Genomic DNA, 115343 nt, shown 5'->3' on the forward strand with positions numbered 1-115343 from the left:
GATGTGGAGAAAGCGTAATGCATTATAACGTTCTAACGGTCGGTAACCCCAACAGCGGTAAAACAACACTCTTCAACGGCCTGACGGGTGCCAAACAACAAGTGGGCAACTGGGCAGGGGTGACTGTCGAGAAAAAGACGGGCCGTTATCAACATGGTGGTGACGAATGTCGATTAACGGATCTACCGGGCATTTACGCGCTCGACAGCGGGAACGACAGCAACAGCATTGATGAGTCTATCGCATCACGTGCGGTGCTCACCCATCCGGCCGACCTGATTATTAACGTGGTTGACGTGACCTGTTTGGAACGCAGCTTATATATGACGCTGCAACTGCGTGAATTGGCGCGCCCGATGGTGGTGGTGCTCAATAAGATGGACGCGTTAAAACGTGAACGTCAAACCATTGATGTGAAGAAACTAGAAAAAGCGCTGGGTTGCCCGGTGTTGACGTTGTCGGCACACGACAAGAGTCAAGTTCGCCGATTTAAAGACAAATTACACGAATTGTTGGTGAAAGGCGTCGCACTGAAACAGCTTGATTTGGACTATGGCACTGAATTTGAAGCGTCGATTGCGCGTTTGATGCCGCTGTTTTCAAATCAAGAAGTGGCTGCACGCGCACTGGCGATTCGCGCACTAGAAAATGACTTGCTGGTGATCAATGGCTTAGCCGAATCTCATCGCGAGCAGATTGCGCACGAGCAGCGCTTGTGTGCCACCGACATCGATCTGCTGGTTGCGGATTGCAAATACACGTATCTGCATCAGTTGTGTCAGAAAGTGCGCCGCAGTGAAGGCAAATTGAGTCACAGCTTCACGGAAAAAGCAGACCGTTTGGTACTGAACAAGTGGATCGGTGTGCCGTTCTTCTTTGTGGTGATGTACCTGATGTTTATGTTCTCCATTAACATCGGGAGCGCATTTATCGATTTCTTTGATATCGGTGTGGGCGCTTTATTGGTCGATGGTGGCCACTATGTGTTGGACGGACATTTGCCGGTTTGGTTAGTGACGGTGCTGGCCGATGGCCTTGGCGGCGGTATTCAGACAGTAGCGACCTTTATTCCAGTGATCGCGTGTTTGTACCTGTTCCTGGCGGTGTTAGAAAGTTCAGGTTACATGTCTCGCGCGGCATTTGTTCTGGATAAAGTGATGCAGAAAATTGGCCTGCCGGGTAAAGCATTTGTCCCGCTGGTACTTGGTTTTGGCTGTAACGTGCCTGCGATCATGGCAACGCGAACCCTTGATCAAGAGCGTGAGCGCAAATTAGCCGCATCCATGGCACCATTTATGTCGTGTGGTGCGCGTTTGCCTGTGTATGCCCTGTTTGCGGCGGCATTCTTTCCGGAAAGTGGCCAAAATGTGGTGTTTGCGTTGTACTTACTGGGCATCATTGCGGCGGTATTTACCGGTTGGGTATTGAAGAAGACTTTGTATCCGGGCTCAAGTGACAACCTAGTGATGGAAATGCCAGACTACGAAGTCCCCACGCTGCAAAACGTACTGATCAAAACGTGGCAGAAGCTGAAACGCTTTGTGTTGGGTGCCGGTAAAACCATCGTGATTGTGGTGGCGGTGCTGAGCTTCTTGAACTCGGTCGGTACCGACGGCTCATTTGGCAACGAAGACAGTGACAACTCGGTCTTGTCTAAAGCAGCGCAGGTGGTGACGCCGGTCTTTGAACCGATTGGGATCAAGCAAGATAACTGGCAAGCGACGGTTGGTATCATCACGGGTATCTTTGCCAAAGAAGCGGTGGTCGGGACGTTAAACAATCTGTACACCTCTGCAGAAGGCGACGATGCTGAGTACGATCTGATGGGCAGCCTCAAAGATGCGGTGATGTCGATTCCTGAAAACCTGATGGGACTAAACTTCTCAGATCCGCTGGGCATTGAAGTGGGCGATTTGTCTGACAGCGCGTCGGTGGCGCAAGATCAAGACGTCGATGCCTCGATTTTTGGCAACCTGAACAGCCACTTTGTGACCAGTTATGCTGCGTTCTCTTACCTGATTTTCATTCTGCTTTACACACCCTGTGTGGCCGCGATGGGGGCGTACGTGCGTGAATTCGGTACTCGCTATGCGCGCTTTATTGCGGTGTGGACGATGGGCTTGGCCTATGCTTCGGCAGCATTGTTCAATCAAGCGGCACATTTCAGTGACGCACCGATGAAGAGTGCCAGTTGGATCGTCGGTATTGTGTTGGGCTGCGCGCTGGTCTTTCATTTACTCAAACGAGCAGGTCGCAAGCAACAGCGTCTTGAGGTGCAAATTGCATGATTTTAACTGAGCTAAAACAAGCGATTGCAGCGCAAGGCGGGATTTCGCGCAAAGAGCTCGCGAAGCGGTTTGCGCTCAGTGAAGATGGCGTGGATGCGATGTTGGCGGTGTGGATTAAGAAAGGCGTTATTTCACGCTTTATTGATACCAATGCAGCGCATCGTGTCACGCGAGTGCGTTACTCCCTCAATCGGGACCAAGGATTGTCTGTGACGGTCACGATGTAATCGGAACGAAAAAAGCCGCGTTAAGCGGCTTTTTTTACGGCGTTTAAACGGCCACAAACAGCGAACTCAAGGAAAGGACATTGCGCAGTTTAGTCAACATGGTGTCTTGGTCGGCTTCGCTGCGACGTTCGCCCGGGGTGTTGCCCCACACGGGACCTGGCCAAGCGACATCGTGTTCAAAACGAGCGATGTGATGGATATGCAGCTGAGGAACCATATTGCCTAGCGCACCCAAATTGAGTTTGTCTGGTTGGAACAAGGCTTCCAGCGCTTGATTGATCGCTTGGGATTCGAGCAGAAATTGCTGCTGTTCATGCATTGGCAAGTGATGAAGTTCCTTCAGATTCGCTTTTTTCGGAACCAGAATGACCCAAGGCACGGCAGCGTCTTTGTGCAGCAGCGCGACACATAATGGGAAATGGCCAATGACATCGGTATCTTTTGCTAACTGAGGATGAAGTTCGAAACTCATGGTGTTGTCCGTTATGGTTGATGCCGTCGGAATGCGACAGAAGTCACCATTATACGCCAATAAAAAAGGCTGACACCATGTGCCAGCCTTTGAATCGTCTCAATTTATTGATTACATACGTTCTAGCGTTTTGATACCCAACAGCGACAGACCCTGTTTGATGGTCTTCGCGGTCAGCGCGGCCAGTTTGAGGCGGCTTTGTTTCACGCTTTCGTCTTCAGCAATCAGGATTGGGCAGGCTTCATAGAAGCTTGAGAATTGACCCGCTAGTTCAAACAGGTAGCTACACAGAATGTGCGGTTGACCTTCACGAGACACCGATTGGACCGCTTCTTCAAATTGCAGCAGTTTGGCGATCAGTGCTTTCTCTTTCTCTTCGGTGATCTTGATGTCGCCCGTCAGGTTGTCTGGTGAAACGCCTGCTTTTGCGAAGATAGACGCAACACGTGTGTACGCATACTGCATGTAAGGGGCGGTGTTGCCTTCAAATGCCAGCATGTTGTCCCAATCAAACACGTAGTCAGTAGTACGGTGTTTTGACAGGTCTGCGTATTTCACAGCAGCCATTGCCACAGTGGTCGCGATATCCGCTTTCTCGTCAGCGCCTAGATCTGGGTTTTTCGATTCGATCAGGGCTTTTGCACGTTCTTCGGCTTCATCCAGCAGATCGGCCAGACGCACGGTGCCGCCAGCACGTGTCTTGAATGGACGACCGTCTTTGCCCAGCATCATACCGAATGCGTGGTGTTCCAGAGTCACTTCTTCAGGCACGTAACCCGCTTTGCGTACGATGGTCCACGCTTGCATCAGGTGTTGATGCTGACGAGAGTCGATGAAGTACAGCACGCGATCTGCGCCCAGTGTTTCGTAACGGTATTTCGCACACGCGATGTCTGTGGTGGTGTACAGGAAGCCGCCGTCGCGTTTTTGGATGATCACACCCATTGGCTCGCCGTCTTTGTTTTTGAACTCTTCGAGGAAGACCACTTGCGCGCCGTCATCTTCTTGAGCCAGACCTTTCTCTTTCAAGTCTGCCACGATGCCTGGCAGCATGTCGTTGTACATGCTTTCGCCCATCACGTCGTCACGCGTCAGTGACACGTTCAGGCGGTCGTAGTTGCGTTGGTTTTGAATCATGGTCACATCGACCAGTTTCTTCCACATGTCGAGACAGAATGCGTCGCCACCTTGTAGTTTCACCACATAGTTACGTGCTCTTTCCGCAAATTCTGCATCTTCATCGTACAGCTTTTTCGATTCACGGTAGAAGGCTTCAAGGTCAGACAGTTCCATCGACACTTCGCCAGATTCTTGCTGCACGCGCTCAAGGTTGGCAATCAGCATCCCGAACTGTGTGCCCCAGTCGCCAATGTGGTTGGCGCGAATCACTTTGTGGCCGAGGAATTCCAGCGTGCGAACCACAGCATCGCCGATGATGGTTGAACGCAGGTGACCCACGTGCATTTCTTTGGCAACGTTTGGCGCTGAGTAGTCAGCCACGATCGTTTGTTGTGCTTCTTTTGCCACACCCAGGCGCTCGTCAGCCAGTGCTGCATCCGCTTGTTTCGCTAAGAATTCTTCGCTTAGGAAAATGTTGATGAACCCAGGGCCTGCGATTTCGGTTTTGCTCGCGATACCGTCTAAATCAAGCACATCGATGACTTTTTGCGCGAATTCTCGCGGATTTGTACCTAACTGCTTTGCAACGCCCATAACGCCGTTGGCTTGGTAATCACCAAACTGTGGTTTTGCGGATTGGCGAACGGCTGCAGGGCTGCCTGCAGGTGCGCCAGCGGCTTCAAGAGCCTGAGATACTTTGTCATTAATCAGTGCTTGGATATTCACACGCGTGTCCTTCAATTCTGGGAATTGGTTGGATATGCATTTTATTCACTTGGCAGTCGTGAATGCATATCTCGATTTTGTTCATAAATTGGCGCACATGATAGCAATTTTATGACAGAGCTTATAGGGACAAAATTACGAAATTTTCTACTTTTCGGTTGAATCTTGGTAACATCGACGACAAATCATTATTTTGAGTAGTTAAAATGCTTCAGTCGCTGATGGAATCAGGCCTTCATCCTGTTCAAATGAAAGACAAACTCGCAGAATTTATGCATAAAATTCAGCAATTATCCGAGCTTTTGCATATGGATTTATCTACCCATACGCTGGACCACATTGCACTCAGAATCAATGATTTGGAATTGGCGAAAGCCGCCCATGCGGCATGGTTGGATGAAGCGGAAGAAATTTCCTGCGCGCAGATTAATGGTCGCCCGATCATTGTGATGGCATTTCATCAGCCTTTGGTCGCTGAGCCGTGGCGCATTGAGTGTTTAGAGTTGCCTTATCCCGCGCCGGGAAAAATGTATCCACAGCAAAGCTGGGAACATGTGGAGTTTGTGATTCCATCACAAGCGCAAACTGCCGATGACTTTCTCCATGAGTTGTTACAGCGTTTTCCAGACTTCGCGCGGCAATGGCCGAACTTGGCAGAATTGGGCGTGAAAACCAAATTGTCGAGCCCGAAAGGTGAAGGGGAGCGGTTGAACAACCCAACGGTGGCGTTTAAATGGCAGGGCGTGTGCATCAAACTGCATCCACACACCCTGAAAACCATTGTGGCATCGGAGCGTTAACCGAGATCGTACGCTTTTGGCCGCAGTTGAAACTCTTCAATTGAGCCGATTTCTTGGCCTAAACTCAGCGGCTCTGCATCTTCGTGCGCATTGCCCTGCGTGTGCATAATGAGTCGGTTGGCGGTGCGCGGTTTCAGCTCATTCACCACAAAGCGAATCATGTCGGAACGGCTGAGCTGTTTCAGCTCTTCTAAAACCACTTCTCGTTGATCGAACGTCCAGTCTTTATTGCCGATGGCGACCCACAAACGCTGCGCTCGTGTGCGCAGTGTTGGATCCGGTGTGGCAATCTGATTCCACAACCCGCGTTTACTGCTGTGCCATTGATATTCGTTGAGCTCCAGTAGCACCATGTAAAACGCATTGAGGAACTCGTCGATGGAGCGGATCAGTTCCGCCGGGGCAGCATTGGGGGATTGAACGTACAACACCATGCCCGGATGGCGATTGAGTGGCATATTGCCTGTGCCCACCATATAACCCAGTTGCTGCTTGGTGCGGATTTCGTGGAAAAAGGTGGCTGACATCAGATGATTTGCCAACGAATACAGCGCAATGCTGCGTGGTTCGGTATCTTTCGATTGGTAGTAGACCACGATCGCGGAATCATCTTGATCGCAATTCACTTCACGCTGGAAGGTGCCGTTGTCGCCCAACATTACCAGCGGGCGCAGCGACTCTTCGTAAGTCTGGTTTTTGACGCGCAGTGCATCTTTGAGCACTTCTGCCATGGCTATCGCATCGTGTTGTTGCCAATCGCCATACACGAACATTTCGATGTGCAGTTGCGCGAGGATCTTCTCTACGAATTCGGCCAGTTCACCGACGTGGATCGTTTCCAGTGCTTCCAACAATTGGCCGTAGGGCGGGTTATTGGGTTGCAGTAAGCCGGTCATGGCATTGAACAGCTGTGAAATTGGGCGGTCATGGGCGGCGTTGCGCCAGTTGCGCAGCAACTGTTGTTTGATGGTGTCAAACCGTTGTTCGCTGAATTCTCGTCGGGCAAATTTATCGAGAATCATCTTCATCAGCTGTGGCTGTTTCTGGCTGAACCCGGAAATGGTCAGTGTCACGCCGCCTTGGTGGGCGTACATGTTGTAACCCATGCCGGCAATCTCTGCTTGATACGTTTCTTTGGCCAGCGTGTCGAGGAACATCTCGACGCACAGCCGCGTGATGACGATATTGCGCGTGCTCGCCACGGAATGTGGGCTATCGATGGCAATGTAAATCACGCCTTTCGGCACGTGGAATTCGGTATCTTGCAGATGCCATAGGCGAAAGCCGGGGAGGTCTTGCACCACTTGCGGCAGGGTTTGAGTGTCGTCTTCCAATGGGCGCGGGTCAAGCTGATCGCAAATAAACGGGTTTTCTCCCGGCAGCTCAAGTGGCAGCGACATACTGTGGTGGTGGAATTGGGCCATTTGTTGGGCGCTGAATGGGCGCACGGAATACGGTGTGAAATACCAATCGGCTTCACGGTCGTAGTCCAGCCCTTGTGCAATTAGCGTTGCACGCAGATTTTCTGGCACCAGATAGGTCAAAATTTCACGCAGCAGCGCTTCGTCATAGGTTTGCATCATGTAATCGCCGTAGATGATGTCTTCAGCGGCATAATGCTGCATGTTGATCACCAAATGACTGACGATATCCAGCGGGCGTGAGGTTTCCTGAAAACGAAAGGCTGATTCCAGCACCGCGCGTTTTTCGGTGTAGCGCCATGCGTTCAACCCGTTTTCGCGGATCAACGTTAACGTTTCAAACAAGGCTTGAATGATGTCATCGACGTGCTCAAGCCCCAGCGGGGTTAAGGCACAACTGACGGAAAACTCACGGTAATTGCTGCCGCTGGCACCACCACCGGCAGACAGCGATGTGATCCATCCTTTCTCTTTTAGGGCAAGCAGCAGGCTGCCTTCGCCTTCATAACCAATCAAATGGGCAAAGTAGGACAGCGGCTTACGCTGATAATAGGCATCGGTGCTGGGCATCGGAAAACTCATGATGAGTTTGCGAATTTCTTTGAGTGGCTCAACCTGAATCATCAACCCCGTTTGTTCCGGCGTGACAAAGGGTTCATCAATGACTTTGTCCGCCAAATGACGGTTTTCAATCGCGCTGAATGTGTCGCGCGTCCAGTGTTCGAGCTCATCAAGGCTTTGCGGCCCCATGATGACCAGCGTCATCAAATCGGCAGAATAGTGTTGCTCGTGAAATGCGATGATTTCGTCACGAATGTTGCTGCCGTCACGGTCGCCGAGTGTCTCAAGGTTGCCAACCGAGAACTTCGCAAACGGGTGCGCCGGGTTAATGGTGGCTTTTTGCACTTGATAGAGACGGCGAGAATCATCGCTCAGTTTGAGTTTGTATTCGGAGTCGACCGCTTGGCGCTCTTTGTCTAAGGCTTCGGCATTAAACAGCGGCGCGGTGAAAAATTGGCTGAAACGATCGAGCGCTTTTTCAAACACGTTCGGTGATACATCGAAGAAGAAACATGTGTGTTCCGTTCCAGTCCACGCATTATTGGTTCCGCCATGCTGATTAATTACGCTTTGAAATTCGCCCACTTTAGGGTATTTTCGCGTACCTAAAAACAGCATATGTTCCAGATAATGGGCTAACCCTTCGCGTTCTTTAGGATCGTCGAAGTGGCCAACCTTGACGGCTAATGCGGCGGCAGACTTCTGAGCACTTTCATTGTGGATCAACAGCACACGCAACGAATTGGACAGAGTCAGATGTCGGTAGCTATTTGAATCATTTGGGCTAATGTGCACAGAAGTTCTCCGATAGGGCTTTGATTTTTTAAGTATGGCGTTGAAACGAAACGGCGCAAATTCAAGCCTGTGATTTTTTGAGCAGAATGTCATTCTAGTCCTAAAGCTGACTTTTTAATAGACTGTTACCCCGGTCTAAGTCTTTACTTTAGGGATTGCTATAATCGGCGACAAAGCAGCATCAGACTGCCTGTGTGTAGAAGAGCAAATAGGTATACCTAATGAAAATATTTATCATGCGTCATGGTGAAGCGCATCACTATGCAGCCAGCGACGCAGAGCGAGCTTTGACAGACAGAGGTCGCAGCGAATCAGTCGCGGTCGCCCGTGCCTGTATCGAACAACAAGATCTGCATACTATCGATAAAGTTTTGGTCAGCCCTTATCTTCGTGCGCAGCAAACGTGGCAGGAAGTGTCACGTTATTTTTCTGCTCGCCACGTGCAGATTTGTGACGACATTACGCCTTATGGTCAGGCTGAGAGTGTGTTTGAATATTTAGCGGCGCTGGTTGAGTTGGAAACGCTCGACTCGCTGCTGTTGGTGTCACATCTGCCGTTGGTGGGCTATCTGGCTTCCGAGTTTGTGGCGGATATGGTGCCGCCGATGTTCCCGACCTCAGGCTTGATGTGCATTGACTACGATCCCCACACCCGCCAGGGTAAAGTGGCTTGGAACGTCCACCCGTAAGGGAAGGACGCGAGAAAAAGGTTGTCTGCGGGCAACCTTTTTTAATGGGACATGTTTTTCTCGCCAAGCCAAACGCGAGAATGCCTAGCCAAGTTTTTGACACTTGGTATGGACTAAAACTTGCATCACAACGCCAACGTCTTGTTGCGTCTCTTAATTTTCAACCACTAATTGCTTGCAGCCTATGAAGTTTACTCTGCCATTTGCGGACAAATTGCCCAACATCCCTCAACGTAGTATGCCTGCGATCGGTGCGCCGATCATGGTATTGGCCACGTTGGCGATGGTCGTGCTGCCGATGCCCGCCTTCCTGCTTGACTTGTTTTTTACCTTCAACATTGCTTTGTCGATGGTGGTGTTGTTGGTGACCGTGTATACCCGGCGACCTCTGGATTTCGCCGCATTCCCTACCGTGCTTTTGATTGCGACCTTGCTTCGCTTGGCGCTGAACGTGGCCTCGACGCGGGTGGTTTTACTGTACGGTCATGAAGGGCCGGGCTCTGCGGGTAACGTGATCGAAGCGTTTGGTAACGTCGTGATTGGCGGGAACTACGCCGTCGGTTTGGTGGTGTTCCTCATTCTGATGATCATCAACTTCATGGTCGTCACCAAAGGTGCGGGCCGGATTTCAGAGGTGAGCGCACGCTTTACCTTGGATGCGTTGCCGGGCAAACAGATGGCGATTGATGCCGACTTGAATGCCGGTTTGATCGATCAAGAGCAGGCGCGCACACGCCGTTTTGAAGTCACCAAAGAGGCGGACTTTTACGGCTCAATGGATGGTGCGTCCAAGTTTGTGAAAGGGGATGCGATTGCCGGTATCCTGATCCTGTTTATCAACATCCTCGGCGGTCTGACCATCGGGATGATTCAATACGACCTTGGCTTTAGCGAAGCCATCCAAATTTATACCCTGCTGACCATCGGTGACGGTCTGGTGGCTCAGATCCCGTCGTTGTTGCTGTCGATCGGCGCTGCGATCATGGTGACGCGTCAAAATACCGATGAAGACATGGGTCAACAGGTTATCTTCCAACTGTTCGATAACCCGAAAGCGCTGATGATCACCGCGGCGATTCTTGGGGTGATGGGTATCGTGCCGGGCATGCCGCATTTCTCGTTCTTGAGTTTAGCGATTCTGGCGGGTGGTGGTGCGTATCTGATTCAACGGAAACAGAAAAAAGCCGAAAGCGATGCCCAGTTACCAGCCAAAGTGGAGGGCGATGCGCCCACCCAACGTGAGCTGTCTTGGGACGATGTTCAGCCCGTCGATGTGATTGGTTTGGAAGTGGGCTATCGCCTGATCCCATTGGTAGACCGCGACCAAGGCGGCGAGCTGTTGGAGCGCGTCAAAGGGGTGCGCAAGAAACTATCGCAAGATTTTGGTTTCCTCATTCCGCCGGTGCACATTCGTGACAACCTCGAACTGACGCCAAACAGCTACCGCATCACGCTGATGGGCGTGGCTGTAGGGGAAGCAGAGATTCGCCCCGATCAAGAACTGGCCATCAACCCCGGCCAAGTGTATGGCATGATTGATGGCGAACACACCTATGACCCGGCGTTTGGTCTGGAGGCGGTGTGGATTCGCGAAGAGCAGCGGGAACACGCTCAGGCGCTGGGCTACACCGTGGTCGACTCATCCACCGTGTTGGCGACGCATTTGAGCCAACTGCTGACCAACAACGCCGCGCAACTGATTGGTCACGAAGAAGTGCAGAACTTGCTGGAAATGCTCGGCCGTTCGGCGCCGCGTTTGGTGGATGGATTTGTGCCGGATCAATTGGCATTGGGCGTGGTGGTCAAAGTGCTGCAAAACTTGCTGCATGAAGCGATTCCGATTCGCGATATTCGAACCATCGTGCAAACCTTGTCTGAATATTCAAGTAAGAGTCAAGAACCCGACATTCTGACTGCGGCGGTTCGTATTGCGCTGAAACGCCTAATCGTTCAAGAAATCAATGGCATAGAACCAGAGCTTCCGGTCATTACGTTGATTCCTGAGCTGGAACAAATCTTGCATCAAACCATGCAGGCTTCAGGCGGAGAATCGGCAGGGATTGAACCTGGCTTGGCGGAGCGCTTGCAGATGGCATTAAGCCAAGCAACGCAAGAGCAGGAACTGAAAGGCGAGCCGGCGGTACTACTGACATCCGGTGTCCTACGTTCTACCTTGGCTAAATTCGTCAAAAATACGATTCCGAACCTAAGAGTGCTGTCGTATCAAGAGATACCAGACGAAAAACAAATTCGCATTGTGCAGGCGGTCGGCAACTGAACGTCCTCACTTAATAATGGATAGCTGCTTTGAAAATTAAACGATTTTTTGCCAAAGACATGAGAACAGCGCTGCTTCAAGTGAAAGAAGAGCTCGGCGCAGAGGCGGTGATCATGTCAAACAAAAAAGTCGCGGGTGGCGTCGAAATCGTGGCGGCCGTTGACGGTGAAAGTGCATCCGTCGCACCGGCAGCACCGAAACAGTACAGTTCACAACCAAGACACGTCGGCACTCAGGCATCGCCCGCACTGAAAAACACAGCGACGCGTCGAGAATTGCAAGATGACCGCGTGAGCCTTAACGGCGCAGGGAACGGCAATTCGATGACGCAACGCTTTGCCAACATGCTCAAGCAGTACAGCAATGGCGCGCAAGAAGATGAGCCATCGCATCGTGCAGAAAACGAGGATTCACTGTCTGCGCTGCTGAAACGCCAGTCGGACAACTATGGTGCCGATAAGCGTTTGGCCGACAACCGTTTGGCTGATAATCGCACATCAGACAATCGTTCACCGCTCGCACGACAGCTCAGCAATGAATCGCCACTGGCCAAATTGTTGGCGGAAGAGCGTTCTGAATCGCGTGGTCGTCCACGCTTGGATCCATCTCGCTACGAACGCCAACGTGAAGAAGAAGCGCCTGCCAATCCCAATGAACTGGAGAACATGCGCGAAGAAATGACGTCGATTCGTCGTTTGTTGGAGCATCAAGTGTCCGGTTTGATGTGGCAGGAAGTGGAACGCCGTGAACCGCTGCGCGCAATGTTGATCAAACGTCTTGAACGCATGGGTGTGTCATTGGATTTGGCGGACCAATTGGCCTGTTATATTCCCGAAGATACGCAACCGCAAAAAGCGTGGAAAGCGTTACTCGGTTTGGTCTCCGACCAAATTCCAGTGGTGAAACAAGACATTCTCAAACGTGGTGGCGTGGTTGCGTTACTAGGGCCAACGGGCGTGGGTAAAACCACCACGGTGGCGAAGCTGGCTGCACGTGCAGCGATGGAGTACGGCTCCGACAACGTCGCCCTTGTGACCACCGACACCTACCGTATCGGCGCCCATGAACAATTGTCCATTTATGGACGAATTATGGGATGTCCTGTAAGAGTTGCTAAAGATTCCAATGAGTTAGCCGATGTAATATACCAGCTACGTAATCGTCGCCTGATTTTGGTGGATACAGCGGGTATGGGGCAGCGCGATGTGCGCCTGTCAGAGCAGCTCGACACCCTCATGCAAGAGAGTGGTGAAATCATTCACAGTTATCTGGTGTTGCCGGCAACCGCACAACGCAAAGTGTTGCAGGAAACCATTGAGCACTTCAGAAGAATTCCTCTTTCTGGGTGCATTATGACTAAGCTCGATGAGTGTTTGAGCTTAGGCGAATTTGTCAGTGTTGTAGTTCAAAATTCGTTGCCAGTGGCGTACATCGCCAATGGTCAGCGGGTACCCGAAGACATAGTGATTGCTCAGCCCAAATACATGGTAGCGAAGGCAAACGAGTTGCTAGAGAAGTCGACAGAAGATGAACCTCATTACTGGAACAGTGATTCAGAGAGATTCTAGGCGGCGGACAGATTATGACGAACAAAATGATATATGACCAAGCAAGCGGCTTACGTCGTTTAACCCAGCCTTCTGTAACCAAAGTCATCGCGGTGACTGGTGGTAAAGGGGGCGTGGGCAAATCAAATGTGACTCTGGGTATGGCCATTTGCATGGCTCGCCAGGGAAAAAAAGTCATGGTGCTGGATGCTGACCTAGGATTAGCGAATGTGGACGTGATGCTCGGCATTCGCCCCAAACGCAATTTAGGTCATGTTCTCGCCGGGGAATGCGAACTCAAAGATGCGATCGTTGACGGTCCGCACGGTATCCGTATCATTCCCGCCACGTCTGGAACGCAGTCGATGACCGAACTGTCCCACGCGCAACATGTGGGGTTGATTCGCGCATTTGGCTCGCTCGAAGATGAGATGGACATTTTGCTGGTGGATACCGCAGCCGGTATCTCCGACATGGTGGTCAGCTTTTCACGAGCCGCGCAAGATGTCGTGGTGGTGGTGTGCGATGAACCGACTTCTATCACGGATGCATATGCATTGATCAAACTTTTGAGCAGAGAACACCAAGTTCAGCGATTTAAGATTGTTGCGAACATGGTCAGGAGCTATCGTGAAGGCAGGGAGTTGTTCGCGAAGTTGACGTTAGTCACAGAGCGCTTCCTGAATGTTAGCCTCGAACTCGTCGCCTGTATTCCTTTGGACGATAATGTACGTCAGGCAGTCAAAAGACAAAAAATTGTGGTGGATGCCTTCCCGCGTTCACCCGCAGCGTTAGCGATTAGCTCGCTGGCGAACAAGGCCTTAACTTGGCCGATCCCAAGAACCCCAAGTGGGCATTTAGAATTCTTTGTGGAAAGGCTACTTAATCGGTCAGAAATAGTAGGGGAACCATTCGGTGAATAAAGCGCTTACTTATGATCAGTACGGCAATATGAATAGCCAGAAATTGTTTCTGGATAAATATTCCGTGCTGGTTAAGCGTATAGCTCATCATTTAATCGGGCGTTTACCTCCCAGTGTCCTTATTGAAGATTTAATACAAGCCGGCATGGTCGGCTTGCTTGAAGCACAGAAGAACTACGACGGAAGTAAAGGTGCGAGTTTTGAAACCTACGCCGGAATTCGTATTCGGGGCGCAATGCTCGACGATATTCGACGTGGTGACTGGGTGCCACGATCGGTGCACAAGCACAATCGTGAAATCGGTCAGGCAATTGCAGTGTTGGAAGGAGAGCTGAATCGCGATCCGACCGACAGTGAAGTCGCAAAACATCTGGGTATGTCGTTAGATCAATATCATAGCGTGTTAACCGACATAAACTGTTCACGAATTGTCGGAATTGAAGACTTAGGTGTGACAGACGATGCCATTTCGCCAGTGGATGACGATGAAGACAATTCACCCTTTAAAGGTGTGGCAGACGAATCGTTCCGCAAAGCATTGGTTGAGTCAATAAAATCACTTCCTGAGCGTGAAGCTTTAGTACTTTCGCTCTATTATGATGAAGAGCTAAACTTGAAAGAAATTGGTGAAGTACTTGGCGTGAGTGAGTCCCGCGTGAGCCAAATACTGAGCCAAGCAATGCAACGTCTGAGAACCAAATTGAGCTCTTGGACACAAAACGACTAAATATCACTGATTTCGAACTCAGTGGAGGCAACTTTGAATAAAAACATGAAGATCCTTATTGTTGACGATTTTTCAACAATGCGCCGTATTGTAAAAAACCTACTCCGCGATCTGGGTTTCAATAACACTCAAGAAGCGGACGATGGCTTGACGGCATTGCCGATGCTTAAAAAGGGTGAATTTGATTTCGTGGTCACAGATTGGAACATGCCAGGCATGCAAGGCATTGATCTTCTGAGAAACATTCGCGCGGACGACGAATTGAAACACCTGCCGGTACTGATGATCACTGCCGAAGCAAAACGCGAACAGATTATCGAAGCGGCTCAAGCTGGCGTTAACGGCTACATCGTTAAACCATTCACCGCGGCGACGCTGAAAGAAAAACTAGAAAAAATCTTCGAGCGTCTCTAAGAACTTTCGTGAGAACAAAAGTTTGCTCTATTCAAACGCGTGAAAGGTTAATTACCGGATGATTTCATTAGAACAAGCCAAAGAACTCGTTCAATTACTCGAGAATGGACAGCAAGACAGCGCCAATCTTTTACTCAAGCAGATGTACGAATCGGAACGCAATCCGATGCTGCAGGAGATTGGTGAACTGACGCGCGAACTGCATGATTCGCTGAAGCAGTTCCATATCGATGATCGCATGAGCGAGATCGCCAATGACGAAATACCTGATGCGCGAGACAGATTACAGTACGTCATTGAAAAAACAGAAATTGCTGCCAACAAGACCATGGACGCCGTGGATCGTTGCATGCCGATAGCAGACAGTTTGCACGAGAGCTTACTGTTGGTTCGTCCTCAATGGAACGAACTGATGCATGGCAAAATTGAACTGAGTGAGTTCAAAGCATTGTGTCACCGAATCGACAACATTCTTTCTCAAATAGAAGGTGACAGCAGTGAATTGCGCGGGCAATTGACCGAAATTCTGATGGCTCAAGACTTCCAAGACCTGACTGGGCAGATTATTCGTCGCGTGATTACACTCGTGAATGAAGTCGAAAAACGTCTGGTCGATATTTTGACAGTCTTTGGCAGCAATCACATAGAACAACAAGACAAAGCCAAAAAAGCATCGACTGATCCAGAGGGGCCAATTTTGAATCCTCATGAACGCAGTGACGCGGTTTCATCTCAAGACGAAGTAGACGACTTGCTATCGAGTCTTGGATTTTAGGGGTAACGTATGAGCTACGATTTAGACGAAGACATTCTTCAGGACTTTTTGGTTGAAGCGGGTGAAATTCTCGAACTGCTGTCTGAACAGCTAGTCGAGTTAGAGAATAATCCAGAAGACCGAGACCTTTTAAACGCGATTTTCCGCGGTTTTCATACCGTGAAAGGCGGTGCAGGTTTCTTATCTCTGACTGAACTGGTAGAAACGTGCCACGGTGCCGAGAACGTGTTCGATATTTTGCGAAACGGTCAACGCAGCGTGTCTCCTCGTTTGATGGATACCATGCTGCGTGCGCTGGATACCGTCAACGAACAGTTCCGTGCAGTCCAAGAGCATGAACCGCTTGAAGCGGCAGATCCCGAGTTGCTTGAAGAGCTTCATCAACTGTGCCGACCTGAATCTGAAGACAACGATGACGTTGAAGAAACCGTTGCTGAAGAGATGGTGATCGAAGACGTGATTGAAGAAGTTGAGTCTGAATTGGCTGATATTGCCCCTGCCGAACCCGTCAGCGCCGTTGAGGCCGATTCGATCGATGACATTACCGAAGACGAGTTTGAGAAACTGCTCGACGAGCTGCATGGCAAAGGCCGCGCTCCGGGCGCAGATGCTCAAGCGGCAGCACCCGCTGCGCCAACACAACCGACGCCAGCACCGGCAAGTAGCGATGCAAGCGGCGACATTACCGATGACGAGTTCGAACGTCTTCTGGATGAGCTGCATGGCAAAGGCAAAGGGCCGTCACTGAATGCGCCAGAGACACCGCCAACGCCTCAAGCGCCAACACCGAAAGCACCTGCAGCTAAAGCACCTTCTGCCGGTTCAGACAGCGATTTGATGACCGACGAAGAGTTTGAAAAACTGCTTGATGAACTGCACGGTGCGGGTAAAGGTCCTTCTCCGGAAGAGCTAGATATGGCGACTCGCCCAGTCAGCGAGAACCCGGCTTCAGCGCCAGCGCCAAAAGCATCTGCACCGAAAGCACCTGCGGCAAAACCTGCAGCACAAAGCACCCCTAAAGTTGCACCCGCGAAAGCAGCGCCGACACCGAAAGTGGTGGACGAGCCTGCTGAAAAACGTGAAGTGGCAGCGGCTGGTGGTGCGAAGAAACCGCAAGCGGAAGCCACCGTACGTGTGGACACCTCAACGCTGGATACCATCATGAACATGGTGGGTGAGCTGGTTCTGGTGCGGAACCGACTGCTGAGCTTGGGCCTCAACAGCAACGACGAAGAAATGTCAAAAGCGGTTGCAAACTTGGATGTGGTCACGGCGGACTTGCAAGGCGCGGTGATGAAAACCCGCATGCAACCGATCAAGAAAGTGTTTGGCCGTTTCCCGCGCGTGGTTCGTGACTTGGCGCGTAACTTGAAAAAAGACATCGTGCTGGAAATGCGCGGTGAAGAAACCGACTTGGATAAAAACTTGGTTGAGGCGCTGGCGGATCCATTGATCCACTTGGTGCGTAACTCTGTCGACCACGGTATTGAAATGCCGGATGACCGCGTCAAAGCGGGTAAACCGCGTACCGGTAAAGTGATTCTTTCTGCGTCGCAGGAAGGGGATCATATCGAACTGGCGATCGTCGATGATGGCGGCGGTATGGATCCGAATAAGCTGCGTGGTATTGCGGTGAAACGCGGCATGATGGATGAAGATGCGGCAGCGCGTCTGTCTGACAAAGAGTGTTTCAATCTTATCTTTGCGCCGGGTTTCTCCAGTAAAGAAAAAATCTCGGATATCTCGGGTCGTGGTGTGGGCATGGACGTGGTGAAAACTGCGATCAACACGCTCAACGGTTCGATTGATATCGACTCTGAATTAGGGAAAGGCACCAAGATCACGATTAAAGTGCCGTTGACACTGGCCATTCTGCCAACCTTGATGGTAGGCGTTGCCGGTCACCCATTTGCGCTGCCATTGGCAAGCGTGAACGAAATTTTCCATTTGGATTTGAGCCGCACCAACGTGGTGGATGGTCAGCTAACGATCATCGTTCGTGACAAATCGATTCCGCTATTCTATCTGCAAAACTGGCTCGCGCCACAGGCAGGTCGAGTGGAAGCGCGTAAAGGTCATGGCCACGTGGTTATCGTACAGATCGGTAGCCAACGTGTCGGTTTCGTGGTTGATGCACTGATTGGTCAGGAAGAGGTGGTGATCAAGCCGCTGGACAAACTGCTGCAAGGCACGCCAGGTATGGCGGGCGCAACCATTACCAGTGATGGTCATATCGCACTCATTCTGGATGTGCCTGATTTGCTCAAGCAGTACGCTGCGGCATCGCGAATCTAGTTGACCACCCAAGATAAGGATAACTATGGCGATTAAAGTATTAGTTGTTGATGATTCAAGCTTCTTCAGACGCCGTGTGAGTGAAATCATTAACTCCGAATCGCGTTTAGAAGTGATTGATGTCGCGACTAACGGCAGAGAGGCGGTGGATAAAGCCCAGCGCCTCAAACCCGATGTCATTACGATGGATATTGAGATGCCTGTGATGGACGGCATTAGCGCCGTTCGTGAAATCATGGCCGCCAATCCGACGCCAATTTTGATGTTCTCATCCCTGACGCACGATGGCGCGAAAGCGACCCTGGATGCGTTGGACGCTGGTGCGCTGGATTTCTTACCGAAAAAATTTGAAGACATAGCTCGTAACCGCGATGAAGCGGTGTCGCTGCTGCAACAACGTGTCATTCAAATCGCGTCAAAGAAAGCGTTTATGCGTCGCCCGGTCGTCTCACGTCCGGCGACCTCATCACCAACGCCAGCATCGCCATCGAGCTTGCTTAACCGCACGTCTTCATCCACGTCGTCGTTGACTCAAAGTCGCCCCGTCGTGGCATCGGCTCGTTTTAAAGCCAGTGGTAAGAAGTATCAATTGACGGCAATTGGCACCTCAACCGGTGGTCCGGTGGCGCTGCAAAAAATTCTGACCAAGTTGCCGGCCAATTATCCTCACCCGATCGTGCTGATTCAGCATATGCCAGCGACATTTACGGCCGCGTTTGCTAGCCGTTTGAATTCGCTGTGCAAGATCCAAGTGAAAGAAGCCGAAGACGGTGACGTGTTGCGTCCGGGCGTGGCGTATCTTGCGCCGGGTGGCAAGCAAATGATGTTGGAAGGTCGCCCTGGTGCGGCAAAGCTGCGCATTATCGATGGCGGCGAACGCATGAACTACAAACCGTGCGTGGATGTGACCTTTGGTTCGGCATCAAAAATTTACGGCGACAAAGTACTATCGATGGTGTTGACCGGCATGGGTGCCGATGGCCGTGAAGGCGCGCGTATGCTGAAAAATGCAGGCGCCACGATTTGGGCCCAAGACGAAGACAGTTGCGTGGTGTATGGCATGCCACAAGCGGTCGCGAAAGCCGGCATCTCAAGCGAAGATTTACCGTTGGACCGCATCGCTGAGCGCATGTTGGTCGAAGTGGGCTTGGCCTGAGGAGCGCTATGATTGTTTGGAGTGTAGCCAACCAAAAAGGCGGCGTCGGTAAAACCACAACCACCATCACATTGGCGGGTTTGTTGAGTAAGCAAGGCAAGCGTGTGTTGTTGGTGGACACCGATCCCCATGCGTCGCTGACCACCTATCTGGGGTATGACTCCGATAGTGTGCCTGCGAGCCTGTTTGATCTGTTTCAACTGCGTGAATATACCGAACACACGGTGGAGCCTCTGATTCTGCGTACCGATGTGGAAGGCATTGACCTGATTCCAGCGCACATGTCGCTGGCAACGTTGGATCGCGTGATGGGCAACCGCAGCGGCATGGGGTTGATCCTCAAACGCGCGTTGCTGGCTTTGCGTCAGCGCTACGATTACGTGTTGATTGACTGCCCGCCGATTCTTGGTGTGATGATGGTGAATGCGCTCGCTGCAAGTGACCGTATTTTGATTCCCGTACAAACCGAGTTTCTGGCGATGAAAGGCTTGGAGCGCATGGTGCGTACGTTGGCCATTATGCAGAAATCGCGCAACCGAGAATTCAAGGTCACCATTGTCCCGACGATGTACGATAAACGAACTCGCGCATCATTGCAGACATTAAATCAGTTGAAGAAAGATTATCCGGAGCAGGTATGGACCTCGGCGGTGCCGATTGATACCAAATTCCGGGACGCGAGTTTGAAACGTTTACCCGCATCCCATTTTGCGGAAGGTAGCCGGGGTGTGTTTGCGTACAAGCAATTACTGCTGTTTTTAGAGAGGCTTGCTATCAATGAGTAGCCCGTTGCTGTCGAGTGAACAAGCGCTAGATGATTACTTCACCGCTCTGCTTGATGAGGAGCTGGGTGAAGAGGAGCTTGCGCCGCAACCACAGCCCGAGTCAGAGCCTGCACTGGAACCGATGTTGCAATCGGTGCCAGAAAAGAGTTATTTCGAACAAGAACTCGAAGAGATTGAACTGCCGAATCTGGATGACGTTCAGCGTTTGCTGAGCCAGCTGGAAAACAGCAACCCAGTGGCGGAGCTGGATCTCGAAGAGGTGATGGAACAAAACACCATCGAGATTGCACAGCATCTGGATGTGGCCGACGTCGTGGACGAAATTCAGGAATGGGATATTGAGCCTGTTGCTGAGGTGATGACAGACGTCGTTGCACATGAGCCGCTCGTCGACACCGTTGAACGGGTTGAACCGGACGTGGTGACGTTGGAACCCACGTTGGATGAAGGGGTTGCTGAGCCTGAAGTTGAGCAAGCTCCTCAAACGCAAACCGGTGGTTTTGACCTAGGACATTGGGACAATTCGGTTCGCAATGAAGCCTTTCAAGTGCTCTACTTTGATGTCAATGGCGTGACCTTTGCTGTGCCATTGGACGAACTGGGTGGAATTCATCGCAAGAGCAGCCTCAATCACCTGATTGGTCGCCCGAGGTGGTATTTAGGCTTACAAACCAACCGCGACGCGCAGTTGGACGTGGTGGATACTGCCAAATGGGTGATGGCTGAAAAGCTGCGTGACGAGAGCTACAAAGACGATTATCAATACATCGTCATGTTAGGCGAAAGTTTATGGGGCTTGGCGTGTACCAAGCTGCTGGGCACGGAGCTGCTCAATAGTGAAAAAGTTCGCTGGCGTGAGCAGGTGGGTAAACGCCCATGGCTGGCCGGAATGGTTAAAGAAAAAATGTGCGCATTGATCCATGTTCAAGCATTGATAGCTATGCTTAACGCAGGTCTTGATGTAAAAGCACTCGATAAATAACACATTTTTTGTCGGATACGACTTAGAGAGGAAAAGGTATGTCTCAAGCGAACGAAGTTGAAGTGAGAAAAGAACACTCTAACGACGAAGTGCTTCAGTGGGTGACGTTCCAACTAGAAGAAGAAACGTACGGCATCAACGTGATGCAAGTGCGTGAAGTGCTGCGTTACACTGAAATTGCACCAGTTCCCGGTGCGCCAGACTACGTGCTGGGGATCATCAACCTACGTGGTAACGTGGTTACCGTGATCGACACGCGTTCTCGTTTTGGTTTGATGCAAGGTGAGATCACCGATAACACCCGTATCATCGTGATTGAGTCAGAACGCCAAGTGATCGGTATTCTGGTCGACAGCGTCGCGGAAGTGGTTTACCTGCGTTCTTCTGAAATCGATACCACACCAAGCGTGGGCACCGATGAAAGCTCGAAATTCATTCAGGGCGTGAGCAACCGCGATGGCAAACTACTGATTCTGGTTGACCTGAACAAGCTGCTGACCGATGAAGAATGGGATGAAATGGCTCATCTGTAATGGGTGACATTCTTTGGCTAACGCCGCCTGTGATTGCAGGGGGCAGTGCACTGGTTGTCTTGCTGCTGTTGCTGGCGTTGTTTCGTCTGCGCCGCAGTCAGTCAAAGCAGACCGATTATTTTCGTCAGCAGGTTCGTCATCTCGACAAAGAACTGCAAAAAGCCAATAAACAGGTGTTGGAAGTTCGCTCTGTGATGGTCGGATTAGGGCAAAAAGTGTCGGAGCAACAAGACATTATTTTGCACCTCAACGAGCGTTTGAAAGAGCTGGAAAATGCCGATACTGATGGCCGTTTGTACAGCCGAGCCTCGAAGATGGTGAAACTGGGTGCCGACATCAATGAATTGATTGAAGAGTGCGAATTACCGAAAGCGGAAGCCGAGCTCATGCTATCGCTACAGAAAAAACTGTCCGGTAAAGAGGCGATTCCGCCACTGACGAGCCATCCCGAGCGAAAAGCCGCTGCGGCTGCTGGGGCGAAAAGGCCGGTGAGAAAACCGTCACGTTAATCGATTTTCATTTGTGAAAAAGGAAGCCAATGTGCTTCCTTTTTTTATGCGTGTAGGTTATGAATGAATGTAACTAAAAAGGGGTAGTTGCTTCAGAATATAATTAAAAATTAACAGTTTCTTACTTAGTTTCGTGACTCGTAATACCCTTACTCTATTTAGTCTCTTCTAGGGTGTGGTAATATAAGCGCCCCAAATTATTGATACAGAAGCTCATGCTGGAAGTAAAAAATCTCACTGCGATTCGTGATGAAAGAGTGTTATTTGAAGCGTTATCTTTCAACATTCAATCGGGGGAACTGGTTCAAATCGAAGGACGAAACGGCACCGGCAAGACAACGCTTTTACGCATTGTGACTGGGCTGGGTGACCGTGATGACGGTGAGATTCACTGGAACGGGGTGAACATCGAAGCGGACCGCGACAGTTATCACCACGATCTTCTGTTTCTTGGCCATCAGACCGGCATCAAACGGGAACTGACGGCATTGGAAAACTTGCGTTTTTATCAATCAATTCATACGACGGACTGTGACCAAGAGACCTTGTATCAAGCGTTGACTCAAGTGGGCTTGGCCGGACGTGAAGATGTGCCGGTGGGTCAGTTGTCTGCGGGTCAGCAACGCCGAGTTGCGCTCGCCCGTTTGTGGCTCAGTCGTCAAAAACTGTGGATTTTAGATGAGCCGCTCACGGCCATTGACAAGCAAGGGGTGAAAGTATTGGAAGCGCTGTTTCTAAAACATGCGGACCAAGGCGGCATCGTGGTGCTGACCACGCATCAGGACATGTTTGCGGACAACCCAAAACTGCGCAAGATTAAGTTGGGAGACGCTTGATGCTTTCAACCATGAGCACCATCATTCGTCGTGAACTGCTGATTGCGTTTCGTCGTCAGGCCGACATTTTCAACCCGCTGTGGTTTTTCATTATCGTGATCACCCTTTTCCCCCTCAGCATTGGCCCGGATCCGAGTCTATTGTCGCGCATTGCGCCTGGCATTGTCTGGGTGGCAGCGCTTTTGTCGGCATTGCTGTCTTTAGAGCGTCTGTTTCGTGATGACTACCAGGACGGTTCGCTGGAACAAATGATGTTGATGCCCGTGCCGTTACCGGTGGTGGTGATTTCAAAAGTATTGGCGCATTGGCTACTCACGGGGGTGCCACTGATTCTGATTAGTCCTCTGCTGGCGATTTTGTTGTCTTTGGACATGAACACTTGGTTGTCGGTGGTGCTGACACTGCTGCTTGGTACACCCACATTAAGCTTTATCGGTGCTATTGGTGTTGCCCTGACGGTGGGGTTGCAAAAAGGTGGGGTCCTGCTCAGTTTGCTGGTGCTGCCGCTCTACATCCCCATTTTGATCTTTGCGACTTCGGCGATTGATGCGGCATCGTTAGGCATGGCGTACAACGGGCAATTGGCGATTTTGGCGGCGATGTTTATGGGGGCATTGACCCTAACACCGTTTGCGATTGCTGCAGCGTTGCGCGTAAGTGTCAATTAATTGTGTTCGATCAAGCACGAAAAAATCTGGTTAGATAAATTGCAAACCGAACAATCGAGATTCGGTACTTGAAGTAAAAGTGAGAGTAAACAATGTGGAAATGGCTTCATCCCTATGCCAAACCAGAGTCGGCCTATCGCCTGTGCGGTAAGTTTCTGCCTTGGTTTGCGATTCTAGCTTTGTTGTGTTTATCCGCAGGTACGGTCTGGGGCCTTGCCTACGCGCCATCTGATTATCAACAGGGAGATAGTTTTCGTATCATCTACATCCATGTGCCCGCCGCGATTTGGTCGATGGGGGTGTATATGTCGATGGCTATCGCCGCGTTCATTGGCTTGGTATGGCAGGTCAAATTGTCGGATATGGCGGCGTCAGCCATGGCGCCTATTGGTGCGGTCTACACGTTTATCGCGTTGATTACAGGTGCGGTGTGGGGCAAGCCCATGTGGGGCACGTGGTGGGTGTGGGACGCCCGTTTGACTTCCGAGCTCATTCTTCTTTTCCTCTATCTCGGTGTGATTGCCCTTTATCATGCGTTTGACGATCAAAAAACCGCTGCGAAAGCCGCAGGTATTCTGGCGATTGTTGGCGTGATTAACCTACCAATCATTCACTATTCTGTGGAGTGGTGGAACACCCTACATCAGGGCGCAACCATCACTAAATTCGATAAACCTTCGATTTCAAGCGATATGCTGTGGCCGCTGTTACTGAACATTTTCGGTTTTGCCTTCTTCTTTGGCGCACTGACGATGATCCGTTTGCGCAATGAAATCATCAGTAAAGAGAGTCACCGCCCGTGGGTGATTCAATTGGCTAGCACGCGAAGAGGGAAATAGGATGCACTTTGAATCGATGAGCGATTTCTGGGCAATGGGAGGCTACGCGGCGTATGTGTGGAGCTCCTTTGGTATTACTTTCTTATCAATGTTGATTTTGTGGGTGGCGAGTGTTCGCCGCGGTCAAACGCTACTGACTGAAGTCCAGGCTAAGGTAGCGCGTCAGGCACGAATCGATGCAGCAAAAAATATGGAGAACACACTATGAATCCAAGACGCAAGAAGCGCCTCGGTATTGTGCTGGCGATTTTCATCGGCTTAGGTGCCACCATTGGTCTCGTGCTGTACGCACTCAATCAAAACATGGATCTGTTTTATACCCCCACTGAACTGGTGAACGGCAAAAATGGCCAGAAACCGGAAGTCGGCCAACGCTTGCGCATTGGCGGCATGGTGGAAGTGGGTTCTGTGAAACGTGACCCGAATTCTCTGAAAGTGAGCTTCCTGCTGCATGACACGGGCCCTTCGGTAACCGTGACATATGAAGGCATTCTTCCGGACCTATTCCGTGAAGGGCAGGGCATTGTGGCGCAAGGTGTGCTGAAAGATGCCACCACTGTGGAAGCGTTTGAAGTCTTGGCGAAGCATGATGAAGAGTACATGCCTCCTGAGATTGCGGAAGCGATGGAGAAAAATCATTCCCCCATGAGCTATTCACAAGACCAAATGCAAGGAAGTGCGAAATGATTGCGGAAATCGGTCACTTTGCGCTGATTTTGTCGCTGGCACTGGCAGTCTTGCTGAGTGTTTTGCCGCTGGTGGGCGCATCGAAAAATAACCACGTGTTGATGAATGCAGCGCGTCCGCTGTCGATCGGCATGTTCCTGATGTTGGCACTGTCGTTTGGCATTTTGCTGTGGGCGTTTTACAGCAATGACTTCACGCTGCAATACGTTGCCAGTAACTCCAACAGTCAATTACCTTGGTATTATCGCCTGACGGCTGTATGGGGCGCGCACGAAGGCTCCTTGCTGCTTTGGGTGTTGATTCAAGCGGCTTGGACGCTTGCGGTGGCGACATTGAGCCGTGGCATGCCGCAAGAATCCGTGGCGCGCGTGTTGGCCGTGATGGGCTTGATTAGCGTGGGCTTTCTGCTGTTTATCATCATCACGTCAAACCCATTCACACGTACCTTACCGTACTTCCCGGTTGATGGCCGCGATTTGAACCCATTGCTGCAAGACCCAGGCTTAATCATTCACCCGCCAATGCTCTACATGGGTTATGTGGGTTTCTCGGTGGCATTCTCATTTGCGATTGCGTCGTTGATGACTGGCCGTTTGGACACGGCGTGGGCGCGTTGGTCACGTCCATGGACCACCGCCGCGTGGCTATTTCTGACACTGGGAATCGCATTGGGCTCTTGGTGGGCATACTACGAACTAGGCTGGGGCGGCTGGTGGTTCTGGGATCCGGTCGAAAACGCGTCATTTATGCCTTGGTTGGCGGGCACCGCGTTGATGCACTCGCTGGCGGTGACTGAAAAACGCGGCACCTTCAAAGCGTGGACCGTTCTGCTGGCGATTTCGGCGTTCTCCTTGAGCTTACTGGGCACATTCCTTGTGCGTTCTGGCATTTTGGTGTCTGTTCACGCGTTTGCGTCGGACCCGGCGCGCGGCATGTTCATTCTGGCGTTTTTGGTGTTTGTAATCGGCGGCTCGCTGCTGCTGTTTGCGCTGAAAGGATCGTCTGTGCGTGTGCGTGGCAACTTTGAATTGGTGTCGCGTGAGAACGCGCTGCTGGCAAACAACGTGTTGTTGATTGCTGCGCTGGTCGTGGTGCTGATTGGTACGCTGTTACCCTTGGTGCATAAACAGTTGGGCTTGGGGTCTGTCTCGATTGGCGCCCCTTTCTTTAACACACTGTTTGCGTGGTTAATGGTGCCGTTTGCTTTCTTGTTGGGGATTGGACCGCTGATCCGTTGGAAGCGCGATAACCTGTCAAAATTGATTAAACCGATGCTGATTTCTGGCGTGATCTCCCTGCTGCTCGGTGCGCTGATTGTGCAACTGACCACCGAACATTTCAGTGCCATGGCCTACATGGGTTGGGTGATGGCGTTGTGGATTGTTTGCCTGCATGGCGTGGAGCTGTATGAGCGTGCCACGCATCGCCATACGTTCTTCGAAGGCATCGGAAAGCTGCAACGCAGTCATTGGTCAATGATGCTGGGCCACATGGGCTTGGCGGTGACCATCATCGGTATTGCGATGGTGCAAAACTACAGCATTGAACGTGACGTACGTTTAGCGCCAGGTGAGCACTTCAAGATGCAGCAGTACGAATTTTACTTCAAAGGATTACGTGACAAAGATGGCCCGAATTACGATGGCTATATCGCGGATTTTGAAATTACACACCACGGCAAATACCTCAACACCTTGCACGCGGAGAAACGCTTCTATCGCACGGCGCGTTCGATGATGACCGAAGCGGCGATTGATCGCGGTTTGACGCGCGATCTCTACATTGCGATGGGAGAGCGCCTCGATGACAACAATGCGTGGGCGGTTCGAATTTACTACAAACCGTTTGTTCGTTGGATTTGGGCTGGCGCACTGTTGATGGCCATTGGTGGCGCGTTGGCGATCAGTGATAAGCGTTACCGTTTCAGAAAAAACGCGCAGCAGGAGGCTTGATTGATGAATAAGAAGATTTTGTTTATTCCGCTGGCGGCGTTTCTGGCGTTAGTTGCCGTGTTTGCCACCCAACTGGTCAAAAACTCCGAAGGGGATGATCCAACCAAACTGGAATCGGTGTTGGTCGGTCAGGCCGTGCCGCAGTTTCGCCTGGAAGATTTAGTCGAACCCGGCAAACTTTATGACCAGTCGATTTTCAAAGGCGAACCGCTGCTGTTGAACGTTTGGGCCACTTGGTGTCCGACGTGTTATGCCGAGCACCAATACCTCAACCAATTGGCGGGTAAAGGCGTCAAAATCATTGGTATGAACTACAAAGATCAGCGTGATAAAGCGGTGACATGGCTCAACGATTTGGGGAACCCATACTTGATTAGTCTGTTCGATGGAAACGGTATGCTGGGCTTAGATCTCGGGGTTTACGGCGCGCCGGAAACTTTCCTCATCGATGCCAATGGCGTGATTCGTTATCGTCATGTGGGGGACGTCAACCCTCGCAACTGGCAAGACACACTCGAGCCACTCTATAACCAATTGTTGCAGGAGGCCAAACAATGAAGCGTTGGATACTCGCTGCGGCTGCCGCGTTGATGGTTTCTTTCACCGCCATGGCCGCCATTGATGTGTACGATTTTGAGTCGCCAGAGCAGGAAACTCAGTTTCAAGAACTCAGCAACACCTTGCGTTGCCCGAAATGTCAGAACAACTCCATTGCGGATTCGAATGCCGAACTGGCTAAAGATTTGCGACACAAAGTGTATGAGATGACCAAAGAAGGTAAATCGAAAAGCGAAATCGTTGATTACATGATTGCGCGTTACGGCAACTTTGTGACTTACAATCCGCCGTTTACGCTCAGTACAGCAATTTTGTGGTTGGCTCCGCTGTCCGTATTGCTGATTGGCTTTGGCGTGATTGTGATTCGTAGTCGTCGCAGTAAAGCGGCAACGGCCAGTACGCCGACCCAATGGGACACCGACAAAGAGGCGCGTTTGAAAGCGTTACTGGATGAAGACAAAGACGGAGATCAGCAATCATGACCTTATTTTGGATCTCAACGCTGATTTTGGTCGCGATTACCTGCGTTTTCGTTGCCATTCCGTTGATTCAGAAAAAAGCCAACAACGACACGGTGCTGCGTGATGAGCTGAATAAAGCGTTCTACAAAGACCGTTTGAATGAGCTCCAAGAAGAGACCGAAGAAGGTTTGGTGGACAATGAACAAGATTTGATCGCAGACCTCAAACAGTCGCTTCTGGATGACATTCCGGCACAAGAACAGGCGAAACAGCAGAGCTCGATTTCAACCATGGGGGTACTCATCCCATCGATCGCGCTGGTGGTTTTGTTGAGTTACGGTCTGTACGCTAAGTTTGGCAACTATACTAAAGTGGAACAGTGGCAACAGGTGAGTGCTAACTTACCGGAACTCACCCGTAAGTTAATGGCGCCGCAAGGTCAGGGTGTCGAGCTGTCGGATCAGGAGATGCAAGATCTAACATTGTCGCTGCGTACCCGCTTGTATTATCAACCCGAAGATTCCACCGGTTGGTTGTTGTTGGGCCGCATTGCGATGGCCAATCGTGACATGCAAACGGCCATTGGTGCCATGAAACATGCGTACGCGCTAGAGCCACAGGATGGCGACATTCAACTTGGCTACGCGCAGGCGCTGATGTTGTCTGATGATGAGATGGACCAAAATCAGGCGCGCGCCATTTTGAAACGTTTGTCTCAGCGCGACTATGTTGACTTGCGTGTCTACTCGCTATTGGCATTTGATGCGTTTGAGCGTGCTGATTACCCATCCGCCATCCAATATTGGGGCATGATGCAGCAAATGATCGGTCCGAACGATGGCCGTTATGACATGCTGACGCGCAGTATTGAGAGCGCCAAACGTAAGATGGGCGAGGTGGTTGTCGACGGTCAATCGGTACCGGTCACCATTTCATTAGCCAGCAACGTGACGTTGCCGAAAAATGCCGTTCTGATCGTCTCGATTCACACGGCGGATGGCGCACCGATGCCTGTAGCAGCCGCGCGTTACCCGCTGAGTAGTTTCCCTCGCACTGTGGTGTTGGATGATACCAACAGTATGATGCAAGGCCGTAAACTGTCGAGTCTGGATGCCTTGATGGTGCGTGTTCGCATCGATACCGATGGCAATGTGTCGACGAAAGACGGCGATTGGTACGGTGAAAGTCAGGCGGTTAAATTAGGTGAATCAGTTGAAGTTGTGATTGATAAACAGTATTAATAACCCTCCAACTGTTTCTTTCAATAAAACCAAAGGCCGATGAATATATCGGCCTTTGTCTATGGATTATAATAATGACGAGCCGCTTAGCACGGATTCTATCTCTTTGTATGATGCTGGTCTTGGTCGGGTGTAGCTCTGCACCAGACGATACAGCCAACGCAGATGCCAGCGTGAATGACCCGCTGGAAGGTTTCAACCGTACCATGTGGTCGCTTAACTACGACTATCTGGATCCTTACCTTGTTCGCCCAGTCTCGCTGGCATACGTCGATTATGTGCCATCGCCAGTACGCCGTGGTATTGCCAACTTTTTGTCTAACCTAGATGAACCCTCCAGCATGGTCAACAACCTTTTGATGGGCAATGGGAGTAAAGCGGTCGACCACTTCAACCGATTTTGGATTAACAGCACGCTCGGCTTACTTGGCTTAATCGACATTGCGTCGGAAGCGGGGATCACCAAACACGATGAGAAAGCATTCAGTGATGTTGCCGGGCATCATGGCGTCGGGAATGGCCCTTACGTGATGGTGCCGGGATATGGGCCGTATACGGTCAGAGAAACCACTGATGTGGTGGACGGTTTGTATGCACCACTTTCATACCTAAACATATGGGCGAGCATTGGTAAATGGGCGTTCGAAGGTATGGAAACTCGCGCGGCGTTGGTGCCACAAGAAGCGATGCTGGACAACTCGCCGGACCCTTATGCGCTGACGCGAGAGGTCTACTTGCAGCGTCAGGACTTCAAAGCAGAAATTGAGAAACAAGACTACAACGCTGCCGAGGAAGATTACCTCGACGACTACTTGGAAGAAGGTTTCTAATCCATGCTCGGCTTAACCACGGTTAAGCCGACATCACTCGCCCGCTAAAATACTCATTCGACACAATGTATTCTGTGTTACGAATCAGTTCATCATTCACGGCTGCCCAATGCTCGTGCTCGTCATTGGCTGAGATGATCGGCACCACGCCTCCGACGCGAATATTAAACGGCGTCAGCTCTTTCGCCCAGCTCTGGGTAAAGCCCGAGACCATCGACGTAGCGTTTTCAATCCCCGGCTTATCTTGCGGAGAGTTGTAAGACAACACATTGACGATCACCCCTTTGGTAGAGCGATGGCGCATGCGTTCCGAGCAAGCTTGACCGAAGGTAAACAGTGACGAGGCCATTAACGCCAGTTTCTGAATGAACAGCTCTGCGGGGCGATCATCCACCACAGAAGGGAGCGGCGCGTTGGGCCAGTTGTTGATCAGAACATCCGGAACACCTTGGTAGCGTATCTCGATCTCGTCGAGCATACCGTGAATGCTATTGAGCGAATAATCGCTCAGGTGATAGTGTTCCACGTCTTGGGAAATATGCCGACAACGGGTAAAAGTTTCAAGCAGACCTTGCTGGTTGGTATCACACAACACCACCTTTGCCCCTAAACGCGCAAAGTGAATGGCCAGTGTACTGCCTAATATTGAGCTTGCTGAAGTAATCAAAACAAGTGCACTTTCTATATTCATCGTGTGCCTGCCTTCTTGTGTTTATTATGTCATTTCATTATGAAACAGGTCAGCATAGGATGGTTGATTAGCTGTGAGTACGATGTGAATAACTTCAAATAACTTGGTTTGGTGGCCAAGGTGGGTATGATTTTTTTGCGCTATTTCACACTCTGGCGAAATCGAAGGTAAACCGTCGCAAATGTCGACAGTGATTATGCCTGTGCACGCAGTTGATCGTGACGCCAAGCCATGTTCAATTGCGGATAAAGATCTGATGGTAGGAGTGTTTTTGGCGTTTTCTGCGCTAAGTGACGACGCTCATGCCCCGACAGGTTTAGGTAAACCTCTTCCGGCAAATCTTGCGTATCTTCAGGGAGATAAGCCAAAACTTCAGGGGTAAGGTAGTGTGACAGTTTGGCGCTCGCCAAGCCGCCTTGATGAAACAGCTCAGCTTGTCTGGCTGAAATCTGGTAAGAACTTTGGTCACTGCGCAGCGTCTGAGGTGCTTGCAATTCAAAACGCTGACGCAGCACATCTTCCGTCGTCTCCACCTGCTCGATAGCTTCAACCGGTGTCGTATCGCGTACATCGTTAGAGAACAGCGCCAACATCAAAGAAAAGTCGGCACGACGCCCATGCAAAACCGCCTGGCTGATGCCAGTGCCGATCTGCAGTTCGTTGATCAAGCCTGCTTTATCTAAAGTATGTACGTGCATGATGTTCTCCGTTTGATGCTCTTGTAACGGCCAACAAGCCTAAAACTTTAGGGATTTCCCGGAGAAAAATGACAAAAAAGCCTGCAAAAATGCAGGCTTAGTCTCAATTGCTTTTTATCCTATACAGGATTATTTAGCTAGGTTCGCTGCAACGAATTCCCAGTTAACCAGAGCCCAGAAACCGTTCATGTAATCTGGACGTACGTTACGGTAATCGATGTAGTACGCGTGTTCCCACAGGTCAACAGTCAGCAGTGGTGTTACGCCTTCTTCAGTCAGAGGCGTCGCGGCGTTAGAAGTGTTCGTGATAGCCAAAGAGCCATCTGCTTTCTTCACAAGCCAAGTCCAAGATGAACCGAAGTTGTTGATTGCTGAATCAGTGAATTTAGCTTTGAACTCTTCGAAAGAACCGAATGCTGCGTTGATTGCATCCGCTACTGCGCCAGTTGGTTCGCCGCCGCCATTTGGAGACAGACAGTGCCAGTAGAACGTGTGGTTCCAGATTTGCGCTGCGTTGTTGAATACACCGCCAGTTGAAGTCTTGATGATCTCTTCCAGAGTTTTACCTTCAAACTCAGTACCTGGGATCAGACCGTTCAGCTTAACAACGTAAGTGTTGTGGTGCTTACCGTGGTGGTAATCCAGAGTCTCTGCAGAGATGTGTGGTTCCAGTGCGTCTTTAGCGTAAGGAAGAGCTGGTAATTCAAATGCCATTGCTCGATTCTCCATATAGTTGAAAGAGTTACCTCTTTCGATTGCTTCCAGTGTTATTTTATATTCGTCGATACGACTGACTTGCGATCTATTTTAGCAAGTTTTTACTTTATTAAAACCCCAATGTGGAGAAAAATTGTTTCGCAACCCGCAGATAATGAAAGCGAGTGTGACAACGTCAGTGCCGGTTGAAGGCGAGGTTAGGCACATGTGCAAATTTGCCGATCGCGCCAAATGGATGCTATAACCATAAAGATAATGTGCTTTTTATTCTCTATTAATGATTTAGAATGGGCGTCATGAAAATTGAAATCCATTAAGAGGAAGCAATGGAAACCATCGACAAAATCAAACAGCAAATTGAAGAGAACGCGATCCTTCTGTACATGAAAGGTTCACCAAAACTGCCTAGCTGTGGTTTCTCTTCACAAGCAGCACAAGCTCTGATGGCTTGTGGTGAAAAATTTGCCTACGTTGATATCCTGCAAAACCCGGATATCCGTGCTGAACTCCCTGTGTACGCTCAATGGCCAACCTTCCCACAACTTTGGGTAGAAGGCGAACTGATCGGCGGTTGTGACATCATCATCGAGATGTTCCAAAAAGGCGAACTTCAGCCACTCATCAAAGAAGCCGCGGCTCGTTCAGCCAGCAGCGAAGAGTGATTCTGAATCGTCAAAATACTGTATAAAATCACAGTTTTTCTTGATTTCTTAAGGCCACATTCGATAATGTGGCCTTAATTTTTTGGCCGTCAGACACTGAACGCTATGACTCGTCTCTTCATTGCAGAAAAACCCAGCCTTGGCCGCGCGATCGCCGATGCATTACCAAAACCGCACAAGAAAGATCAAGGATTTATCCGCTGCGCCAATGGCGATGTGGTGACATGGTGCATCGGTCATTTGCTTGAGCAGGTGGAACCGGATGCTTACGATGAGCGTTATAAAAAGTGGAACCTGGCCGACTTACCTATTGTGCCTGAGCAGTGGCAATTGCGCGCCCGCAAATCGGCCAGCAAGCAGCTCAGCGTGGTGAAAAAACTGCTCAAAGAGGCCAATCACATCGTTCATGCCGGAGACCCGGATCGCGAAGGACAGCTGCTGGTGGACGAAGTGATCGATTACTGCAAAGTGGCGAAAAGCAAAAAAGAGTCGATGGAGCGGCTGCTAATCAGTGACTTGAACTTGCCAGCGGTGAAGCGTGCATTAACCTCGATGCGCAGCAACCGCGATTTTATTCCGCTCTCTGTGTCTGCGCTGGCGCGCTCACGAGCCGATTGGTTATACGGCATGAACATGTCGCGCGCTTACACCTTGCTCGGCCAAAAAGCGGGTTACCAGGGGGTGCTCTCGGTCGGGCGCGTACAAACACCGGTGCTGGGGTTGGTGGTGCGCCGTGATGAAGAGATCGAAAACTTCGTGCCACGCGATTACTTCACGCTGGATGCGCTGATCCCTTATCAGGACGCCAACGGCGCGTTTGATATTCGCGCGCGCTGGAAACCCAGTGACGCTTGCAAGCCTTGGCAGGATGAAGAAGGCCGCGTGCTCAACCGCAAACTGGTCGAGAACGTAGCCAGTCGCATCGCCAGACAACCCGCCAAAGTGGTGGAGTCGGAGCAGAACCAGATCAAGCAGTCTGCGCCGTTGCCCTATTCATTGTCGGCGTTGCAGATTGATGCGGCGAAGCGTTTTAACATGAGTGCGCAACAAGTGCTCGATACTTGCCAGTCGTTGTATGAAAAACACAAACTGATTACCTATCCGCGCTCCGATTGTCGTTACCTGCCGAAAGAACATTTCGCGCAGGCGCCTTCCGTGACGGCGGCCATCGCCAACAATGCCAACGAACTGGCAGGCGCAGTGGCTAATGCCGATTTGTCGCGTAAATCCAAAGCGTGGAACGATGCTAAAGTCGACGCGCACCATGCCATTATTCCCACGCCGAAGCAGGTCTCGGTCAATGCGCTTTCCAGCTATGAAGTGAAGGTGTATCAGCTGATTGCCCGTCAGTATCTGATGCAGTTTTATCCGCCAGCGGTGTATGCCGAAGCCAAGTTGGTGTTTGATATCGCTGGCGGCACGTTTGTCGCCAAAGGGCGTCAGCTGCTGTCGGCTGGCTGGAAAACCCTGACGGGTCAGAAAGAAGAGCCGGAAGAGGGCGTGGATACTGTACCGCCGCTACCGGTCGGAACGGTGCTGACGTGCCGCGAAGGGGAAATCAAAGATCGCAAAACCGAGCCGCCGCGTCATTTTACTGAGGCAACGTTACTTCAGGCGATGACGGGCATTGCCCGTTTTGTGGCAGACAAAGAGCTGAAAAAAATTCTGCGTGACACCGATGGTTTGGGGACGGAAGCAACTCGTGCGGGCATTCTCGATACGCTGTTCAAGCGTCAGCTCCTCATACGCGAAGGGAAGTTGATTAAAAGCTCGGCGGCCGGACGTGGCCTGATTCATGCGCTACCATCGGACGCAACCTATCCGGATATGACGGCGCACTGGGAGCATCAGTTGCAAGCCATGGCCGAACGTGGTCAGGCCTATCAGCCGTTTATGCAGGCGTTACAACAACGTATTGATCAACTGATGGCGCAGGTCAAAACAGGGCCAGTACCGGAATCACTGCGTGCATTGCCGAAAGTAGAACGTCCTGCGTTTAAGCGTAAACGCCGCACCAGCAGTAACCGAAGTCAGCCGAAAGGAAAAAGTCGCACCTAGTGCTATCAGCGGAAGCAAACGGCAAGGCATGAAGAAAGGCCCATTCAGGGGAGAGTCGAGTGAGCCTTGAGCAAATGATTTGCCGCCCGAGACAGAGTAGTTCATCGACACGTTACGCGATTTCTGGAATGTGTCGATGTCCTCGCCACGCAGAGCGGCCCCCAGCTGAAGCTGGGGGCCGAGTGTGCACATTAACGTAGGAATTGCCCGTCGGTACCGATTTGACCGGGGCCATTCAGGACATAAATTCCCGCACTGTAGCCCTTGACGTTAAATGTGAGGCTACCCGATGAAACCAATATCTGGTTGCCAGTCACCGCATCCGTGTAGGTTCCATTGCGCACGTCGCTTACGGTGATCGTCTGCGCATTTGCATCGGATAAGCCGACCACCGCATAGCTTTCTCCGTTGTTGTAGTCGCGAACGTAACTGATCCCCGATCCCCATTCATTGACCTGGCTGGTCGGGGCTTTTTGTAATGCAGGGATCGCTTTGCGTATCTGATTGAGGCGTTGGATGTGAAGATACAACGGGTGAGATTGCGTGTTGGCTTTGTCATCGAGATGAGGGCCAAAGTAAGCGCGTCCCGTCATGTCTAATGTATCCGTGGCACCTGCGATGTCTTGAGGGAGACCAGCTTGAAACATGATTTCCTCCCCGTAATAGAGCGCTGGTATGCCACGGTTGGTCCACATCAGGTTATAGACCATTGCCGCATTCCCGACGTCGCCACCATAACGATATTTGAAGTCATTATCAGGCCCGACATCGTGATTTTGGAAAAACGTGACCAGCTTGGTTGCGTCGCCATAGACCCAATCCCATCCAAGTACACCGCCAATGCCGCCAAAGCTACCTTTGGTGACGTTATCTCGAAAAGTTGAGAAGATGGAGAAGTCCAAGACTGAGAAGCCTGAATCAACACCAGCGTTGGGGTCGGCAGGGTCTTGGGTTGTGCGTGTATACCACCACGGACGAATGACAGCTGATGCGTTGTCGTTGTCTAGCTCTGAGCCAAAACCAGTCCCTTTCACCAGGTTCTCACCGAAAACAAATAAGCCGGGCTTATAAGCTTTCCAATCGTTGACATACTCGAGTAACTCATCACGTGCAATGTGCTTGACCGTATCAAGGCGAATCGCATCTACGCCCATATCCAAATATTGATGAATCGCGCCGTTGATATAATCTTTCACGTTTTGGTTTTCGGTTGCCAGATCGATGCAATCTCCTGCCATGTGTTTGTTTTGTAGAGAGGTCGGATTTTCCCAGTCGCCACCTGACATAAACCCATCGAGGTGATACCAAGCCGGATCTAATGTTTGCGCATCAATTCCAAAGAAGCGATTTGCATCATAGCCTGCGAGGGGAACGGTCACTCCGGTATTCGGATCGACCAACGGGGTGGTGCCTTCTGGATCGGAATTGTGTCGAGCACGGAACCAGTCTGGCGCAACGCTGTTGTCATTGTCATCTCGATAAGTAGAGCGGTAGTCGCCAAGATGACCAAAATAAGGGTCGTTACTAATTTCCCCTTGGCTTCCACCTGCCGGCACGTAGTATTTGATTGGGAGATGATCAATCCAGACGGCGTCGCGCAGCCCATATTGGCTCGAGTGGTTAATGACGACATCTTGGATCACTTTTAATCCCTGATCATGAGCGGCATTGATAAAGTCCTGATAACTCGCATCCGGTGATTCCAATCGAGGATCGACAGTGTAGAAATCGTAAGCGTGATATCCGTGGTAATCGAGGCCTGAGCGGTTTTCGACGGGGGGCGTTACCCATATTGCGGTGAAACCAAGATCTTTAATATACGCGAGCTGGCTTATCAGCCCCTTGAAGTCTCCTCGCCAATGCGGGTCTCCGGCTTTGATTCTATCTCGGTTGTAGTAGTTGTTACTGCTATCACCATCGTAGAAGCGAGCGGTGAGGACAAAGTAGATGGTCTCTTGTCGAAAGTCATCACTAGCGATTTGTTCGCCAATATAATAGCTAAAACTCTGCACTTGTTGATTGCCACTCGCATCGACCGACAGTGTTTTGATGACCAAATCAATCCCATCTCCGATGTCTGTTGCCTGAATGATTTCACCTTGATAAAGCGGCGAGCCTGTATGGGGCGTGCTGCCATCGGTTGTGAAATACATCAGCGGATTGGCGTCCTGATTATCGCTGACACTGAGCGTGATGGATTGGCTCGATGCGTAGATACCGCCAGACGGACTGGCTGTGACGACTGGCGCTTGTTTATCTTCACTGGCCAGTTGCTGTGCGCTCACTTCTTTGGTTTGGCTGTCGATACAGATTGAGTACAGTGCATCACCATCCACTCGGAAGTCTTCGGTTGGATACGATTCCGTCCAATCGCCGTACCGATCAATTTTGAAGCGAGGGTCGCTATTGGCAAAGCTCTGCTCGGTGCAGTAGACGATCTGATCTTGGCTCACCATTTCCGTGGTCGCCCAGTTGTTGGGTGTACCCCGGAAGAACCATTCGCTGACGGCTGCCGAGCTGACGGTGATTGTGACCGAAGCAACGCTTTGCGCGCCGCTATCATCAGTAACGGTGACACTAATCGTATAAGTCCCTTCTTCAGCAAACGTGCGAGTCAATGTGTCGCTGGTCTCACCGCTGTCCCACAAATAGCTGACGATATCACCATCGGCATCTGAAGAACCTTGTGCACTAAACGTGATGCTGGTGCCAGCAATCACGCTTTGCTCGGTATCCAGTGTAATGAGCGCGTTGGGAAGTTGGTTTTCTGCATTGAGTGCCGTGAGTGAATACGCCAGCGTTTGATCGTTGATTTGTAAACGATATACACCGGTGACGCTGGTATAGATATCGTCACCGTCTAGGTCCAAGACTTGGTCATTCTCGTTGTCACCATAGTTTTGACTCCAATCGCCTAAAATATCGATTTTAAATCGCTGCTCACTACTGCCGTCAAAAGTGATATCAACCTGCCACACGTGATCGTCAATCAGAGTGAGTGGTGTGCTTTGCCACTCATTTGGTGTGCCACGAAAAAAAGCACTGCCCCAATTCATGGCGATATCTGATTCGCAGCTAGAGACGGGCTCAGTGGTGATGCTCGTGCTGTCTACAAAGAAACTAATGATATAACTTTGGTTTTCGGTCACGCCAAAATCTTGCTCAGGATAGCTTTCATTCCAGTCGCCCGTGCGGTCAATCTTAAATCTAGGCCCGCCTCCATCATCGCCAGAAGCAAAACTTTGGCATGTTTGATATTGATTGTCGTTAATGGCCGCCATTTGGGTTGCAACCCATTGATTGGCAGTTCCTCGAAAGTACCACTCGGCCGTGCTGGGCAGCGGCGTCAATGTGAGTCCGGTCAGGACAAATGTGAATAGTCTCATAAATAGCTTTTCCTTTTGCTAATTTGAAAGCTCATGCCTCTCCGAACTATTGGAATGGCATCAACTCAGAAGTTCAGTCTCGGGGACTGAACCATAAAGAGTAAGTAACAAAAGCACAGGAAGTTGAGGCGGTTTTCATAAGTGTGATTGAATAAAAGCTCTGTGTAACAAAGACCTATAGTCTTCATGAAGGTGTGGTGATAAAGATCAAGAACGGTGTAAACGAGCGCGTGCGCTGATTTGTCTGTCGCATGCTTGGCCGTGGCTGCTTCGTCGAAAGGAAACGATTCAGACAATGCGGCGCTGTGATTTTTGGGCTGCAAACTGTTAACATTCGTCTATTCGACATTGAATTGGCACGGCTATGATCCCGCTGATCTACCACTCTATTTATTCGCAATTGCCGCTGCCGCTAGGGCATCGCTATCCGATCAACAAATATCGACTGCTGTACGATGCGCTGATGGAGATGCAGGCGGACGCCGACTGGTTGCGAACGTTTGAGTTTTTCTCGCCCACGGCGCTGACTTGCGATGTGATTAAACAAGTTCACGACAGTGAATATGTGGATGCATTAACGTTTGGCACGTTGCCAGCGGCGAAGATGCGCCGTATCGGTTTTCCGTGGAGTGACGCGCTGATTGAGCGCACATTGACGTCTGCGGGCGGCACGTGTTTAACGGCTCAATTGGCGGTGGAACATGGTGTGGCGATTCACCTCAGCGGCGGCTATCACCATGCGCACCGCGATTTTGGCAGCGGCTTTTGTTTGTATAACGATTTGGTGTTGGCTGCGCATCAGGCCTTGCTGTTGGATGGGATAGATAAAGTCTTGATCGTCGACAGCGATGTACACCATGGCGACGGCACTGCGACGTTATGCGCGGCGCGCGACGACATCATTACGCTGTCGTTTCATTGCGACAAAAACTTTCCGGCGCGTAAGCCCGAATCCGACATCGACATCGCGCTCAGTCGTGACGCGGGCGATGAGGAGTTTCTGAGCCATTTTCAGTCGGTGGTGACGATGGCCGTCAATCTACATCGCCCCGACCTTATTATTTATGATGCAGGCATCGACATTCATCAGGATGACGAACTGGGTTACTTTCATGTGTCCACCGACGCTATTTTTCAGCGCGACTGTTTTATGATGCGTCTTGCCAAGCAGCATCAGTTGCCGATGGCGTGCGTGATTGGTGGTGGCTATCGCAGTGACCATCAAACATTGGTGCCAATTCACATGCAGCTCTTTAAAGCCGCATTTCACGTTCACAAGGAGTAACCCATGGAACATCGCATTCGCGGCGCGGGGCTGTTAATTGAAAACGACGCCATTTTATTGGTGAAAATTCATGATTTTACCGGTGAATATTGGATCCCGCCCGGCGGAGGATTTGAAGCGGGTGACCGTAGCACCAAAGCGTGTGTGCAACGGGAGTTTCTGGAAGAAGCTGGAATTGACGTTGAAGTGGGGGAGCTGATTTGCGTGCGCGAGTTTTTGGAACACAATCCGCAGCGCTATCACGCCGAGTTTTTCTATGTCATCGATAGTTATCGTGGCACGCCGCACATCGACAACCTCAAAGGACTGAATGATGAAGAAGCCATTCAGTCGGTAGCGTGGGTGCCGCTAGATAAGCTGCCAACCATGCGTCTGTACCCGAAAGAGCTACAAGGCCCATTGATTGAACGGGTGCAACAGGGGCGGTTCAGCACGCATCTGGGTAGTTATATTCAAGGGAATGCTGAAGAGGTCAATCATCTCTGATCAGGCGTGCCCGATCAGAGATGTCATCGCGTTTACAGCGCAGCAAATGCGGCGGCGACTTTGTCCACGTTCGCGGCATTTAAGCCCGCCAAACACATACGGCCACTGGCAATCAGGTAAATGCCGTGGGTTTCGCGCAGCGTATCGACTTGCGCGGCACTAAAGCCTGTGTAGCTGAACATGCCTTTTTGTTTGATCAGGAAGCTGAAATCTTGTTCCGGGCGCAGTTGCTTCAGTTTGTCGTGCAGCGCTTCACGCATGGTCAGAATGCGGCTGCGCATGCCATCCACTTCATTTAGCCATTGCGCTTTGAGTGCGTCGCTGCACAGCACGCCAGAGACCACTGTCGCGCCGTATTTCGCTGGGCTGGAGTAGTTGCGGCGCACAGTCGCTTTTAGCTGACCCAAAACGCGTGACGCTTCTTCAGCATTGCCACACACCACAGATAACCCCCCGACACGTTCGCCGTAGAGTGAGAAAATCTTCGAGAACGAGTTGGAGACAAAACTCACCACGCCTTCTTCATGGGCAATCTTACGAATCACATACGCATCGTCGGCCATGCTTTCGCCGTAACCCTGATAAGCCATATCAAAGAACGGGATCAACTGTTGTTGCTTGATGACGTCAATCACTTCGTCCCATTGCGCAGGGGTCAGGTCTACACCCGTTGGGTTATGGCAGCACGGGTGCAGCAGCACGATGTCTTGCGCAGGCAGTTGGCGCAGCGCGGCAATCATGCCCTCGAAATCGAGCATTTTGGTTTGTGGATTGAAGTAAGGGTAAGTGCCGACGTTGAAACCGGCCCCGGCGAAAATTGCGTTGTGGTTCTCCCACGTCGGGTTGCTGACCCATACTTTTGATTGCGGAAAGTAGTGATGGAGAAAATCTGCGCCAATCATCAGGGCGCCCGAGCCGCCTAAAGTCTGAATGGTGGCCACACGCTGGTTTTCCAGTGCCGGATGGTGATTGCCAAATACCAGCGATTGCACGGCAGCGCGATAAGGTGCCAGACCTTCCATGGGTAGATACACGCACGGTTGTTTCTCTGCTTGAGCCAGTTGTTCCTGCGAGGCAGCGACGGAGTCGAGCGTGGGAATCTTGCCGTTTTCATCGTAATACAGGCCGATGCTCAGATTGACTTTGTCTGCGCGGCTGTCTGCCATGAATTTTTCCATCAGCGAGAGGATAGGGTCTCCGGCGTAGGCAGTAACGTGGTTGAGCACTGTATTTTCTCCTTGTTGTGATAGGCCAGGTTGGGCGGTGTGCGGCAGCTTGAGCTTTTTGGGTATCGCACAGTGTTCTCCGTTCCCGTCGGCCGAATGAATGCGGCGACGACTGACAATGACACCAACATGATTGTGGCGTCAACTGGCAATGTGCACGTTGGGCATTTTCTCTGTGGTATCTGCGTAGATGCTTGGGGTGGGGCAGTACGCGTCAGGTATCGGAACGGGTGGCTTATATCCCTCTGAATAATATGAAGTCACAAACAAATACGAAATGAAGAACGCTCTATACTGATGAGATTCACCGCGGTTGCTTGAAACGGCCGACGGCAATGCATTTATGGAATTGAGAGAAGTCACACATGTCGAAAACGGAACAGTCCTCGAGAAAGTTAAGTGTCATCATCATCGTGATTGTGCTCGCGATTTGGATGTACAGCCTGTGGTCAGACAGGGTGACCCCGATCACCAGCATTGCCCGCGTTCATTCGTATTTGGTGCGTGTTGCGCCCGAAGTGTCCGGCAATATCGTTGAGGTCAAAATCAAGAACAACCAAGTGGTGCGAGCGGGCGATGTGATGTTCAGGGTCGATGCCAGAAATTATGAACTCGCGGTGCGTTCCGCTCAGGCGAATTTGGAACTGGCCGGGCAGAATATCGGGGCTAGCACCGCTGCGGTCGAAGTGGCGCAGGCCAAAGTGACCGATGCCTTAGCGGCGAGAAATAATGCCAGAGAGCAGGCTGCTCGCGTGTCCGAACTGGCGACCAAAGGGGTGTTGAGCCAGTCAGAGTTGGATAATGCGGTGGAAGCTCGTTCGCGTGCTCAGGCGGCACTCAATGCGGCTGAAGCCTCATTGCAACAAGCGAAACAGAATTTAGGGCCGAAAGGTAACAACAACCCACAAATTCTGGCCGCGATGGTGAGCTTGGAAAAAGCGCAGCTTGATTTGCAAAAGACCTCGGTTAGTGCTCCGTCGGATGGCATTGTCACCAACGTTCAACTGACCGTGGGCCAGCCTGCGAATGTGGGCACGCCGATGCTAACGTTTATCGATCCTCGGGAAATTTGGATCTCGGCGCTCGTCAGAGAAAACTCGTTGGAACACATTCAGCCGGGTCAGCGGGTGAAAATCGTGCTCGATTCTATGCCCGGACGCGTGCTGAATGGCAAGGTTTACAGCCTTGGCTGGGGGACGGGCGATAGCAATAACGTCGATTCAACCACGGGCTTTATTCGCGCCGATACCACATCGCTCAACGCGCAACGTTATCCGGTCAACATCGTGTTTGATGAAATCCCACATAACATCCGTTATGGCTCACAAGCGACGGTGGCGTTTTACACGGAACAAAGTGGGCTGGGCGAGTTTCTGGCTGGCCTTTGGATGAGCATTGTCAGTGTGTGGACTTATGTTTCGTAGCTGCGTTAATCCCATCGTCAAGATTGTCTTTGCGCCGATCCTGTTGCTGTTTTATTTGAAGGTGACGGGTCACCCTTTGCCCATTCTGGCACCGATGTTTGTGGTGATTCTGCTGACGACGATTCCATCTAAACCTCCGATGAATCTGGTGGTACAACTGATTTTGGTGCTGCTGCTCATTAGCCTTGCGATGGTGTTTTTCGTGCAAATGTTCGCGGGGTCGCCCACGGGGTTTGCGTTGGTTTGTTGGGGCATCTTCACTTGGAGTTATCACCGCAGCCATCACAATCCACAAGACATCATCTCGAACTTGGCGTTAATTGTGCTCATCATCGCGACGGTGGTGAGTAAGCAGATGCATTTCCCGATTGCGGGTTTGCCGCTCATCATCTTTCAGGCGTTTGCGTTGGCGCTTGTTGTCACCTTCGTTATGCACATATTGTTGCCGGGGGATCTGCAGGACATCAAACGGGATGAACCTGCTCAAGGGATTGAAAGTCATCTTCGCGTCGCGATGTTAAAGGCGACCGCAATGTGTTTGGTGTTGGTGGCGTTGATTGGGATTGGCAGTTCGCAGACGATGCTGATCGCGATTACCGTCAGCAGTATGCTCAAATTGCCGTTGATCGATCACCAGAAGGATTATGTCTACCAACGGCTAATCACCACGGCAACCGGGATTTTGTTTACCATCCCGACCATGTTGCTGTGTGGCTTTGGCGCACCCGAGTGGGTGGTGATGGGCGTGTCATTATTCTTGGGTATTCAACTTGCCTGTTATGCCATTCGCCGTGATGCGCATGCTGCGATTTATCAGTTGCTTCTGACTAACTTTGTTGTGCTGACTTATCAAGCCATCAAAAATGTGGGCCTCGATTCGTTCTCGTCCGGCATCATGCGCTTGGCGTCGATTAGCATTGCCATTTTTATCGGCGCGCTCATTTTAAGGCTTATCAGGCCTCGCCAGCACAGCATCAAGGGGAACAACGTGGCATCGTGAAACAACGATTCAAGTTCGGTTCATCAAGGCAGGCCAAGGGATACAAAGGCGCACAATGCGAAGTGCAGAAATGAAAAAAAGCCGCTGATTGCTCAGCGGCTTCTTCGAATGTGGCGGAGAGATAGGGATTTGAACCCTAGGATAGCTATTAACCATCGCCGGTTTTCAAGACCGGTGCTTTCAACCACTCAGCCATCTCTCCGTTGTTGGAGCGCATATTATCGACCTCACGAAATCTTGTAAAGCCCCAATTGAACTGTTTGCTGATTTTATGCGCGTTTAAACGCAAAAAGTTGTTCTGAGTAGAGTTTTTAGGTGTTTTCAGCGCTTGAAGCATGTGTCGTGCAATGTGCTCTGGCTGGTTGAGTGCCAAGCGGGAATGTCGCCAAGGGACATTGCTGTTGTCGCCGTTATCACTCGCCAGCGTTGCGGTGCTGACCTACCATCCTCATCATTCATGGGTGAGGTGTTTATGCTGCGTTATCTGCTTTGTAGTTTCTTGTTGGTTCTGTTGTATCCGACGGCCATCGATTTGTATTTGGTGGGGTTACCCCAAATCTCCAGCGACTTAGGCGCGAGCGAATCGCAGCTTCATGTCGCGTTTTCGCTCTACCTTGCTGGCATGGCTGCAACTATGTTGATTGCAGGGAAACTCGCGGACACGGCAGGGCGAAAGCCAGTGGCGGTGACAGGCGCGCTCATTTTTGTTGTGGCTTCCTTGTTAGGTGGTGCGGCGGAACAAATCACGATGTTCTTGATGGCGAGATTTGTTCAAGGCATCGGCGCTGGCTTTTGCTACGTGGTGGCGTTTGCGATTTTACGGGACACGCTGGATGATGTGCGCCGCGCGAAAGTGCTGTCGATGATCAATGGCGTCACCTGTGTCATACCGGTGATTGCGCCTGTGGTGGGCTACCTGATTATGTTGTTCTTCCCTTGGAATACGCTGTTTGTGGCCATGGCGGGCATGGGCGCGGTGGTTGGCGTGATGTCGTTGGTGGCGTTGAAAGAAACCAAACCTCAAGCGCGAACGGCGACCTCATCCGATTCGCTGGTTTCACTGCATATTGAGGAACGATTATGGCAACGCTTTTTTGTCAGTCGCGTGGTGATGACGTCGTTGATGTGCACCGCCATTTTGACTTACGTGAATGTTTCGCCGATGTTGATCATGACCGAGATGGGCTACGACCGAGGCGGATACTCGCTGGTCATGGCGTTGACGGCGTTAGTCAGCATGGTGACGTCATTTTCAACCCCGATTGCGCTCACCTATTTTCGTGAACGCACCTTATTGATGACATCGCAACTGCTGTTTGCTCTGTCGGCCGTCACGCTTGTGACGGTGACGATTCTGGAGGTGAGTTCGTCGTGGTATTTACTTGGTTTTGGGCTGATTTGTGCGGCTTTCTCTGTTGGCTTTGGCGTGGCCATGAATCAAGCACTCAGCCCATTTTCTTTTCGTGCCGGTATCGCCAGTTCTGTGATTGGCGTGAGCCAGGTGTGTTTGTCGGCCGCGTACATTTGGAGCGCGGGGCTGTTAGGCCTCAGCGCCCAGAATATTCTGATTGTGAGTTTAGGGTTATGTAGTGTGGTGTGCGCTGCGTTACTATTGGCGATCCCCAAACCTGCTCAATGTGCGCCGTATGAAGAAATCCATTAATCGTCTTGACCTGAACCTGTTGATGACGCTCCGACTGATTTTGCAAGAGGGCAGTGTCTCGAAGGCGGCGAAGATCCTCAATGTCACGCCGTCGACGGTCAGCAAATCGCTCAACAAATTACGCGATTGGTTTGATGATCCGCTGTTTGTGAAAACGCAACGTGGTTTGGTGCCAACACCGATGGTGCAAAGTATGGAGCCAGACCTTTTGGAATGGCTGCAAATTGGCCAGCAAATTTTGGATAAACGCAGTGATGAATCGGCCAAGGGCATAAACTTTCATCTGATGGTGGAATCACCGTTACTGCTAACGATGCTCAATAACCTCTTGCCCAAAATCCACAGTCGTTATCCCGATGCTAAAGTGAAAACCAGCAATTGGGACTATGATGCATTGGACGCCATCATCCGTGGTGATGCCGATTTAGGGTTTACGGGCAGGGAGAGTCATCCTCGCTCGAAAGAGTCGCTGGATTTATTGCCTTATTTTATCGATTTCGAGGTGATTTTCTCAGACCTGCCGGTGGTGTACTTGCGTGCGGATCATCCCGCGTTGCAAGGCGCATGGGATCTGGATCAGTTTCTGTCGTTTCCTCACATCAGTACGCTGTGGGAAAAAAGTGAAATGTGGGCGCTGGATGAAGTGTTGTGCGATCTCGGGCGTCAACGGGAGATTGCGCTCACCACATCAAGCTTTGAACAGTCGCTGTTTATGGCTGCGCAACCGAATCATCACCTCATCACCACGGCACCGAACTATTGCCAGCGTTATACCGCGTTGATGCATCCAGATTTGATCTGTTTGCCGATTCCGTTAGCGCGCCATCATCAAGACAAACTCTTGATTCCGTACACAATGATTTGGCATAAACGCAATACCCGCAACGCCAAAGTGATGTGGCTGCGCGAGACGATAAAGTCGTTATATGGCGATACGCAGGCGTGATGGACGCGAAGGGCGTGCCCTATTGCAGATAGGAAGTGACAGATAGTAAATTGCGGATAGAAAAAAAGAGAGCCGAAGCTCTCTTTTTTTAGGTGTATGGTCGGACTGAGAGGATTTGAACCTCCGACCCCCGACACCCCATGACGGTGCGCTACCAAGCTGCGCTACAGTCCGATGGGGTTAATCTAAACATTTTCATGCAGTGCGTCAACTAGGAAACAGTGATAAATCGCTGATTTAATTATCCTTTGAGTAAAAACGCTGCAATTCCGTCAACCCTTGCATCAAAATCGGCAATGTTGGGTTGGCATCTTTCAATCGTTGGTAATTGTCATCAAACAATTTGAAGTTGCCAAACTTGTCGATCACGGTGGTTTCTTGGTCAGTGATCAGGGCTAATTCACGGGAATCGCCGGCCAGAATCCACTTCCGTTTGTTCTCGTTAAATAGGTTACGACCGCTACTGAAATCACTCGGGTTTGAGGACACACCCAGCAGATCTTGCAGCAAAGTGACGCTTAAATCGAGATGACTGGAGCGATGGTTAAAGGTCGCAGCAATTTTACCCGGCCAACGAATCACCATTGGAACTTGGAGCTGATAACGGCTGTAGTTGCTGTTCGCGCCCCAACTGTTGGTCTTCGTTTCATTAAATTCTGTGCCGTGATTGGAGGTCACAATCACCACGGTGTTGTCCATCAAATCGAGCTCTTGCAACTTGGTCAACAGCAGCCCCAGCTCGCGATCCGCAACGGTGACTGAATGGTGGTAGTTGTTGCGCAGCTTATCCGTTGCAGAGCCTTGGGTGTTGCTATCGGCATAATTGCTGAAGTTGTCGACCGTGGTTAGCTCAAGGAAGCTAAACCATGGGGCGCTGCTTTTATCGCTGACCCAATTGGCCCAGCGTTGAATGGTTTGTTCATCGGCAGAGGTATCGGGATCAAACGGCGCTTTGGAGAGCGGCAGGCCACGGAAAATGGTTTCCTGATACAGGCTGTCACTGAAGTTGTCGCCGCTGAATAGGCCAAACTGATACGACTGTGATTTAAGCACGTCCATCAGTACCGGCGCAGTGCCTTGCACGGTGATGCTGCTGGCATAACTGCTTGGTAAGCCATAAAACAGGCCAAACATACCAAATGCATCGTTGCTTGAGCTGTAGTGGTTGGTGAAGTTGAGGTTGCTGGCGGCGAATTGCGCCATGTTTGGCATCATCTCTTTGGTCAGCACATCGGCGCGTAGGTTGTCGACACTCACCACCAGAATGTTGAGGTTATTCGCACGACGACCGAACTGGATTTTCTCCAGCGGGTAGCTCACCAAATCCACATTACTGCGGCTCTTCTCTTCCAAACGTTTAAGGTATTCCTCACGATCCAACAGGCCATGCTTCTCCATGAAAGACTTCGCGGTCATCGGGTAGGAGAGTGGGAAGTTCGATTTTTGGCTGGTGACTGGCGCGTAGAGGTAAGCATCCGACCACACATAGATCAGATGGCTGGCAATAAAGCTGACGAAAAACACCGCGGCCATTGGGCGACCGATGCGCTTGTGAGACAGTTTACGTTGTTTGCGCCACACCCATTCAGACAAGCCCAGTTGCAGCAAAAAGATCAGCGGCAGAACCACAAACAGATGTTGTAGGTCGGTGCTGACGTTGCTGTCGTCACTAAAGAGGAGTTCCCACACCACAGGAGTGAGGTGGAGGTTAATGGTCTGATAGGTTTGCGTATCAATCAGTAAGACGGTGAGGCCGAATGTGGCGAAACAGACGGCAACAAACCGAAATAACGTTCGTGACGGTATCAGGAACGTGAGGGGAAATAGAATTAAAAGGTAGAGGGCGAAAACCAGAAAGCCGAAATGACCCACCCAAGAAAGCGTCAAATAAAATTGGCCTAAGAAGGTGTCCGGCCACGGCGACTGAGCAATGTAACGTGTGCCAATCAGCATGGCTGCAATGATGTTGAAGAAGGCAAACCAGTGCCCCCAACCAACCAGACGAGATACACGTTCGCCGTATGTGTTTCCGCTATCTACCATGTATTTTTCTATTTATCCGGTGTTAAGTATGAAATTAATTTTGCAACGAAGACATTAACGCTTGCGCAAACTTCTCTGCAATCGCTTTTCGCTGTGCTGCGGCCACGTTCTGGTTCAACACGTTGGTTGCCACGTTGCCGGCAATCATCAGGGTAAGCTCTGGAGAAGCATCATGTTTATCAAGAACGGCAGCGATTTCAGTCAGGATAGTTTCAACTTTTTCGTCGCTGTATTTCGATGTAATTGGCATAAAGACTCTAATGATGATAGTAAAAGCGGCTTATGATAACCTACTATGCCTTACAACTGAAACCAGTACGATGAATATTTCACTATGAGTTTGCACCTTTCCAATGTCATTTTGCATCAACTGCGCAAAAACGATAATGACGAGTTGATGGTTAACTACCGCGCTCAGTCTCTTGACAATGATACCTCAACCGAGAACCTCGTGGCCGAGTTGCATCGCGTTTTCAATGCGAAAGCGGGCAAAGGTTTCGGTTCGTTTAAGTCTGACAGTGATTTTCAAACATGGTTACATGAATTGCGTAAAGGGGAACGTAACTTTTACGACTTTTCGCAAGTGAGTGCGCAACGCCTGAAAGATGAGTTGGCGAAGTACCCCTTTGCCGACGAAGGCATTCTGGTGATGGCAGAGTACCAATCACTGGCGACTGATTATCTGTTTATTGGCATTTTGCCGATGAACCAAAGCTTGAAAGTGACGGAAGGTCTCGATATCAGCGCGACTGACTACCTCGACATCAATAAGATGGACATTGCGGCGCGCATTGATCTGTCGAGCTACGAGACCGATCGTGATTCAAACCGTTACCTGTCTTACATCAAAGGCCGTGTGGGCCGTAAAGTGGCTGACTTCTTCCTTGATTTTCTGCAAGCAGACATCGGTTTGGATCCAAAACAGCAAAACCAACTGCTGATGCAGGCCGTGGAAGATTTCTGTACCGATTCAAAACTCGAAAAAGACGAAGCGATCAGCTACAAGAAGCAGGTTTACGAGTACTGCAACGATCAAATCAAAGCGGGTGAAGAAGTCCAAGTTCAAGAGCTTTCAGGGGAGCTGCCTGCAAGCACCGACGGCACCAGCTTCTTTGATTTCACCCGTGAACACGGATATGAGTTGGAAGAGAGCTTCCCGGGCGACCGCAGCACGGTGCGCAAACTGACTAAGTATGTGGGCGCCGGTGGCGGCCTGAATATCAGCTTTGACAGCCTGCTGATGGGGGAGCGCGTATTCTACGACCCAGAAACTGACACGCTGACCATTAAAGGCACCCCGCCTAACTTGCGCGATCAACTGACCCGCAAACAATGATGACATGAGAGCGCTACGGCGCTCTTTTTTGTATGCTTTTTAGCCGCTGTCACGACAGGTGATGTATTTCAGTATATGCTTGTATTGAATCACAAATACAGTGCAGAGAGCAGGGATGAGCGCAAACCGAATCAGTGGATGGCTAAAAAACAGGTTGGATCTTGCGGTGATTGTCGTGTGGGGCGTCGTCATGTTGGCGGTGCTGTTGCAATACCGCGCGCTAGAAGTGACCAGTCGCAATCTGAATGAACTTGAAAATAGTGTAGATGGTTTGCGCAATACCCTCTACTTTCAGTCGCCATACCGAACCACACGTGCCAATGATCTGGCGCTCAATATTCAAGTGATTTACTCATTGCGGTTGCAGCTCGAAGCCGATTCAGATTCCAATTGGTTTCAGCCCGACTTAACGCAAACGTTATATGTGACAGATCGCTTTATCGAGCAGACGCGAAGTTTTCTTGCCGTGGAATTGTCGATTAACGAGTTAGTCGAGCAGTTGCAGGCGTTGCGAGAACGCTATGCACACCAACCCGACGTGCAGGCCGATTACCTCAAAATTGGCGCTTTCGTCTTGCAAGCGCTGTACACCGAAGGCGCGCGCAGCCCTGAACTCTACCGCACCTTTGATGCCTTGCTGAAACAATCCGAATCCTTGCCTACGGAAGCCAAAGACAATTTGCAACGCACGCTGGCTCGCGTTTCTACCTTGCTGAGTCACTATGCGGAAGGCGACAATTTGGTCGATAAACTGCTGCGTCATCGCGTGCACAACGAGATCATGTCGGCCAACACGCAATATGAAGAACGCTTTAAAACGCTGACGATCCTGAGCATGCTTAGTAGCGCTGTCGCCATGCTGTTGCTGGTGATTTTGGCGATGCGCCGTGAAAAATGGCACGCCAAATTGCAAGCTGTTCCCGTGGCTGAACCTGCGCTGGTGATGACGGAAAGTCCCACGCCGGTGGTGACCCCCATCAACCCAACGTTTGAACCGGAGGTGGTCATTGAAGAGGGGGCGGCCATCAACATTCAGCGCATGCTCTCTTCATTGAACGACGATTACGACTCGGTTCACATGCTACTGGAGGTGTTCATCGAAGATCATCGCAACGATGATGAGGGGTTGCGCCAGTTGTTGAGGACGGATTCGGAAGCGGCATTGCGTAAGGCGCACAGCTTGAAAGGGGTGGCGGGAAATTTAGGCGCCGATGGATTACGTGATGTGGCGTTGGCGATTGAGATGAAACTGAAACACGGCTCGCAACCGACGGAATCGGACCTACAGAAGTTGAGTGCTCATCTGAAGCAGACTATTGAAAGTGCGCGTTATTTTCTGAACAAGCGGGCGAGTTAACGGCTTTCAACGCATTTGGGTTTTCAAGATGCGCTGCTTTTCGGCATGTGTCGGATAGAGACGACGGTGAGTAAAGGCGGCGAGACAGTGCAGAGATAAAACCGTGCAGAGATAAGACACTGCAGATATCAATAGAGCGAGAAACAAACAGAGCGCGAAATTCGCGCTCTGTTTTTATTGGATCAGTTGGTACGGATTAAGCCGATTGCTTTTGCAATGCCAGCGCCGCTTCCTCTTCCAACGTAGCCTCTGCGGTTGGTTCGCATTTATCGACAAACCAACCCATGTAAGAGGTGAAAATGGTCACGATGATACACACGAAGCTGAGCCACATGAACGGCGCGTAGGAGAGGGTTGCCACGCCAAGAATACTCGCCATGTAAATGCCGTTGTCACTCCAAGGCACCATGCCGGAGGTGAGCGTGCCACCAAACTCGGCGTTACGAGACAAGTTTTTACGTTTGTAACCCAGACGGTCGTAGTTCTTCGCACAGATTTTTGGGGTCAGGATCAGGGACACGTACATCGCAGAACCAAACACGTTCCCCATAAATGCCGTACCGATGGTGCTGGTTGCCAGTGAGCCTGGGCTTGTGACGCGGCGTTCGAACAGTTTCGCGATGGTTTCCAGCACGCCCACTTTATCCAGCAAACCACCAAAACCAAGACCGAATACGATGACCGCCACTGAACCCAGCATAGACGACATACCACCACGGTTTAGAATCGCATCAATGAAATCCACGCCAGATTCAATGTGGAATGGTGCCCATGCCGTGTTGAATGCTTGCAGGAAGTCGACGTCCTGAATCATCACCGCCCAAACGATACCCAGCAGCGAACCGAAGCTGATCACCGGGAAAGATGGCATACGCATGGCCAGCAAGCCCAACACAATCAGGACAGGAATAAACGAATATGGCGTGATGTAGAACTGCGTTTCCATCGCGTTAATCACCGACTGAACCTGTGACATATCGACGTTGCCTGCGTAGTGGAAACCAAACAGTGTAAACATGATACCGGTGATGATGTAGCTGATCAGCGCGATCGGCAGCATGCCTTTGATGTGTTCCATGACTTCAACGTTCGACATGGACGAGGCCAGAATCACAGAGTCTGACAGAGGCGACATTTTGTCACCAAAGTAACAGCCAGACAGAACCGCACCCGCCGTAATTGGTGCAGGAACGCCAAGGCCTTGGCCGATCCCCATCATCGCAATACCGGCGGTACCCGCAGCACCCCAAGAGGTACCGGTAGCCAGCGCAGTCAGAGAACAGATCACCATGGTCGCCAGCAAGAAGATAGAAGGGTGGATCGCTTGCAGACCGTAGTAAATGATCGTCGGCACAATCCCGCCGGAAATCCAGGTTCCGACCAGCGCACCCACGGCTAAAAGTATTAAAACTGCACCTAAACCGTTAGAAATGCCGCTAAGTGCCGCTTTTTCTAGTTCTTGGTATTTGTGACCAAGGCGGACACCTAATACAAAAATAATGAACCAGCCAATGTATAAGGCCAGCTGAATCGGTAGATCGAACTTAGCAGTAAACGAAAAAGCCAATAGTAAAAACAGACCGAGCGATACAATAACTTGTACCAAGCTGGGCAAGCGTTTGGGGGCTTGAGTCATTCTAAGAACCTCTTATCGGGTTATCGGGTAGTTGTGCTAAGGAGGGGAAAACATCCTTATCAGTTGCGCGGAACTGTACATGAGTTGGAATAATATATCGACATTAAACTCAATTGGTGTGATTTGTGTCGTTATGGTGGTTAATTGGTGGGTTTAAATGTTGTATTTGAGCAAATGATTTGAAACAAAAAGATTTGTAATGTGAAAAATGCGTGTAACAAAGTGTAAGTAGTTAAGTGAAGATTTGATTACCAAAGGCTGAAGAATTAACAAATTTAACGCTTTTAGCAGTTTGCCGGCGAAATCGTTGTGTATCGCGGTGCGACGAAAGAAAAACTTACGACTTTTCTGAATAAAGGCTTGAGATTTTATCCTGAACCACTTATAGATGATGGATTGAATTTTTAACTGGAATACACGGAGAGTTAGTGCGATGAGAGTAGGTTTAGTGGGTTGGCGTGGTATGGTTGGTTCTGTACTGATGCAGCGAATGGTTGAAGAGCGTGATTTTGACCTGATCGATCCTGTTTTCTACAGTACGTCACAAATTGGTATCCCTGCGCCAAACTTTGGTAAGGAAGCTGGTCTACTGCAAGACGCGTTTGATATTGATAGCCTGAAACAGCTGGATGCGGTGATCACGTGTCAAGGCGGCAGCTACACTGAAAAGGTGTACCCAGCGCTGCGTCAAGCTGGCTGGAAAGGCGACTGGATTGATGCGGCCTCCACACTTCGCATGGACAAAGACTCCATCATTACTCTGGATCCAGTCAACTTGGCGCAAATTCAACAAGGCATTCACGGCGGCACCAACACATTTGTTGGCGGCAACTGTACCGTGAGCTTGATGTTGATGGGCCTCGGCGGTCTGTTTGAACGCGGCCTGGTTGAATGGATGAGCGCCATGACTTACCAAGCTGCTTCCGGTGCAGGCGCGCAAAACATGCGTGAATTGATTTCGCAAATGGGCGTGATCAACGATGCGGTGAGCTCTGAGCTGGCCAATCCGTCAAGTTCCATTCTGGACATCGACCAGAAAGTGGCAGAAACCATGCGCTCATCGAGCTTCCCAACCGACCAGTTTGGCGTTCCGCTAGCCGGGTCGTTGATTCCTTGGATCGACGTGAAACGCGACAACGGTCAAAGCAAAGAAGAGTGGAAAGCCGGCGTGGAAGCGAACAAGATTCTAGGTTCACAAAACTCGCCTGTGCCAATCGACGGGACATGTGTCCGTATTGGTGCGATGCGTTGTCACTCTCAAGCGCTGACCATCAAGCTGAAACAAAATGTGCCGCTTGATGAAATCGAAGAGATGATTGCAACGCACAACGATTGGGTGAAAGTGATTCCGAACGAGCGTGACATTACCGCGCGTGAACTGAGCCCTGCGAAAGTGACGGGCACTTTGTCCGTGCCAGTCGGCCGTTTGCGTAAAATGTCGATGGGTGATGACTTCCTCAACGCATTCACCGTGGGTGACCAACTGTTGTGGGGCGCGGCGGAGCCACTGCGTCGTACACTGCGCATCATCCTTGCTGAAAAGCAATAAATCCCGCTCTGCTCTAACGTATAAAAATAATAATAAAGCGCCTTTACGGCGCTTTATTTTCTTCTAACGTTTCGAGCCCATTGACGACCGGTACCACCCGTTTATCCGGCTCTGCCAATTCACTGCCGCAATGTTTGCAATACATCGCATCGGCTTCATGGCCGGCTTGTGAGCAGTTGGGGCATTTCACCAGCGAGCGGTGGGAGTTCATCTCTTGGTTGAGTTCGGCGGTAATGATCCCAGTTGGTACTGCCAGAATCGAATAACCCAGTAGCATGGTCAGTGATGCCACCGCTTTGCCCAGTGCCGTTTGAGGTGCAACGTCGCCATAACCGACCGTTGTGATGGTGACGATGGCCCAGTAAATACTTTGCGGAATGCTGGTAAAGCCGTTTTCTGGCCCTTCAATGACATACACCAACGAACCAAAGATCGTCACCAAAACCGCCACAGTACTGAAGAAAATCAGTACCTTTCGGCGCGCAGCAAGTAGCGAGCGCATCAATATATTGGAGTCTTGCAGGTAACGCACCAGCTTTAGAATTCGAAAGATACGCATGACGCGTAGCAAACGAATGGCACCCATAAACGTTGCAGACGGAAACAGCAGCGCAAAGTAAGTGGGTAAGATCGCCAGCAAATCAATCACACCGTAGAAGCTTTTGGCATACGCAGTCGGCTTGGGTGAGCAGTAGAGACGCAGTAAGTATTCGATCGTAAACAGCGCCGTGAAGAAATATTCGATGTAACGAATTTCAGTTTTCCACACTGCGGAAATATCGGGAATGGAATCGAGAATGAGTGCGACGATGGACGTGAGAATCGCGGCAATCAGCGTGATATCGAAAATTCGACCGCCTCGCGTGTAAGTCCCAAAAATAATGACATAAAGATGATGTTTAAGCGTCTTGTTGGACATGATATTGCAACCAGTTTCATCAGTTGCAATATCATAACGCCTCATTTGCGATTACGCTAACCCTGGAAACAGGCTACGCAAACCATTGGTGATAAATTCGATGCCCAATGCACCCAGAATCAGACCCATGATACGGGTGATCACGTTGATGCCCGTCTGCCCGAGCAAACGCACAATATATGGCGCAGAGCGAAACAGCAGCCACGAAGCAACGCTGAATACCACAATCGTCAGGATGATGCCGGCTGTGTCGATCATCGCAGGGTAACGTGACCCATAGACAATGGTCGAACTGATGGCACCTGGTCCCGCCATTAGGGGCATCGCCAAAGGCACCACACCGATTTGTTCACGGCTGATGTATTCCGATTTTTCCTGTTTGTTCTGTTTATCTTCACCCAGCTTACCGCTCATCATGGAGAAGGCGATACTCAGTAGTAGTAAACCACCGGCGACGCGAAACGAGTCGAGCGAAATGCTGAACATATCCAGCAACATCTGACCGCCCAACAGCGCCGTAATTAAAATGACGGCCACGGCAATGTTGGCTGTACGCGCGATTTTGTTTTTTTCTTCCGGTGTCATGTGACCGGTGAGCGAAACAAACACCGGCATGATGCCCACTGGGTTCACAGCGGCAACCAGTCCTAAAAAAAACTGTAGAAAGATAGCAAACTCAAAATGCATTAAACGGTCTCTTGGCGATCATGGGATTGAAATGAAGCAAGCGTAATGTAAGTCAAAGATAGCAAAAGGACGAATGAAAAAAAGTATCGCTTTTTTGGTTCTATGATTTAAAAAAACTAATCATGGGCAAATGTTGCAATCAACATGTTTCACTATTGTGCTTATTGCGTATGTCTTCCGCTGACTTTGTTAACATCAGCACATTTTTTGTAAAAAAAGAGCGTGGCGGTGGTGGGGGAAGTGGCGCAAGATATACTCTTAGTAGCACATTAAACGGCGGTTACACGTAGTGTTGTTGTTTATAAATGAAACTTTTTTACAAAGTGTTGTAGTTTTTTTAGTTTTACTTGTTCGTTGATGTGTTTTTTGTCATCGAAAAAATGGTTTTTATTTGTGTTGTTATTCAGTTGCTTAGGTGCTTTTTGTGTTGGCTTATACCCCTAGAGGGGTAATTAATTTTTCATAACTGATCTGAGTCAATTTTTTTCACACAGTGAAATATTATACTCAGCCATGAAAGCAATTTACTAAGTCTGTCGATTAGATTAACCGTTGACCAAGTAAGAAAAACTCAGGGACGCATACTTAATAAAGAGTTTTTAACGTTTTTCTATTTTAGGAGATTCATTATGCCTGTAACTAACCTGGCTGAACTAGATGCTCTTGTTGCTCGCGTGAAAGCGGCACAAGCAGAATTTGCGACCTACTCTCAAGAGCAAGTCGACAAAATCTTCCGTGCAGCATCTTTGGCAGCTAACCAAGCTCGTATTCCTCTAGCGCAACAAGCGGTAGCAGAATCAGGCATGGGTATTGTTGAGGACAAAGTAATCAAAAACCACTTTGCATCTGAGTACATCTACAACAAGTACAAAGATGAAAAGACTTGCGGCGTTCTTGAAGAAGACGACAGCATGGGTACCATGACCATCGCTGAGCCTGTAGGTATCATCTGTGGTATTGTTCCAACCACCAACCCAACTTCAACTGCGATTTTCAAATCACTGATTTCTCTGAAAACTCGTAACGGTATTATCTTCTCGCCACACCCACGTGCTAAACACTCAACCAACGATGCCGCTAAACTGGTTCTAGACGCCGCTGTTGCAGCTGGCGCGCCAAAAGACATCATCGGCTGGATTGATGAGCCATCTGTGGAACTGTCTAACGCACTGATGAAACACGAAGGTATCGCTCTGATCCTTGCAACTGGTGGTCCAGGCATGGTGAAAGCGGCTTATTCTTCAGGTAAACCAGCAATCGGTGTAGGTGCAGGTAACGTTCCTGTTGTGATCGATGAAACGGCTGACATCAAACGTGCAGTTGCTTCAGTACTGATGTCTAAAACATTCGACAACGGCGTTGTGTGTGCTTCTGAGCAAGCTGTCATCGTGATGGACGAAGTGTACGACGAAGTGAAAGAGCGTTTCGCGACTCACAAAGCACACGTCCTGAGCAAAGCAGATGCAGACAAAGTACGTAAAGTGCTTCTGATTGATGGCGCTTTGAACGCGAAAATCGTAGGCCAACCAGCAACTAAGATTGCTGAAATGGCAGGCGTTAAAGTGCCAGCTGATACGAAGATCCTTGTTGGTGAAGGTATCGGTGAAGTGTCTTACGACGACGAATTCGCTCACGAAAAACTGTCTCCAACACTGGGTATGTTCCGCGCAACTTCTTTCGAAAACGCGGTTGACCAAGCAGTGAAAATGGTTGAAATCGGCGGTATCGGCCATACTTCAGGCCTATACACTGACCAAGACGTGAACGCAGACCGTATCCGTTACTTCGGTGACCGTCTGAAAACAGCTCGTATTCTGGTGAACATCCCGACCACTCACGGTGGTATCGGTGACCTATACAACTTCAACGTTGCGCCATCTCTGACGCTAGGTTGTGGTTCTTGGGGTGGTAACTCTATCTCTGAGAACGTAGGTCCTAAACACCTTATCAACAAGAAAATTGTTGCGAAGCGAGCTGAAAACATGTTGTGGCACAAACTACCTAAATCAATCTACTTCCGTCGTGGTAGCCTTCCAGTCGCTCTGGGCGATCTAGAAGGTAAGAAACGCGCGTTCCTTGTTACTGACCGTTTCCTATTCAACAACGGTTACGCAGATGAAGTAGTGAGCCTGCTGAAAGCGCAAGGCATGGAAGTGACCACATTCTACGAAGTGGAAGCCGATCCAACGCTGACTATCGTGAAGAAAGGCGCAGAGCAAATGCGTAGCTTCCAACCAGACGTGATTCTAGCGCTAGGTGGTGGTTCACCAATGGATGCTGCGAAGATCATGTGGGTTATGTACGAGCACCCAGAAACTCACTTCGAAGAACTAGCAATGCGCTTTATGGACATCCGTAAACGTATCTACAAGTTCCCTAAAATGGGTCAAAAAGCTGAATTGGTTTGTATCACAACCACATCAGGTACAGGTTCAGAAGTGACACCATTCGCTGTGGTAACTGACGATGAAACTGGTGCGAAATACCCACTGGCTGACTACGAACTGACACCAAACATGGCTATCGTTGATGCGAACCTTGTGATGAACATGCCTAAGTCTCTGACTGCCTTCGGTGGTTACGATGCAGTCGTTCACGCTCTGGAAGCATACGTATCTGTTCTAGCGAACGAATACTCTGACGGTCAGGCACTGCAAGCACTGAAACTGCTGAAAGAATACCTGCCATCAAGCTACGCAAACGGTGCGAAAGATCCAATCGCTCGTGAAAAAGTACACAACGCAGCGACTATCGCGGGTGTGGCCTTTGCGAACGCATTCTTGGGTGTATGTCACTCAATGGCGCACAAACTGGGTGCTGAGTTCCACCTGCCTCACGGCTTGGCAAACTCACTGCTGATGGCAAACGTGGTTCGTTACAACGCGAATGACAACCCAACTAAACAAACTGCGTTCTCTCAATACGACCGCCCACAAGCACGTCGTCGCTACGCTGAAGTTGCTGACCACTTGGGTCTGTCTAAACCAGGCGACCGCACTGCTCAGAAAATTGAGCGTCTGCTAGGTTGGTTGGAAGAGTTGAAACTGGCACTGGATATCCCAGCGTCAATTCAAGCAGCTGGCGTTAACGAAGCTGACTTCCTAGCGAAAGTTGATGAACTAGCGGTTGAAGCGTTCGATGACCAATGTACTGGTGCGAACCCACGTTACCCTCTCATCAGCGAGCTGAAAGAAGTTCTGCTAGCGTCTTACTACGGTAAACCTTTCGTTGAAGGTGAAACTTTCGAAGGCACTACCGTTATCAAGAAACGTGCAGACCAAGAAGCAGCGAAAGCAGCGCCTAAAGCGAAGAAAGACAAAGCTGAAGCGTAATGAGATAAGTTTTCGCTAGCACGAAACTTATTATCGGGAAAATTCAAGCCCCACCGTTTGGTGGGGCTTTTTTATCGCTGTGCTAAAACCTGATGACGTGGCGTGCATGGACGTGCAAATGGATGATGCGTTAAGTCCACATCACCAATACCGCAGCCAGCGCAACCAAAATTAGCCCCAACCCATCTTTAATGCGAACGCGTTGCCTTAGCCAGAATATCGAAATCAACATGGTGAAAAAGATTTCAACCTGACCCAACGTTTTCACGTATGGTACAGCTTGCAGTGACATGGCACTGAACCATCCCATCGAACCGATGCAACTGCTCATGCTGGTTAGCAGAGTGAGTTTCGGCTTTGACCACAATGCTTTCAGTGTATTGATGTCACGTGCGAACAAATAGCCTACCAATAGCAGGGTTTGCAGCGAAATCACCAGCAGTAATACCCATGCCGCACTGTGTGGAAAGGGGAGACCCAGTGCTAAACTTGCTTCGCGCACCCACAGCGAGGTGAGCGCAAAAGCACTGCCACTGCCTAACCCGAGTAAAATCGTCGGCAGCGAAAGTTGGCGAAAGCCGCCTTGCGCGCTCAGCATAAAAACACCAATGCCACCCAACAACACGCCAATCCAACCCAGAAGATTCAAATGTGTTCCAAAGAACAACATGCCGAGCACGGCGGCGACCAACGCTTCGCTTTTGGCTAAGCCTGCCCCGACTGCGTAATTATTGAATTTGAACAGCTTCACCATCAATGCAGTGGCGAGAATTTGCATCACCGCTGCACCAACGATGAAGCCGATAAACGTGTGACTAAACGATGGCAATTCAACCGGTTCAATTTGATACAAGGTAATCAAGTAGAGCGCAGCCAAAGGGCTTGCCCAGATAAATCGTGCCAGTGTGACACCGGCGGTCTTCACGTCACCAGCGAGGCGACTTTGAAAGGCGTTCCGCCAAGATTGCATGAAGGCGGCAAGAAAGGTGAAGAAAATCCATGTCATGATGATGTGTCCGAGGAGAGGGCGAGGGCACTATGCTATGAAAGCTATGCGGTATCAGCAAGTTAAATCATGACCAATAAAGCAGCAGCCATAAAAAAGCCTCTCGAATGAGAGGCTTTGGGGTTCAGGGTTGTGCAGAATGCGACTTAGCCAGCCAACACATCGGTGGCAACTTTGTAGCTAGGGTCTTCTTTGACGTTGATTTCTACTAAGCTACCCGCTTTTTGTAGCAGAGCGCGGCAATCTTGGCTGAGGTGACGCAGATGCAGCGTTTTACCTAAGCTGGCATAACGTTCGGCAACCGTTTCAATCGCTTCAATTGCTGAATGATCGGCCACGCGTGAGTGGGCAAAATCAACAATCACGTCACTTGGATCGTTTTGGGCGTCAAACAGTTCGAGGAAGTTCGCGGCTGAGCCAAAGAAAATCGGGCCATGAATTTGGTATACCTTAGAGCCTTCCTCGTTGAGGTGGCTGCTGGCGTAAATGTGTTTTGCATGTTCCCAAGCAAACATCAGTGCCGAGGCAATCACACCCACCGCGACCGCAATCGCCAAATCGGTAAACACGGTGACAATGGTCACCAGCACGATCACAAAGAAATCCTGCTTTGGCACACGGCGCGCCAGTTTGAAAGTGGCCCACTCGAATGTGCCGATCACCACCATAAACATCACTCCAACCAGCGCCGCCAGTGGGATCATCTCAATCAAAGAAGATGCAAACAGGATGAAGACCAGCAGCATGACGGCGGCAACGATACCGGACAAGCGGCCACGTCCACCGGAATTGACGTTAATCATTGATTGACCGATCATCGCGCAGCCCCCCATGGCACCAAACATGGAACAGGTGATGTTCGCCAGACCTTGCCCCATACACTCGCGGTTTGATTGGCCACGGGTATTGGTCATTTCGTCCAACACGGTCAGGGTCAGCAGGGATTCGATCAGGCCAATGGCCGCGAGAATAACGGCGTAAGGCAGAATAATTTGCAGCGTTTCCAATGTCATCGGCACATTTGGAATCGAGAAGCTTGGCAGATTACCTGCCAGCGTGGCTGCCTCATTACCCGACATGGCGCGTAGGAAATCGACCACGGTGCGTGTTTCCAACCCGAGGCCTTGCACCAGCAGTGTAATGGTCACAATTGCCGCCAATGACGATGGGATTGCAGTGGTGATCTTGGGGAGGAAATAGATGATGGCCATGGTCAAAGCGACCAAGCCGAGCATCAGTAGCATTTGGTCTTGTGGCAACCACGTCAGCATGCCGTTGAGATCCGGCGCTTTAAATTGGCCTAACTGCGCAAGGAAAATCACAATCGCCAAGCCGTTCACAAAGCCGATCATCACGGGGTGAGGCACCATTCGAATGAATTTGCCCAATTTAAACAAGCCCGCGGCAATTTGTAGAATGCCGGCAAATAAAATGGCAGCAAACAAGTATTGAACGCCATGGGTTGCCACCAGGCTGACCATCACGACGGCCATGGCGCCGGTTGCACCGGAGATCATGCCTGGACGTCCGCCAAAAATTGAGGTGACCAGACCAACGATAAAGGCGGCATAGAGACCGACCATCGGATCCACACCCGCCACGAAGGCAAATGCAACGGCTTCGGGAACCAATGCCAATGCGACGGTTAAACCCGATAGCACGTCATTTTTGACCGAATGCTTAGAAAATTGTGGAAATTCAAACATGAGTATTCAGTTTTCGCTGTCGTTAAATGAATGGAGACACATGCTCTGTGCTGAATATTAGCCCCTTGCAGGTGTGGTGAACGATCACCAGTGACAGGCCGAAATTGTGACAAAAAATGAGTCGCAGCAGATTGGTGTCGTGTTTTAAGTCGGCGAATGGTACTGAATAGTGTGATTAAGTTCAACAATTAACCGGATAAATATCCCGTATTCAGCCATAGCAAGGCTGGATGTTTGTGAGTTTTGTTAATGATTTAACTGAAAATTTTACGATCGGCTAACCGAATAGTGTGCTCTACGTCATATACTGGTCACTTTATTTTTTCAGTTGGAGATTTGTTATGCCGACGACCGGTAACGTGATCACTCTCACGGCACTGCTGAGTGTCTGTTCTTTTCATGCATTGGCTGCGGAGTCTGGATCTGATGTCGATAGCAATGCAGGTCAGTTCAGTGGTGATGCCAAATTGGGCTTTATTTATTCGAAAACCGACAGCACATCGATGTCGGTGAACTCCGGCGCTAGTTTGAAATACGAGCAAGAAAAGCAAACCCAGCAATTGTCTTTGGCGACCTACTATTCTCATCAATCTGACGATGATGGCACCAACAAGTACCGCATCATCTACGACATTAAACACACCGTATCGAATGACACCTTTTTGTTTAGCAATGCGAAGTACGAACACGATCAGTATGCCACGTACCGTCATCAGGCCTTGATCGTCGGTGGTATTGGTCAAACACTGATTGATGATGGCACCTCAAAACTGGAAATTGGTGCGGGTCCGGGTTTCCGTTATTCAAAACGCCAAGCGTTTGATAAAACAAAAGCGAACGAAAGTCAGGATGAAGTGATTGCGAACGCGTTTGCCAATGGCAACACGCAATTGTCTGATGCCATGAATGTCGGGGCGGGTGTGCGTGTCGACTATGGTGATTCCAACACCACGACCACGGCAAATGCCTTCTTAAAGAACAAGCTGGCTGAAAAACTGGCGTTGGTACTTGATACCGAATATATCTACAACTCGCAAGTGGCTGCGGGCAAGAGCCATGATGAAATCTACAGCACCATCAGTTTGAATTACGCGTTTTAAGCCCAAAAGAAAGCCCACCGAAAGGTGGGCTTTTTTGTATGACGGACGTCGCGTCGCTTAGAAAGACTGAGGTTTAGCCATCGCTGCACCGGCTTGATTGCGAGCAGCTTGGCTGCCTGCGCCGATTGGTTGGTAGCGCTCAGTGCGGAATGGCGCTGCCACGACCGCGATTTCTTTCAGCTCTTTGGAGCCAGGTGCTTTTGCCATTGGTGCAGAAGCATGGCCTGATGTCATGGCCGCTTTCACCGTTGGCTTCGCCACTGGTGCTGCTTTAGGGGCAGGTTGAGGTGCGGGCTCGATTGCCGCTTTTACAGCTGGTGCTGTTTCAACGGTTTCAACCACATCAACGGATTCAGCCACATTCACGGATTCAACAACAGACGCTTGAACATTTGGCTCCTGTGCCGCTTTAGGTGCTGCGACGACTTCAGCATCAACGCTTTCAACCACGTCAGATGGCGTGACCACATCAGCGACTGCTACCGGCGCTTCGACGACAGGAGTGCTGACTGCTTCAACTGGCGCTTCAACAACAACTTCAGCTTCAACAACCGCTTGAGGCACTTCGCGACGAATGATCACTTTGCCCATGGCCATTTCTGGACAAGCAAAGCCACCGAGTGCGACGCTCACGGCTGCTGCAGGTGCTTCGTCGACTTTCGCGGCTTTCTGAGCTGGTTTTGCCAGATCATAACGCGGCATCACTTTACCCATTGCCATTTCTGGTGACGCAACGCCACCTTTACGCAGACGGAATGGGTTTGGACGACGGTCGCGACCACGACGACGACGCTGACCACTTGCACGCAGGTGGCGAGGCGAGCGACGGTTACGACGCTGCTTCTGTTCATCTTTTTCAGTGTCTTGCGCTTCGTTTGCAGCCACATCAGTGTTGATGTCTTTCACCGACTCAACGGCTTTGTCAGCCACTGGCGCAGTGTCATTCTTCGCTTCCAGTTCAGCGGCTTGCTGATCTTTGACGCGAATTTGCTTGGTCAGTTTACGACGTTGACGACGTTCTTTCACCACCGCTGCTTTTTCTTCCTTCGCTTCGGCGCGAGGGGCATCGGTTGGGTCTTGTTGTGCATCTGCCGCGAGCTGACGACCTTGTTCCATCAGCTTGGCTGATTTCGCATCGTCACGTTTGTTATTGCGACGAGGTTCGTTGCGATCACCGCGTTCGTTACGGTCGCCGCGCTCATTACGCTCATTGCGGTCGTTGCGTTCTGTACGCTCTTGCTTCGGCTTACGCTCTTGCTGCTTGCGAGAATTTGGCGCGTCTTTATCCGCGGCTTTGTTCTCGTTGGTTCTTTCTTTCGCGTCGTCGTTTGGCTTACGCTTGTTCTTGTCGCGAGAGTTACGACGACGATCATTGCGTTCACGACGAGGCTGAGACGACTTATTACGGTCATCGTTGCCTTTCGCTTTCGGCTGATCTTGCTCTTCTTTCTTCGGTGCTTCTGCAGGTGCTGCGAACAGTCCTGACAGGGCTTTCAAGAAGCGGCCAAACAGACCTGGTTTTTCTTCCTTCACTTCCTGAGGTTGTTCAACCTGAGGTTTTGGTGTTGGCGCAGGTGCTGGAGCCGTTTGAGCTGGCGCAGCAAAACCTTTCAGTACAGGTTCTTCAATACGCTTCGGTTTGACTTCCGTTTCAGTTGGCTCTTTCCCTTCGGCTTCTTTCATTGCTTCCAGTTTGCGAGGGATCAGGTAAGACAGAATGTTCTGCTCTTCGCCATCACGTACACGGACCACTTCAAAATGAGGCGTTTCCATGTCGGAGTTTGGCACAACCGTGATTTTCACATCCTGAGTGCGTTCAATGTGGTTCACCGAGCGACGTTTTTCGTTCAACAGGTAAGATGCAATCGAGACAGGCACAACCGCCAAAACTTGCGAGGTGTTGTCTTTCAGAGCTTCTTCTTCGATCAAACGCAGCACAGACAGAGCCAGAGATTCGTTATCACGAATCACACCCGTACCAGTACAACGAGGACAGATGTGATGGCTGGCTTCAGCCAGTGATGGGCTGAGACGCTGACGCGACATTTCCAACAGACCAAAGCGGGAAATACGGCCGATTTGCACGCGAGCGCGGTCGACACGTACAGCTTCACGCAGACGGTTTTCCACTTCACGTTGGTGGCGAACTGGAGTCATATCGATAAAGTCGATAACAACGAGGCCACCGAGGTCACGCAGGCGTAGTTGGCGAGCAATTTCGTCTGCAGCTTCTAAGTTTGTGTTCAGTGCGGTTTCTTCGATATCACCACCTTTGGTTGCGCGGGCAGAGTTGATATCGATAGAGGTCAGGGCTTCGGTTGGGTCGATGACAATCGAACCACCGGAAGGCAGGCGAACTTCGCGTTGGAACGCGGATTCAATCTGGCTTTCGATTTGGAAGTGGCTGAACAGTGGCACTTCGCCGTCGTATTTCTTAACACGGTTAACGAAGTCAGGACGGACGAGGCGGATGTGCTCAAGTGCGCGTTCGTAGATGGTGTTGCTGTCGATCAGGATTTCACCGATATCACGGCGCAAGTAGTCACGAATCGCACGAACGATGACGTTACTTTCTTGGTGGATCAAAAATGGCGCAGGGTTTGAATCCGACGCTTGTTTGATCGCACTCCAGTGGTTCAACAAAACATTCAAGTCCCACTCAAGCTCTTCGCCGCTTTTACCCACACCAGCGGTACGCACAATTAGGCCCATGCCTTGCGGCAGTTCCAGTGTGCTTAACGCCGATTTAAGTTCTGTACGCTCATCCCCTTCGATACGGCGTGAAATACCACCGGCGCGAGGGTTGTTTGGCATCAGGACCAGGTAGCTGCCAGCAAGAGAGATAAAAGTGGTGAGGGCTGCACCTTTGCTACCGCGTTCCTCTTTTTCAACTTGCACGATCACTTCTTGGCCTTCATTCAGCACTTCTTTAATGCTTGGACGGCCTTGGTAGCTATAACCTTCAGGGAAGTATTCGCGGGCAATTTCTTTGAGGGGGAGGAAACCGTGTCGTTCAGCGCCGTAATCGACGAATGCTGCTTCCAGACTTGGTTCAATGCGGGTGATGCGTCCTTTGTAGATATTCGCTTTTTTGGATTCATGTCCTGGACTTTCGATATCCAAATCGAAAAGTCGCTGGCCATCTACCAACGCGACACGCAACTCTTCTTTTTGAGTTGCGTTAATTAACATTCTTTTCATTTAAAAATCTCGTTTTCTTTCTTTCATTTTGATTATTGTTCTTGCTGCCTTTGCTTCGTTTTCACGGTGCCTGATCCCATGGCTTATTCAATACAGCCTCCCGGCTGGAGGGGATGCTCTGGGGCACGTCAGTCATCACAAGCGTGAAACACGCCTGTGATCCGCATAGAGGCGGAGGGTACTCAACATGAAATGACGATGAGTAGAGCAACAAGAAGCCTTCACCAATGGTGTCTTACGCCACGTGCTGCACATTGGTGTTTAGCTGACTACTCATTAAAACTGCATTAAAAGAACGGTCAAATTAATTTATCACCTGTTCGATTATTGCAGCTGTGAACTATAGCAGTGACTGGTAAACTCAGCAATCGGCTTTATAAGAAAGCGCTTAAAATTTTAAGACTCTGTACAAAAAATGTCAGTGAACGCTGAATATTCTCAGAGAAAATTGCTGACAAATTTTGAATTTTATCAATAAAACAACGCCGATTTTCCAACGCAAGGGGTTAACTTGATGTGAATTTCGGCGATTTAGAGCAAATTTTAAGCTGAAAAGCTGGTTTTCCTGTTACGAAGAAAAATGTGATTTTCATCCTATTACGGTTAGAATAGCCGCCATGAGCGAAATGAGAACCCAAGTCCAGTTCATCGATATCGATGAAGACATGGCTGGTCAGCGCATTGATAACTTTTTGCGCAACCAATTAAAAAGTATCCCGAAAAGCGTGGTTTATCGAATTCTACGCAAAGGGGAAGTGCGCGTGAACAAAAAACGCGTCAAAGCAGAATACAAGCTAGAAGCGGGTGACATTGTCCGCGTTCCTCCGGTGACAATAGACGTTAAAGAGGACGAAGTGGCGGCACCGAGCACCAAGCTGAACAAAGTGGCGGAGCTGGAGCACTGCATTCTGTATGAAGACGACCACATGCTGGTACTCAATAAACCGTCCGGCACGGCGGTGCATGGAGGCAGTGGGCTGAAGTTTGGTGCCATCGAAGCGCTGCGTGCGCTGCGTCCGCAAGCACGTTTTCTGGAACTGGTGCACCGTATCGACCGCGATACCTCAGGGATTTTGTTGATCGCCAAAAAGCGTTCGGCACTGCGTCAACTGCAAAGTCAGTTCCGTGAGAAAACCGTGCAGAAGTATTACTTTGCGCTGGTGATGGGGGAGTGGAAGAGTCAGTGTAAAGTGGTCAATGCACCGCTGCTCAAAAATGAAGTCAACAGCATTGTGCGCGTGAACCCGAATGGGAAACCGTCCGAAACGCGCTTTAAAATTCTAGAGAAGTTTGCCGATGCAACGCTGGTGCAGGCGAGTCCAATCACTGGGCGTACTCACCAGATTCGTGTGCATACGCAATATGTGGGCCACCCAATTGCGTGGGATGATCGCTATGGCGATCGCCGCTTTGATGCCTACACGGCGCAGTTTGGTATTGATCGCTTGTTCCTGCATGCGGCTAACATTCAGTTCACGCATCCAGCCAGCGGTGAAAAGATGGAAATCAATGCCCCGCTCGATGCGAAGCTGGAAAAAGCGTTGGCGAAGATGCGCCAATCGGCATAAACCTTCAAAGGCTTGTTGCAAGACAAGCCTTTTCTTTTTAGCGCAATTGCTTTTCAAGCGAATGCTGCTGTTCAACTGAATGTTGCTTTCACAGCAGAATCTGAGTGTTCAAGCGGGGTGGTTTACGCTTACAGGACTCGAACTTGTTCGTTTTCCAGTAATTTCACCAATCGAATCAATGGCAAACCAACCAAAGCGTTCGGGTCATCGCCTTCTAGTCGTTCAAACAGCGCAATGCCTAACCCTTCACTTTTAAAGCTGCCAGCACAGCTGAGTGGTTGCTCCTGATCCACATAATGGGTCACCATCGCACGGCTTAAATGACGGAAATGAACGGTAAAAGTCTCCAGCACCACTTGTGCCTGATTCGTTTCACTGTTGTAGAGCGCGAGGCCTGTATAAAACGTGATCGCTTGGCCGCTCTGACTCAACAATTGTTCGATCGCTTTGTCACGGGTGTGTGGTTTACCGACGATCTGGCCGTTGATCACACACACTTGGTCGGAACCGATCACCAAACTCGGCGTCGAAACATTGCAAGAGCGCGCTTTTCCTTCGGCCAATCGCATCACCAATTGTTGCGGTGTTTCGCCATCGAGTGGCGTTTCATCGCAATTGGGCGTGGCGGTGGTAAAGGGCAGATGCAGCTTGCTCAGCAACTGCTGACGAAATGGTGAGGTTGAGGCTAAAACTAGTTGGTAATTTTGCATTTTAATTTACAATTATCGCGAGTTTGGCAGCAGCATATCTCAAGTAAACTGGCTGTTCATAATGCTCTCAGCGGAAAGGGAAAAAAAACTAACTTTTTTGCCTTTTTCTTTGACTAAACCTATTTTGGAAGATAATATTCGCGCCCTATGCAAAAGGTAAAAATACCGCGATCAGTTGATCCGGCGAAAGCAGCTTCAAAACGACTTGACTACGATGGCATCATCCAAATGAGTCTTTTCAAGCGCTTAGAGGAATCAACTGCAGGCGTTAAACGCGACGCACAAGTTTCATTGTCATTTGGGCTTGATGAACAGCGACTCGTTGTTATCTCTGGTAAAGCTAACATCGAAGTTGATTTAGAGTGTCAACGCTGTAATGAGGTTTTTGCACACGAGTGTGAAGTTGAATTCACTTACACCCCGTACTTCGGGCCAAAAAGTGAAGAAGACGCACCGGACGAGTATGATTTGGTAGATCTAAACGAGTACGGTGAAGTAGACCTGATTCAGTTAGTTGAAGACGAGTTCATCATTAATTTGCCTCAAGTAGCGATGCATGACGAAGCGGATTGTAGCGTTAATTCAGACAATATGGTGTTTGGTGAACTTCCAGACGAAGTGTTGGAAGACAAGCCGAATCCATTCGATGTTCTAAAAAGTTTAAAGAAGTAAATCTTTAAGCAATAACAACATAGGAGTAGGGTCAATGGCCGTACAACAAAACCGTAAAACACGTTCACGCCGTGGTATGCGTCGTTCACACGATGCGCTTACTACAGCTGCTCTATCTGTAGATGCGACTTCAGGTGAAACTCACCTACGTCACAACGTGACTGCTGACGGTTACTACCGTGGCAAAAAGGTTATCAACAAGTAAGGTTGACCTTTGCATAATTTAACCGTTGCACTTGATGCAATGGGCGGGGATTTCGGTCCTCGCGTCACAGTGCCTGCCGCCGTGCAGGCACTGTCGCATTTCCCAGAGCTAAAAGTGACCCTCGTTGGTGATCAGACTTCGATCGCCCATCAACTTTCACTTCTAGGTTACGAACCAGATACTCGTTTGAGTATTTTGCACAGTGACCGAGTCATCTCTAACTCAGAGAAACCTTCTTTAGCGCTTCGCAACAGCCAAGGCAGTTCCATGGGAATGGCCATTGATTTGGTTGCTGAAGGGCAAGCCGACGCATGCGTCAGTGCCGGAAATACCGGTGCGCTGATGGCCCTTTCCCGTTTTCGTCTCAAATTATTGCCGGGAATTGATCGGCCTGCGTTGGTGTCGGCATTACCGACAGCATCCGGTGGGAAAACTTGGATGCTTGACTTAGGCGCTAATGTTTCCAGTGATGCAGATTCGCTGTTTCAATTTGCGGTCATGGGCGCAGCGCTGGCCGAACAGCATTTGTCTCGTCCGCCGCGGGTCGCGATTTTAAATATCGGTGCCGAGGAAATAAAAGGTAATGATCTTGTCAAACGTTGTGCTGAAATGTTGCACCAGACACAAGCCGTGAATTTTATCGGTTATATTGAAGGTAACCAATTGCTGTTAGACGCTGCTGATGTGGTGGTGTGTGACGGTTTTGTCGGCAATGTGTGTCTGAAGACGTGTGAAGGGACAGCACAACTCTTTATCGATAAGTTAAAAAGTAAGTTTTTAGCCTCATCCATAAAGGGTTGGATCGCCAGAAAGCTGTTTTCTGATCTATTTACTGAACTAAAAACATTGAACCCCGACCAGTATAACGGTGCAAGTTTGCTAGGATTGCGCGGCATTGTCATTAAAAGTCATGGAAGTGCTGATGTATCCGCTGTCATGAATGCAATTTCTGAAGCGGTACATGAAGTGAAACGACAAGTACCCAGCCGTATAAGCGATCGTTTGGAAGCGGTTTTACTCGAGAGGCATTATTAGTCTTCATGTATAGCAAAATTTTAGGTACAGGCAGCTACCTGCCATCTCAGGTGCGTACTAACGCGGATTTAGAGAAAATGGTAGATACAAGTGATGAGTGGATTGTCACGCGTACTGGTATTCGCGAGCGTCGTATTGCCGCAGATAATGAAACCGTTGCCGATATGGGCTTTTACGCGGCGCAAAACGCTATTGAGATGGCGGGCATTGATAAAAACGACATCGATTTAATCATCCTTGCCACGACCAGTAGCAGTCACACGTTCCCTTCGTCTGCCTGTCAGGTACAAGCGAAACTGGGCATTAAAGGTTGCCCGGCGTTTGACCTTGCAGCAGCGTGTTCTGGTTTTATCTACGGATTGTCAGTCGCGGATCAACACATCAAATCGGGCATGTGTAAAAACGTGCTGGTGATTGGTGCTGATGCGTTGTCAAAAACGTGTGACCCAACCGATCGCTCAACTATTATCCTGTTTGGTGATGGTGCGGGTGCGGTTGTGGTTGGTGCCAGTGAAGAACCTGGCATTTTGTCGACTCATGTTTACGCTGATGGTCAATTCGGCGACCTGCTCAGCCTGGAAGTACCAGAGCGTGGCGGTGATGTGGACAAATGGCTATATATGGCCGGCAACGAAGTGTTCAAAGTGGCGGTGACGCAGCTTTCAAAACTGGTCAAAGACACGCTGGCAGCCAACAATATGCACAAGTCTGAACTAGACTGGTTGGTACCGCATCAAGCGAACTATCGCATTATTTCTGCGACGGCGAAAAAATTGTCGATGTCGCTGGATCAAGTGGTGATCACGTTGGACCGTCATGGGAACACGTCTGCTGCAACGGTGCCGACGGCACTGGACGAAGCGGTACGTGATGGCCGGATCAAACGGGGTCAGACGCTACTTTTAGAAGCCTTTGGTGGTGGTTTCACCTGGGGTTCTGCGTTAGTGAAGTTCTAACGCTCGCTCAAGAATAAATTAGACGTTAAGGGGTCGTCAGACTCCTTATTCATTCTTAGTTAAGGAAAAAAACAATGAGCAAGTTTGCTATCGTATTTCCAGGTCAAGGTTCTCAAGCGGTTGGTATGCTTGCCGAGCTTGGCGAACAGTATGACGTAGTTAAACAAACTTTCGCAGAAGCGTCTGACGCACTGGGTTACGACCTATGGGCACTGGTTCAGAACGGTCCTGTTGAAGATCTCAACCAGACTTTCCGTACGCAACCTGCACTGCTGGCGTCTTCTGTGGCGATTTGGCGTGTATGGCAAGCGCTGGGTCTTGAGCAGCCAGAAGTGCTGGCAGGCCACAGCCTTGGTGAATACTCTGCACTGGTTTGTGCCGGTGTGATTGATTTTAAAGCCGCGATCAAATTGGTCGAACTGCGTGGTCAACTGATGCAAGAAGCGGTTCCTGCAGGAACCGGCGCAATGTACGCGATCATCGGTTTGGATGATGCGGCGATTGCCAAAGCGTGTGAAGACGCTGCGCAAGGCGACGTGGTGTCTCCGGTGAACTTCAACTCACCAGGCCAAGTGGTCATTGCCGGTCAGAAAGATGCGGTAGAACGCGCGGGCGCACTGTGTAAAGAAGCGGGCGCGAAACGTGCATTGCCACTGCCAGTGTCAGTGCCTTCACACTGCGCGCTGATGAAACCTGCAGCAGAAAAACTGGCTGTGGCGCTAGAAGCGCTTGAGTTCAACGCGCCGCAAATCCCAGTGATTAACAACGTGGACGTTGCGACAGAAACGGATCCAGCGAAAATCAAAGATGCATTGGTTCGTCAACTGCACAGCCCAGTCCGCTGGACAGAAGGCGTGGAGAAGATGGCAGCACAAGGCATTGAAAAACTATTTGAAGTTGGCCCAGGCAAAGTACTGACTGGTTTGACTAAACGTATTGTGAAAACGCTTGATGCAGCAGCAGTGAACGACATCGCTTCACTGGAAGCCGTTAAGTAAGAATAGGAAATAAACATGAGTAATTTCATGAACCTGGAAGGCAAAGTTGCCCTGGTTACTGGCGCAAGCCGTGGTATCGGTAAAGCAATCGCGGAACTATTGGTTGAACGTGGTGCCACAGTGATTGGTACAGCAACCAGCGACAGCGGTGCGGATGCGATCAGTGCGTACCTAGGCGATAACGGCAAAGGTTTGGCGTTGAATGTGACAGATGTAGCGTCCATCGAATCTGTGCTGAAAAGCATTAACGATGAATTCGGCGGTGTTGATATTCTGGTGAACAACGCGGGTATCACGCGTGACAACCTGCTGATGCGTATGAAAGATGACGAGTGGACCGATATTCTGGATACCAACTTGACGTCGATCTTCCGTCTGTCTAAAGCTGTACTTCGTGGCATGATGAAAAAACGCCAAGGTCGTATCATTAATGTCGGTTCTGTTGTCGGTACAATGGGTAACGCGGGTCAAACAAACTACGCAGCCGCAAAAGCGGGCGTAATTGGCTTTACGAAGTCAATGGCACGTGAAGTTGCATCCCGTGGCGTGACCGTGAACACAGTTGCACCAGGTTTCATCGAAACGGACATGACAAAAGCGCTGAATGACGACCAACGTGCTGCTACACTTGCACAAGTGCCAGCAGGTCGTCTGGGTGATCCACGTGAAATCGCATCTGCGGTTGCATTCTTGGCATCTCCAGAAGCAGCGTACATTACCGGTGAAACTCTGCACGTTAACGGCGGAATGTACATGGTTTAAGGCCAAGTTTGGGGCGAAGTGAACGGAACTTGTTCGGTAAAATGTTGACTTCGTCCAAAACTTGTCAACGAAATGCGCAAGATTTGTGCATGATATATGTCAAAAATGGTGTGAATTTCGGTTAAAATCGCCAAATTTGTGGTTTGACCAGCAAGGTCCCCCTTGCAACTTTCACTAGTTCGAATAAACTACGGAATCATCGCATTAGGCGAAATCTGTAAAGGAAAAGAAAAAATGAGCAACATCGAAGAACGCGTAAAGAAAATCATCGTTGAACAGCTAGGCGTAGACGAAGCAGAAGTGAAAAACGAAGCTTCTTTCGTTGAAGACCTAGGTGCGGATTCTCTAGACACTGTTGAGCTTGTTATGGCTCTGGAAGAAGAATTCGACACTGAGATTCCTGATGAAGAAGCAGAGAAAATCACTACTGTTCAAGCTGCGATCGATTACGTAAACAGCGCTCAGTAATGTCTCTCCCCAGGCGGCCCTCTGGCCGCCTGAGTTTTTCTCACTCATCTATAATCTCTCATAGAATTTTCATTTCCGGAGAATATGATCGTGTCCAAGCGTCGTGTCGTTGTCACTGGCATGGGTATGTTGTCACCGGTAGGCAACACTGTAGAATCTTCTTGGAAAGCCCTGCTAGCTGGTCAAAGTGGTATCGTGAATATCGAACACTTTGATACAACAAATTTCTCAACTCGTTTCGCAGGTCTGGTAAAAGATTTCAACTGCGAAGAGTACATGTCTAAAAAAGATGCCCGTAAAATGGATTTATTTATCCAGTACGGTATTGCTGCGGGCATCCAAGCGCTAGACGATTCTGGTCTGGTGATCACTGAAGAAAACGCGCCACGCGTCGGTGTTGCAATCGGCTCGGGCATCGGTGGTCTTGATTTGATCGAAAAAGGTCATCAAGCGCTTATGGAGAAAGGTCCACGTAAAGTGAGCCCATTCTTCGTCCCTTCAACCATCGTGAACATGGTTGCCGGTAACTTATCTATCATGCGTGGTCTTCGTGGTCCTAACATCGCGATTTCAACTGCATGTACCACAGGTTTACATAACATCGGCCACGCGGCACGTATGATTGCATACGGCGATGCGGAAGCGATGGTTGCTGGTGGTAGTGAAAAAGCGTCTACTCCTCTGGGTATGGCTGGCTTCGGTGCCGCTAAAGCGCTGTCTACACGCAACGATGAACCTGCAAAAGCTTCTCGCCCTTGGGACAAAGACCGTGACGGTTTTGTTCTGGGTGACGGCGCAGGCGTGATGGTTCTGGAAGAATACGAACACGCAAAAGCGCGTGGCGCGAAAATCTACGCAGAAATCGTAGGCTTCGGTATGTCCGGTGACGCGTACCACATGACTTCGCCAAGCGAAGATGGTTCAGGTGGCGCGCTGGCTATGGAAGCGGCGATGCGTGATGCAGCACTAGCGGGTACACAAATCGGCTACGTGAACGCGCACGGTACGTCAACACCAGCAGGTGACGTAGCTGAAGTGAAAGGTATCAAACGTGCACTTGGCGAAGACGGTGCGAAACAAGTACTGATCTCTTCAACCAAATCGATGACCGGTCACCTACTGGGTGCTGCAGGCTCGGTAGAAGCCATCATTACCGTGATGTCTCTGGTTGACCAAATCGTTCCGCCAACCATCAACCTGGATAATCCAGAAGAAGGTTTGGGCGTGGATTTGGTTCCGCACACAGCACGTAAAGTGGAAGGCATGGAATACGCGATGTGTAACTCGTTTGGCTTTGGTGGCACAAACGGTTCACTGATCTTCAAGCGCGTATAATCACCGCACTTTCATTGAACTTTACTTGAGTTGAAACGGCTTGATGCTTAGCATTAAGCCGTTTCTTTTTTCAGGGAGAAGAAAAATGTTCTGGCACAACGGTGAACCCCGTGACACGGTCGCAATCGCAGACCGCTCTTTCCAATATGGTGATGGTTGCTTTACCACCATCCTGACGAAGCAGGGGGAGATTCAGCATTGGCCGTACCACATGGAACGGATGGATGCGTGCCTGAAGCTGTTGGCGATTCCGCTGCCAGACTGGTCTCAGATTCGTCGCTGGTTAGACCAAGCCACGCTGGATGAGGCGAAGGCGGGTCTCAAGCTGCACATCAGCCGGGGTGAAGGGGGGCGTGGTTACAGCCCCACACAAGTGACGCAACCCAATGTGACGATAAGTCACTTTGCGTTTCCTGCCCACTACACCCAATGGCAACAGCATGGTCTTCAGTTAGGGGTGTGTCACCTTCGAATGGGGATCAATCCTTTACTGGCGGGACATAAACACAATAATCGTCTGGAACAGGTCTTACTTAAAGGCGAGATGGACCGCGCCGGGTTTGCGGATGGGGTTTGTCTAGATATTCAAGGCCACGTGGTGGAAACCACCATGGCAAACCTGTTCTGGGTGAAAGACAAAACCTTGTATACTCCGACGTTGGCGTCTGCTGGGGTGGCGGGCATTGCGCGGCGACTGGTTCTGGAACTGGCACCAACGTTGGGTCTTGAGGTAGTGGTGGGGCGCTTTGCACTTGAGCATCTCGAGCAAGCCGACGAAGTCTTTATTTCAAATGCGATTGTGGAAGTCGCACCGGTCACTGAACTTGCCGGGCAGCACTATTCCATCGGTTTTTACACACGACGATTTCAGGAGAGCTTTAATTCGTGATTAAAAAACTCGTTTCATTGGTCTTTACCTTACTCGCGCTGGCGGCGGTGGGGTATTTCTACGTCACGAAGCAAGTGGACGTTTACCTCTCACAGCCAGTCAAGATTGAAAGCGAACAACTCGTGACGGTGCCCTCCGGTACCAGTCTCAATGGTGCATTAGCCTTGATGACCAAACAGGGCTGGATTGATGCACAATTTGCGGAGAAATTGGTGCGCCGTTTCCATCCAGAACTGACGCAAATTAAAGCGGGAACGTATCAGTTGATGCCGAAGATGACGCTGGTACAAGCGTTACAAGTGCTGGTGGCAGGGAAAGAGCATCAATTTGCGATTACCTTTGTCGAAGGCAGTCGCTTTAGTGAATGGCTGGCCATTTTGCAGCGCAACGAGCACCTCAATCATCAATTAACCGATCGCTCTGAAGCGGAGATTGCCCAACAACTAGGCATTGAACCGCAGAAACTGGAAGGTCTGTTTTTGGCTGAAACGTACCATTTCACCAAAGGTGCCAGCGATCTGGATATTCTCAAACGCGCGCATCGCAAGCTCCAAGTGATTTTGGATAGCGCTTGGGCAACACGCCAGGACAATCTACCGTTGAAAACCCCTTATGACGCACTGATCCTCGCCTCGATCATCGAGAAAGAGACGGCTGTGGAATCGGAGCGTGAACGGATTGCGTCGGTGTTTGTCAATCGTCTGAATAAGCGCATGCGTTTGCAAACCGATCCGACCGTCATTTACGGTATGGGCGACACCTACGATGGCAATATTCGTAAGAAAGATCTGCGCGCCCCGACCCCGTATAACACTTACGTGATCAATGGGTTACCGCCCACACCGATTGCAATGCCGGGGGAGGCGTCAATTCGCGCCGCGTTAAACCCTGAGCAGAGCGCATACCTCTATTTCGTTGCCAGCGGCAATGGCGGGCATGTGTTCTCAAAAAATCTCACCGATCATAACCGCGCGGTACGCGCCTACTTAAAACAGCTTAGACAACAGTAATGAATTCAAAATATATCGTCGTAGAAGGCCTTGAAGGGGCAGGTAAAAGTACAGCTATTCAAGCGGTTGTTGAAACACTGCATGCGCATGGCATCCAAGACATCACACGCACGCGTGAGCCGGGTGGTACGGTGTTGGCAGAAAAAATGCGTGCCTTGGTGAAAGAAGAGCACGAAGGCGAAGTATTGCAAGACATGACCGAGCTGCTGTTGATGTATGCGGCGCGGGTTCAACTGGTTGAAAACGTGATTAAGCCGGCGCTGCAACAAGGGCATTGGGTGGTGGGCGATCGCCATGATATGTCGTCGCAGGCGTATCAAGGCGGGGGTCGTCAGATTGCCCGAGAGACCATGCAGAGCCTCAAGCAAACCACACTCGGCGCATTTAAGCCTGATTTCACACTCTATCTAGACATCGACCCAAAAGTCGGCTTAGAACGCGCGCGTGGCCGCGGCGAGCTGGATCGCATCGAAAAGATGGACATCAGTTTCTTTGAACGCACGCGTGAGCGTTACCTGGAGCTGGCGGCGGGAGATGAATCGGTGGTCACCATCAACGCTGAACAAAGCATTGAACAGGTGACTCACGACATCAAACAGGCGCTGGAAAGCTGGCTGAATCGCGTGTAAGGAATGATCATGCCTCAACTTTATCCTTGGCTTGCCGAGGCTTGGCAGAGCTGGAAGCAGCAACTTGATGAACAACGCTTTGCGTCGGCGACGTTGATTTCGGCACCGGCTGGGCTAGGCACCTCTCAAATGGCAGACCAGTTTGCGCGTGCACTAATGTGTCAAACGCACCGCAGTGAACCCTGCGGCTTCTGTCATGGCTGCGATTTAATGCAGTCCGGCAGTCATCCGGACTACCATGTGATTCGCCCAGACAAAGAGGGGCGCAACATCAGTGTGGATCAAATTCGCCAATGCAATCGCTTGGCGCAGGAATCTTCTCAGCTGTCTGGGTATCGCCTGATAGTGATTGAACCGGCGGAAGCGATGAACGAGTCCGCCGCGAATGCCTTGCTGAAAACCTTGGAAGAGCCTGCCGAGAAATGCGTGTTCGTGCTCTTAACCTCGCGCATCAATCACCTACTGCCCACCATTGTGAGCCGCTGTCAGCAAATTACCATTGCAGAACCGGCCGCAGCGTTGGTTGCTGAATGGTTGGCGGACGAGTTGCAGCAAGCGGTTCCCCCGTTTGCGGCACACATTCATGGCAATGCGCCGCTACTGACTCGAGAATTCATCACGTCTGATGGTATGAAGCAGTATCAGGCGCTGGAAGCGGTGTTTCTTCAAGCCATTCAAGGCGACATTCTTGCGCTGCTCGAATGTGCGAAATTAGCGGCGAATGAACCGCAAAGCCGCTTGAATTGGTTGTGGTATGTGCTGACGGATGCGCAGAAGGTGCATTTTGGATTGGCGCAGCACTACATGACGCCAGGCGGGCCGGCAGTCGCTAAGGCTTGTGGTTATGCGCTTTTGCAGCAGCAGACCGAAGCATTGGCTAAACTGTCTGAACAACTGCGCGTCTTCAGCGGCTTAAACAGCGAGCTGATGATCACCGATTGGTTACTGAAATTTAATGAGGAAGCATGTTTGTAGATTCCCACTGCCACCTAGATAAGCTCGATTATCAGGAATTGCACACTGGCATCGAAGATGTGATTGAAAAAGCACGTCAAGCCAACGTCAAACAGCTGTTGTCGGTTGGCGTGACGTTGGATTCATTCCCCGACATGTTGGCGATGATCGCGCCGTTTGACAACGTGAAGGCGTCGTGTGGTGTTCATCCGTTGGACGTGGAGAGTGATTTTGAACTCGATCGTTTCCATGAGTATGCCAAGCATCCTCAAGTCGTCGCGATAGGCGAAACTGGGTTGGACTACCATTACCAACCGGAAACCGCAGATCTGCAAAAACTGCGTTTCAACCAACAGATCGAAACCGCGGTGGCATTGAATAAACCACTGATCATTCACACCCGCAATGCGCGTCAAGACACCTTAGACATGTTACGCAACGGTGGCGCTGAACGCTGTGGCGGGGTCATTCACTGCTTTACGGAAGACTTACCGTTTGCACAAGCAGCGATGGATCTCGGCTTCTATATCTCGATCTCCGGGATCGTCACCTTCCGTCAGGCAACAGAGCTAAAAGAAGTGGTCAAGCAGTTGCCACTTGAACGCCTGTTGATCGAAACCGATTCTCCTTACTTGGCACCGGTGCCACATCGTGGAAAACAGAACCAACCGGCTTATGTGGTGGAAGTGGCTGCCTTTATCGCGCAGCTGAAAGGACTTTCATTGACCGAGGTTGCTGAAAAAACCACCCAAAACTATCACGATCTTTTTTTGCGGTAAAAAGTAAATTGTGACCCAAAATAGCGCAATTTTAGTCCCAATCTGTGTATTGATCGGTAATGAGGTTTTATTTTGGCCTTGTTTACGAATTCTGTTGAAAATGTGGACAAAAAACACGACATTGTAATTTTGTTACGAAAAATAACAATGCAACCGATTTTATTCACTCAGCAAAATTAATTGTTAGTAATTTTTATATCAATAAAAACAAACAGATAGGTTGAATGTAAAGGATTTCAGAGCGGGCAGGGGACTGTGATCTGTCTATTACTTTGAAACTAAATTTCATTCCAAACTAGAAAGCTTGAGGGGCATCAAGATATATTTAGAGCCGAAAAATATAATACATACCGTGTTACATTTTCATTGAACGCTGACACGATGGCTACGGGGGTGTGCCGTCAGGGTTCAATCATTCTAATAACTTTATCAGGAGCATAAATGTATGAAAGCTTTCTTTAGTAAACTTTCACAATCCATTATGTTACCCATCGCACTGCTGCCTGCTGCGGGTATCATGCTGGGTATCGGGGGGAGTTTTACCAACCCTACAATGATCGAGGCATACAACATCGGTGTGCTTCAAGACGGAACTGTACTAAACAGCTTCCTTCAAGTGATGACCGCCGCAGGCGGTATCGTATTCGCTAACCTTCCTGTGATGTTCGCTCTGGCGATCGCGGTTGGTTTTGCGCGCGCTGAGAAAGGTGCTGCGGCACTGGCAGCGCTGATCTCTTACCTGGTTATGAACGTTGCGATTGCGAAGACGCTGGTTGTAGCCAACATGATCAACCTAGATACCAACACCGTGATCCTGATGGGTAGCGAATACCCAGGGGTTGTTGCGGACATGTTGGGCATCTCGAACACACTAAGTATGGGTGTGTTTGGTGGTCTGATTGCTGGTGCAGTGACTGTTGTACTTCACAACAAATACCACGATGCAAAACTGCCTGATTACCTAGGTTTCTTCGGCGGCGCACGTTTCGTTCCGATCATCAGTGCATTTGCTGCGCTGTTCTACGGTATCGTTCTGACTTTCATCTGGCCTTTCTTCGGTGCTGCATTCGGTGCAATCGGCGCGGCTCTTGGTGAAATGACAGCGTCTGGTCACGGTTACATTGCGTCTCTGATCTTCGGTATCATCGAACGTTCTCTGATCCCTGTTGGTCTGCACCACGTATTCTACCTACCACTATGGCAGACAGAAATCGGCGGTACTGCTGAAATCGCTGGCGAACTGGTTAAAGGTACTCAGAACATCTTCTTTGCATCGCTTGCAACAGGTGACTTCTCACAATTTACTTCAACAAACTTCATGACAGGTAAATTCCCATTCATGATGTTTGGTTTGCCAGCAGCGGCATACGCAATGTACACACTTGCGGATGATGAAAACAAGAAAGCGGCAGGCGGTCTGTTGTTCTCTATCGCACTGACTGCATTCCTGACCGGTATTACTGAACCAATTGAATTCACATTCCTGTTCTTGGCGCCAGCACTGTACTACGCAATTCACGTTCCTCTAGCAGGTCTGTCATTCATGTTGATGGATATGCTGAACGTAAAAGTGGGTATGACTTTCAGTGGCGGTTTCATCGACTTTACCCTATTCGGTATTCTTCCAGGTGTTACTGGTGCTGAAAACAACTGGTACTTCATCCCACTACTTGGTATTGCTTACGCGTTCATCTACTTCTTTGTCTTCCGTTGGTTCATCATCAAGTTTGATGTGAAAACACCAGGTCGCAAAGGTAGCGCAGTTGCTGTGGTATCGAAAAAAGATTACCAAGCAGCGAAAGGCGGTGCAGCTGGCGACAACCAGAAAGCCAAAGACATGATCGAAGCTCTGGGTGGCAAAGACAACATCGTTGATGTAGACGCATGTATCACACGTCTGCGCATCACAGTGAAAGATGGCTCTCAAGTGAAAGACAACGATTACTGGACACAACAACTGGGTGCTCGTGGCCTGGTTAAAGTTGGCGACACTGGTATTCAAGCAATCTACGGCGCAGAAGCTGCAGGTTACAAAGCGCAAATCAACTCTCTGCTTGGTAAGTAATGAGTATTGGTGACAAATTCAGAAGAACCGGCGCCTTTATCATCGATGTCATGGTGGCAAAGATGTTCACGCAAGTGGTGGTGACGGTTCTCTTGGCGATCGTTTCCGGGCTTTTCAGCCACAAAACTGGCGGGCTATCGTTAAACGATACGATGGCTCTGCCTGTGCTGCTGATGCTCGTGATACTGATGCTGTTGGTCTTTATCGGCATATATCTTGGCTTCGGCGCTATCTGTTTTAACTTGATAGGTAAGTCGGTAGGGAAGTATTTGCTGCGCGTTGACAGCGGTCAGTGGATCAAGCCCAAGGATTTGTCGACCTACTTGGCTCGCGAAAAAGAGAAGATTGTTTTGTTTTGTGCCACGTTAGGTTTGTATGCGGCCTATTCGGCCATTCAGCTCTACATGTACGATGTTGAGCCGTTGCATGAAACCCGAGCACGAAAAAACGCTTAAACAATTTGCTATCACAAAGCCCGCACATCGTGCGGGCTTTTTCTTTTTGTGGCGTTTGAGTTTCTTGTATTGGGCATCACCCGTGAAGGGTATTGGCCGATAATGTTACTGGAAATAATTCAACAAAGTCATCGAACTACGATTTCTGTAACAAATGTCTAGCATAGTTATCAAAGTTTGCGTGGTATCAATATTTAATTAGAAGTGAAAAATATAATCCACTTGTGGTGACATTTGTAATGGGTGCTAACATTTAGGCTACGGGGGTATGCCGTTAGAACCCAGGAATTCTAATAAGTTAATCAGGAGCATAAACATGTTTAAGAACGCTTTTGCTAACCTGCAAAAAGTGGGTAAGGCGCTGATGCTTCCAGTATCGGTGCTCCCTGTTGCAGGTATTTTGCTTGGAGTGGGTGCGGCGAATTTCAGCTGGTTGCCTGACATTGTGTCAAATTTGATGGAACAAGCCGGTGGCTCGGTCTTTGGACAGATGGCATTGCTGTTCGCGGTTGGCGTGGCATTAGGTTTTACCAATAACGATGGTGTTTCTGGCCTGTCTGCGATTGTTGGCTACGGCATCATGGTTGCGACCTTAAAAGTGATGGCCATGGCGATGGGTGTTGAGAAGATCGATACCGGGGTGCTGGGGGGCATCTTAGCCGGTGGTGTGGCAGCATGGGCATTCAACCGTTTCTATAAAATTCAATTGCCAGAATACCTTGGCTTTTTCGCGGGCAAACGCGCGGTGCCGATCATTACGGGTTTTCTGGCGATCATTTTGGGGGTTGTTCTCTCCTTTATTTGGCCACCAATCGGTTCTGCCATCGCAACGTTTTCGGATTGGGCTGCGCACCAGAATCCTGTATTGGCATTCGGTATTTATGGTGTGGTTGAACGTTCACTCATCCCATTTGGTCTGCATCACATCTGGAACGTGCCATTCTTCTACGAAGCTGGGACGTGTGTGAACGGCTCTGGTGAAACGGTTCACGGGATCATGACGTGTTTCTTGACGGCTGACGACGCCTCTCGCGCAGCAGGCAATGGGTTCGGTCAGTTAGCAGGAGGCTACCTGTTCAAAATGTTTGGTTTGCCTGCGGCGGCATTTGCGATTGCGCATTGTGCCAAACCAGAGAACCGCGCCAAAGTGATGGGGATCATGGCGTCTGCGGCGCTCACGTCATTCCTGACGGGCATTACCGAACCCATCGAGTTCTCATTCTTGTTCATTGCGCCGGTGTTGTATGCAATTCATGCGGTGCTTGCTGGTTTGGCGTATGTGCTGACAAACTCACTGGGTGTGGTTCACGGTCATACCTTCTCGAACGGGTTTATCGACTTTGTGGTGCAGTCGCCCCGCGCAGAGAACATGCTGCTTCTGGTGGGCCTAGGCATTGGTTACGCGGTATTGTACTACGTGGTGTTTACTTTCGTGATTCGTGCATTGGATCTGAAAACGCCAGGTCGCGAAGATGAAAGCGTCGATGAGTCGGCAACCGAAGGCACTGAACTCGCTGGTGAACTGGTCGCGGCATTTGGTGGCAAAGCCAACATTACCAACCTTGATGCGTGCATTACGCGTTTGCGTGTGTCGGTCGCAGATACCGCACACGTGGATCAGGACAAACTGAAAAAACTCGGCGCAGCGGGCGTGGTGGTGGTCTCGGGTGGGGTGCAAGCGATCTTCGGCACCAAGTCCGATAACCTCAAAACCGAAATGGACGAGTGGATTCGTAACCACGGTTAACGAACTCGATGGTTGAAAGTGAGAGGGGGCTGCGGCCTCCTTTTTCGTGGGCAGCGTTCTGTTTACTAAAAAGGAAGAAGCACAAAAACGCTCGACTCGCTGTCGGTGGCTCGGCATTTGATGCCAGAGTGTGTAGGCCGAGTCATCGGCTCACACAATATGCGATGCGCTCGACGACGCGTGATATCTCTACAATAGCTTTATTTTCCCTTTACTCGCGGTTGACATACCCCGCCCATCCTCCGGCTAAAGTTTGCATCGACATCAGAATCAATACAGGACATGAATGTATGAACAAATTAGGGATGACGGCACTGCTTTTGGGTTTGCCTCTGACGGCGTTTGCGCAGCAAGATAACAATCTGAAAGTCGGTCTAGCAGTGGACCAACAGTTGAGCGCCGTGCTCGAAGTGAACAACCAATATCGTTTTATTCTGGGGAATGACGGTGCCGCGTTTGATTACATTATTCAACGCGGTAGCTTTAACAATCCGGATATACCTTTTGATTGGTATGTGGGTGCTGGCGGCTGGGCTGAATGGGATGATGACTTCGGGGTTCGTGTGCCGCTGGGTTTGGATTGGCAAATCAACCAGAACTTCAACCTTTACGGTCAGGTTCACCCAGAACTCAACCTGCACTCTGGCCCTGAACTGCAATTGGGGGCGGCCTTAGGCATCACCTACCGCTTCTAAAGCGAGGATAAAAAAAAGCCGGCGTGATGCCGGCTTTTTTGGGTCTGAATGGTCAGCGTTTATTGCTGTTTATCCATGGCTTTTTTAATGCAGATGGCTGCGCCACCCCAGGTAATGCCTAAACCGATGATCATCATGATGATGGCACTTGTAGTCATTAGTAGCTCTCCTTGCGGTTGGTAAGGTTAACGGCAACACCGACAACCAGTAGCGCTGCAATCATTACCCAACCCAGTGTTAGGTCATAACCGCCGTAGCCTTCAGTCAGTAGCGTTCTTAACTTGGTTGCGACAATGATCGCCAGAATGACCGGTGAGATAAAGCGCAGACAGATATCAAACCAAACACCCACACTGAAATCAGAAATCGAGTTCACGTATTTACGCGCGTCAGAGATTTTCACCAACCAAGTCATCAGCACCAACTCAACCAGACAGCTGGCCATGATGCCCACGTTGTTTGCAAAGTGGTCCACCAAATCAAGCAGCAACAGGCCGCCGTTGGTCGCAAACGCCATAGAGACGATGAAACCGACACCAATCACCACGTTGGCTGCTTTCTTACGGCTCCAGCCCAGTTTATCGATGATGGCTGACGTAACCGCTTCCAGAATCGAAATGTGCGAGCTCAAACCAGCAACCACAAGAGCAAGGAAGAACAGTGGGCCAAGGATGTATGGCGCTGGCAGCAAGTTGATGGCTGCTGGCAAAGTGACGAAGGCCAAGCCGACACCTGCTGAAACAACTTCCGTCAGCGGTTTACCTTGCTCTTGAGCCATGTAGCCCAGTACAGAGAAGATCATGATACCGGCCAGAATCGAGAAGCCGCAGTTGATCAGCACCGTCATAAACGCGTTGTTGGTGATGTCTGATTTCTCAGGCAAGTAGCTTGAGTAAGCCAGCATGATGGCAAAGCCGATACTCAGGGTAAAGAAGATCTGACCGTAAGCTGCTGCCCATACTTTCACATCCCAGATTTTGCTGAAGTCGGGTTCGAACATGTAGTTCACACCATCCAAAGCACCTGGAAGGAAGATCATGCGAGCGATGAGCAAAATCACCATCACGAACAGCACGGGCATCATGATTTTCGATGCACGTTCAATACCGGATTTCACACCGCCAACGATAGCGGCATAAGTGATGGCCCATGCAATCGCCATCGCGATGGCAATTTTCCATTGGATACTACCTAGATTCGTCGGTGAGTTGTCACCAAGGTTGAGGTAGTTACTGAAGAAGAAGGCGTTGGTGTCGGTTCCCCAGCCTTGGCTAAATGACAGGCCAAAGTATGAAATCGCCCAACCGATAACTGCCACGTAGTACACGGCGATGATGGCGGCAATTCCCACTTGGAACCAACCAAGCCACTCAAATTTTGCATTGATGCGTGCTAGGGTTTTCGGGGCCGAACCGCGGTGTTTTTGACCCATAGAGAATTCTAGGATCATGAACGGAATACCCGCAGTGATCATGGCAAACAGATAAGGAATGAAAAAGGCGCCGCCGCCGTTTTCGTAGGCCATGTATGGGAAACGCCAGATGTTACCCAAACCGATTGCCGATCCGACAGCTGCCAAGATAAACCCGGCACGGGACCCCCATTGTTCTCGCTTCATAGATTACTCCTTTACAACTCCCTGAGGTATGAAGCTTTTCTGCAGCTTGTGCTGCTTATTTCATCATGATAGTTAATAACCAATCAGAATGTGGTCTGAGTGTTAAAAGTTTGCTCTATCATCCATGAATCAGCAAAAAGTTAGTTTTAAATATTATTAGCTGGCAGAAAACTCAGAATATTGTTCTTAGTTTTACGATGTGTGTTTGCGAAATCTGAAATAATCAGCTACGCATTGGTTTTGAGACTACAGAGATCTTTCGCACAAGGCAATAGATTGTAAACATGATTTTGTTCTGCGTTGTTGGCCTCTTTGTTGTTTTTTTGCGCTTTAATTAGTTATATGTTTGTTATAAACAGAAATCAATAAATGATTCAACTGGTATGAACTCTGATTGCAATTGATATAACTGTATTTAATGAAAGTGCGTATGACTGAAAAATATACACTCGCCAGTGAATCTCTCCATTTTTTAACCTTGGTCGCAAAACAGATGTTAAAACTGGATCGTCAGACCGAGGTTGGCGGAGAACTGATTCATCCAGTCTGATTGGAAGCGAATCACACAACGGTCTGAATCGCCGAACGTGCACACCGTACTGGTGTCGTTATCGACCACCGTCCCTAACCAACGAAACTGAGTGTTGAGTGCGATGTTCGGTGACAAACGATAGTCGAGCCCGGTAAAGATGCTGGCGGAAAACCCGTATTTGTCGTCGACCCAATCTGCATCGGCATATGAGGCGCCAAGACCGAGCCCAAGGTAGCTGGAGAGTTTGTCATCGGCAGGATAGTAGATGCTGCTTTGAAAGTGGAGGTAGTGCATGGCGATGGTGTCGCTGAGCGTGTTGATGTCACTGCGCTGGGTGGCATATAACAGCCCCAAACGGCCGGTTTCATAAGGCACTTCTAACGCCAAGGCATAGCTTTCCGAACCTTGAATGGCGTGGCTTTGACGTTGGCTGTCCTCCACCTTGCCGCCTGCGGTGTAGCCGACAAAAGGCGTCAGATACACTGCGGCCTGAGTGGGCGTGATGGCCAGTGCCGTGATAAGCATAAAATACCGATAACGCATGGCAAACCTCGAAATTTTTCTCGACCTGTTGAGTAATTGTGATAGTAACTTCATAATCGTGCACGAAAAACCAGCAATTCTTGAACATGTCTCGCACCCCTGTTATTAATTCGTTATCACGAAGGAGGTGTTGTATGGAACGCGATTTCAAATTTGCACTTTGTGTCGTAGTGACCGTGTTTGCAGTTTTGATTGGCTTTGGAATTATCGCCATCACAAGTTAAGCAATAAGGGTTCTGCTTATGATGAATAGTGGAACTGTCTCTGAATTGGACACTCGAGTCGACTTAGCTCGACTCTCCAAATTTATTGGCGGAAAAAATGCGTTGGTCGCTCAAGGGGGCGGGCAACGAGGGATTTTTACTGCTGGGGTGTTGGACGCATTTATGCTGTCCAACTTTGACCCATTTGAAGAATTTTTTGGCACGTCAGCCGGCGCGCTCAATCTCAGTGCATTTCTGTGCCGTCAGCCCGAGCTGGGCAAGTCGTTTATTGTCGACCTCACCACCGACCCGCAATTCTTTCATTTGTTCAGTTACATTCGGCGTAAGCAGTATTTAAACCTCGATTGGGCGCTGGATAGGATTTGTGACTTTCCTTATCGTCTCGACTTAGACATGGGGCGTCAGGTGCTGGGGCAACGAAAAGCGTTTGCCGCGGTCACCTCGACACGCACACTGAGCGATTTCTATTTTCCGATTCTTGGCCCGCAATGGCGCGATGTGCTGATCGCGACCTGCGCGATCCCACGGCTGTACCCGCGGGAAGTGGAGTTAGCGCATCAGCCGTACATCGATGGTGGGGTATCTGCTTCGATTCCCGTGCAGGAAGCGTGGCGCCGAGAAGCGCGCTTTATCGCGGTCATTCGTACCGAGAGCCTGGATGAAGAGCCGGGGGCGCCCGTGCCGTTAGAAACCGACCATGAGCCAGTGCAGTGGTTTCGAGATTCGTTTAACACCATTCAGCACCAGTGGCAAAACAAACTGGTGCAGTGGAAAGAAGATTGGAACAGCTTTTTCTCGCAACAGATTGAAAAATCGAAGTTAGCGAAAATGGAGCACAAACATCTTGGCACACTCAACGGCGGTCGCTGGCTGTTTGGCGCCGATGATATTTATCGGTTAAGTCATCTCATTGGCGACAAATTTGATTCGGGCCTCGCCGATATGTTGATGGTTCACTATCAAACCTATTCGCTGACGTGTGACTTTTTGCGAACGCCGCCCGATGACACGTTTATCGTGCAAATCGCGCCCAGTTCGCCGCTCAAATCCAGTTCGCTGCTCAGCAGTGTCGAGGATTTGATGCATGATTATGAATTGGGCCGTGAAGCGGGCATGCGGTTTGTCAGCAGTTATCTGAATGCCAATGAGCTGAAATCACAGCGGCTCAAGCAAGCGGCGGGTCTTCATCCTGATCGCGGGGAATAGCCCACCGTCGTCACCTGTTTCACGTTCATTGCTGTATCACGAAGAAAGGCCCGCTTAGCGGGCCTTTTTGCTGAGTGCGGGTTAAAGGACGGGCAATATACGCATGCAGTTGGTGGAACCTTCCACCTCCATGATGTCCCCTTGTGTGATGATCACCAGATCGCCAAACGACAACAATTTCTTCTCTTTCAGGGCTTCCAATGCCGCTTGCGCGACTTCAAAGCCAGTGCCGTTTTTGCTGTCGAAGTAAAAAGGCATCACACCACGATACAGCGCGCAGCGGTTGAGCGTTGCTTCATTGCGAGACATCGCAAAGATTGGCAGCACGGAATTTAAGCGTGAGGTCATCAGAGCCGTGCGACCGGATTCGGTTAGTGTGACCATCGCTTTGACGCCTTCCAAGTGGTTGGCCGCGTAAATGGTTGACATGGCCACCGTTTCTTCTGCGGTGGTGAAGGAGCGGTCAATGCGGTAGTTCTGCTGATTGGACTCAATCATTTTCTCCGCGCCGATGCACACTTCAGCCATCGCTTTCACTGTTTCGACCGGGTATTTCCCTGCAGCCGTTTCACCGGACAGCATGACCGCATCGGTGCCATCGAGTACGGCGTTGGCAACGTCCATCACTTCGGCCCGTGTTGGCATCGGGTTCGTGATCATCGATTCCATCATCTGAGTGGCGGTGATCACCACGCGGTTGAGCGCTTTAGCGCGATGAATCAGCTTTTTCTGCACCCCAATCAATTCGGGGTCACCGATTTCCACCCCAAGGTCACCGCGAGCGACCATGATCACGTCTGATGCGCGCACGATGTCATCAATATTTTCATCACTGGCGACGGTTTCGGCACGTTCCACTTTCGCGACCAGACGCGCCTCAAGGCCAGCATCACGCGCCAGACGGCGAGCGTAGTCCATGTCCGCGCCATTGCGAGGGAATGACACGGCAAGGTAGTCTACTTTGATGTCTGCTGCGAGTTGAATGTCGCGCTTGTCTTTTTCTGTCAGCGCGTCGGCAGATAACCCGCCGCCTTTTTTGTTGATGCCTTTGTTGTTCGACAGCGGGCCGCCCACCAGGACGGTGGTGTGCACTTTGCTGCCTTCAACCGCGACCACCAACAACTGCACGCGGCCATCGTCGAGCAGCAGAATATCTTCACGTTGCACATCTTTGGGCAGGTTTTTGTAGTCGATGCCTACCGCATCTTGATCCCCTTCGCCGGGTGCGAGATCCGCATCCAGCACAAAACGTTCACCTTCAACCAGTTCAATTTTGCCTTCTTTAAACGTCGAAACGCGGATTTTCGGCCCTTGCAGGTCGCCCAAAATCGCCACGTGACGACCCAATTTGGCGGCAATTTCGCGGACTTTTTGCGCGCGAATTTTATGATCTTCGGCCGAACCGTGTGAGAAGTTCATCCGTACGACGTTTGCTCCGGCGCGAATGATCGCTTCCAGATTTTCTCCTTTGTCTGTTGAAGGCCCTAAAGTGGTGACAATTTTCGTTCTTCGTAATGCTGAGGTCATTCTGATCTCCTGAAATGATCGGACAGAGGAAGTAAAACGTTTTAAGTATATGCAAGATATTTGAAGAGTTTGGGAGCTCTGAACGATATTTACGCTTTGCAACAAGATAATTAATGACGAAAAATAACCGCTGAGCTGGCATTCAATCAGGGAATCAATGGATGACTATTTGACTGAAAACACAAAGTTCCGAGTATATGCGTGATGCCTGTCACGGCTATTCACCAAATGACTTCACAATTACTTCGCAAAGTAAAAAAATTGGCAGGTTACTGAATTCTGGAGCGCCCCATGTACATGGCTCAACCAGGCCATATTGATCACATCAAACAGGTCAATGCTGGCCGTGTATATAAACTCATCGACCAAAAAGGTCCTATATCACGCATCGATCTGTCGAAAGAGAGTGAACTTGCGCCAGCAAGTATCACCAAAATCACCCGCGAATTGATTGAAGCGCACCTGATACACGAAACCACCGTTCAAGAAGCCATCAGCCGTGGTCGTCCTGCGGTGGGGCTACAAACCAACAATGAAGGTTGGCAATTTCTTTCCATGCGTCTCGGACGTGGCTACCTGACCATCGCGCTCCATGAGTTAGGCGGCGATGTCCTGATTGACACCAAAATTGATATTCATGAAATCGATCAAGATGACGTGCTGCAACGGCTATTGTTTGAAATTGATGAATTTTTCCAAACCTATGCTGAGCAACTGGGTCGCGTGACCAGCATTGCGATTACGTTGCCGGGCTTGGTCAACTCCGATCAAGGCATCGTGCTGCAAATGCCGCATTACAATGTGGAAAATTTGGCATTGGGGCCAGAGATTTACAAAGCAACCGGTTTGCCAGTGTTTGTGGCCAACGATACGCGCGCTTGGGCATTGGCGGAGAAGCTGTTTGGTCATTCGCAAGATGTCGATAACTCGGTTTTGATTTCAATTCACCATGGTTTGGGTGCGGGGATTATTCTTGATGGTCGAGTGCTGCAAGGGCGTCATGGCAATATCGGTGAGCTGGGCCACATTCAGATTGATCCGCAGGGCAAACGCTGCCATTGCGGCAATATTGGCTGTTTGGAAACCGTGGCCAGTTCACAAGCGATTCGTGAGCAAGTGGCAGAACGTATTGCCGCTGGTGAAGCGTCATCGCTGAGCGAAAAAGCGCACGATGACATCACGATTGAAGACATTTGCGCGGCAGCAGCGGCAGGCGATCCGCTCGCGGTCGATGTGGTGGAAACCTTGGGCCGTTATCTCGGTTCGGCTATTGCGATTGTGATTAACCTGTTCAACCCGGAAAAAGTGCTGATTGGTGGCGTCATCAATCAGGCGAAAAACGTGTTGTATCCTGCGATTCAGCGCTGCATCGAAGAGCAAAGCCTGCCGGTTTATCATCAAGATTTGCAACTGGTAGAATCCCGCTTTTACAAGCAAGCGACCATGCCGGGCGCCGCGTTGATCAAACAAGCGTTGTATGATGGTTTATTATTGATGAAAGTGGTGGAAGGATAAGTTTTTCTTCGTTTTTTCCTTTCCCCGGTTTACATTTGCCGTTCAGGTTACATTTACCAGCCACAAATATAGCTATACTGTGTAGCTATAACAGTGCGTCTCTACTTCTTCTTGGGATTTTGTATGTCGGGTATCTTAAATACGGTCGATCAGCGTACCAATCTGGTGGGGGAAAACCGCCTCGAACTGTTGCTATTTAGCTTAAATAGCCGCCAAATTTTTGCTATCAACGTTTTTAAGGTTCGGGAAGTCATCAAAATGCCGAAAACCACCAAAATGCCGGGGTCGCACCCGAACATTACTGGTGTGGCGTCGCTACGTGGTGACCCGGTGCCGATCATCGATTTGCGCCGCGCAATCGGGTTTCCACCGTCGCGTCTGGAAAACCCAGAGCAAAATCTGATCATCACCGAATACAACCGTACCGTGCAGGGCTTTCTGGTCGGGCAGGTGCGCAACATCATCAACACAGCATGGACCGAAATTCAGCCGCCACCCAAATCGGCCGGCCGCGCCAACTACCTGACCGCGATTACGCACATTAAAGAGCAAGATCAGACTCAAATCGTTGAGATCATCGACGTTGAAAAAGTGCTGGCCGAGATCATCGACTACGATGTGTCGATCTCAGAAGAGGTGTTGGATCCGGCGCTGGTGGATGAAATGGTGGGTCGCAACATTTTGATCGTCGATGATTCCTCAACGGCACGTAATCAGGTCAAAGGCACGCTGTCACAACTGGGGTTGAACATCATCGAATGTCGCGATGGTCTGGAAGCATTGAAGCTACTCAAAAGCTGGTGTGATAAAGGCAAAGACATCAACAAAGAGCTGCTGATGATGATCACCGATGCCGAAATGCCGGAAATGGATGGTTATAAACTGACGCATGAAGTGCGCAGCGATCCGCGCATGGCAGACCTGTTCATTACTCTCAATACGTCTTTGAGTGGCAGCTTTAACGAAGCCATGGTACAGAAGGTTGGCTGTAACCGGTTTATCTCCAAGTTCCAGCCGGACCGATTGGTGGAAGCGGTGCAAGATCGCATGCGCGAAATTCTGTAATCGTAGCTCCATACATTTCAATTCGAAAGCGCTGAATGGTCAGCGCTTTTTTTGTCGGTGAAGCCGACACAGCGCGCAACGTTAATGAAAATCCCGCGACTGAGTGTGTAGCTGTTGGAGCTTTGGCGTCAGGTCGATAAGCCGCCCAGCAATGACGTGAATCACACTGCCTTCGCGTTCCAAAATCCCTTTCACCATCAGCATTTTTGCACTGATATAGGCGCTTTTTTGCGCCCGCGCAGTGGCCTGCCATACCACCACATTGATGTTGCCAGTATCATCTTCCAGCGTGAAAAAAGTCACGCCCGCCGCCGTGCCAGGGGACTGGCGTCCGGTGACGATTCCTGCCACGGTGACCAGCGATTTGTGCGGCAACTGCGCCAAATCGCGCATGCGGCTAAAACGTCCCAGCTCGCCTGCAGTATCGAGCAAGGACACGGGATGCTGGGTGAGCGACAAACCGAGCGAAGCGTAGTCTTCGATCAAGGTATCCATGTCACTCGGTTGTTGATACAGCGCCGGCGCGGCTTCGTCGAGTTGTTCAAATAGCGGCAAATCGGAGAGCGAATCCATCATCGACCAGCGGGTTGCATAGCGATTATGCGCAAAGCTGTGCAGCGCGTTGGCTGATGCAAGCGATTCCATGTCCTTTTGGGTGAGCCCGCAACGTTTCAGCTGCGCCGGGTGATGAAACCCTTGCGCCGGACGAGCGCTCAGCAGCAACCGCGCGCCTTGTTCGCTGAAGCCTTTCACCTGCCTCAGGCCAAGACGCATTGCCTGTTGCTGTTCATGTTCGACCACCTGATGATCCCACTGCGAGGCGTTCACGCACACCGGCAGCACCTTGATGCCATGGCGCTGCGCGTCCTGCACCAGTTGCGAAGCGCTGTAAAACCCCATCGGCAGGCTATTGAGCAGCGCGGTATAAAATGCTTCCGGATAGTAGTATTTCAGCCACGCCGAGCAGTACGCCAACACGGCAAATGAGGCGGAATGACTTTCCGGAAAACCGTATTCGCCAAAGCCGCAGATTTGATCATAAATCCGCTCGGCAAACGCCAGCTCATAACCTCGCGCCAGCATGCCGTTGATCAGCTTGGTGCGAAATTTCGCCAGCTCGCCAGTTTTCTTCCATGACGCCATGGCGCGGCGTAATTGGTCGGCTTCACCGCCCGAAAATCCAGCGGCGACCATGGCAATTTTGATCACTTGCTCTTGGAAAATCGGTACGCCCATGGTGCGTTGGAGTACCGCTTCCACCTCTTTTGACGGGTAGGTGACGTCTTCAATGCCATCGCGCCGCTTGAGAAACGGGTGCACCATGTCACCCTGAATCGGGCCGGGACGCACAATCGCAATCTGAATCACCAAATCGTAGTAGCAGCGCGGTTTCAGGCGCGGCAGCATGCTCATCTGGGCGCGCGATTCAATCTGAAACACGCCAATGGTGTCGGCGCGTTGAATCATGCCATACACGTTGGCATCATCCTGCAGGCGAGTGATGTCGGCAATGCTGAGTTTGCGCTGATACTGCTGCTCAATGCAGGTAAAGCACTTGCGAATCGCGGTTAACATGCCAAGCGCCAACACATCGACTTTAAACAGCCCGAGACTTTCCAAATCGTCCTTATCCCACTGAATAATGGTGCGTTCCGGCATGGCGGCGTTTTCAACCGGTACCAGTTCGTACAGCGGGCCGGAGGAAATCACGAAACCGCCGACGTGCTGCGATAAATGACGTGGAAAGCCGATCAGCTCGTTGACCAGCTCAATAAACTGCTGTCCTTTGAGCGACTGCGGTTCCAAGCCCAGTTCAGTGAGCTGCGCTTGCCAGCCCAAACCGCGATCGCGGCGGTTAACGTTCTTGATGAAAAAATCGAGTTGCGCTTCATGAATGCCGAGCGCCTTCCCCACATCGCGCACGGCACTTTTAAAGCGATAGCTGATCACCGTCGCCGCCAAAGCTGCTCGCTCACGGCCATATTTGCGATACAGATATTGAATCACCTCTTCGCGCCGCTCGTGTTCAAAATCGACATCAATATCCGGCGGCTCTTGGCGCTCTTTACTGATGAAGCGCTCAAACAGCACGCTGATCTGGCGGGGGTCCACCGAGGTGATTTCAAGGCAATAACACACCACGGAATTGGCCGCCGAACCGCGCCCTTGATAAAGAATGCCGCTGCGTTTGGCGAACATCACAATGTCGTGAATGGTGAGAAAGTAGTAGGGCAGATCGAGCTCATCAATCAGCGTCAGCTCTTTTTCAATCGTGGCACTGATGTCAGCGGGCACGCCGTGCGGAAAGCGCAGCGCTTTTCCTTGTTTGACGAGCTGGCGCAGATAAGCCATCGGCGTGTGGTCATCGGGCACCAACTCGCTGGGGTAGCGGTAGTGAAGCGAGCCCAACTGGAATTCGCAGCGCTCAGCAATGCGCACACTCTCTTGCAGCCATTCGGGCGGAAACAGTTTACTCAGCTTGGCCTGACTGCGCAGCGCACGCTCGGTATTGCTCACCAAATGAGCCTGAATATGTTCAACCGGCTGGCCGCGTTGAATGGCAGTCAGAATGTGCTGTAGAGGCAGGCGGGTCGCGTTGTGCATCAGTACGCCGCCGCACGCGGTTATGGGGAGATCGAATGCTTGTGCCAGCGTGCGGCAATGGTCGAGGTAAGCGCTGTCTTGCGGGCCAAGGTGGCGCTGTACGCCCAGCCATAATCGGTGGGGATGATGCTGAGTCAGCCATTGCCCCCAGTGTTTGTCGCGCTCGGTGTGGCTCGGCAACCAAATCACCAAGCAGTGGCGCGCCGACATCACATCCCATTCCGACAGTTTGTATTGGCCTTTCTCACTGCGCCGCCGAGCATTGGTGATGATGCGGCACAGTTCGGCATACGCGTCCTGATTCGGGCACAGCAACACAAAGCGGCACTCGTCATTGAGCTGAAACAGGCTACCGACAATCTGCTTGATGCCCAGTTGTTGCTGCTTTATGGCGGTGTGGGCGCGAACCACGCCAGCCAGTGAGCACTCATCAGTAATCGCAATGGCGTGATAGCGCAGAAAATCAGCCTGAATGACCAATTCTTCGGGATGAGATGCGCCGGTCAGAAACGAGAAATTACTCTGACAGAACAGTTCTGCATAAACCATGATTGCCTCAGCTGAATTGGCCGTGAATAAACCATTGCTGCTCGGGAGTGCGAAACACCCACAGCCAGCGCCCTTGCTCGGTGCGAGCGATAAAATAATCACGAATCATATTGTGACCGTCCCACCAACCGGTCGCGATGCGTTCCGGGCCATGAATCAACGAGACCGCTTCGCACAGCGGCTGCGGCTCGGGTAACAGCAGGCTGGGGCGCAATTCGGCGCGCCGTAGTGGCTTGGTTGTTGTCGTGGTTGGATGCACATTGGGATGGGCATTGGGATGGACATAGCGACTGCGTTTTTCCGGCCTTGGATCATCACTCAGTTGCAACTTGTGCACGTGTGATGGGCCGAGTTTGGCTTGTAAAAGCGTGATCAGTTCCAACGGGCTTTGCTGGCCTTTGATGCCCGAGAAAAAATCTTCGGCAGTCTGCTCGGCAAGGCCCGCCCGCACCACGTGCAACGTCAGGCTGACGACCGGATGTTCCAGCAGCAGCGATTCCATGCTCAAGCGGCACAACTGCGCCCATTTTTCCGCCTGATAATCGCCGCGTGCGGAGGTGAACGTCACGCTGTGCTGAATTTTGTCACGCTGCGTCAGCGTGAGTTTCAGCTCGAACGCAACCTGATTGCGTAGCGTCAGAAACAGCTCCAACCGAGTGAGCAGGCGGCGCAGCGGCTTTTCCAGCCACTGCACGTTGTCGATTTCATACAGCAGTTCCAGATGGCTGTGAAACGCTTCCGGTGGATGATAAAAACTGACCGGGTGTTTGAACTGTCCCAGCAGCCGGCCAACATAGTTGACTAAATCGATGTCAAAGCGGCGCGCGATCTCCTGCATCGGCAGCGCGAGCAAGCTATCGATGTCTCGAATGCCGACGCGCGCCAGTTTATCGGTGTGTTTGCTCTCTAGTTCGGTGGCGGTCAGTGGAAAGCGGCCGACCTTTTGGCGCAAGATGGTCGTATCCGCTTCAATCAGATTGGTGCCACTTTTGGCGAGCAACATGGCGCTCAACGGTGAGAAACCGCACCCGTAGTGGTAACGCACGCCGCGTTGATCTAGATGATGGCTGAGTGTGCGCCAATAAGCGGTTAGCCCACCATAGAGCGACAGCATATTGGTTGCGCGCAGCAAGAGTCCCTGCGGCGGATACAGGGCGATATCGGAAGTGACCAAATAGAGCCACTGCGCAATTTCTTCCATCGCACGTTGCTCAATCTCGGCATCGTAAGGATGTACTTGCAGCCCCGCGCACAATGCGGCCGCGCTGCCAAGCCCCATGCCCAGCGTGATGCCTTGGTTGAAAGCCAGTTCGTTGGCTTGCACCACTTGATGCACGCGCCCATCGACAATCACCACCGGAGCTGCTGGCTCTGTTTCTGCCGCTGGCGCAAACACGGTATCGAGTTGCAGCGCAGGAAAATGAAGATAGATCCACAGCGTCATCATCAGCCTTGCTTGCGCAGCGGAAACGGCACCACCACCGACGTGGGTCGGGGCAATGTGAGCGCTTGCCAGCGCTCAGCCATCGAGACCGAGAAAGCGCCCAATGGCCAGCCGCCACGACGTTTGGGAACACGCACTTCCACGCCTTGAGGATGGGCGCTCAGGACGAGTGTCATGGTCACGGGCAAAGAAAACAGGCTGTCTTGCCGCGAGCGGAACAGGAACTGCAAACAGTCACCAGTTTCACACGCCACTTGCAGACGGCGCGCGTGATGCACTTCCAGTTTGTCCTGCCACAACAGCACTTGGCTGCAAGCGCCGCTGCGCGCACATTGCTCGGCTGACCACAACGCTTCCTTGGTAGTTTGCGGGGTGAGAATCAACACGTTATCGAGATGGATTCCGGCGTGTTGCAGGCTTTCGGCATGCACTTGCCCCGGCGGGTTGATCAGCACCGTCAGGCGCTCATGGTGCTGCTGCAGGTAAGGAAACAGCAGACGCAGTTCACCGATGCCGCAGGCCGACTGAATATCAATCACGCCGTGTGCTGGAAAACCGCCAGCCAACTGGTGGTCGAGTTCGGCAAAGCCTGTGGCATGAGAAGGCGGCTCGCACGGCGTGTCAGAGCCTTGCCATAACCAGTGTTTGTTTTTGAGGTGTTCGATCAGTTCATACATAACAATTTACCTGTATATCTGTACAGTATATTTCGTTATGTTGAACATTCAAGAGAAAAGTCGCGGGGCAGAAAGTACAAAGCCCTGCTGATTGAGCAAGGCTTTGAATTCAGAATGAGTTTTTGGTTTATTTTTTGGGCTGTGCGTCGATGCACTGACCGTTGACCGCTTGCCCTTCTGGCGCCATCAGATAGACGTACAGCGGCATGATATCCAGCGGCGTTTTCAGTAATTCAGCATCTTCTGCCGGGAACGCTTTGGCGCGCATGCCCGTGCGGGTGCCGCCGGGGTTAATGGCGTTGACGCGAATGGTGCTGTCGCTCAGCTCGTCTGCCAGCACTTGCATCATGCCTTCGGTCGCAAACTTTGAAATTGAGTAAGTGCCCCAGAATGCACGACCAACGTGACCCACCGTTGAGCTGGTGAACACAATGCGCGCATCGTCAGATTTGTGCAGCAGGGGCAGCAGGGCTTGTGTCATCAAAAATTGAGACTTCACATTCACTTGCATTACATCATCAAACGTATCTTCGCCGATCTGATCAAAGGGGCTGAGCACCCCCAGAAGGCCAGCGTTGTGCAGTACACCGTCCAGACGACCGAATTGGCCTTCAATGGTGTCTACCATATCAATGTAGTTTTGCTTGGTGGCGCCTTTCATATCCAGCGGGACGATTGCTGGCTGCGGGTAGCCTGCGGCTTCGATTTCATCGTAGGTGTGTTCTAGTTTTTTCACTGTGCGGCCAAGCAGGATCACGGTTGCGCCGTGCGCGGCGTACGAGATCGCGGCCTGTTTACCGATGCCATCTCCTGCACCGGTCACCAGAATAACTTTATCTTTCAAGGCATCTTTAGAAACTGAATAATCCACGTTACGTTTCCTTATTCTTATGATTTGCTTTAAGTCTTCGTGACAAGGTGGTTACAATACACCAATTCGCATTGAAGAGGATGAACACATTGGAATTTTTGTTGGACTATGGCCTGTTTTTGGCCAAGATTGCGACGATCGTCGTCGCTGTCGTGGTGTTATTAGTCATTGTGAAGTCCGTGGGCGGAAGACACAGCGCAGCCAAAGGCGAGCTGGAAGTCACCAACCTGACTGAGCAACACAAGCAGACAGTGGAACAGCTTGAATCTCATCTCCATGATGACGCTTTTTTGAAAGCCCGCGACAAAGCGGAGAAAAAAAGCGAAAAGGAAAAGAACAAATCTCGCGAAAAAGAAGTGAAAAAAGCAGCGAAAGGCGGCGAACTGGACGCGAAGCGCGATCCACACCTGTTCGTGCTGGATTTCCACGGCAGCATCGATGCTAAGGAAGTGACCTCGCTGCGTGAAGAAGTTACGGCCATTTTGGCGGTCGCACAACAGGGTGATGAAGTGCTGCTGCGTTTAGAAACAGGTGGTGGCATGGTGCACGGCTACGGCTTGGCATCGTCTCAGTTGGATCGCTTGAAAGCTGCCGGTCTGCCGCTGACGATTGCGGTCGATAAAGTGGCGGCCAGTGGTGGCTACATGATGGCGTGTATCGCCGATAAAATCGTGTCGGCGCCGTTTGCGATTGTCGGTTCGATTGGTGTGGTCGCGCAACTGCCTAACTTCAACAAATTGCTGAAAAAACACGACATTGAATTTGAACAGCTGACCGCGGGTGAATACAAACGCACGCTGACGATGTTCGGTGAAAACAGCGATAAAGCTCGCGAAAAGTTCAAAGAAGAGCTGGAAGAAACGCACGTGCTGTTCAAAGACTTTATTCGTGAACACCGCCCGGATCTGGATTTGGAAAAAGTGGCGACGGGTGAACACTGGTTCGGCACTCAAGCCAAAGCATTGGGGCTGGTGGATGAGATCAAAACCTCAGACGATTTGATTGTCGATGCGTGCAAGAATAAAACTGTGCTGGCGCTCCACTACGTGCAGAAGAAAAAACTGACCGCTAAACTGGCGGGTGTGGCTGGTGAAGCCGCCGACAGCGTATTCCTGAAGCTGATCAGCCGCGGCCAGCGTCCGATTGTATAATCCCTATTGAACCACCCAAGCGCCTCAATGCGGACGCTTTCGTTTGATGACCTCATGCATTAAACACGTGGTTCACTTGATAACATAATGAAAGACATCGTTAAAAAAGGTACTGTGATGAACCCGATTCTCGCACTGTTGAAAGAGAACAATATTAGTGACCAACAAATTGGCGAGCTGTTTCAGGCGCTGACGCAAAACCCGCTGGCGGCGATGATGACCCTCAGCCAACTGGGTCTGCCGCAGGAAAAACTGCAACTGCTGATGGGCCAAGTGATGCAAAATCCGGCGCTGATTAAAGAAGCCGTAGAAGAGCTGGGCTTGGATTTCTCGAAAGTTGAAGCAGCGAAAGCGAAGTTGCAACAATAAGTTGATTGCGAGTTCGTGATGGATTGAAAAGGGTCGCTGGTGTCATGCTGGCGGCCCTTTTTGTTGGTGTGTTTTTGTTCGTGTGTGTTTTTTGGGGGGAGGAAGAGAGATGTTCTAAATTTTCCACCGCCATTGCTTGACCATATACGCCAATCCCAATCCGCCAATCACGCCTGCCAAATGCGCCTCGGTTGCAACGCGCGCATGGATCAGCTGTTCGGTGCCAATCGAGCTGCCAAACGCTTGTTCCCACACCACTTTCGCGACCACGCCAAGGACCAACAGCCAACTGCTGCGACGGCCTTGTAGCACTTCTTGCAGGGCAAAGAACGCAAACAGCGCGTGTAAGGTGCCGGAAAGGCCCACGTAGATGCGCATGTCGGTGAGCAGTACGCAGAGTCCAATCCACACGCTGAGTGAGAGCAACAGAATCAGCAGTGTGCGCGCCGCCGGTTTAAAGATAAAACTGATGATCCACAACCCGGCGAGGTTCATGCCCAAGTGAGCAAAGTTGGTGTGGGTGAAATTTCCTGTTAGGATCCGCCACCATTGGCCGTGTTGAATGCCGCTGAGCTGCCACGCACTGCCACTGGCGAGCGGCTCGAATTGCAGCCCGAAACACACGATACTGATTAAAATTAGCCACAGGTAAAGATTCACAGTATGTCCCGTTATTGTTCAGAGTGTGGAAAAGCACGCAAAGCCTGCATTTGTGATGCGATTGTGCAGTTAAGTTCGCGAGTGGAGCTTATCATTCTTCAACATCCAACTGAAGAACACCGCCCGATGGGAACGGCGCGTATTTTGAGCCTGTCGCTGCCCAACAGCCGTTTGTTGGTGGGGGAAGATTTCCGTCAGCACGAGGAACTGAATCGCCTGCTGGCCGATGACAGCGCGCAACATTTCGTGTTGTATCCCAGTGAGCAGTCGTCCTCCTCGGCTGAGTTTGAGCCCGAAGCAGGCAAAACGCTGCGCGTGATCTTATTGGATGGCACGTGGAAAAAAGCATTCAAAATGTGGCAGGTGAATCCCCAGTTGCATGCCTTGCCATCGCTGCACTTACCCAAAGATCTCACCGGCAATTACCGCATTCGCAAAGCGCCGAGCGACAATGCACTCTCGACCGTTGAAGCCGGTTACCATTTGCTGCAAAGTTTGCAGCCTGATTGCGATTTTTCGCCGCTGATGCGCACCTTTGACGCCATGATTGATCATCAAATCCAACACATGCCACCGGGTGTGTTTGAGCGCAACTACCTCAAACAAGACCAATAGTCGCGTGCTTTCGTCAGGCGTTAGTAGTTGACGTGCGCGGAGAACAATTGCTGATGCAGGCGCTGGGCGTAAGCATCCGTCATCGCCGCAATGTAGTCACAAATCACTCGCATGCCATCGCCGGATGCATGTTCCGCCGTTTGCCATTTCTCACGAGTGGCTTGAGGCAGTAAGCGCTCCGGATCGGCGGCCAAGGCTTCAAACAAATCCATGATGATCTGTTGGCCTTTGTATTCAAAGCGCTGCACTTGTGGCACCTGAATCACATATTGATTGACGAAGCTTTTGAGGATCTCCAGCGCGTGACCCATGTTGGGTTCCAAATAGGCGTTAAATGCCAGCAGTTCGCTGTCAAACGGCGCATCCACCGGTCGCACGCTGATGCTGGTTAGCAGCGCATTGACAATGCCGCCGATGGCGTCTTTACGCACATGGTGCTGGCCGGAAAATAGCATCTCGCTCAGTGTTTCAATATGCTCGGTAAACCAACATTCGCCGCTGGTGGCCAGCTGGTTCGCAGCCGCGTGTTGCCATTGCGTTTGCGTCACCATGCCAAGCACGATCGCATCTTCCAAATCGTGCACGCCGTAGGCGATGTCATCAGCCAGCTCCATGATGGAACAATCGAGCGATTTAAAGCGCGTTTTCTGGTGTTGATACGGCGTGGTGGCGTCACCGCGCATTTGGCTCAGCAGCGTGCGATCGTTGGCGCTGAGCGGCGAGAGTACCCATTCAAATATCTGACGATCACCGTCGTACACGCCCTTGGCGGGCGCCCAATCTTTGGCTTTGAGCTGGCGTTGGTGTGGCACCGACTCAGGAATTTTCTCGGCGCGGGTTTGGCTGAGCAGCGCCGGATATTTGAGTAGCCCCAGCAGCGTGCGGCGCGACAGGTTCATGCCGTGATGCTCGGTGTAGGGTTCCAAACAGGTCACAATACGAAATGTTTGGGCGTTGCCTTCAAAGCCACCATGTTCCCGCATCATGTAATTCAGCGCGATTTCGCCGCCGTGCCCATAAGGCGGATGGCCGATGTCGTGCGCCAGACACAAAGAATCAATCAGGCTGTCGGAGGGCAGTAGATCGCGAAACTCCGGCTGTTTGAGCTTGATCTGCGCGACGATGCCGGTGCCGATTTGTGATGCTTCTAACGAGTGTGTCAACCGAGTGCGGTGGAAGTCGTTGAGGCTGGTGCCGTGCACTTGGGTTTTGGCCTGCAGGCGACGAAACGCCGCAGAGTGCAGAATGCGCGCGCGGTCACGCTGAAACGGACTGCGATGATCGTTGCGACGAATCTTGTGCTCGTCGTCGTTCCGCGCTTGCCAATCTGGGCTGATGGATACCTGCATACACTGCTCCTGCATGGCCCCAGCACCACCTGCCGAAGCAGGCCGAGCGGGGCAATTCAACGATGTGGATAAGATTTGTATCTTTGATAAAACTTACAGCGACTTAGCTGATTTCGTCCAGTGTTAATTCAAAGCTTGGGGCGAAGGTTTCCAGAAAATAGGCCATTTCCGGGGTGTGGCGCTCTTGCAGCGTGACATCCAAGCGTTTTTTCGCCAGCGCAAATTCGTGGTTGCCAGCGCTGAGTTCTTCCAAACATTTGAGGTAAGCGCAGATGCAGTCAGCTTGTTTGACGATCGCCGCATCGTCTTCATACGCTGCTTCGTGAACCAGAAAGGGCGCGAAATCTTGCTGAAACTCTTCCGGCAACATCGACAGTAAACGGCGCTCAGCGGCGGCTTCAATTTTCTTGTACTCTTTGGCGATGTCGGGGTTGTAGTATTTCACGGGGGTGGGTAAATCGCCGGTCAGCACTTCGCTGGAGTCGTGGTACATGGCCAGAATCGCAATGCGTTCCGGGTTGAGCGTGCCACCAAACTTTTTGTTTTTGATCACCGCCAACGCGTGGGCGACAAACGCCACCTGCAAGCTGTGTTCAGAGATATTTTCTTTGGAGACAGAGCGCATCAGCGGCCAGCGCTGGATCAGCTTCATTCGGGCGAGATGGGCAAAAAAATGGCTTTCTTTCATAACTCTCGGCATTCCTCATCTAAAAATCAGGCTCTCTTCTAGTGTATAAAAGAGAGCCTGAATAGCCTAACTGATCACCGAAGGTCGATGAAAGCGTTATTGACTGTAGGTGCTGAGGAATCGTTCAAAGCGGCCAATCGCAATTTCCAGATCTTCCACGTGAGGCAGTGTCACAATGCGGAAGTGATCTGGCTTCGGCCAGTTGAAACCACTACCTTGAACCAGCAGCACTTTTTCCTGCACGAGGAAGTCGAAGACCATCTTTTGGTCATCTTTAATGCTGTATTTCTTGGTGTCGATTTTCGGGAATAGGTACATCGCGCCTTTGGGTTTCACGCACGACACGCCCGGAATTTGGTTGATCAGTTCCCAAGCGCGATCACGCTGTTCCAGCAGGCGACCGCCTGGTAGGATCAGCTCGTTAATGCTCTGGTAACCGCCCAGCGCGGTTTGAATGGCGTGTTGCATGGGCACGTTGGCACATAGACGCATTGACGACAAAATTTCCAGCCCTGCGATGTAGCCTTGTGCCAGATGTTTTGGACCAGTCAGGAACATCCAACCGCCACGGAAACCGCACACACGGTAGGCTTTCGACAAGCCGTTAAACGTCATCACCAGCACGTCTTCGGTCAGAGTGGCCACCGAGGTATGCGTTGCACCGTCGTATAAGACTTTGTCGTAAATTTCATCGGCGAAAATGATCAGCTTGTGCTGACGCGCCACTTCAATCACTTCCAACAGGAAATCACGGCTGTAGACCGCGCCGGTTGGGTTATTGGGGTTAATCAGGACGATGCCGCGCGTTTTCGGGGTGATTTTCTTCTTGATGTCATCAATGTCCGGATACCAGTCCGCTTGCTCGTCACACAGGTAATGCACCGCTTTACCGCCCGACAGCGCAACCGCCGCGGTCCACAGCGGGTAGTCCGGGGCAGGGACCAGCATTTCATCGCCGTTGTTGAGCAGGGCTTGCATGGCCATCACGATCAGCTCAGATACGCCGTTACCGACATAAACGTCTTCGACGTTCAGCGAGCGAATGCCTTTTTTCTGATAGTGCTGCACCACGGCTTTACGTGCCGAATAGATGCCTTTTGAATCACAATAACCTTGTGAGGTAGGGAGGTTACGAATCACGTCGACCAGAATTTCATCCGGGGCGTCGAAACCAAATGGGGCCGGGTTGCCGATATTGAGCTTTAGTATTTTATGCCCTTCTTCTTCCATGCGCTTAGCATGTTTAAGTACTGGTCCCCTAATGTCGTAGCAGACATTATCGAGTTTTGACGACATCCCGATATTTTGCATTGTATTACCCCAAAAAATAATTGAATTTCTTTATTAAACTACAACAGGTTGCCTTTTTTTAGAATATAAATCTAGTGATGAATCGCTTTCTCCGCAGGAAAAAATCAGTGCTGCATCAGGGAGACAGGAAAAGCACGCAAAAGATGGGGTATAACCTTGATTTACGAGGGCTCTCTCAATAGAGTAGCTACTGTTACATCGAATCTCAGTTTAGTCGAGGTCGCTTTGTCGAACTTTCATCAAGCCATTGCTCGGTTGATAGAGCAAATTAACGACGCGAGGGATAACGACGTTCGTTTCACCCAAGAGTTGGCAGAGAAGCCACCATTCGCGTTCATCGATTGGCTTGAAGCCCAACCGGTTTTCCCGAAATTCTATTGGCAGTCCCGTGACACCCGCGAAGAGGTGGTCGCATTGGGGCAGCTTTACACATTCTCCGACCCTGCTCCGGCGTACACCATTTTGGGTGACGATCAACGTGTGTGGGGCGGACGCTCATTTGATGGTCAGACCGATAAAAACCGCCGCTGCATGTCGTCGTTTTTCTTTCTGCCTCAGGTGGAGCTGATTCGCTTTGATCAGACTTGGACGCTGGCGGCCAACGTCAGTCATGAACGTCATCGCACACTCGCCACGTTACAGAAGCTGCTGACGGACGTCACGCCGCTGCGTGCGCTCAACTGTGAGGTGACCGACGTGCAGCATGCACCCACCGAATCGGGTTGGGCGACGCTGGTGGATCAAGTGCTGGATGGCATTACGCACAACGCGTTCAAGAAAGTGGTGCTGGCGCGTCAAACGAGCCTCACGCTGGATCGCCCAATCAGTGCGGCGCAACTGCTCAAAGCCAGCTACGATCAGAACCATAACAGCTTTCATTTTCTTTTGGCACTCGACGCCAAACACAGTTTTATGGGCTCTACGCCGGAGCGGCTCTATTTCCGTCAAGGGTTGGATCTGCACACCGAAGCGTTGGCGGGCACCATTGGTCGCGGCCAAAACGCAACCCAAGATATGGCACTGTCGAACTGGCTGGCGCAGGACACCAAAAACCTCAATGAAAACCAATATGTGGTGGATGATATTGTCGACCGTTTAACGCCTCATGCCGAGACGGTGACGGTGGAACAGGAAGCCCATTTGGTTCGGCTGCGTAAAGTGCAGCATTTGAAGCGTCGGATTCACGCTCAGCTGAACGCGGGCGTTAATGGCGTGCAGCTGCTCAGTGCGCTGCAGCCGACCGCTGCTGTGGCGGGTGTGCCACGCAAAGAAGCGTTTGATTTTATCACTCAGCACGAGCCGTTTGCTCGGGGCTGGTATGCAGGGTCTATGGGTTATTTCAGTCATCAACAAGCCGAGTTTTGCGTCGCGATTCGCAGCGCATTAGTGTTGGAACAAGAAGTGCAGCTGTTTGCGGGCGCGGGCATCGTGCCGGGCTCGGTGGCTGAACATGAATGGCAGGAGCTGGACAAAAAAATGTCGACGCTGCTGAGCCTCATCACCGATCGCCTGCCGCTGGGTGTGGCTTCATGAGTCAGGATCAAGCGGTCTTAAACCGCATCTGGTGCCAGACGCTGCTGGAAGAGATGACCCGATTTGGCGTGAGCGAGGTATGCGTTGCGCCGGGTTCGCGTTCAACCCCATTGACGCTGGAAGCCGCCGCCAATCCCAACCTGACCTTGCACACCCATTACGACGAACGTGGCTTGGGCTTTATGGCGCTGGGCATGGCGAAAGCGAGCGGCAAACCAGTGGCGGTGATCGTCACGTCTGGAACCGCGGTTGCCAACGTGTTGCCTGCCATTGCAGAGTCGCGTTTGACCGGCGAGAAACTGATTGTTCTGACGGCGGATCGCCCGGTTGAACTGGTCGGTTGCGGTGCTAATCAGGCGATCAACCAACTGGGTATTTATTCGTCTCACGTGACGCAAGCCGTGAATCTGCCGAGTCCTAATGTGCGTTTACCGCTCAACTGGCTACTGACCACCGTCGATGAGGCGCTGAGTCACCAAGCGCAGCACGGCGGCAGCGTGCATTTTAACTGCCCGTTCCCAGAACCCCTCTATTCCGCTAACGACACGCGCGTGTACCAAGAGTACTTGGCGAGCGTGAGTCACTGGCAGCAATCGAATCAACCGTATTGTGAGCGCCGTTTCAGCGATGCACATGCGTTTCCCGAAGAGGGTCAGATGCTGAGCCGCAAAGGCTTGGTGATCGTCGGCTCGGTGCGTTTGGCGGAAGCCAAAGCCGCACAGCAGTTTGCAGAGAAATTGGGCTGGCCGCTGCTGTGTGACCCGCAATCGGGGATCAGCAGTGAATGGGCACACTTTGATTTGTGGCTACAAAACAGCGCTGCCAAAGCGGTGCTGGATGAGTGCGAGCAGGTGGTGCAGTTTGGTTCGCGCATCGTGTCCAAACGTTTAAATCACTGGCTGGAGCAGCATGTTCGCCGCAGTGACGCACAGTATTGTTATGTGTCGCCAGCGCCGGATCGCAACAACCAATCGCATCTGCCCCAGCAACAATGGGTGTGTGATATTCCCGACTGGATTGACACCAAGCTGAGTAAATGGACCGCGCTCAACGCGACGCATGCGGGCTGGGCGGATGCGTTGAAACGTTACGCCTACAGCACGGCAGAACTCGCCAAGTTACATTTAAGCAATGAACCGATGACGGAAATCGCGCTGGCGCTCGATTTGACTGAGCGTGCGCCTCACGCGGCGTTGTTTGTCGGCAACAGTTTGATTGTCCGCTTGGTGGATATGTTTAGCGCCGTCGACGGACGTGACGTGTTTTCCAACCGCGGCGCCTCCGGTATTGATGGCTTGGTTGCCACTGCCGCGGGGGTGCAACGTGCCATCAAGCAGCCCATGCTGATGCTGATGGGCGATACCTCATTATTGTATGACATGAACTCACTGGCCTTGGTGCGCAATACGCCGCAGCCGCTGGTGATTGTGGTCGCCAATAACGATGGCGGGGCGATTTTCGATTTGTTGCCTGTCCCGGCGCAGCAACGGGAAGCGCTGTATCAAATGCCACATGGCATGCAGTTTGAACATGTTGCCGCGCAGTTTGGGTTGCGTTACGCCAATCCGGAAACGTTAGCCGCGTATCAGGGGCTGGTGGATGAGCATTTGGCGCAGGGCCAAGGCACGTTGTTGATTGAGATCACCACGCCGCCTCAACAAGCCGCGCAGCAAATCAAACAACTGATGCCGCAGATTCATGCTCTCTAGTCGCACCTCGTTTTCTCACCGGCCATCACGCCAGCCGCGCGCTGACACGCCGGTGTTGGTGTTTCTGCATGGTTTGCTTGGAAACACCGACGATTGGCAAGCGGTGCTCGATGCGCTGCCAGACTATGACTGGATTGCGTTGGATCTGCCCGGACATGGCGGCAGCCAGGCGCAAACGTGCGACGACTTTGCCACGTGCTGTCAGCAAATCACCGCTGCGGTACTGGCGCAGGTACCGGCGCAAACGCCCATCTGGCTGGTGGGCTATTCGCTGGGCGGGCGCATTGCTATGACGGGCGCGGCAACCCACGCATTTGCGGCGCTCAACGTACAAGGTTTGATCATCGAAGGCGGAAACTTTGGCCTCCCTTCTGCGGTCGAACGAGAAGCGCGTTGGCAAAACGATCATCGCTGGGCGATGCGTTTTGAGGCTGAGCCGATTGAGCAGGTATTGAGCGATTGGTATCAGCAAGCGGTGTTTAGTTCACTAAACCATGAGCAAAGACAAACCTTAATTGCGAAGCGAAGTGCTAATCTTGGCGCCGCTGTCGCCACGATGCTGTTATCCACATCGCTGGCCACGCAGCCGTATTTGTTGCCGGGGTTGACGCAGTTGCCGATGCCGATTTGGTACATCTGCGGCGCAAAAGATGAAAAATTTCGTCAGCTTGCTGAGCAAAGCGGGCTGAACTATCGTCAGATCGACGACGCGGGGCACAATGTTCATCATGAACAGCCGGTCGCTTTTGCGCGCATCATACACGATTTAATACCGCTGCCCAGTGTACGGGTGGTGGACAACAACAATGGGAATCACCATGGCTAAAACAGTAGGCATTTCAGAAGAAGAACTTTACGCTCCGGTTGTCTGGCAAGACTGCGGCAGCAGTTACGAAGACATTCACTATCACAAATCGGAAGATGGTATTGCGAAAATCACCATTGCGCGCCCACAGGTTCGCAACGCATTTCGTCCGCAAACCGTTAAAGAGATGATCAACGCATTGGCTGATGCACGTTATGACGAAGGCGTTGGCGTGATCATTTTGACCGGTCTGGGTGAAGATGCATTCTGTTCTGGTGGTGACCAGAAAATCCGTGGCGATTACGGCGGTTACAAAGACGAAACCGGTACGCACCACCTCAACGTACTCGACTTCCAACGTCAAATTCGTACCTGTCCGAAACCTGTGATCGCCTCGGTTGCGGGCTGGGCGGTTGGCGGTGGTCACGTGCTGCACATGATGTGTGACCTGACCATTGCGGCGGAAAACGCGCAATTTGGTCAAACTGGCCCGAAAGTCGGGTCGTTTGATGGCGGTTGGGGTGCCTCTTACATGGCGCGTATCGTTGGTCAGAAAAAAGCGCGTGAAATCTGGTTCCTGTGCCGTTTCTACGACGCCAAAGAAGCGCTGGACATGGGCTTGGTGAACACCGTTGTGCCTGTCGATGAGCTGGAAAAAGAAACCGTACGCTGGTGCCGTGAAGTACTGCAACACAGCCCAATGGCGCTGCGCTGCTTGAAAGCGGCCTTGAACGCAGACTGTGACGGTCAAGCGGGCCTGCAAGAACTGGCGGGCAACGCGACCATGCTGTTCTACATGACCGACGAAGGTCAGGAGGGTCGCAACGCGTTCAACGAAAAACGCAGACCGGACTTCAACAAGTTCCCGCGTAACCCTTAATCGACAAGAGCGGCCCAGATGTCTGGTGCCGCTCTTTTTGTTTCCATGTAGTTTCAGTGAATTTGGTGCTCCAAACACCGCCCAACGGCGCGCGATAGGCCCGTTGAGGGGGAATGGACATGTCACTCATCAACAGAGTTAAATTAGATATGCGCAGTGCAAAACTGTATCGCTACCGTTTGCCAATGGATAGCGGCGTGATTCTTCGTGAAGAGAAGTTGACGGAACGTGAAGGCTTCATCGTTGAACTTCAGGAAAATGGCAAGATTGGGCGTGGCGAAGTTGCGCCATTAATTGGGTTTAGTGTGGAATCACTAGACGAAGCGGGCGCACTGGCGAAAGAGCAGCTCGAGCTGTGGGTGCAAGGTCAGGCATTGGATTACGATGCGTTGTTCCCGTCGGTGGCTTTTGGTGTCTCGATGGCTGAGTTGGAATTAGCTGGTGAACTGCCAGCGCAAGGCCAATATCAAGCGGCGCCGCTGTGTACTGGTGACCCCGATGAATTGATCCCGCAGCTCAATGCGATGCCGGGGCAGAAAGTCGCGAAAGTCAAAGTCGGTTTGTATGAGCCGATTCGTGACGGCATGCTGGTGAATCTGTTCTTGGAATCGATGCCGGATTTATACCTGCGTCTGGACGCCAACCGCGCGTGGACCAAAGAGAAAGCCGCCAAATTCGCCCAATATGTCGCGCCATCTTTGCGTGGCCGCATCGCGTTTTTAGAAGAGCCCTGCCAATCTCCGAGCGACAGTTTGTCGTTTGCGATTGATACTGGCATTGCGATTGCGTGGGATGAAACCTTACAACATGCGGTGCGCAGCCAAGAATTCCGCTTAGAAGATCTGGTGGGCGTGAAAACCATCGTCATCAAACCGACTTTGATTGGGTCGGTGCCTCGCTGCTTGAAGCTGATTGAGAAAGCCAAAGCCTTGGGCCTGCAAACCATCATCAGTTCCAGCATTGAATCGAGCTTGGGGCTGACGCAATTGGCGCGTTTGGCACACTGGCAACTGCCCAATGAAATTCCAGGTTTGGACACCATCGGCTTGTTTAAAGCGCAGTTGGAAACGCCGTGGCCAGCGTGTGAACTGCCCCTGCAAACGTTGAGCGACCAAAGCCTGCTGTGGCAATCGGAGCCTGTATGACCCCGTGGCGACACTGGCAGCAGCGCCACCCTGAGCGGGTGGCGCTTTGTCTTGAAGAGGGCACGCTCACTTGGCATGAGCTCAACCAGCGCGTGCAGCAATACGCCAAGGCGATTGCCGAACGTGGCCTTCAGCACGGCGATGTGTTGACGCTGGTGGGTAAAAACCACCCGCAAACGCTATTTTGGCTGCTGGGCGCGATGCAACTGGGCGTCGTGTGCGCGCTCACCATGCCGCAACCAGCAGCGCAGTTGCGCCGTAAATGGTCGGCGCTATATCGCAATGATCAACGCGCGAACGTTTGGCTTGCGCCTAGTGCGGGGCTGACGTTGGATGAGCTGGGAGACGTGAATGCGCTGTCACAACCGGCCACTGGCATGGCTCAGGCTGAGAACGCGTACCAGCGGAGCAATCTCGCAACGTTGATTTTCACCTCCGGTTCCACCGGCACACCCAAAGCGGTAGCCCACACGCACGCGCAGCATTTTGCTTCTGCGCAAGGGCTACTGGCTGAATTTCATTTCGATGTTGATGACACTTGGCTGCTGAGCTTGCCGCTCTATCACGTGTCGGGCTTGGCCATCATTTATCGTTGGCTGACCACGGGGGCGTGCCTCAAAATTGGCGGTGGTCAGTTGGCGCACGACATCGACGGCGTCACGCACGCGTCATTGGTGCCGACGCAACTGAAACGCCTGCTCGACTGTGGCCAACAGCTCACGCTGACCCATGTGTTGCTCGGCGGTAGCCACATTCCACAAACGCTGGCGCAGCAAGCGGCGGCTATCGGCATTGAAACCTGGCTCGGCTATGGCATGACGGAAGCGGCGTCGACGGTCACGGCCAAACCAGTCGATGGCCAAGCGGGTGCGGGTCACGTGCTGGCTCATCGCGCCGTGCGTGTCGACGGTCAGCGCATCTACATCGGTGGCGACACGTTGGCTAGCGGTTATTACCGTCAAGGCGAGCTACATCGTTTGACGGATGAACAAGGCTGGTATGACAGCAACGACCTTGGCTACTTCGAGCACGACCAACTGGTGATCATCGGCCGCGCCGACAATCTGTTTATCTCCGGTGGCGAAAACATTCACTGTGAAGAAGTTGAAGGTGTGCTCAATCGTCATCCTGACGTGCAATTGGCGATGGTGGTGCCCGTTGAAGACGATGAGTTTGGCGCTCGCCCGGTAGCGGTGGTGCTCAGTCATACGCCGTTTAGCCTTGAACAAGGCAACGCGTGGTATGAGGGACGTTTGGAGAAATTTAAATGGCCCATCGCGTATTTTGAGATGCCGACTGCGCTGACACAAAGTGGGATCAAAGTGTCGCGTCAAGCGCTCAAAGCGTGGCTGGCAACCCATCAATCTCGCTTTCGAGTTATGAGTTAGTCCAAAACTGAATTTTGCTGGTTATAACTGCTTGGCATAATAGTCCTAAGAATTAAACCGCTTAGGACTATCGATGATGAAGAATGGCTTGCTGATTTCCACCATTGTGCTGCAACTGCTGCTGGCGCTGACGCTAACCGGTTGGCCCCGCAACGTTGCCGAACTGAGCGCATTTCTGCTGATTCTGGCGTTTGCTTGGCATCGAAAACCCGTTAACGGGTCAACAACCAGCTCAGAGACGTCGTCGATATAAGCGTCCACAAGATCACCCCAAATAGCAGCGGTTTCGGGCCTGATGCCTTCAAACGTGCCACCGAGATGCTGCAACCAATCAAAAACAGACACACCACCAACGCTTGTTTCGCCACGCTGAAGATCGCCTGATATACCCCCTCAAACTGCGGTAACGTATCGCTCACCCCAATCGCGGCACAATAAAACACAATGAAATACGGAAGCGTGATTTTCTTCGAGTGACTGCGAAACATCCACGCACTGATGAGCGCCACCGGCACAATCCACAACGCGCGTGCTAACTTGAGTGTGGTCGCAGTTTTTAACGCTTCTTCGCCATAAGCCGATGCCGCACCGACCACCGATGAGGTGTCGTGAATCGCAATGGCTGCCCACGTGCCGAAGGTGTGTTGATCCAGATGGAGCGCATGGCCAATCAGCGGAAACAGAAACAGTGCGACCGAATTGAGCACAAACACCGTGCCAAGGGCCAACGCCGTTTGGTCGTCATCGGCATTGATCGCAGGCGCCACTGCCGCAATGGCACTGCCGCCACAAATCGCGGTGCCGGACGCAATCAGATGCCCGGTGGTGCGGTTAAGCCCCATCGCTTTCGCAATCAACGTGCCAAGCACGAGGGTGCCGGTGATACTGGCCAAAATCAGCCCGATGCCTTGGCCGGTGACGGTGAGTGCTTGTTGTAGCGGAATGCCAAAGCCCAAGCCGACAATGGAATATGCCAGCAGCTTTTTGGTCATTTTGCCGATTGGCAACTGCGTCGGCACCCAACCCAGCGAGGCGAGGAAAAAGCCCAGCAACAGCGCAGTGGGGGATGAGATATACGGGGTCAGGCAGGCGCCAAGGACAAGGGCAAAGGGAATGTGTTTTGCGTGAAGAGTCATGATGTTGGGGGAATCAGGTCGTTATCGGAGTCGAGGGCAGCCATTGTAGCGCACGGGGCGAGGTCAGAAAGTCTTAATGTTTTGAACAAGCGTTCAGAAAAACTGAACGCTTGTCTACGATGCGTCAAATTGGCTTATTTCCAATCGCCGCGCAATGCAGCAACTTTCTCGTGCATCAGTTCCGTGGTGGCTTCGCCCGCCATGACAGCGTCTCCGGCTTCAATCTCGACGTGAGACCAGAAGCGGCGTGGTAACCCTTTACAGGCTCGGCCGTGATAGCGGCTGAAGAAACTGCCCCACAAGCCTTTAATCGCCATCGGGATCACCGGCACCGGACTGCGACGCAAAATGATGTCGATGCCGCGCATAAATTCATTCATGTTACCGTCGGCGGTCAGGCGACCTTCGGGGAAAATACACACCAAATGCCCATCCTGCAGCGCCTGTTCCACTTCGGCAAACGCGCGGCGAATCGAGGTGCGGCTGTTGGCCGAAATGGGGATCACGCCTGCACGTTTCAAGAAACGACGCAGCACCGGCAGATTGGCGTAATCTTCTTCCATCACAAAGCGAATCAAACGCGGGCATGCGCCACTGAGTAACAGCGCGTCCATGTAACTGACGTGGTTACATACAATCAGGGCGCCGCCGTGTTCGGGCAGTTTGCTGAGGTTTTTGTGTCGCACGCGGTAAAGGGTGTGCGTCAGCGCCCACACCAGAAAACGCACCACGAAAATCGGCACCTGCAAAAACAGGTACGCGGCCAAGAGCAGGTTCATCACCGAGAGCAACACAAACAGGTGAGGAATGGTGAGGTCGAGCAGTGTGAGGCAGATGATGCCCAAAATCGCACTGCACACCATAAACAGCGAGTTGTAGATGTTCAGCGCCGCGATCACCTGCGCGCGTTCAGTCTCTTTGGCGCGTTGTTGCATCAGGGCGTACAGCGGCACGATAAACACACCGCCCGATGCACCGAGTAAAAGCAAGTAAGCAAACAGTGGCCACAGCGGCTGATAGGCGGCAAATTCCGAGAACTGACTGAAAATAGGCAAGTCATTTGGAATACTGGTTGCCATCAAGTAACCAAAGATGCTGATGCCAAAGCTGCCCAGCGGCACAATGCCGACATCAATGCGGTGATTGGAGAGCTTGTCGCACGCCAGTGAACCCAGAGCAATGCCCACTGAAAACAGCGCCAGCAGGAACGACACCGAACTTTCAGTGCCGTTAAGGAAGACTTTGGTGAAGTTCGGGAATTGTGTCAGGTACGCCGCGCCGAGGAACCAGAACCAACTGATCGCCATCATCGATTGGAAGATGATGCGGTCGCTGCGCGCAATGGCCAGCGTATGGCGAGTTTGGCTGATCGGCCGCCAGCGGAAGGTCAAATCGGGAGCACTGGCTGGCGCTTCAGGAATCGAACGGCTCGCCCAGTAGCCGCATAGGGCAAAAAGAATTACTGCAGCGGCCGCGATGTGGCGCGCGTTGTCGGCTGAAGCAATCATGCCGGCCCCAAGCGTGCCGAGCAAAATCGCTAAAAATGTCCCGGTTTCGACCAAGGCATTGCCCGGCACCAATTCGTTAGATTTGAGCTGCTGTGGTAGCAAGGCGTATTTGACCGGGCCGAAAAATGCCGATTGGGTGCCCATCAAAAACAGGATCAGCAGCAGAACACTGTAGCTTTCGGTGATAAACCCAATCGCGCCAATACACATGATGGCGATTTCAAGCAGTTTCACGCGGCGAATAAACCACGACTTTTCGTATTTATCGGCCAGCACACCGGCAGACGCTGAAAACAGGAAAAACGGCAGAATGAACAGACCCGCGGCCAGATTAATGAACAGGTCGCTGGAGATCGGCAGCGCGCCGCTGCCAGCAAACGCCACGAGCAGCAGCAACACGTTTTTGAAAATATTATCGTTAAAGGCGCCGAAGAACTGCGTGATGAAGTAGGGAAGAAAACGGCGTTGAGTTAACAACGACGTCTGAGACTGCGGCATCGCCTTTCCTTAATAATTACCAGTTGGCCAGATAGTTAGAGAGTAGATCTTCGATGAGTGCTTTGCCATCGATGGGTTCTGAT

104 protein-coding genes, 2 tRNA genes and 1 pseudogene (2 of these 107 only partly in view) are annotated in these 115343 nt (G+C 51.0%); 73 read left to right on the plus strand and 34 right to left on the minus strand.

All coding sequences use genetic code 11. From position 1 onward, the window contains the following. The 3 genes in view from ACF8PK_RS03300 to ACF8PK_RS03310 are tightly spaced (each overlapping or abutting the next) and all read left to right on the plus strand, a layout consistent with a single transcriptional unit that may run on beyond the window. Positions 1-18, plus strand: partial view of a FeoA family protein gene (locus ACF8PK_RS03300; protein WP_004724558.1) — the 3' end only. 210 nt of this gene lie to the left of the window's left edge; only the last 18 of its 228 coding nucleotides appear in the window; its start codon lies off the left edge, out of view; the stop codon is at positions 16-18. Continuing rightward, positions 18-2288, plus strand: a complete 2271-nt coding sequence (gene feoB, locus ACF8PK_RS03305; protein ID WP_004724556.1) for a Fe(2+) transporter permease subunit FeoB — start codon at positions 18-20, stop codon at positions 2286-2288. The genes ACF8PK_RS03300 and feoB overlap by 1 nt, the downstream gene beginning before the upstream one ends. Then, the gene (locus ACF8PK_RS03310; protein ID WP_004724555.1) at positions 2285-2515 is read left to right on the plus strand and encodes a FeoC-like transcriptional regulator; all 231 of its coding nucleotides are present in this window, start codon (positions 2285-2287) and stop codon (positions 2513-2515) included. The genes feoB and ACF8PK_RS03310 overlap by 4 nt, the downstream gene beginning before the upstream one ends. A gap of 43 nt (positions 2516-2558) precedes the next feature. Here the strand turns inward: ACF8PK_RS03310 and ACF8PK_RS03315 are convergent, their stop codons facing one another. Then, positions 2559-2987 (minus strand): HIT domain-containing protein, encoded by a 429-nt coding sequence (locus tag ACF8PK_RS03315; protein WP_004724553.1) that lies wholly within the window; start codon positions 2985-2987, stop codon positions 2559-2561. A 111-nt stretch (positions 2988-3098) separates the two neighbouring features. After that, a complete protein-coding gene (argS, locus tag ACF8PK_RS03320; protein WP_014204638.1) occupies positions 3099-4832 on the minus strand; it encodes an arginine--tRNA ligase in 1734 nt (577 codons plus the stop codon). Between the two features lie 206 nt (positions 4833-5038). On the opposite strand from argS, the gene ACF8PK_RS03325 reads away from it, so the two are divergent. Beyond that, positions 5039-5632 carry a VOC family protein gene (locus ACF8PK_RS03325; RefSeq protein WP_392440051.1) on the plus strand — a complete coding sequence of 198 codons (594 nt, stop codon included), beginning with the start codon at positions 5039-5041 and terminating at the stop codon, positions 5630-5632. On the opposite strand, the gene ACF8PK_RS03330 is transcribed toward ACF8PK_RS03325, so the two are convergent. Then, a complete protein-coding gene (locus ACF8PK_RS03330) occupies positions 5629-8409 on the minus strand; it encodes an insulinase family protein (RefSeq protein ID WP_055465370.1) in 2781 nt (926 codons plus the stop codon). The genes ACF8PK_RS03325 and ACF8PK_RS03330 overlap by 4 nt on opposite strands. Positions 8410-8630: 221 nt before the next feature. Here ACF8PK_RS03330 and sixA point away from each other — a divergent pair, with 221 nt between their 5' ends. The 24 genes and pseudogenes from sixA (at position 8631) to ACF8PK_RS03450 (ending at position 30094) form a co-directional block, all read left to right on the plus strand. After that, on the plus strand, positions 8631-9098 hold the full coding sequence (gene sixA / locus ACF8PK_RS03335; RefSeq protein WP_004724546.1) for a phosphohistidine phosphatase SixA: 468 nt from the start codon (positions 8631-8633) through the stop codon (positions 9096-9098). A gap of 184 nt (positions 9099-9282) precedes the next feature. Next, positions 9283-11376, plus strand: coding sequence for a flagellar biosynthesis protein FlhA (flhA, locus tag ACF8PK_RS03340; protein ID WP_004724545.1), 2094 nt, complete (start codon positions 9283-9285; stop codon positions 11374-11376). Between the two features lie 29 nt (positions 11377-11405). Beyond that, positions 11406-11823: pseudogene (locus tag ACF8PK_RS03345) on the plus strand (flagellar biosynthesis protein FlhF); the annotation flags it as partial. A gap of 32 nt (positions 11824-11855) precedes the next feature. After that, entirely contained in the window at positions 11856-12944 is a 1089-nt protein-coding gene (gene flhF, locus ACF8PK_RS03350) for a flagellar biosynthesis protein FlhF (RefSeq protein ID WP_390904238.1), read from the plus strand. 14 nt (positions 12945-12958) lie between these two features. Beyond that, the gene (locus ACF8PK_RS03355) at positions 12959-13846 is read left to right on the plus strand and encodes a MinD/ParA family protein (protein ID WP_004724540.1); all 888 of its coding nucleotides are present in this window, start codon (positions 12959-12961) and stop codon (positions 13844-13846) included. Beyond that, the gene (locus ACF8PK_RS03360; protein WP_014204643.1) at positions 13839-14573 is read left to right on the plus strand and encodes an RNA polymerase sigma factor FliA; all 735 of its coding nucleotides are present in this window, start codon (positions 13839-13841) and stop codon (positions 14571-14573) included. Before ACF8PK_RS03355 ends, ACF8PK_RS03360 begins: the two co-directional genes overlap by 8 nt. Before the next feature lie 45 nt (positions 14574-14618). Then, entirely contained in the window at positions 14619-14987 is a 369-nt protein-coding gene (gene cheY, locus ACF8PK_RS03365; protein WP_038150782.1) for a chemotaxis response regulator CheY, read from the plus strand. Positions 14988-15045: 58 nt separating this feature from the next. Beyond that, entirely contained in the window at positions 15046-15762 is a 717-nt protein-coding gene (locus tag ACF8PK_RS03370; RefSeq protein WP_004724536.1) for a protein phosphatase CheZ, read from the plus strand. A 9-nt stretch (positions 15763-15771) separates the two neighbouring features. Next, positions 15772-18057, plus strand: a complete 2286-nt coding sequence (locus tag ACF8PK_RS03375) for a chemotaxis protein CheA (protein WP_014204644.1) — start codon at positions 15772-15774, stop codon at positions 18055-18057. Positions 18058-18082: 25 nt separating this feature from the next. Further along, a complete protein-coding gene (locus ACF8PK_RS03380) occupies positions 18083-19213 on the plus strand; it encodes a chemotaxis response regulator protein-glutamate methylesterase (protein WP_004724533.1) in 1131 nt (376 codons plus the stop codon). Positions 19214-19221: 8 nt separating this feature from the next. Continuing rightward, the gene (locus ACF8PK_RS03385) at positions 19222-19998 is read left to right on the plus strand and encodes a ParA family protein (RefSeq protein ID WP_004724531.1); all 777 of its coding nucleotides are present in this window, start codon (positions 19222-19224) and stop codon (positions 19996-19998) included. Next, complete coding sequence (locus ACF8PK_RS03390) at positions 19991-20980, plus strand: chemotaxis protein CheW (protein ID WP_392440056.1); 990 nt, start codon at positions 19991-19993, stop codon at positions 20978-20980. Before ACF8PK_RS03385 ends, ACF8PK_RS03390 begins: the two co-directional genes overlap by 8 nt. 38 nt (positions 20981-21018) lie before the next feature. Then, positions 21019-21513: a chemotaxis protein CheW gene (locus ACF8PK_RS03395; protein ID WP_004724527.1), complete on the plus strand. Its 495-nt coding sequence runs from the start codon at positions 21019-21021 to the stop codon at positions 21511-21513. Continuing rightward, positions 21513-22022 (plus strand): DUF2802 domain-containing protein, encoded by a 510-nt coding sequence (locus ACF8PK_RS03400; RefSeq protein WP_004724525.1) that lies wholly within the window; start codon positions 21513-21515, stop codon positions 22020-22022. Before ACF8PK_RS03395 ends, ACF8PK_RS03400 begins: the two co-directional genes overlap by 1 nt. A gap of 215 nt (positions 22023-22237) precedes the next feature. Further along, the gene (ccmA, locus tag ACF8PK_RS03405) at positions 22238-22858 is read left to right on the plus strand and encodes a cytochrome c biogenesis heme-transporting ATPase CcmA (RefSeq protein ID WP_014204646.1); all 621 of its coding nucleotides are present in this window, start codon (positions 22238-22240) and stop codon (positions 22856-22858) included. After that, positions 22858-23526: a heme exporter protein CcmB gene (ccmB, locus tag ACF8PK_RS03410; protein ID WP_004724522.1), complete on the plus strand. Its 669-nt coding sequence runs from the start codon at positions 22858-22860 to the stop codon at positions 23524-23526. The genes ccmA and ccmB overlap by 1 nt, the downstream gene beginning before the upstream one ends. Positions 23527-23618: 92 nt before the next feature. Further along, positions 23619-24365 (plus strand): heme ABC transporter permease, encoded by a 747-nt coding sequence (locus tag ACF8PK_RS03415; protein WP_004724520.1) that lies wholly within the window; start codon positions 23619-23621, stop codon positions 24363-24365. Position 24366: 1 nt separating this feature from the next. Next, the gene (gene ccmD, locus ACF8PK_RS03420; RefSeq protein WP_004724518.1) at positions 24367-24573 is read left to right on the plus strand and encodes a heme exporter protein CcmD; all 207 of its coding nucleotides are present in this window, start codon (positions 24367-24369) and stop codon (positions 24571-24573) included. After that, entirely contained in the window at positions 24570-25052 is a 483-nt protein-coding gene (gene ccmE, locus ACF8PK_RS03425) for a cytochrome c maturation protein CcmE (RefSeq protein ID WP_004724517.1), read from the plus strand. Before ccmD ends, ccmE begins: the two co-directional genes overlap by 4 nt. After that, positions 25049-27004, plus strand: coding sequence for a heme lyase CcmF/NrfE family subunit (locus ACF8PK_RS03430; RefSeq protein WP_392440060.1), 1956 nt, complete (start codon positions 25049-25051; stop codon positions 27002-27004). The genes ccmE and ACF8PK_RS03430 overlap by 4 nt, the downstream gene beginning before the upstream one ends. Positions 27005-27007: 3 nt before the next feature. Then, a complete protein-coding gene (locus ACF8PK_RS03435; RefSeq protein ID WP_004724515.1) occupies positions 27008-27562 on the plus strand; it encodes a DsbE family thiol:disulfide interchange protein in 555 nt (184 codons plus the stop codon). Continuing rightward, on the plus strand, positions 27559-28044 hold the full coding sequence (locus tag ACF8PK_RS03440) for a cytochrome c-type biogenesis protein (protein ID WP_004724512.1): 486 nt from the start codon (positions 27559-27561) through the stop codon (positions 28042-28044). The genes ACF8PK_RS03435 and ACF8PK_RS03440 overlap by 4 nt, the downstream gene beginning before the upstream one ends. Beyond that, complete coding sequence (ccmI, locus tag ACF8PK_RS03445; protein WP_392440062.1) at positions 28041-29264, plus strand: c-type cytochrome biogenesis protein CcmI; 1224 nt, start codon at positions 28041-28043, stop codon at positions 29262-29264. Before ACF8PK_RS03440 ends, ccmI begins: the two co-directional genes overlap by 4 nt. Before the next feature lie 74 nt (positions 29265-29338). After that, positions 29339-30094 carry a VacJ family lipoprotein gene (locus tag ACF8PK_RS03450; protein WP_392440064.1) on the plus strand — a complete coding sequence of 252 codons (756 nt, stop codon included), beginning with the start codon at positions 29339-29341 and terminating at the stop codon, positions 30092-30094. A 22-nt stretch (positions 30095-30116) separates the two neighbouring features. Here ACF8PK_RS03450 and ACF8PK_RS03455 read toward each other — a convergent pair whose 3' ends face one another. The 3 genes from ACF8PK_RS03455 to sodB form a co-directional block, all read right to left on the minus strand. Continuing rightward, positions 30117-30785: an SDR family oxidoreductase gene (locus tag ACF8PK_RS03455; RefSeq protein WP_158140377.1), complete on the minus strand. Its 669-nt coding sequence runs from the start codon at positions 30783-30785 to the stop codon at positions 30117-30119. A gap of 194 nt (positions 30786-30979) precedes the next feature. Further along, positions 30980-31483 (minus strand): VC2046/SO_2500 family protein, encoded by a 504-nt coding sequence (locus ACF8PK_RS03460; RefSeq protein WP_238820965.1) that lies wholly within the window; start codon positions 31481-31483, stop codon positions 30980-30982. Positions 31484-31612: 129 nt separating this feature from the next. Then, the gene (gene sodB, locus ACF8PK_RS03465; RefSeq protein ID WP_014204651.1) at positions 31613-32197 is read right to left on the minus strand and encodes a superoxide dismutase [Fe]; all 585 of its coding nucleotides are present in this window, start codon (positions 32195-32197) and stop codon (positions 31613-31615) included. 329 nt (positions 32198-32526) lie between these two features. On the opposite strand from sodB, the gene ACF8PK_RS03470 reads away from it, so the two are divergent. Both ACF8PK_RS03470 and ACF8PK_RS03475 read left to right on the plus strand, forming a co-directional pair. Further along, entirely contained in the window at positions 32527-32862 is a 336-nt protein-coding gene (locus tag ACF8PK_RS03470) for a Grx4 family monothiol glutaredoxin (protein WP_004724159.1), read from the plus strand. Positions 32863-32967: 105 nt separating this feature from the next. Next, a complete protein-coding gene (locus ACF8PK_RS03475) occupies positions 32968-34920 on the plus strand; it encodes a DNA topoisomerase III (RefSeq protein WP_392440068.1) in 1953 nt (650 codons plus the stop codon). Between the two features lie 191 nt (positions 34921-35111). On the opposite strand, the gene ACF8PK_RS03480 is transcribed toward ACF8PK_RS03475, so the two are convergent. After that, the gene (locus ACF8PK_RS03480; RefSeq protein WP_392440070.1) at positions 35112-38306 is read right to left on the minus strand and encodes an alpha-amylase family glycosyl hydrolase; all 3195 of its coding nucleotides are present in this window, start codon (positions 38304-38306) and stop codon (positions 35112-35114) included. A 364-nt stretch (positions 38307-38670) separates the two neighbouring features. On the opposite strand from ACF8PK_RS03480, the gene ACF8PK_RS03485 reads away from it, so the two are divergent. Together ACF8PK_RS03485 and ACF8PK_RS03490 are read left to right on the plus strand one after the other, a co-directional pair. Beyond that, positions 38671-39591 (plus strand): histone deacetylase, encoded by a 921-nt coding sequence (locus tag ACF8PK_RS03485; protein ID WP_392440072.1) that lies wholly within the window; start codon positions 38671-38673, stop codon positions 39589-39591. Positions 39592-39594: 3 nt separating this feature from the next. Then, complete coding sequence (locus ACF8PK_RS03490) at positions 39595-40077, plus strand: NUDIX domain-containing protein (RefSeq protein WP_158165525.1); 483 nt, start codon at positions 39595-39597, stop codon at positions 40075-40077. A gap of 32 nt (positions 40078-40109) precedes the next feature. On the opposite strand, the gene ACF8PK_RS03495 is transcribed toward ACF8PK_RS03490, so the two are convergent. Further along, entirely contained in the window at positions 40110-41303 is a 1194-nt protein-coding gene (locus ACF8PK_RS03495; RefSeq protein WP_392440074.1) for an aromatic amino acid transaminase, read from the minus strand. A gap of 365 nt (positions 41304-41668) precedes the next feature. On the opposite strand from ACF8PK_RS03495, the gene ACF8PK_RS03500 reads away from it, so the two are divergent. Together ACF8PK_RS03500 and ACF8PK_RS03505 are read left to right on the plus strand one after the other, a co-directional pair. Beyond that, positions 41669-42727 carry an HlyD family secretion protein gene (locus tag ACF8PK_RS03500; RefSeq protein ID WP_014204658.1) on the plus strand — a complete coding sequence of 353 codons (1059 nt, stop codon included), beginning with the start codon at positions 41669-41671 and terminating at the stop codon, positions 42725-42727. Beyond that, positions 42717-43727 carry a DUF2955 domain-containing protein gene (locus tag ACF8PK_RS03505; protein ID WP_392440077.1) on the plus strand — a complete coding sequence of 337 codons (1011 nt, stop codon included), beginning with the start codon at positions 42717-42719 and terminating at the stop codon, positions 43725-43727. The genes ACF8PK_RS03500 and ACF8PK_RS03505 overlap by 11 nt, the downstream gene beginning before the upstream one ends. Positions 43728-43838: 111 nt before the next feature. Here ACF8PK_RS03505 and ACF8PK_RS03510 read toward each other — a convergent pair. Next, positions 43839-43929 (minus strand) — tRNA-Ser (locus ACF8PK_RS03510). A gap of 270 nt (positions 43930-44199) precedes the next feature. Here ACF8PK_RS03510 and ACF8PK_RS03515 point away from each other — a divergent pair. Together ACF8PK_RS03515 and yidZ are read left to right on the plus strand one after the other, a co-directional pair. Then, positions 44200-45390 carry an MFS transporter gene (locus ACF8PK_RS03515; protein WP_392440604.1) on the plus strand — a complete coding sequence of 397 codons (1191 nt, stop codon included), beginning with the start codon at positions 44200-44202 and terminating at the stop codon, positions 45388-45390. Then, a complete protein-coding gene (gene yidZ / locus ACF8PK_RS03520) occupies positions 45374-46336 on the plus strand; it encodes an HTH-type transcriptional regulator YidZ (protein ID WP_392440079.1) in 963 nt (320 codons plus the stop codon). Before ACF8PK_RS03515 ends, yidZ begins: the two co-directional genes overlap by 17 nt. 97 nt (positions 46337-46433) lie before the next feature. Here the strand turns inward: yidZ and ACF8PK_RS03525 are convergent. The 3 genes from ACF8PK_RS03525 to ACF8PK_RS03535 form a co-directional block, all read right to left on the minus strand. Next, positions 46434-46510 (minus strand) — tRNA-Pro (locus ACF8PK_RS03525). A gap of 63 nt (positions 46511-46573) precedes the next feature. Further along, positions 46574-48379, minus strand: coding sequence for a DUF3413 domain-containing protein (locus tag ACF8PK_RS03530; RefSeq protein ID WP_055466019.1), 1806 nt, complete (start codon positions 48377-48379; stop codon positions 46574-46576). Positions 48380-48413: 34 nt separating this feature from the next. Then, positions 48414-48629: a YejL family protein gene (locus ACF8PK_RS03535; RefSeq protein ID WP_004724190.1), complete on the minus strand. Its 216-nt coding sequence runs from the start codon at positions 48627-48629 to the stop codon at positions 48414-48416. Between the two features lie 84 nt (positions 48630-48713). Between ACF8PK_RS03535 and yejK the strand changes: the two genes are divergently transcribed. Together yejK and ACF8PK_RS03545 are read left to right on the plus strand one after the other, a co-directional pair. Continuing rightward, the gene (gene yejK, locus ACF8PK_RS03540; RefSeq protein WP_014204663.1) at positions 48714-49715 is read left to right on the plus strand and encodes a nucleoid-associated protein YejK; all 1002 of its coding nucleotides are present in this window, start codon (positions 48714-48716) and stop codon (positions 49713-49715) included. Positions 49716-49830: 115 nt separating this feature from the next. After that, complete coding sequence (locus tag ACF8PK_RS03545) at positions 49831-51072, plus strand: Hpt domain-containing protein (RefSeq protein WP_392440081.1); 1242 nt, start codon at positions 49831-49833, stop codon at positions 51070-51072. A gap of 196 nt (positions 51073-51268) precedes the next feature. Here the strand turns inward: ACF8PK_RS03545 and nhaC are convergent, their stop codons facing one another. Then, the gene (gene nhaC, locus ACF8PK_RS03550; RefSeq protein ID WP_004724193.1) at positions 51269-52708 is read right to left on the minus strand and encodes a Na+/H+ antiporter NhaC; all 1440 of its coding nucleotides are present in this window, start codon (positions 52706-52708) and stop codon (positions 51269-51271) included. Between the two features lie 433 nt (positions 52709-53141). On the opposite strand from nhaC, the gene asd reads away from it, so the two are divergent. Further along, on the plus strand, positions 53142-54257 hold the full coding sequence (asd, locus tag ACF8PK_RS03555; protein WP_392440083.1) for an aspartate-semialdehyde dehydrogenase: 1116 nt from the start codon (positions 53142-53144) through the stop codon (positions 54255-54257). 43 nt (positions 54258-54300) lie between these two features. Here asd and ACF8PK_RS03560 read toward each other — a convergent pair whose 3' ends face one another. Both ACF8PK_RS03560 and ACF8PK_RS03565 read right to left on the minus strand, forming a co-directional pair. Next, positions 54301-55176 (minus strand): ion transporter, encoded by an 876-nt coding sequence (locus ACF8PK_RS03560; RefSeq protein WP_014204665.1) that lies wholly within the window; start codon positions 55174-55176, stop codon positions 54301-54303. A 51-nt stretch (positions 55177-55227) separates the two neighbouring features. Then, positions 55228-55863 (minus strand): YchE family NAAT transporter, encoded by a 636-nt coding sequence (locus ACF8PK_RS03565; RefSeq protein WP_014204666.1) that lies wholly within the window; start codon positions 55861-55863, stop codon positions 55228-55230. A 629-nt stretch (positions 55864-56492) separates the two neighbouring features. Between ACF8PK_RS03565 and adhE the strand changes: the two genes are divergently transcribed. After that, complete coding sequence (gene adhE, locus ACF8PK_RS03570; protein ID WP_004724197.1) at positions 56493-59195, plus strand: bifunctional acetaldehyde-CoA/alcohol dehydrogenase; 2703 nt, start codon at positions 56493-56495, stop codon at positions 59193-59195. Between the two features lie 130 nt (positions 59196-59325). Here the strand turns inward: adhE and ACF8PK_RS03575 are convergent, their stop codons facing one another. After that, entirely contained in the window at positions 59326-60201 is an 876-nt protein-coding gene (locus ACF8PK_RS03575; protein ID WP_392440086.1) for a multidrug transporter, read from the minus strand. A gap of 146 nt (positions 60202-60347) precedes the next feature. Further along, positions 60348-61907, minus strand: coding sequence for a SulP family inorganic anion transporter (locus ACF8PK_RS03580; RefSeq protein ID WP_392440088.1), 1560 nt, complete (start codon positions 61905-61907; stop codon positions 60348-60350). Between the two features lie 341 nt (positions 61908-62248). Here ACF8PK_RS03580 and ACF8PK_RS03585 point away from each other — a divergent pair, with 341 nt between their 5' ends. Continuing rightward, a complete protein-coding gene (locus tag ACF8PK_RS03585) occupies positions 62249-63007 on the plus strand; it encodes a YdiY family protein (protein ID WP_004724200.1) in 759 nt (252 codons plus the stop codon). A gap of 57 nt (positions 63008-63064) precedes the next feature. On the opposite strand, the gene rne is transcribed toward ACF8PK_RS03585, so the two are convergent. Further along, positions 63065-66208, minus strand: coding sequence for a ribonuclease E (gene rne, locus ACF8PK_RS03590; protein ID WP_392440090.1), 3144 nt, complete (start codon positions 66206-66208; stop codon positions 63065-63067). Between the two features lie 617 nt (positions 66209-66825). Between rne and rluC the strand changes: the two genes are divergently transcribed. After that, complete coding sequence (rluC, locus tag ACF8PK_RS03595; RefSeq protein ID WP_014204671.1) at positions 66826-67776, plus strand: 23S rRNA pseudouridine(955/2504/2580) synthase RluC; 951 nt, start codon at positions 66826-66828, stop codon at positions 67774-67776. A gap of 128 nt (positions 67777-67904) precedes the next feature. On the opposite strand, the gene ACF8PK_RS03600 is transcribed toward rluC, so the two are convergent. Beyond that, on the minus strand, positions 67905-68486 hold the full coding sequence (locus ACF8PK_RS03600) for a nucleoside triphosphate pyrophosphatase (protein ID WP_238770711.1): 582 nt from the start codon (positions 68484-68486) through the stop codon (positions 67905-67907). Between the two features lie 147 nt (positions 68487-68633). On the opposite strand from ACF8PK_RS03600, the gene yceD reads away from it, so the two are divergent. The 17 genes from yceD to ACF8PK_RS03685 all read left to right on the plus strand — a co-directional run bounded on the left by yceD (position 68634) and on the right by ACF8PK_RS03685 (position 84140). Further along, the gene (gene yceD / locus ACF8PK_RS03605) at positions 68634-69158 is read left to right on the plus strand and encodes a 23S rRNA accumulation protein YceD (protein WP_041942505.1); all 525 of its coding nucleotides are present in this window, start codon (positions 68634-68636) and stop codon (positions 69156-69158) included. 34 nt (positions 69159-69192) lie between these two features. Further along, positions 69193-69363, plus strand: coding sequence for a 50S ribosomal protein L32 (gene rpmF / locus ACF8PK_RS03610; protein ID WP_014204674.1), 171 nt, complete (start codon positions 69193-69195; stop codon positions 69361-69363). A gap of 9 nt (positions 69364-69372) precedes the next feature. Then, the gene (gene plsX / locus ACF8PK_RS03615) at positions 69373-70398 is read left to right on the plus strand and encodes a phosphate acyltransferase PlsX (RefSeq protein ID WP_014204675.1); all 1026 of its coding nucleotides are present in this window, start codon (positions 69373-69375) and stop codon (positions 70396-70398) included. Positions 70399-70403: 5 nt separating this feature from the next. Then, positions 70404-71354 (plus strand): beta-ketoacyl-ACP synthase III, encoded by a 951-nt coding sequence (locus ACF8PK_RS03620; RefSeq protein ID WP_014204676.1) that lies wholly within the window; start codon positions 70404-70406, stop codon positions 71352-71354. A gap of 74 nt (positions 71355-71428) precedes the next feature. Further along, positions 71429-72352: an ACP S-malonyltransferase gene (fabD, locus tag ACF8PK_RS03625; RefSeq protein WP_392440094.1), complete on the plus strand. Its 924-nt coding sequence runs from the start codon at positions 71429-71431 to the stop codon at positions 72350-72352. Between the two features lie 27 nt (positions 72353-72379). After that, positions 72380-73114, plus strand: coding sequence for a 3-oxoacyl-ACP reductase FabG (gene fabG, locus ACF8PK_RS03630; RefSeq protein ID WP_041942670.1), 735 nt, complete (start codon positions 72380-72382; stop codon positions 73112-73114). A gap of 234 nt (positions 73115-73348) precedes the next feature. Then, the gene (gene acpP, locus ACF8PK_RS03635) at positions 73349-73582 is read left to right on the plus strand and encodes an acyl carrier protein (protein ID WP_014204679.1); all 234 of its coding nucleotides are present in this window, start codon (positions 73349-73351) and stop codon (positions 73580-73582) included. A 90-nt stretch (positions 73583-73672) separates the two neighbouring features. Beyond that, entirely contained in the window at positions 73673-74917 is a 1245-nt protein-coding gene (gene fabF, locus ACF8PK_RS03640; protein ID WP_041942671.1) for a beta-ketoacyl-ACP synthase II, read from the plus strand. A gap of 85 nt (positions 74918-75002) precedes the next feature. Then, entirely contained in the window at positions 75003-75806 is an 804-nt protein-coding gene (gene pabC / locus ACF8PK_RS03645) for an aminodeoxychorismate lyase (protein WP_143678746.1), read from the plus strand. Further along, positions 75803-76816 carry an endolytic transglycosylase MltG gene (gene mltG / locus ACF8PK_RS03650; RefSeq protein WP_004725014.1) on the plus strand — a complete coding sequence of 338 codons (1014 nt, stop codon included), beginning with the start codon at positions 75803-75805 and terminating at the stop codon, positions 76814-76816. The genes pabC and mltG overlap by 4 nt, the downstream gene beginning before the upstream one ends. Further along, the gene (gene tmk / locus ACF8PK_RS03655) at positions 76816-77445 is read left to right on the plus strand and encodes a dTMP kinase (protein ID WP_275722589.1); all 630 of its coding nucleotides are present in this window, start codon (positions 76816-76818) and stop codon (positions 77443-77445) included. Before mltG ends, tmk begins: the two co-directional genes overlap by 1 nt. A 9-nt stretch (positions 77446-77454) precedes the next feature. Next, entirely contained in the window at positions 77455-78420 is a 966-nt protein-coding gene (holB, locus tag ACF8PK_RS03660) for a DNA polymerase III subunit delta' (protein WP_392440098.1), read from the plus strand. After that, entirely contained in the window at positions 78411-79178 is a 768-nt protein-coding gene (locus tag ACF8PK_RS03665) for a TatD family hydrolase (protein ID WP_004725019.1), read from the plus strand. Before holB ends, ACF8PK_RS03665 begins: the two co-directional genes overlap by 10 nt. Before the next feature lie 445 nt (positions 79179-79623). Continuing rightward, positions 79624-81243 carry a PTS transporter subunit EIIC gene (locus ACF8PK_RS03670; protein ID WP_004725020.1) on the plus strand — a complete coding sequence of 540 codons (1620 nt, stop codon included), beginning with the start codon at positions 79624-79626 and terminating at the stop codon, positions 81241-81243. Beyond that, a complete protein-coding gene (locus ACF8PK_RS03675; protein ID WP_143678749.1) occupies positions 81243-81698 on the plus strand; it encodes a hypothetical protein in 456 nt (151 codons plus the stop codon). The genes ACF8PK_RS03670 and ACF8PK_RS03675 overlap by 1 nt, the downstream gene beginning before the upstream one ends. Positions 81699-82014: 316 nt before the next feature. Next, positions 82015-83445 (plus strand): PTS glucose transporter subunit IIBC, encoded by a 1431-nt coding sequence (gene ptsG / locus ACF8PK_RS03680; RefSeq protein WP_004725022.1) that lies wholly within the window; start codon positions 82015-82017, stop codon positions 83443-83445. A 290-nt stretch (positions 83446-83735) separates the two neighbouring features. Beyond that, positions 83736-84140 (plus strand): hypothetical protein, encoded by a 405-nt coding sequence (locus ACF8PK_RS03685; protein ID WP_004725024.1) that lies wholly within the window; start codon positions 83736-83738, stop codon positions 84138-84140. 59 nt (positions 84141-84199) lie between these two features. Here the strand turns inward: ACF8PK_RS03685 and ACF8PK_RS03690 are convergent, their stop codons facing one another. The 3 genes from ACF8PK_RS03690 to ACF8PK_RS03700 all read right to left on the minus strand — a co-directional run bounded on the left by ACF8PK_RS03690 (position 84200) and on the right by ACF8PK_RS03700 (position 86815). Further along, entirely contained in the window at positions 84200-84298 is a 99-nt protein-coding gene (locus ACF8PK_RS03690) for a MetS family NSS transporter small subunit (RefSeq protein WP_086027259.1), read from the minus strand. Further along, positions 84298-85758 (minus strand): sodium-dependent transporter, encoded by a 1461-nt coding sequence (locus tag ACF8PK_RS03695; protein WP_004725026.1) that lies wholly within the window; start codon positions 85756-85758, stop codon positions 84298-84300. The genes ACF8PK_RS03690 and ACF8PK_RS03695 overlap by 1 nt, the downstream gene beginning before the upstream one ends. 496 nt (positions 85759-86254) lie before the next feature. Further along, positions 86255-86815: a porin family protein gene (locus tag ACF8PK_RS03700; RefSeq protein ID WP_392440102.1), complete on the minus strand. Its 561-nt coding sequence runs from the start codon at positions 86813-86815 to the stop codon at positions 86255-86257. A 152-nt stretch (positions 86816-86967) separates the two neighbouring features. Between ACF8PK_RS03700 and ACF8PK_RS03705 the strand changes: the two genes are divergently transcribed. Together ACF8PK_RS03705 and ACF8PK_RS03710 are read left to right on the plus strand one after the other, a co-directional pair. Continuing rightward, the gene (locus tag ACF8PK_RS03705; protein ID WP_038150903.1) at positions 86968-87057 is read left to right on the plus strand and encodes a YnhF family membrane protein; all 90 of its coding nucleotides are present in this window, start codon (positions 86968-86970) and stop codon (positions 87055-87057) included. Positions 87058-87075: 18 nt separating this feature from the next. Continuing rightward, positions 87076-88263, plus strand: a complete 1188-nt coding sequence (locus ACF8PK_RS03710) for a patatin family protein (protein ID WP_014204687.1) — start codon at positions 87076-87078, stop codon at positions 88261-88263. Positions 88264-88344: 81 nt separating this feature from the next. Here the strand turns inward: ACF8PK_RS03710 and pyk are convergent, their stop codons facing one another. Further along, positions 88345-89790, minus strand: a complete 1446-nt coding sequence (pyk, locus tag ACF8PK_RS03715; protein ID WP_158107593.1) for a pyruvate kinase — start codon at positions 89788-89790, stop codon at positions 88345-88347. Between the two features lie 291 nt (positions 89791-90081). Here pyk and ACF8PK_RS03720 point away from each other — a divergent pair, with 291 nt between their 5' ends. Beyond that, positions 90082-91305, plus strand: coding sequence for an ROK family protein (locus ACF8PK_RS03720; RefSeq protein ID WP_014204688.1), 1224 nt, complete (start codon positions 90082-90084; stop codon positions 91303-91305). Positions 91306-91428: 123 nt separating this feature from the next. Further along, positions 91429-92370, plus strand: coding sequence for a chemotaxis protein CheV (locus ACF8PK_RS03725; protein ID WP_004725040.1), 942 nt, complete (start codon positions 91429-91431; stop codon positions 92368-92370). Positions 92371-92451: 81 nt separating this feature from the next. Here ACF8PK_RS03725 and ACF8PK_RS03730 read toward each other — a convergent pair whose 3' ends face one another. From ACF8PK_RS03730 to ACF8PK_RS03745, 4 genes are all read right to left on the minus strand, one after another. After that, entirely contained in the window at positions 92452-95523 is a 3072-nt protein-coding gene (locus ACF8PK_RS03730) for an error-prone DNA polymerase (RefSeq protein ID WP_392440106.1), read from the minus strand. Positions 95524-95530: 7 nt separating this feature from the next. Further along, positions 95531-96967: a Y-family DNA polymerase gene (locus ACF8PK_RS03735; RefSeq protein WP_392440605.1), complete on the minus strand. Its 1437-nt coding sequence runs from the start codon at positions 96965-96967 to the stop codon at positions 95531-95533. Positions 96968-96969: 2 nt separating this feature from the next. Beyond that, positions 96970-97644 carry a translesion DNA synthesis-associated protein ImuA gene (gene imuA, locus ACF8PK_RS03740; RefSeq protein WP_004725043.1) on the minus strand — a complete coding sequence of 225 codons (675 nt, stop codon included), beginning with the start codon at positions 97642-97644 and terminating at the stop codon, positions 96970-96972. A 127-nt stretch (positions 97645-97771) separates the two neighbouring features. Beyond that, positions 97772-98515, minus strand: a complete 744-nt coding sequence (locus ACF8PK_RS03745; RefSeq protein ID WP_055466032.1) for a YciK family oxidoreductase — start codon at positions 98513-98515, stop codon at positions 97772-97774. A gap of 89 nt (positions 98516-98604) precedes the next feature. Between ACF8PK_RS03745 and sohB the strand changes: the two genes are divergently transcribed. Together sohB and ACF8PK_RS03755 are read left to right on the plus strand one after the other, a co-directional pair. Then, positions 98605-99666, plus strand: a complete 1062-nt coding sequence (sohB, locus tag ACF8PK_RS03750) for a protease SohB (protein ID WP_004725045.1) — start codon at positions 98605-98607, stop codon at positions 99664-99666. A 117-nt stretch (positions 99667-99783) separates the two neighbouring features. After that, positions 99784-100035, plus strand: a complete 252-nt coding sequence (locus ACF8PK_RS03755) for a DUF2999 family protein (protein WP_014204693.1) — start codon at positions 99784-99786, stop codon at positions 100033-100035. A 114-nt stretch (positions 100036-100149) separates the two neighbouring features. On the opposite strand, the gene rrtA is transcribed toward ACF8PK_RS03755, so the two are convergent. Continuing rightward, positions 100150-100695: a rhombosortase gene (gene rrtA, locus ACF8PK_RS03760; RefSeq protein WP_392440108.1), complete on the minus strand. Its 546-nt coding sequence runs from the start codon at positions 100693-100695 to the stop codon at positions 100150-100152. Positions 100696-100698: 3 nt separating this feature from the next. On the opposite strand from rrtA, the gene ACF8PK_RS03765 reads away from it, so the two are divergent. Then, entirely contained in the window at positions 100699-101310 is a 612-nt protein-coding gene (locus tag ACF8PK_RS03765; RefSeq protein WP_014204695.1) for a tRNA-uridine aminocarboxypropyltransferase, read from the plus strand. A 20-nt stretch (positions 101311-101330) separates the two neighbouring features. On the opposite strand, the gene ACF8PK_RS03770 is transcribed toward ACF8PK_RS03765, so the two are convergent. From ACF8PK_RS03770 to ACF8PK_RS03780, 3 genes are all read right to left on the minus strand, one after another. After that, positions 101331-102659 (minus strand): anti-phage deoxyguanosine triphosphatase, encoded by a 1329-nt coding sequence (locus ACF8PK_RS03770; RefSeq protein ID WP_004725049.1) that lies wholly within the window; start codon positions 102657-102659, stop codon positions 101331-101333. A 103-nt stretch (positions 102660-102762) separates the two neighbouring features. Further along, the gene (yfbR, locus tag ACF8PK_RS03775; protein WP_004725050.1) at positions 102763-103347 is read right to left on the minus strand and encodes a 5'-deoxynucleotidase; all 585 of its coding nucleotides are present in this window, start codon (positions 103345-103347) and stop codon (positions 102763-102765) included. A 96-nt stretch (positions 103348-103443) separates the two neighbouring features. Further along, entirely contained in the window at positions 103444-104658 is a 1215-nt protein-coding gene (locus ACF8PK_RS03780; protein ID WP_038150916.1) for a pyridoxal phosphate-dependent aminotransferase, read from the minus strand. A 225-nt stretch (positions 104659-104883) separates the two neighbouring features. On the opposite strand from ACF8PK_RS03780, the gene ACF8PK_RS03785 reads away from it, so the two are divergent. From ACF8PK_RS03785 to ACF8PK_RS03815, 7 genes are all read left to right on the plus strand, one after another. Further along, entirely contained in the window at positions 104884-106191 is a 1308-nt protein-coding gene (locus ACF8PK_RS03785) for an isochorismate synthase MenF (RefSeq protein WP_208550106.1), read from the plus strand. Continuing rightward, on the plus strand, positions 106188-107900 hold the full coding sequence (gene menD / locus ACF8PK_RS03790) for a 2-succinyl-5-enolpyruvyl-6-hydroxy-3-cyclohexene-1-carboxylic-acid synthase (RefSeq protein ID WP_004725053.1): 1713 nt from the start codon (positions 106188-106190) through the stop codon (positions 107898-107900). The genes ACF8PK_RS03785 and menD overlap by 4 nt, the downstream gene beginning before the upstream one ends. Beyond that, positions 107890-108726 carry a 2-succinyl-6-hydroxy-2,4-cyclohexadiene-1-carboxylate synthase gene (gene menH / locus ACF8PK_RS03795; protein ID WP_392440114.1) on the plus strand — a complete coding sequence of 279 codons (837 nt, stop codon included), beginning with the start codon at positions 107890-107892 and terminating at the stop codon, positions 108724-108726. The genes menD and menH overlap by 11 nt, the downstream gene beginning before the upstream one ends. Beyond that, positions 108719-109585, plus strand: coding sequence for a 1,4-dihydroxy-2-naphthoyl-CoA synthase (gene menB / locus ACF8PK_RS03800; RefSeq protein WP_004725055.1), 867 nt, complete (start codon positions 108719-108721; stop codon positions 109583-109585). The genes menH and menB overlap by 8 nt, the downstream gene beginning before the upstream one ends. A gap of 149 nt (positions 109586-109734) precedes the next feature. Beyond that, the gene (gene menC / locus ACF8PK_RS03805; protein ID WP_004725056.1) at positions 109735-110730 is read left to right on the plus strand and encodes an o-succinylbenzoate synthase; all 996 of its coding nucleotides are present in this window, start codon (positions 109735-109737) and stop codon (positions 110728-110730) included. Next, on the plus strand, positions 110727-112118 hold the full coding sequence (gene menE, locus ACF8PK_RS03810; RefSeq protein ID WP_392440116.1) for an o-succinylbenzoate--CoA ligase: 1392 nt from the start codon (positions 110727-110729) through the stop codon (positions 112116-112118). The genes menC and menE overlap by 4 nt, the downstream gene beginning before the upstream one ends. A 73-nt stretch (positions 112119-112191) precedes the next feature. Next, on the plus strand, positions 112192-112371 hold the full coding sequence (locus tag ACF8PK_RS03815) for a hypothetical protein (RefSeq protein ID WP_004725058.1): 180 nt from the start codon (positions 112192-112194) through the stop codon (positions 112369-112371). On the opposite strand, the gene ACF8PK_RS03820 is transcribed toward ACF8PK_RS03815, so the two are convergent. The 3 genes from ACF8PK_RS03820 to ACF8PK_RS03830 form a co-directional block, all read right to left on the minus strand. Beyond that, positions 112331-113254, minus strand: a complete 924-nt coding sequence (locus tag ACF8PK_RS03820; protein ID WP_392440118.1) for a YeiH family protein — start codon at positions 113252-113254, stop codon at positions 112331-112333. The genes ACF8PK_RS03815 and ACF8PK_RS03820 overlap by 41 nt on opposite strands. A 134-nt stretch (positions 113255-113388) precedes the next feature. Then, positions 113389-115260 carry an MFS transporter gene (locus tag ACF8PK_RS03825; protein ID WP_055466041.1) on the minus strand — a complete coding sequence of 624 codons (1872 nt, stop codon included), beginning with the start codon at positions 115258-115260 and terminating at the stop codon, positions 113389-113391. A gap of 16 nt (positions 115261-115276) precedes the next feature. After that, a protein-coding gene (locus tag ACF8PK_RS03830) for a TetR/AcrR family transcriptional regulator (protein WP_038151387.1) crosses the window boundary here: on the minus strand, positions 115277-115343 show its 3' portion. Its footprint extends 524 nt past the window's final position; the window shows 67 of its 591 coding nt (coding positions 525-591); its start codon lies off the right edge, out of view; its stop codon occupies positions 115277-115279.

This window comes from Vibrio sp. CJQ_6 (assembly GCF_043106745.1).
GTDB lineage: Bacteria > Pseudomonadota > Gammaproteobacteria > Enterobacterales > Vibrionaceae > Vibrio > Vibrio furnissii.

Bases quoted from the DNA above. Each gene is read 5' to 3' on its own strand.
- feoB (WP_004724556.1), top strand. From the start codon at position 18: ATGCATTATAACGTTCTAACGGTCGGTAACCCCAACAGCGGTAAAACA.
- ACF8PK_RS03310 (WP_004724555.1), top strand. From the start codon at position 2,285: ATGATTTTAACTGAGCTAAAACAAGCGATTGCAGCGCAAGGCGGGATT.
- ACF8PK_RS03315 (WP_004724553.1), bottom strand. From the start codon at position 2,987: ATGAGTTTCGAACTTCATCCTCAGTTAGCAAAAGATACCGATGTCATT.
- ACF8PK_RS03325 (WP_392440051.1), top strand. From the start codon at position 5,039: ATGCTTCAGTCGCTGATGGAATCAGGCCTTCATCCTGTTCAAATGAAA.
- sixA (WP_004724546.1), top strand. From the start codon at position 8,631: ATGAAAATATTTATCATGCGTCATGGTGAAGCGCATCACTATGCAGCC.
- flhA (WP_004724545.1), top strand. From the start codon at position 9,283: ATGAAGTTTACTCTGCCATTTGCGGACAAATTGCCCAACATCCCTCAA.
- ACF8PK_RS03355 (WP_004724540.1), top strand. From the start codon at position 12,959: ATGACGAACAAAATGATATATGACCAAGCAAGCGGCTTACGTCGTTTA.
- cheY (WP_038150782.1), top strand. From the start codon at position 14,619: ATGAAGATCCTTATTGTTGACGATTTTTCAACAATGCGCCGTATTGTA.
- ACF8PK_RS03370 (WP_004724536.1), top strand. From the start codon at position 15,046: ATGATTTCATTAGAACAAGCCAAAGAACTCGTTCAATTACTCGAGAAT.
- ACF8PK_RS03375 (WP_014204644.1), top strand. From the start codon at position 15,772: ATGAGCTACGATTTAGACGAAGACATTCTTCAGGACTTTTTGGTTGAA.
- ACF8PK_RS03380 (WP_004724533.1), top strand. From the start codon at position 18,083: ATGGCGATTAAAGTATTAGTTGTTGATGATTCAAGCTTCTTCAGACGC.
- ACF8PK_RS03385 (WP_004724531.1), top strand. From the start codon at position 19,222: ATGATTGTTTGGAGTGTAGCCAACCAAAAAGGCGGCGTCGGTAAAACC.
- ACF8PK_RS03390 (WP_392440056.1), top strand. From the start codon at position 19,991: ATGAGTAGCCCGTTGCTGTCGAGTGAACAAGCGCTAGATGATTACTTC.
- ACF8PK_RS03395 (WP_004724527.1), top strand. From the start codon at position 21,019: ATGTCTCAAGCGAACGAAGTTGAAGTGAGAAAAGAACACTCTAACGAC.
- ACF8PK_RS03400 (WP_004724525.1), top strand. From the start codon at position 21,513: ATGGGTGACATTCTTTGGCTAACGCCGCCTGTGATTGCAGGGGGCAGT.
- ccmA (WP_014204646.1), top strand. From the start codon at position 22,238: ATGCTGGAAGTAAAAAATCTCACTGCGATTCGTGATGAAAGAGTGTTA.
- ccmB (WP_004724522.1), top strand. From the start codon at position 22,858: ATGCTTTCAACCATGAGCACCATCATTCGTCGTGAACTGCTGATTGCG.
- ACF8PK_RS03415 (WP_004724520.1), top strand. From the start codon at position 23,619: ATGTGGAAATGGCTTCATCCCTATGCCAAACCAGAGTCGGCCTATCGC.
- ccmD (WP_004724518.1), top strand. From the start codon at position 24,367: ATGCACTTTGAATCGATGAGCGATTTCTGGGCAATGGGAGGCTACGCG.
- ccmE (WP_004724517.1), top strand. From the start codon at position 24,570: ATGAATCCAAGACGCAAGAAGCGCCTCGGTATTGTGCTGGCGATTTTC.
- ACF8PK_RS03430 (WP_392440060.1), top strand. From the start codon at position 25,049: ATGATTGCGGAAATCGGTCACTTTGCGCTGATTTTGTCGCTGGCACTG.
- ACF8PK_RS03435 (WP_004724515.1), top strand. From the start codon at position 27,008: ATGAATAAGAAGATTTTGTTTATTCCGCTGGCGGCGTTTCTGGCGTTA.
- ACF8PK_RS03440 (WP_004724512.1), top strand. From the start codon at position 27,559: ATGAAGCGTTGGATACTCGCTGCGGCTGCCGCGTTGATGGTTTCTTTC.
- ccmI (WP_392440062.1), top strand. From the start codon at position 28,041: ATGACCTTATTTTGGATCTCAACGCTGATTTTGGTCGCGATTACCTGC.
- ACF8PK_RS03450 (WP_392440064.1), top strand. From the start codon at position 29,339: ATGACGAGCCGCTTAGCACGGATTCTATCTCTTTGTATGATGCTGGTC.
- ACF8PK_RS03455 (WP_158140377.1), bottom strand. From the start codon at position 30,785: ATGAATATAGAAAGTGCACTTGTTTTGATTACTTCAGCAAGCTCAATA.
- ACF8PK_RS03460 (WP_238820965.1), bottom strand. From the start codon at position 31,483: ATGCACGTACATACTTTAGATAAAGCAGGCTTGATCAACGAACTGCAG.
- sodB (WP_014204651.1), bottom strand. From the start codon at position 32,197: ATGGCATTTGAATTACCAGCTCTTCCTTACGCTAAAGACGCACTGGAA.
- ACF8PK_RS03470 (WP_004724159.1), top strand. From the start codon at position 32,527: ATGGAAACCATCGACAAAATCAAACAGCAAATTGAAGAGAACGCGATC.
- ACF8PK_RS03475 (WP_392440068.1), top strand. From the start codon at position 32,968: ATGACTCGTCTCTTCATTGCAGAAAAACCCAGCCTTGGCCGCGCGATC.
- ACF8PK_RS03480 (WP_392440070.1), bottom strand. From the start codon at position 38,306: ATGAGACTATTCACATTTGTCCTGACCGGACTCACATTGACGCCGCTG.
- ACF8PK_RS03485 (WP_392440072.1), top strand. From the start codon at position 38,671: ATGATCCCGCTGATCTACCACTCTATTTATTCGCAATTGCCGCTGCCG.
- ACF8PK_RS03490 (WP_158165525.1), top strand. From the start codon at position 39,595: ATGGAACATCGCATTCGCGGCGCGGGGCTGTTAATTGAAAACGACGCC.
- ACF8PK_RS03500 (WP_014204658.1), top strand. From the start codon at position 41,669: ATGTCGAAAACGGAACAGTCCTCGAGAAAGTTAAGTGTCATCATCATC.
- ACF8PK_RS03505 (WP_392440077.1), top strand. From the start codon at position 42,717: ATGTTTCGTAGCTGCGTTAATCCCATCGTCAAGATTGTCTTTGCGCCG.
- ACF8PK_RS03515 (WP_392440604.1), top strand. From the start codon at position 44,200: ATGCTGCGTTATCTGCTTTGTAGTTTCTTGTTGGTTCTGTTGTATCCG.
- yidZ (WP_392440079.1), top strand. From the start codon at position 45,374: ATGAAGAAATCCATTAATCGTCTTGACCTGAACCTGTTGATGACGCTC.
- ACF8PK_RS03530 (WP_055466019.1), bottom strand. From the start codon at position 48,379: ATGGTAGATAGCGGAAACACATACGGCGAACGTGTATCTCGTCTGGTT.
- ACF8PK_RS03535 (WP_004724190.1), bottom strand. From the start codon at position 48,629: ATGCCAATTACATCGAAATACAGCGACGAAAAAGTTGAAACTATCCTG.
- yejK (WP_014204663.1), top strand. From the start codon at position 48,714: ATGAGTTTGCACCTTTCCAATGTCATTTTGCATCAACTGCGCAAAAAC.
- ACF8PK_RS03545 (WP_392440081.1), top strand. From the start codon at position 49,831: ATGAGCGCAAACCGAATCAGTGGATGGCTAAAAAACAGGTTGGATCTT.
- nhaC (WP_004724193.1), bottom strand. From the start codon at position 52,708: ATGACTCAAGCCCCCAAACGCTTGCCCAGCTTGGTACAAGTTATTGTA.
- asd (WP_392440083.1), top strand. From the start codon at position 53,142: ATGAGAGTAGGTTTAGTGGGTTGGCGTGGTATGGTTGGTTCTGTACTG.
- ACF8PK_RS03560 (WP_014204665.1), bottom strand. From the start codon at position 55,176: ATGTCCAACAAGACGCTTAAACATCATCTTTATGTCATTATTTTTGGG.
- ACF8PK_RS03565 (WP_014204666.1), bottom strand. From the start codon at position 55,863: ATGCATTTTGAGTTTGCTATCTTTCTACAGTTTTTTTTAGGACTGGTT.
- adhE (WP_004724197.1), top strand. From the start codon at position 56,493: ATGCCTGTAACTAACCTGGCTGAACTAGATGCTCTTGTTGCTCGCGTG.
- ACF8PK_RS03575 (WP_392440086.1), bottom strand. From the start codon at position 60,201: ATGACATGGATTTTCTTCACCTTTCTTGCCGCCTTCATGCAATCTTGG.
- ACF8PK_RS03580 (WP_392440088.1), bottom strand. From the start codon at position 61,907: ATGTTTGAATTTCCACAATTTTCTAAGCATTCGGTCAAAAATGACGTG.
- ACF8PK_RS03585 (WP_004724200.1), top strand. From the start codon at position 62,249: ATGCCGACGACCGGTAACGTGATCACTCTCACGGCACTGCTGAGTGTC.
- rne (WP_392440090.1), bottom strand. From the start codon at position 66,208: ATGAAAAGAATGTTAATTAACGCAACTCAAAAAGAAGAGTTGCGTGTC.
- rluC (WP_014204671.1), top strand. From the start codon at position 66,826: ATGAGCGAAATGAGAACCCAAGTCCAGTTCATCGATATCGATGAAGAC.
- ACF8PK_RS03600 (WP_238770711.1), bottom strand. From the start codon at position 68,486: ATGCAAAATTACCAACTAGTTTTAGCCTCAACCTCACCATTTCGTCAG.
- yceD (WP_041942505.1), top strand. From the start codon at position 68,634: ATGCAAAAGGTAAAAATACCGCGATCAGTTGATCCGGCGAAAGCAGCT.
- rpmF (WP_014204674.1), top strand. From the start codon at position 69,193: ATGGCCGTACAACAAAACCGTAAAACACGTTCACGCCGTGGTATGCGT.
- ACF8PK_RS03620 (WP_014204676.1), top strand. From the start codon at position 70,404: ATGTATAGCAAAATTTTAGGTACAGGCAGCTACCTGCCATCTCAGGTG.
- fabD (WP_392440094.1), top strand. From the start codon at position 71,429: ATGAGCAAGTTTGCTATCGTATTTCCAGGTCAAGGTTCTCAAGCGGTT.
- fabG (WP_041942670.1), top strand. From the start codon at position 72,380: ATGAACCTGGAAGGCAAAGTTGCCCTGGTTACTGGCGCAAGCCGTGGT.
- acpP (WP_014204679.1), top strand. From the start codon at position 73,349: ATGAGCAACATCGAAGAACGCGTAAAGAAAATCATCGTTGAACAGCTA.
- pabC (WP_143678746.1), top strand. From the start codon at position 75,003: ATGTTCTGGCACAACGGTGAACCCCGTGACACGGTCGCAATCGCAGAC.
- tmk (WP_275722589.1), top strand. From the start codon at position 76,816: ATGAATTCAAAATATATCGTCGTAGAAGGCCTTGAAGGGGCAGGTAAA.
- holB (WP_392440098.1), top strand. From the start codon at position 77,455: ATGCCTCAACTTTATCCTTGGCTTGCCGAGGCTTGGCAGAGCTGGAAG.
- ACF8PK_RS03665 (WP_004725019.1), top strand. From the start codon at position 78,411: ATGTTTGTAGATTCCCACTGCCACCTAGATAAGCTCGATTATCAGGAA.
- ACF8PK_RS03670 (WP_004725020.1), top strand. From the start codon at position 79,624: ATGAAAGCTTTCTTTAGTAAACTTTCACAATCCATTATGTTACCCATC.
- ACF8PK_RS03675 (WP_143678749.1), top strand. From the start codon at position 81,243: ATGAGTATTGGTGACAAATTCAGAAGAACCGGCGCCTTTATCATCGAT.
- ptsG (WP_004725022.1), top strand. From the start codon at position 82,015: ATGTTTAAGAACGCTTTTGCTAACCTGCAAAAAGTGGGTAAGGCGCTG.
- ACF8PK_RS03685 (WP_004725024.1), top strand. From the start codon at position 83,736: ATGAACAAATTAGGGATGACGGCACTGCTTTTGGGTTTGCCTCTGACG.
- ACF8PK_RS03690 (WP_086027259.1), bottom strand. From the start codon at position 84,298: ATGACTACAAGTGCCATCATCATGATGATCATCGGTTTAGGCATTACC.
- ACF8PK_RS03695 (WP_004725026.1), bottom strand. From the start codon at position 85,758: ATGAAGCGAGAACAATGGGGGTCCCGTGCCGGGTTTATCTTGGCAGCT.
- ACF8PK_RS03700 (WP_392440102.1), bottom strand. From the start codon at position 86,815: ATGCTTATCACGGCACTGGCCATCACGCCCACTCAGGCCGCAGTGTAT.
- ACF8PK_RS03705 (WP_038150903.1), top strand. From the start codon at position 86,968: ATGGAACGCGATTTCAAATTTGCACTTTGTGTCGTAGTGACCGTGTTT.
- ACF8PK_RS03710 (WP_014204687.1), top strand. From the start codon at position 87,076: ATGATGAATAGTGGAACTGTCTCTGAATTGGACACTCGAGTCGACTTA.
- pyk (WP_158107593.1), bottom strand. From the start codon at position 89,790: ATGACCTCAGCATTACGAAGAACGAAAATTGTCACCACTTTAGGGCCT.
- ACF8PK_RS03720 (WP_014204688.1), top strand. From the start codon at position 90,082: ATGTACATGGCTCAACCAGGCCATATTGATCACATCAAACAGGTCAAT.
- ACF8PK_RS03725 (WP_004725040.1), top strand. From the start codon at position 91,429: ATGTCGGGTATCTTAAATACGGTCGATCAGCGTACCAATCTGGTGGGG.
- ACF8PK_RS03730 (WP_392440106.1), bottom strand. From the start codon at position 95,523: ATGGTTTATGCAGAACTGTTCTGTCAGAGTAATTTCTCGTTTCTGACC.
- ACF8PK_RS03735 (WP_392440605.1), bottom strand. From the start codon at position 96,967: ATGACGCTGTGGATCTATCTTCATTTTCCTGCGCTGCAACTCGATACC.
- imuA (WP_004725043.1), bottom strand. From the start codon at position 97,644: ATGTATGAACTGATCGAACACCTCAAAAACAAACACTGGTTATGGCAA.
- ACF8PK_RS03755 (WP_014204693.1), top strand. From the start codon at position 99,784: ATGAACCCGATTCTCGCACTGTTGAAAGAGAACAATATTAGTGACCAA.
- ACF8PK_RS03765 (WP_014204695.1), top strand. From the start codon at position 100,699: ATGTCCCGTTATTGTTCAGAGTGTGGAAAAGCACGCAAAGCCTGCATT.
- ACF8PK_RS03770 (WP_004725049.1), bottom strand. From the start codon at position 102,659: ATGCAGGTATCCATCAGCCCAGATTGGCAAGCGCGGAACGACGACGAG.
- yfbR (WP_004725050.1), bottom strand. From the start codon at position 103,347: ATGAAAGAAAGCCATTTTTTTGCCCATCTCGCCCGAATGAAGCTGATC.
- ACF8PK_RS03780 (WP_038150916.1), bottom strand. From the start codon at position 104,658: ATGCAAAATATCGGGATGTCGTCAAAACTCGATAATGTCTGCTACGAC.
- menD (WP_004725053.1), top strand. From the start codon at position 106,188: ATGAGTCAGGATCAAGCGGTCTTAAACCGCATCTGGTGCCAGACGCTG.
- menH (WP_392440114.1), top strand. From the start codon at position 107,890: ATGCTCTCTAGTCGCACCTCGTTTTCTCACCGGCCATCACGCCAGCCG.
- menB (WP_004725055.1), top strand. From the start codon at position 108,719: ATGGCTAAAACAGTAGGCATTTCAGAAGAAGAACTTTACGCTCCGGTT.
- menC (WP_004725056.1), top strand. From the start codon at position 109,735: ATGCGCAGTGCAAAACTGTATCGCTACCGTTTGCCAATGGATAGCGGC.
- menE (WP_392440116.1), top strand. From the start codon at position 110,727: ATGACCCCGTGGCGACACTGGCAGCAGCGCCACCCTGAGCGGGTGGCG.
- ACF8PK_RS03815 (WP_004725058.1), top strand. From the start codon at position 112,192: ATGATGAAGAATGGCTTGCTGATTTCCACCATTGTGCTGCAACTGCTG.
- ACF8PK_RS03820 (WP_392440118.1), bottom strand. From the start codon at position 113,254: ATGACTCTTCACGCAAAACACATTCCCTTTGCCCTTGTCCTTGGCGCC.
- ACF8PK_RS03825 (WP_055466041.1), bottom strand. From the start codon at position 115,260: ATGCCGCAGTCTCAGACGTCGTTGTTAACTCAACGCCGTTTTCTTCCC.